General features: G+C 71.1%; 101 protein-coding genes, 1 tRNA gene, 1 rRNA gene, 3 pseudogenes and 1 riboswitch. Of the genes and pseudogenes, 59 read left to right on the top strand and 47 right to left on the bottom strand.

The window, feature by feature from the left end:
• Positions 1–153 precede the first annotated feature (153 nt).
• The 5 genes from rrf (at position 154) to B5D66_RS14940 (ending at position 5,775) form a co-directional block, all read left to right on the top strand.
• A 5S ribosomal RNA gene (gene rrf, locus B5D66_RS14960) occupies positions 154–270 on the top strand.
• A gap of 252 nt (positions 271–522) precedes the next feature.
• Complete coding sequence (locus B5D66_RS14955) at positions 523–1,443, top strand: SCO4651 family lipoprotein (RefSeq protein WP_144390140.1); 921 nt, start codon at positions 523–525, stop codon at positions 1,441–1,443.
• A 133-nt stretch (positions 1,444–1,576) separates the two neighbouring features.
• Positions 1,577–2,890, top strand: coding sequence for a M16 family metallopeptidase (locus B5D66_RS14950; protein ID WP_078762366.1), 1,314 nt, complete (start codon positions 1,577–1,579; stop codon positions 2,888–2,890).
• Between the two features lie 50 nt (positions 2,891–2,940).
• Positions 2,941–4,287: a M16 family metallopeptidase gene (locus B5D66_RS14945; protein WP_078762340.1), complete on the top strand. Its 1,347-nt coding sequence runs from the start codon at positions 2,941–2,943 to the stop codon at positions 4,285–4,287.
• A gap of 315 nt (positions 4,288–4,602) precedes the next feature.
• Positions 4,603–5,775, top strand: a complete 1,173-nt coding sequence (locus B5D66_RS14940; protein WP_078762339.1) for a serine/threonine-protein kinase — start codon at positions 4,603–4,605, stop codon at positions 5,773–5,775.
• A 58-nt stretch (positions 5,776–5,833) separates the two neighbouring features.
• Here B5D66_RS14940 and B5D66_RS14935 read toward each other — a convergent pair.
• Positions 5,834–5,906: transfer RNA gene (locus B5D66_RS14935), tRNA-Leu, on the bottom strand.
• 231 nt (positions 5,907–6,137) lie between these two features.
• Positions 6,138–6,620, bottom strand: a complete 483-nt coding sequence (gene bcp / locus B5D66_RS14930; RefSeq protein ID WP_078762338.1) for a thioredoxin-dependent thiol peroxidase — start codon at positions 6,618–6,620, stop codon at positions 6,138–6,140.
• 303 nt (positions 6,621–6,923) lie between these two features.
• Here bcp and B5D66_RS14925 point away from each other — a divergent pair, with 303 nt between their 5' ends.
• Complete coding sequence (locus B5D66_RS14925; RefSeq protein ID WP_078762337.1) at positions 6,924–7,991, top strand: CDP-alcohol phosphatidyltransferase family protein; 1,068 nt, start codon at positions 6,924–6,926, stop codon at positions 7,989–7,991.
• A 15-nt stretch (positions 7,992–8,006) separates the two neighbouring features.
• Positions 8,007–8,411 (top strand): DUF3618 domain-containing protein, encoded by a 405-nt coding sequence (locus B5D66_RS14920; RefSeq protein ID WP_078762336.1) that lies wholly within the window; start codon positions 8,007–8,009, stop codon positions 8,409–8,411.
• A gap of 57 nt (positions 8,412–8,468) precedes the next feature.
• Here B5D66_RS14920 and B5D66_RS14915 read toward each other — a convergent pair whose 3' ends face one another.
• Entirely contained in the window at positions 8,469–9,662 is a 1,194-nt protein-coding gene (locus tag B5D66_RS14915) for an amino acid deaminase/aldolase (RefSeq protein ID WP_078762335.1), read from the bottom strand.
• A 134-nt stretch (positions 9,663–9,796) separates the two neighbouring features.
• On the opposite strand from B5D66_RS14915, the gene purU reads away from it, so the two are divergent.
• The gene (gene purU / locus B5D66_RS14910; RefSeq protein WP_078762334.1) at positions 9,797–10,654 is read left to right on the top strand and encodes a formyltetrahydrofolate deformylase; all 858 of its coding nucleotides are present in this window, start codon (positions 9,797–9,799) and stop codon (positions 10,652–10,654) included.
• A gap of 18 nt (positions 10,655–10,672) precedes the next feature.
• On the opposite strand, the gene B5D66_RS14905 is transcribed toward purU, so the two are convergent.
• Positions 10,673–11,209: a hypothetical protein gene (locus tag B5D66_RS14905; protein ID WP_078762333.1), complete on the bottom strand. Its 537-nt coding sequence runs from the start codon at positions 11,207–11,209 to the stop codon at positions 10,673–10,675.
• On the bottom strand, positions 11,200–11,742 hold the full coding sequence (locus B5D66_RS14900; RefSeq protein ID WP_078762365.1) for an RNA polymerase sigma factor: 543 nt from the start codon (positions 11,740–11,742) through the stop codon (positions 11,200–11,202). The genes B5D66_RS14905 and B5D66_RS14900 overlap by 10 nt, the downstream gene beginning before the upstream one ends.
• 275 nt (positions 11,743–12,017) lie before the next feature.
• Between B5D66_RS14900 and B5D66_RS14895 the strand changes: the two genes are divergently transcribed.
• The 7 genes from B5D66_RS14895 (at position 12,018) to B5D66_RS14870 (ending at position 14,966) form a co-directional block, all read left to right on the top strand.
• Positions 12,018–12,506, top strand: a complete 489-nt coding sequence (locus B5D66_RS14895) for an Asp23/Gls24 family envelope stress response protein (RefSeq protein WP_078762332.1) — start codon at positions 12,018–12,020, stop codon at positions 12,504–12,506.
• A 4-nt stretch (positions 12,507–12,510) separates the two neighbouring features.
• A complete protein-coding gene (locus B5D66_RS14890; protein ID WP_078762331.1) occupies positions 12,511–12,825 on the top strand; it encodes a hypothetical protein in 315 nt (104 codons plus the stop codon).
• Positions 12,822–13,061, top strand: coding sequence for a hypothetical protein (locus B5D66_RS14885; RefSeq protein WP_078762330.1), 240 nt, complete (start codon positions 12,822–12,824; stop codon positions 13,059–13,061). Before B5D66_RS14890 ends, B5D66_RS14885 begins: the two co-directional genes overlap by 4 nt.
• A 41-nt stretch (positions 13,062–13,102) precedes the next feature.
• Positions 13,103–13,276: a hypothetical protein gene (locus B5D66_RS25765; RefSeq protein ID WP_200813653.1), complete on the top strand. Its 174-nt coding sequence runs from the start codon at positions 13,103–13,105 to the stop codon at positions 13,274–13,276.
• Positions 13,277–13,298: 22 nt separating this feature from the next.
• Positions 13,299–13,694, top strand: a complete 396-nt coding sequence (locus B5D66_RS14880; protein WP_078762329.1) for an Asp23/Gls24 family envelope stress response protein — start codon at positions 13,299–13,301, stop codon at positions 13,692–13,694.
• A gap of 63 nt (positions 13,695–13,757) precedes the next feature.
• Positions 13,758–14,363, top strand: coding sequence for a DUF6286 domain-containing protein (locus tag B5D66_RS14875; RefSeq protein WP_078762328.1), 606 nt, complete (start codon positions 13,758–13,760; stop codon positions 14,361–14,363).
• A 6-nt stretch (positions 14,364–14,369) separates the two neighbouring features.
• On the top strand, positions 14,370–14,966 hold the full coding sequence (locus B5D66_RS14870; RefSeq protein ID WP_078762327.1) for a hypothetical protein: 597 nt from the start codon (positions 14,370–14,372) through the stop codon (positions 14,964–14,966).
• Positions 14,967–15,057: 91 nt separating this feature from the next.
• On the opposite strand, the gene B5D66_RS14865 is transcribed toward B5D66_RS14870, so the two are convergent.
• Entirely contained in the window at positions 15,058–15,750 is a 693-nt protein-coding gene (locus B5D66_RS14865; RefSeq protein ID WP_200813652.1) for a haloacid dehalogenase-like hydrolase, read from the bottom strand.
• Positions 15,751–15,930: 180 nt separating this feature from the next.
• Between B5D66_RS14865 and B5D66_RS14860 the strand changes: the two genes are divergently transcribed.
• The 3 genes from B5D66_RS14860 (at position 15,931) to B5D66_RS14850 (ending at position 18,532) form a co-directional block, all read left to right on the top strand.
• Positions 15,931–16,773 carry an IucA/IucC family C-terminal-domain containing protein gene (locus tag B5D66_RS14860; protein WP_078762363.1) on the top strand — a complete coding sequence of 281 codons (843 nt, stop codon included), beginning with the start codon at positions 15,931–15,933 and terminating at the stop codon, positions 16,771–16,773.
• Between the two features lie 444 nt (positions 16,774–17,217).
• Complete coding sequence (locus B5D66_RS14855) at positions 17,218–17,634, top strand: VOC family protein (protein ID WP_078762326.1); 417 nt, start codon at positions 17,218–17,220, stop codon at positions 17,632–17,634.
• 229 nt (positions 17,635–17,863) lie between these two features.
• Complete coding sequence (locus tag B5D66_RS14850; protein WP_078762325.1) at positions 17,864–18,532, top strand: lytic polysaccharide monooxygenase auxiliary activity family 9 protein; 669 nt, start codon at positions 17,864–17,866, stop codon at positions 18,530–18,532.
• 211 nt (positions 18,533–18,743) lie between these two features.
• Here the strand turns inward: B5D66_RS14850 and B5D66_RS14845 are convergent, their stop codons facing one another.
• The 12 genes and pseudogenes from B5D66_RS14845 to B5D66_RS14790 form a co-directional block, all read right to left on the bottom strand.
• Positions 18,744–19,112, bottom strand: a complete 369-nt coding sequence (locus tag B5D66_RS14845) for a hypothetical protein (protein WP_078762324.1) — start codon at positions 19,110–19,112, stop codon at positions 18,744–18,746.
• A gap of 212 nt (positions 19,113–19,324) precedes the next feature.
• Positions 19,325–19,963: a hypothetical protein gene (locus tag B5D66_RS14840; protein ID WP_078762323.1), complete on the bottom strand. Its 639-nt coding sequence runs from the start codon at positions 19,961–19,963 to the stop codon at positions 19,325–19,327.
• An 83-nt stretch (positions 19,964–20,046) separates the two neighbouring features.
• Positions 20,047–20,157: pseudogene (locus B5D66_RS14835) on the bottom strand (L-serine ammonia-lyase, iron-sulfur-dependent, subunit alpha); the annotation flags it as partial.
• Positions 20,158–20,196: 39 nt separating this feature from the next.
• Positions 20,197–20,868, bottom strand: a complete 672-nt coding sequence (locus B5D66_RS14830; protein ID WP_078762322.1) for a restriction endonuclease subunit S — start codon at positions 20,866–20,868, stop codon at positions 20,197–20,199.
• Positions 20,856–22,520 carry an N-6 DNA methylase gene (locus B5D66_RS14825; RefSeq protein ID WP_144390139.1) on the bottom strand — a complete coding sequence of 555 codons (1,665 nt, stop codon included), beginning with the start codon at positions 22,518–22,520 and terminating at the stop codon, positions 20,856–20,858. Before B5D66_RS14825 ends, B5D66_RS14830 begins: the two co-directional genes overlap by 13 nt.
• Positions 22,521–22,531: 11 nt before the next feature.
• On the bottom strand, positions 22,532–23,191 hold the full coding sequence (locus tag B5D66_RS14820; RefSeq protein ID WP_144390138.1) for a hypothetical protein: 660 nt from the start codon (positions 23,189–23,191) through the stop codon (positions 22,532–22,534).
• Positions 23,192–23,494: 303 nt separating this feature from the next.
• Positions 23,495–24,904: an L-serine ammonia-lyase gene (locus B5D66_RS14815; RefSeq protein ID WP_078762320.1), complete on the bottom strand. Its 1,410-nt coding sequence runs from the start codon at positions 24,902–24,904 to the stop codon at positions 23,495–23,497.
• A 113-nt stretch (positions 24,905–25,017) separates the two neighbouring features.
• Positions 25,018–26,289, bottom strand: coding sequence for a serine hydroxymethyltransferase (glyA, locus tag B5D66_RS14810; RefSeq protein ID WP_078762319.1), 1,272 nt, complete (start codon positions 26,287–26,289; stop codon positions 25,018–25,020).
• Between the two features lie 4 nt (positions 26,290–26,293).
• Entirely contained in the window at positions 26,294–26,674 is a 381-nt protein-coding gene (gene gcvH, locus B5D66_RS14805; RefSeq protein WP_078762318.1) for a glycine cleavage system protein GcvH, read from the bottom strand.
• A gap of 118 nt (positions 26,675–26,792) precedes the next feature.
• Positions 26,793–27,902: a glycine cleavage system aminomethyltransferase GcvT gene (gene gcvT, locus B5D66_RS14800; RefSeq protein WP_078762317.1), complete on the bottom strand. Its 1,110-nt coding sequence runs from the start codon at positions 27,900–27,902 to the stop codon at positions 26,793–26,795.
• A gap of 46 nt (positions 27,903–27,948) precedes the next feature.
• A riboswitch (glycine riboswitch) is annotated at positions 27,949–28,047 on the bottom strand.
• 211 nt (positions 28,048–28,258) lie between these two features.
• Positions 28,259–29,665, bottom strand: coding sequence for a sodium:solute symporter family protein (locus B5D66_RS14795; protein WP_078762316.1), 1,407 nt, complete (start codon positions 29,663–29,665; stop codon positions 28,259–28,261).
• Between the two features lie 154 nt (positions 29,666–29,819).
• Positions 29,820–30,653, bottom strand: a complete 834-nt coding sequence (locus B5D66_RS14790; protein ID WP_078762315.1) for a MurR/RpiR family transcriptional regulator — start codon at positions 30,651–30,653, stop codon at positions 29,820–29,822.
• 188 nt (positions 30,654–30,841) lie between these two features.
• Between B5D66_RS14790 and B5D66_RS14785 the strand changes: the two genes are divergently transcribed.
• Complete coding sequence (locus B5D66_RS14785; RefSeq protein WP_078762314.1) at positions 30,842–32,077, top strand: metal-dependent hydrolase family protein; 1,236 nt, start codon at positions 30,842–30,844, stop codon at positions 32,075–32,077.
• A 111-nt stretch (positions 32,078–32,188) separates the two neighbouring features.
• Here B5D66_RS14785 and B5D66_RS14780 read toward each other — a convergent pair whose 3' ends face one another.
• Positions 32,189–33,250 carry a 3-deoxy-7-phosphoheptulonate synthase gene (locus tag B5D66_RS14780; protein WP_078762313.1) on the bottom strand — a complete coding sequence of 354 codons (1,062 nt, stop codon included), beginning with the start codon at positions 33,248–33,250 and terminating at the stop codon, positions 32,189–32,191.
• 175 nt (positions 33,251–33,425) lie between these two features.
• Positions 33,426–35,132 (bottom strand): AMP-binding protein, encoded by a 1,707-nt coding sequence (locus B5D66_RS14775; RefSeq protein WP_078762312.1) that lies wholly within the window; start codon positions 35,130–35,132, stop codon positions 33,426–33,428.
• A 522-nt stretch (positions 35,133–35,654) separates the two neighbouring features.
• Between B5D66_RS14775 and pip the strand changes: the two genes are divergently transcribed.
• Together pip and B5D66_RS14765 are read left to right on the top strand one after the other, a co-directional pair.
• The gene (pip, locus tag B5D66_RS14770) at positions 35,655–36,614 is read left to right on the top strand and encodes a prolyl aminopeptidase (protein ID WP_078762311.1); all 960 of its coding nucleotides are present in this window, start codon (positions 35,655–35,657) and stop codon (positions 36,612–36,614) included.
• A 134-nt stretch (positions 36,615–36,748) separates the two neighbouring features.
• On the top strand, positions 36,749–36,940 hold the full coding sequence (locus B5D66_RS14765) for a ferredoxin (protein WP_078762310.1): 192 nt from the start codon (positions 36,749–36,751) through the stop codon (positions 36,938–36,940).
• On the opposite strand, the gene B5D66_RS14760 is transcribed toward B5D66_RS14765, so the two are convergent.
• Together B5D66_RS14760 and B5D66_RS14755 are read right to left on the bottom strand one after the other, a co-directional pair.
• On the bottom strand, positions 36,924–38,138 hold the full coding sequence (locus B5D66_RS14760) for an NAD(P)/FAD-dependent oxidoreductase (RefSeq protein ID WP_078762309.1): 1,215 nt from the start codon (positions 38,136–38,138) through the stop codon (positions 36,924–36,926). The genes B5D66_RS14765 and B5D66_RS14760 overlap by 17 nt on opposite strands.
• 135 nt (positions 38,139–38,273) lie before the next feature.
• On the bottom strand, positions 38,274–39,239 hold the full coding sequence (locus B5D66_RS14755; RefSeq protein ID WP_078762308.1) for an asparaginase: 966 nt from the start codon (positions 39,237–39,239) through the stop codon (positions 38,274–38,276).
• A gap of 321 nt (positions 39,240–39,560) precedes the next feature.
• On the opposite strand from B5D66_RS14755, the gene B5D66_RS14750 reads away from it, so the two are divergent.
• Complete coding sequence (locus tag B5D66_RS14750) at positions 39,561–40,448, top strand: 3'-5' exonuclease (RefSeq protein WP_327308613.1); 888 nt, start codon at positions 39,561–39,563, stop codon at positions 40,446–40,448.
• Here the strand turns inward: B5D66_RS14750 and B5D66_RS14745 are convergent.
• The gene (locus tag B5D66_RS14745) at positions 40,442–41,146 is read right to left on the bottom strand and encodes a TetR/AcrR family transcriptional regulator (protein WP_078762306.1); all 705 of its coding nucleotides are present in this window, start codon (positions 41,144–41,146) and stop codon (positions 40,442–40,444) included. The two genes, B5D66_RS14750 and B5D66_RS14745, sit on opposite strands and share 7 nt — an antisense overlap.
• Positions 41,147–41,180: 34 nt before the next feature.
• Positions 41,181–41,864 (bottom strand): biliverdin-producing heme oxygenase, encoded by a 684-nt coding sequence (locus B5D66_RS14740; protein ID WP_394330056.1) that lies wholly within the window; start codon positions 41,862–41,864, stop codon positions 41,181–41,183.
• A 533-nt stretch (positions 41,865–42,397) separates the two neighbouring features.
• On the opposite strand from B5D66_RS14740, the gene B5D66_RS14735 reads away from it, so the two are divergent.
• From B5D66_RS14735 to B5D66_RS14715, 4 genes are all read left to right on the top strand, one after another.
• Positions 42,398–43,633 carry a PP2C family protein-serine/threonine phosphatase gene (locus B5D66_RS14735; protein ID WP_078762304.1) on the top strand — a complete coding sequence of 412 codons (1,236 nt, stop codon included), beginning with the start codon at positions 42,398–42,400 and terminating at the stop codon, positions 43,631–43,633.
• The gene (locus B5D66_RS14730) at positions 43,630–45,288 is read left to right on the top strand and encodes a sensor histidine kinase (protein WP_078762303.1); all 1,659 of its coding nucleotides are present in this window, start codon (positions 43,630–43,632) and stop codon (positions 45,286–45,288) included. The genes B5D66_RS14735 and B5D66_RS14730 overlap by 4 nt, the downstream gene beginning before the upstream one ends.
• Entirely contained in the window at positions 45,285–45,731 is a 447-nt protein-coding gene (locus tag B5D66_RS14725; protein WP_078762302.1) for a response regulator, read from the top strand. The genes B5D66_RS14730 and B5D66_RS14725 overlap by 4 nt, the downstream gene beginning before the upstream one ends.
• Positions 45,732–46,343: 612 nt before the next feature.
• Entirely contained in the window at positions 46,344–47,174 is an 831-nt protein-coding gene (locus B5D66_RS14715; protein ID WP_078762300.1) for a MetQ/NlpA family ABC transporter substrate-binding protein, read from the top strand.
• Positions 47,175–47,572: 398 nt separating this feature from the next.
• Here the strand turns inward: B5D66_RS14715 and B5D66_RS14710 are convergent, their stop codons facing one another.
• Positions 47,573–48,112: a hypothetical protein gene (locus tag B5D66_RS14710; protein WP_078762299.1), complete on the bottom strand. Its 540-nt coding sequence runs from the start codon at positions 48,110–48,112 to the stop codon at positions 47,573–47,575.
• Positions 48,113–48,271: 159 nt separating this feature from the next.
• On the opposite strand from B5D66_RS14710, the gene B5D66_RS14705 reads away from it, so the two are divergent.
• From B5D66_RS14705 to B5D66_RS14695, 3 genes are all read left to right on the top strand, one after another.
• Positions 48,272–48,790: a low molecular weight protein-tyrosine-phosphatase gene (locus B5D66_RS14705; protein ID WP_078762298.1), complete on the top strand. Its 519-nt coding sequence runs from the start codon at positions 48,272–48,274 to the stop codon at positions 48,788–48,790.
• Positions 48,791–48,800: 10 nt separating this feature from the next.
• On the top strand, positions 48,801–49,676 hold the full coding sequence (locus B5D66_RS14700; protein ID WP_078762297.1) for a fructosamine kinase family protein: 876 nt from the start codon (positions 48,801–48,803) through the stop codon (positions 49,674–49,676).
• Positions 49,677–49,748: 72 nt separating this feature from the next.
• Entirely contained in the window at positions 49,749–50,624 is an 876-nt protein-coding gene (locus B5D66_RS14695) for a DUF8017 domain-containing protein (RefSeq protein WP_144390136.1), read from the top strand.
• 40 nt (positions 50,625–50,664) lie between these two features.
• Here B5D66_RS14695 and B5D66_RS14690 read toward each other — a convergent pair whose 3' ends face one another.
• Positions 50,665–51,609, bottom strand: coding sequence for an AraC family transcriptional regulator (locus B5D66_RS14690; protein ID WP_078762295.1), 945 nt, complete (start codon positions 51,607–51,609; stop codon positions 50,665–50,667).
• Between the two features lie 81 nt (positions 51,610–51,690).
• On the opposite strand from B5D66_RS14690, the gene B5D66_RS14685 reads away from it, so the two are divergent.
• Entirely contained in the window at positions 51,691–52,524 is an 834-nt protein-coding gene (locus B5D66_RS14685) for an NAD(P)H-binding protein (RefSeq protein WP_078762294.1), read from the top strand.
• Positions 52,525–52,790: 266 nt separating this feature from the next.
• Here the strand turns inward: B5D66_RS14685 and B5D66_RS14680 are convergent, their stop codons facing one another.
• The gene (locus tag B5D66_RS14680) at positions 52,791–53,126 is read right to left on the bottom strand and encodes an SHOCT domain-containing protein (protein ID WP_078762293.1); all 336 of its coding nucleotides are present in this window, start codon (positions 53,124–53,126) and stop codon (positions 52,791–52,793) included.
• 168 nt (positions 53,127–53,294) lie between these two features.
• On the opposite strand from B5D66_RS14680, the gene B5D66_RS14675 reads away from it, so the two are divergent.
• Positions 53,295–54,509, top strand: coding sequence for a sensor histidine kinase (locus tag B5D66_RS14675; protein ID WP_235001004.1), 1,215 nt, complete (start codon positions 53,295–53,297; stop codon positions 54,507–54,509).
• A gap of 5 nt (positions 54,510–54,514) precedes the next feature.
• The gene (locus B5D66_RS14670) at positions 54,515–55,165 is read left to right on the top strand and encodes a response regulator transcription factor (RefSeq protein ID WP_394330058.1); all 651 of its coding nucleotides are present in this window, start codon (positions 54,515–54,517) and stop codon (positions 55,163–55,165) included.
• A gap of 2 nt (positions 55,166–55,167) precedes the next feature.
• Here B5D66_RS14670 and B5D66_RS14665 read toward each other — a convergent pair whose 3' ends face one another.
• The 3 genes from B5D66_RS14665 to B5D66_RS14655 all read right to left on the bottom strand — a co-directional run bounded on the left by B5D66_RS14665 (position 55,168) and on the right by B5D66_RS14655 (position 58,546).
• Positions 55,168–56,106 carry a carbohydrate ABC transporter permease gene (locus tag B5D66_RS14665; protein WP_078762290.1) on the bottom strand — a complete coding sequence of 313 codons (939 nt, stop codon included), beginning with the start codon at positions 56,104–56,106 and terminating at the stop codon, positions 55,168–55,170.
• Positions 56,103–57,083: a carbohydrate ABC transporter permease gene (locus B5D66_RS14660; protein WP_078762289.1), complete on the bottom strand. Its 981-nt coding sequence runs from the start codon at positions 57,081–57,083 to the stop codon at positions 56,103–56,105. Before B5D66_RS14660 ends, B5D66_RS14665 begins: the two co-directional genes overlap by 4 nt.
• Positions 57,084–57,199: 116 nt before the next feature.
• The gene (locus B5D66_RS14655) at positions 57,200–58,546 is read right to left on the bottom strand and encodes an ABC transporter substrate-binding protein (RefSeq protein WP_078762288.1); all 1,347 of its coding nucleotides are present in this window, start codon (positions 58,544–58,546) and stop codon (positions 57,200–57,202) included.
• Between the two features lie 411 nt (positions 58,547–58,957).
• Between B5D66_RS14655 and B5D66_RS25760 the strand changes: the two genes are divergently transcribed.
• The 7 genes and pseudogenes from B5D66_RS25760 (at position 58,958) to B5D66_RS14630 (ending at position 67,547) form a co-directional block, all read left to right on the top strand.
• Positions 58,958–59,122, top strand: a complete 165-nt coding sequence (locus B5D66_RS25760) for a hypothetical protein (protein ID WP_200813651.1) — start codon at positions 58,958–58,960, stop codon at positions 59,120–59,122.
• Between the two features lie 146 nt (positions 59,123–59,268).
• Positions 59,269–60,387 (top strand): annotated as a pseudogene (locus B5D66_RS26570) (lantibiotic dehydratase family protein); the annotation flags it as partial.
• A gap of 91 nt (positions 60,388–60,478) precedes the next feature.
• Positions 60,479–61,321 (top strand): annotated as a pseudogene (locus B5D66_RS26145) (lantibiotic dehydratase); the annotation flags it as partial.
• Entirely contained in the window at positions 61,316–62,341 is a 1,026-nt protein-coding gene (locus tag B5D66_RS26140) for a thiopeptide-type bacteriocin biosynthesis protein (protein WP_268805390.1), read from the top strand. The pseudogene B5D66_RS26145 and the gene B5D66_RS26140, both read left to right, overlap by 6 nt.
• A complete protein-coding gene (locus B5D66_RS14640) occupies positions 62,338–63,681 on the top strand; it encodes a lanthionine synthetase C family protein (protein WP_078762285.1) in 1,344 nt (447 codons plus the stop codon). Before B5D66_RS26140 ends, B5D66_RS14640 begins: the two co-directional genes overlap by 4 nt.
• A gap of 278 nt (positions 63,682–63,959) precedes the next feature.
• Positions 63,960–66,371 carry an endopeptidase La gene (gene lon, locus B5D66_RS14635; protein ID WP_078762284.1) on the top strand — a complete coding sequence of 804 codons (2,412 nt, stop codon included), beginning with the start codon at positions 63,960–63,962 and terminating at the stop codon, positions 66,369–66,371.
• A gap of 90 nt (positions 66,372–66,461) precedes the next feature.
• Positions 66,462–67,547 (top strand): Gfo/Idh/MocA family oxidoreductase, encoded by a 1,086-nt coding sequence (locus B5D66_RS14630; protein ID WP_078762283.1) that lies wholly within the window; start codon positions 66,462–66,464, stop codon positions 67,545–67,547.
• A gap of 84 nt (positions 67,548–67,631) precedes the next feature.
• On the opposite strand, the gene B5D66_RS14625 is transcribed toward B5D66_RS14630, so the two are convergent.
• Positions 67,632–68,555, bottom strand: coding sequence for a LysR family transcriptional regulator (locus B5D66_RS14625; protein ID WP_078762282.1), 924 nt, complete (start codon positions 68,553–68,555; stop codon positions 67,632–67,634).
• 196 nt (positions 68,556–68,751) lie between these two features.
• On the opposite strand from B5D66_RS14625, the gene B5D66_RS14620 reads away from it, so the two are divergent.
• The 6 genes from B5D66_RS14620 to B5D66_RS14595 all read left to right on the top strand — a co-directional run bounded on the left by B5D66_RS14620 (position 68,752) and on the right by B5D66_RS14595 (position 75,225).
• Complete coding sequence (locus B5D66_RS14620; RefSeq protein ID WP_235001011.1) at positions 68,752–69,903, top strand: MFS transporter; 1,152 nt, start codon at positions 68,752–68,754, stop codon at positions 69,901–69,903.
• A 203-nt stretch (positions 69,904–70,106) separates the two neighbouring features.
• A complete protein-coding gene (locus tag B5D66_RS14615; protein ID WP_235001003.1) occupies positions 70,107–70,919 on the top strand; it encodes a DeoR/GlpR family DNA-binding transcription regulator in 813 nt (270 codons plus the stop codon).
• A 15-nt stretch (positions 70,920–70,934) separates the two neighbouring features.
• Positions 70,935–72,275, top strand: coding sequence for a GntP family permease (locus tag B5D66_RS14610; RefSeq protein ID WP_078762280.1), 1,341 nt, complete (start codon positions 70,935–70,937; stop codon positions 72,273–72,275).
• Between the two features lie 10 nt (positions 72,276–72,285).
• Positions 72,286–73,647: a four-carbon acid sugar kinase family protein gene (locus B5D66_RS14605; RefSeq protein WP_078762279.1), complete on the top strand. Its 1,362-nt coding sequence runs from the start codon at positions 72,286–72,288 to the stop codon at positions 73,645–73,647.
• 54 nt (positions 73,648–73,701) lie between these two features.
• A complete protein-coding gene (gene pdxA / locus B5D66_RS14600; RefSeq protein WP_078762278.1) occupies positions 73,702–74,724 on the top strand; it encodes a 4-hydroxythreonine-4-phosphate dehydrogenase PdxA in 1,023 nt (340 codons plus the stop codon).
• A 132-nt stretch (positions 74,725–74,856) separates the two neighbouring features.
• Complete coding sequence (locus tag B5D66_RS14595) at positions 74,857–75,225, top strand: hypothetical protein (RefSeq protein WP_078762277.1); 369 nt, start codon at positions 74,857–74,859, stop codon at positions 75,223–75,225.
• A gap of 2 nt (positions 75,226–75,227) precedes the next feature.
• On the opposite strand, the gene B5D66_RS14590 is transcribed toward B5D66_RS14595, so the two are convergent.
• The 3 genes from B5D66_RS14590 to B5D66_RS14580 form a co-directional block, all read right to left on the bottom strand.
• On the bottom strand, positions 75,228–75,551 hold the full coding sequence (locus B5D66_RS14590) for a DUF4873 domain-containing protein (RefSeq protein WP_078762276.1): 324 nt from the start codon (positions 75,549–75,551) through the stop codon (positions 75,228–75,230).
• 63 nt (positions 75,552–75,614) lie between these two features.
• Positions 75,615–77,135, bottom strand: a complete 1,521-nt coding sequence (locus tag B5D66_RS14585) for a flavin-containing monooxygenase (protein WP_078762275.1) — start codon at positions 77,133–77,135, stop codon at positions 75,615–75,617.
• Positions 77,136–77,294: 159 nt separating this feature from the next.
• A complete protein-coding gene (locus tag B5D66_RS14580; protein ID WP_078762274.1) occupies positions 77,295–78,221 on the bottom strand; it encodes an AurF N-oxygenase family protein in 927 nt (308 codons plus the stop codon).
• A gap of 362 nt (positions 78,222–78,583) precedes the next feature.
• Between B5D66_RS14580 and B5D66_RS14575 the strand changes: the two genes are divergently transcribed.
• Positions 78,584–79,348, top strand: a complete 765-nt coding sequence (locus B5D66_RS14575; RefSeq protein WP_078762273.1) for a MerR family transcriptional regulator — start codon at positions 78,584–78,586, stop codon at positions 79,346–79,348.
• A gap of 13 nt (positions 79,349–79,361) precedes the next feature.
• On the opposite strand, the gene B5D66_RS14570 is transcribed toward B5D66_RS14575, so the two are convergent.
• On the bottom strand, positions 79,362–80,297 hold the full coding sequence (locus B5D66_RS14570) for an alpha/beta fold hydrolase (protein ID WP_078762272.1): 936 nt from the start codon (positions 80,295–80,297) through the stop codon (positions 79,362–79,364).
• A gap of 95 nt (positions 80,298–80,392) precedes the next feature.
• Entirely contained in the window at positions 80,393–82,246 is a 1,854-nt protein-coding gene (locus B5D66_RS14565; RefSeq protein WP_078762271.1) for a GMC family oxidoreductase, read from the bottom strand.
• A 226-nt stretch (positions 82,247–82,472) separates the two neighbouring features.
• On the opposite strand from B5D66_RS14565, the gene B5D66_RS14560 reads away from it, so the two are divergent.
• Both B5D66_RS14560 and B5D66_RS14555 read left to right on the top strand, forming a co-directional pair.
• Complete coding sequence (locus B5D66_RS14560; protein ID WP_078762270.1) at positions 82,473–83,087, top strand: DUF6230 family protein; 615 nt, start codon at positions 82,473–82,475, stop codon at positions 83,085–83,087.
• A 4-nt stretch (positions 83,088–83,091) separates the two neighbouring features.
• Positions 83,092–84,447 (top strand): DUF6114 domain-containing protein, encoded by a 1,356-nt coding sequence (locus tag B5D66_RS14555; RefSeq protein WP_078762269.1) that lies wholly within the window; start codon positions 83,092–83,094, stop codon positions 84,445–84,447.
• Positions 84,448–84,501: 54 nt separating this feature from the next.
• On the opposite strand, the gene B5D66_RS14550 is transcribed toward B5D66_RS14555, so the two are convergent.
• The gene (locus B5D66_RS14550; RefSeq protein ID WP_144390133.1) at positions 84,502–86,319 is read right to left on the bottom strand and encodes a UvrD-helicase domain-containing protein; all 1,818 of its coding nucleotides are present in this window, start codon (positions 86,317–86,319) and stop codon (positions 84,502–84,504) included.
• 426 nt (positions 86,320–86,745) lie between these two features.
• On the opposite strand from B5D66_RS14550, the gene B5D66_RS26135 reads away from it, so the two are divergent.
• Together B5D66_RS26135 and B5D66_RS14540 are read left to right on the top strand one after the other, a co-directional pair.
• Positions 86,746–87,075, top strand: coding sequence for a DUF3817 domain-containing protein (locus B5D66_RS26135; RefSeq protein WP_268805380.1), 330 nt, complete (start codon positions 86,746–86,748; stop codon positions 87,073–87,075).
• Between the two features lie 97 nt (positions 87,076–87,172).
• On the top strand, positions 87,173–87,796 hold the full coding sequence (locus tag B5D66_RS14540; RefSeq protein ID WP_235001002.1) for a DUF1707 SHOCT-like domain-containing protein: 624 nt from the start codon (positions 87,173–87,175) through the stop codon (positions 87,794–87,796).
• Between the two features lie 52 nt (positions 87,797–87,848).
• Here B5D66_RS14540 and dhaL read toward each other — a convergent pair whose 3' ends face one another.
• The 4 genes from dhaL to B5D66_RS14520 form a co-directional block, all read right to left on the bottom strand.
• Positions 87,849–88,496: a dihydroxyacetone kinase subunit DhaL gene (dhaL, locus tag B5D66_RS14535; protein ID WP_078762267.1), complete on the bottom strand. Its 648-nt coding sequence runs from the start codon at positions 88,494–88,496 to the stop codon at positions 87,849–87,851.
• A gap of 26 nt (positions 88,497–88,522) precedes the next feature.
• Positions 88,523–89,527 (bottom strand): dihydroxyacetone kinase subunit DhaK, encoded by a 1,005-nt coding sequence (locus tag B5D66_RS14530; protein ID WP_078762266.1) that lies wholly within the window; start codon positions 89,525–89,527, stop codon positions 88,523–88,525.
• Positions 89,528–89,608: 81 nt separating this feature from the next.
• Entirely contained in the window at positions 89,609–90,109 is a 501-nt protein-coding gene (locus B5D66_RS14525; RefSeq protein ID WP_078762265.1) for a hypothetical protein, read from the bottom strand.
• 172 nt (positions 90,110–90,281) lie between these two features.
• Positions 90,282–90,716 carry an OsmC family protein gene (locus B5D66_RS14520; protein WP_078762264.1) on the bottom strand — a complete coding sequence of 145 codons (435 nt, stop codon included), beginning with the start codon at positions 90,714–90,716 and terminating at the stop codon, positions 90,282–90,284.
• A 175-nt stretch (positions 90,717–90,891) separates the two neighbouring features.
• Between B5D66_RS14520 and B5D66_RS14515 the strand changes: the two genes are divergently transcribed.
• On the top strand, positions 90,892–92,550 hold the full coding sequence (locus B5D66_RS14515) for a catalase (protein ID WP_078762263.1): 1,659 nt from the start codon (positions 90,892–90,894) through the stop codon (positions 92,548–92,550).
• Between the two features lie 75 nt (positions 92,551–92,625).
• Here the strand turns inward: B5D66_RS14515 and B5D66_RS14510 are convergent, their stop codons facing one another.
• The 3 genes from B5D66_RS14510 to B5D66_RS14500 all read right to left on the bottom strand — a co-directional run bounded on the left by B5D66_RS14510 (position 92,626) and on the right by B5D66_RS14500 (position 98,260).
• Positions 92,626–94,275 (bottom strand): hypothetical protein, encoded by a 1,650-nt coding sequence (locus B5D66_RS14510; RefSeq protein ID WP_235001001.1) that lies wholly within the window; start codon positions 94,273–94,275, stop codon positions 92,626–92,628.
• 602 nt (positions 94,276–94,877) lie between these two features.
• On the bottom strand, positions 94,878–96,017 hold the full coding sequence (locus B5D66_RS14505; protein ID WP_144390131.1) for a hypothetical protein: 1,140 nt from the start codon (positions 96,015–96,017) through the stop codon (positions 94,878–94,880).
• Positions 96,018–96,112: 95 nt separating this feature from the next.
• Complete coding sequence (locus B5D66_RS14500; protein WP_078762260.1) at positions 96,113–98,260, bottom strand: 3'-5' exonuclease; 2,148 nt, start codon at positions 98,258–98,260, stop codon at positions 96,113–96,115.
• A gap of 189 nt (positions 98,261–98,449) precedes the next feature.
• Here B5D66_RS14500 and B5D66_RS14495 point away from each other — a divergent pair, with 189 nt between their 5' ends.
• The 7 genes from B5D66_RS14495 (at position 98,450) to B5D66_RS14465 (ending at position 108,125) form a co-directional block, all read left to right on the top strand.
• A complete protein-coding gene (locus B5D66_RS14495) occupies positions 98,450–99,157 on the top strand; it encodes a Crp/Fnr family transcriptional regulator (protein ID WP_078762259.1) in 708 nt (235 codons plus the stop codon).
• 134 nt (positions 99,158–99,291) lie between these two features.
• Positions 99,292–100,131, top strand: coding sequence for a hypothetical protein (locus B5D66_RS14490; RefSeq protein ID WP_078762258.1), 840 nt, complete (start codon positions 99,292–99,294; stop codon positions 100,129–100,131).
• On the top strand, positions 100,128–102,101 hold the full coding sequence (locus B5D66_RS14485; protein WP_144390130.1) for a hypothetical protein: 1,974 nt from the start codon (positions 100,128–100,130) through the stop codon (positions 102,099–102,101). The genes B5D66_RS14490 and B5D66_RS14485 overlap by 4 nt, the downstream gene beginning before the upstream one ends.
• A complete protein-coding gene (locus B5D66_RS14480; RefSeq protein ID WP_078762256.1) occupies positions 102,101–102,880 on the top strand; it encodes a hypothetical protein in 780 nt (259 codons plus the stop codon). The genes B5D66_RS14485 and B5D66_RS14480 overlap by 1 nt, the downstream gene beginning before the upstream one ends.
• Before the next feature lie 237 nt (positions 102,881–103,117).
• On the top strand, positions 103,118–104,044 hold the full coding sequence (locus B5D66_RS14475) for an NADP-dependent oxidoreductase (protein WP_078762255.1): 927 nt from the start codon (positions 103,118–103,120) through the stop codon (positions 104,042–104,044).
• A 164-nt stretch (positions 104,045–104,208) separates the two neighbouring features.
• The gene (locus B5D66_RS14470) at positions 104,209–107,421 is read left to right on the top strand and encodes a tetratricopeptide repeat protein (RefSeq protein WP_078762254.1); all 3,213 of its coding nucleotides are present in this window, start codon (positions 104,209–104,211) and stop codon (positions 107,419–107,421) included.
• A gap of 53 nt (positions 107,422–107,474) precedes the next feature.
• The gene (locus B5D66_RS14465) at positions 107,475–108,125 is read left to right on the top strand and encodes a SanA/YdcF family protein (RefSeq protein ID WP_078762253.1); all 651 of its coding nucleotides are present in this window, start codon (positions 107,475–107,477) and stop codon (positions 108,123–108,125) included.
• Between the two features lie 25 nt (positions 108,126–108,150).
• Here the strand turns inward: B5D66_RS14465 and B5D66_RS14460 are convergent, their stop codons facing one another.
• Positions 108,151–108,744: a SanA/YdcF family protein gene (locus tag B5D66_RS14460; RefSeq protein ID WP_078762358.1), complete on the bottom strand. Its 594-nt coding sequence runs from the start codon at positions 108,742–108,744 to the stop codon at positions 108,151–108,153.
• 142 nt (positions 108,745–108,886) lie between these two features.
• On the opposite strand from B5D66_RS14460, the gene B5D66_RS14455 reads away from it, so the two are divergent.
• Positions 108,887–110,440, top strand: a complete 1,554-nt coding sequence (locus tag B5D66_RS14455) for a DUF885 family protein (RefSeq protein WP_078762252.1) — start codon at positions 108,887–108,889, stop codon at positions 110,438–110,440.
• 62 nt (positions 110,441–110,502) lie between these two features.
• Here B5D66_RS14455 and murQ read toward each other — a convergent pair whose 3' ends face one another.
• The gene (gene murQ, locus B5D66_RS14450) at positions 110,503–111,462 is read right to left on the bottom strand and encodes an N-acetylmuramic acid 6-phosphate etherase (RefSeq protein WP_078762251.1); all 960 of its coding nucleotides are present in this window, start codon (positions 111,460–111,462) and stop codon (positions 110,503–110,505) included.
• A gap of 26 nt (positions 111,463–111,488) precedes the next feature.
• Positions 111,489–112,451: a MurR/RpiR family transcriptional regulator gene (locus tag B5D66_RS14445; RefSeq protein WP_078762250.1), complete on the bottom strand. Its 963-nt coding sequence runs from the start codon at positions 112,449–112,451 to the stop codon at positions 111,489–111,491.
• Positions 112,452–112,586 lie beyond the last annotated feature (135 nt).

The following is a 112,586-nucleotide window of genomic DNA, read 5'->3' as shown; positions in this document are numbered from 1 at the left end:
GTGGAGCTGACCGGTACTAATCGGCCGAGGGCTTGTCCACCGCAGATGCTGGGTGCTCGCGCATACACACGAATCGTTGAGAATATTGTTTTTGCCGCGTTGTTGTTGTGGCTCTTGGTTTTCCCGCCCCTGTGTGGGGGTTGGGGTGAGGGTTACGGCGGTGATGGCGGGGGGGGAACACCCGGTCCCATTCCGAACCCGGTCGTTAAGCCTCCCTGCGCCGATGGTACTGCCCCCTGGTTGGGGTGGGAGAGTAGGTCGCCGCCGGGCATCTTTTCGGTTGAGGCCGGATCCTCCGTGTGGGGGGTTCGGTCTCCCGTGTGTGTGGGGGTTCCCGTGTCGGGAACCCCCCTTTTTTTGTTTCCGCCCGAAAACGGAATAGAACTTACTGTCTGTGCTCCTCTGTGTCGTCCTGCCCTCTATGGGGATCCGGGAGTGGTGCGTTCCTCCTATACGGGAGGAAAGGTGACCCTGTCCCTGTTCTCATGTGCGATGGGGCGCGAGTAGGAGAGAATGACGCCCATGCGTCGGCAGCAGTCCTGGATGGTGGTGTCCGCCGTCAGTGTGCTTCTGGGCGTCACGGGGTGCGTGAAGGACGAGGGGCCCAACCCCTCCGAGGAAGAGCGGGCCTCCACGGCTGCGTCCCCTTCAGCGGGGGCCACGCCGGGCGCGGGGGGCGCCCCCCAGGCCGTCGAGGGAGACCCGGACACGCCGATGCCCGTCCCCGGCTCCTCGCCGGAGGCGCCGGCGGACCTGGTGGACGCGATCGAACAGGCGGCCCTGACCCGTGTCACCACGCGCTTCGAGGCGACCGCCACCCTCAACGGCATTCCCAGGGCTCGGGCCTCCGGTGGCTACGCCTTCCATGAGAAGGACCGCGTCGACTTCACCGCGGACCTGGAGATGAGCAGCAGGGAAGGCGACGACTACTCGGCGCGCTCCGTCGCGGTCGGCGAGGACTTCTACCTGCGGCCCCCCAGCACCGAGGGAATGCCTGAGGGAACCTCCTGGGTCCTGCGCTCCCGGGAGGACTTCGAGGATCCCCCCGAACCACGGGCGCTCTACGCCGAGACGATCAGGGCGATCTCCGGCATCCGCGACTGGAGCATGATCGCCGCGGCCTCGGACCTGGTGCCGGCCGGCGCGCGAACCGTCGACGGGGTGCGGGGCAGCGGCCATCACGCGACCTTCGACGTCCTCGACGGCATGGCGAACGTCAGCGGGAAGGGCGGCGCGTGGCGGGTACTCCAGGATCTGCACGCCCAGGGGGTGGAGGAGATCTCCTTCACGGTGTGGGTGGACGACGAGTACCTGCCGCTGGCGGTCCTCGTCCACATGGACACCGAGGAAGGACCCGGACATGTGGACCTGACCTTCACGGACTGGGGGACCACGATCGAGTTTCCGCTACCGCCGCGGGCCGAAGTCTGGCAACGTTCCTAACGCGCCGTACGGGGGAAGATCCATTACGTGTGAGCCGTCCCGAAGACGATGGCGCGCGTACCCGGAGACCCGGGTGAGGCCATAGGCTCTCAGGTGCAGGACGGTAATCCAGCGACAAGGGGTGCAGGAACTGGTGGCGACGAACGGCGCGGCGGGCAACATCAGCCAATTCAGACTGGACAACGGACTGCGGGTGGTGACCGCTCCCGCGGCCACCGGACAGGTGGCGGCGCTCAACCTGTGGTACGGGGTCGGCTCCCGTCACGAGGTGCCCGGCCGTACCGGCTTCGCGCACCTGTTCGAGCACCTGATGTTCCAGGGCAGCGGGAACGTCGCCAAGGGCGAGCACTTCGACGCGGTGGAGCGTCTGGGCGGCGACATCAACGCCTCCACCTCCACCGACCGCACGAACTACTACGAGACCGTTCCCGAGCACGCTCTCGATCTCGTCCTGTGGCTGGAGGCGGACCGCCTCGCCACCCTCCGGGACGGGATGACCCAGGAGGTTCTCGACAACCAGCGCGACGTCGTCAAGAACGAGCGGCGCCAGCGGTACGACAACGTTCCCTACGGCACCGCGTTCGAGCGGATCCTCGCCCTGGGCTATCCCGAGGGACACCCCTACCACCATCCGACCATCGGTTCGATGGCCGACCTGGACGCGGCCGACCTCGACTACGTGCTGTCCTTCCACGAGCGCCACTACGGCCCGGACAATCTCGTGGTGACCGTGGTGAGCAACCTCGAACCCGGCGACGTGCGCGACCGGGTGGAACGCTACTTCGGCGGGATCCCGGCCCGCGAGGTCGTCGCCGAGGCGCCCGACGCGACACTGGAGGGTCTCATCGGCGGTCCGCTGCGTGAGACCGTCACCGAGAAGGTCCCGGCGCCGGCCGTCTTCCTCGGCTACCGCGTCGGCAACTACGGCAGCCGCGACTTCGACGTCATGCACCTGGCCTCGGCCGTCCTGGGACAGGGGCAGGGAAGCCGGCTGTACCGCAGGCTCGTGGTGGAGCGCGGACTGGCCAGCGACGACGGCGGAGGGGCGGCCGACCTCCTGCCGTTCCGCTACGCGCCGAGCCTCATGCTCGTCAGCATGATCGCGCGCGAGGGGGTCAGCGGCGACGAGCTGGAGGCCGCGATCCTGGAGGAGGTCCAGGGCCTCGCCGACGGGATCTCCGAGGAGGAACTGGAACGCGCCCGCGCGGTTCTGGAGCGCGACCACCTCCAGAGCATCTCCACCCCCGGGGGACTGGCCGACGCGCTCGGCAGCTGCACCCAGCTGTTCGACGACCCCGAGCTCGTCCACACCTGGCCGCAGCGCTGGAGCGAGATCAGCACGGACGAGGTCGTGGCCGCGGCCAAGCGGTTGCTCGGCGAGGACAACCTGCTGGTCGTCCGCTTCGAGCCCGAGGCCAAGACCGGCTCCACGCCGGTCGAAGCCTGATCCGCCCCGGCCACGCCCGCCCAGACCTCGAAGGAAGAGTCGTTGTGAGTATGCTCCAGCCGCGTCCCACGCTCGGTGACGCCAGCCCCTACACGTTCCCCAAGGCACGACGTCTGCAGGTCGGTGGGGGGACCGTCGTCGCCATCGACGTCCCCGGCCAGCCCTATGCGGCGGTCCGGCTCGTCCAGCCCGCGGGCGGGACGAGTGAGCCCCTCGACCAGATGGGGGTGGCCGCGCTGGCGAACGAGGCGCTGGAGGACGGTCCCGAGGGCAACAGCTCGCTGGCGCCCGCCCTGGAACAGTACGGCGCGGAGTGGGTCTCCCGCGTCACCTGGGACAGCTTCGTCACCGGCGTGGACGCCCCGGCGAGCCGGATCGCCGACGCGACCGCGCTGTTCGCCGAGGCGGTGCGCGCTCCGGCCCTGCGGGACGATGACGTGATCCGCCGTCGCGACCAGCTCGTCGAGCGGTTCTGGCTCGAAGCGTCGATGGCCTCGACCGTGGCGGCCCGCGCCATCGGAGGCCAGCTCTTCACCGGCCGTTACGCGACGCCGCTCAGCGGTGGCCCCGCCAACCTGCAGCAGCTCACGCCCGAGATCGTCCGGGAATTCCACGCGGGTTCCGTCGCGGCTGTCGCCGGCACGCTGGTGGTCGTCGGAGACCTGTCCGGGGTGGACCTCGAAAAGATCGGAAGGACGGTCTTCGGGGACGCCCAGCCGACCCCGAGCCGTTCCACCACGGCCCCCGAGGGCGCCCCGGGGGAGCTCCCCCGCGTCCTCGTCCTGGACCGCCCGGGCTCGGTGCAGTCCGCGCTGGTCCTGGCGCACCGGGCGCCGGCCCGTTCCGAGATCGACCTGCCGCGGGCCAACGGCATGAGCGATGTGCTCGGCGGCATGTTCACCTCCCGGCTCAACATGGAGCTGCGTGAGCGCCTCGGCTACACCTACGGGGTCGGCTGCCGGTTCGACCTGCGCCGTGACAGCGGGGTGTTCTTCATCAGCACCCAGGTCGAGGGGCCGACGACCGCCCACTCGGTCACGGCGTCGTTGGAGCAGATCGAGCGGCTCCGCAACGAGGGGGTGACCGATGGCGAGCTCTCGGCGGTCCGCGAGTCCAACACGGTCGGGCTTCCGGTCGGCTACTCCACCGCGCGTAGCCTGGCGAGCGCGTTGGTCGAGGCGGTCGTGCACGACCTGCCCGAGGACCACGTCGACCAGCTGCGTGCCGGTTTCGAGCGGATCACCGCCGAGGACCTGCACCAGGCGGCGCGCGACTACCTGCACCCGAGCGAGTTCGTGATCATCGTCGCGGGCGACGCCAAGGAGGTCGCGGGGCCGTTGGAGGAGATCGGGGTCGGACCGGTCACGGTCCGCGACCCCGAGGCGTTGTGGGCCTGATCCCCGTTCCATCTCCCACCGGACGGTGAGTCGAGGCAAGGAGAGGCGAGCCACGGGAGGCGGTACGGGCGGTGGGAGATCGTGAAATCGGGCCCGTGCTCCTGTGCTCCCGTGGCGACCTGCTCTAATGTCCTATGTAGCTGATATGACAGACGAATCGCCGCCGCGGCGGCGGGACGACCCCCGTACGAGTTCGCAGGAGGCCGCTGTGGCCCGTGACCTGACGCTTTAGAAGCCGTGTCCTCCATCGACAAGCCCCACGCAGAGCGGCAGACCTCGTCGCCGCTCGAATCAGCGCGCCCTGCGACTCTCGAAGTGGCTCCCGGCGAGCGCGTGCTGGCGGGGCGCTACCACCTGCGGGAGCAGATCGCGCGTGGGGGCGTCGGCACCGTCTGGCGTGCCACCGACCTCTTCCTTGACCGCGAGGTCGCGGTCAAGGAGTTGCGCCTGCCGAGCGATCTGAGCGAGTCCGAGCGCACTTCGCTGCTGCGCCGCACCACCCGGGAGGCCCGGGTCGCGGCACGGCTGACCCATCCCGCCGTGGTCACCGTCCTCGACGTCGTCAACGAGGACGGCCGGCCGTGGATCGTGATGGAACTCGTCGTGGCGCACACGCTCGCCGAGCTCATCGAGCTCGCCGGGCCACTGCCCTACCAGCGTGTGGCCGAGATCGGGCTCCATCTGATCGGCGCGCTCAAGGCGGCGCACGACGAGGGCATCATCCACCGCGACGTCAAGCCCGACAACGTGATGATCAGCGAGGACGGACGGGTCGTCCTGACCGACTTCGGCCTGGCCGCCTGGACGGGCGAGTCCGCGTTGACCACCTCGGGGCGGATCGTGGGGTCGCCTTCCTACATCCCGCCCGAGCGGGCCAAGGCCGGTCCCATCGGTCCGGCCTCCGACCTGTGGTCGCTGGGCGCGACGTTGTACGCCGCGGTCGAGGGGCATCCGCCCTACAACCGCAAGGGCTACATCGCGATCCTGCGCGGGGACGAGCTGGAGGAGCCGCCGCCGGCGGAGAACGCCGGCCCGCTCGCGCCGGTACTGGCCGGACTGCTCCACGTGAACCCGGCCGACCGGTTGACCGCGGAGAACGCGACGAAGATGTTGCGCATCGCCGCGCTCGCGCCGTGGGCGCCGGCCACCAGCCCCGAGACCGCGGCCAAGACCGCCGCGCAGGAGGTGGCCCAGCCCGCTTCCCAGGAATCGGCTCGGGAACACTTCCGGGCCGGAGCGCACGTGCTGCGCAGTTCCCTCCAGGAGTCGGTGTCGGAGTCGGTCTCCTCCCTACAGGAGGCGCTGCACCGCCACCGTCCGGAGTCGGTGAGCGCGTTGCTCACCTCGATCCGCGAGTCGACCGACACGCTCGGTCTGACCAGTTCGGGCAAGCACCGGAGTAAACGGCCGGTGGCGATGATCGCGGGCGTGGTCGTGGGGGTCGTGGCCCTGCTCGCGGTCGTGCTGTGGGCGTTGCTGTTCCGCTAGCCGGGCGGCGAACAGACAGAAGAGGCGCGGGATCGGGATCCCGCGCCTCTCGTCTGGGTAGGGCCGGCGGGATTCGAACCCGCACTGTACGCGACCTAAACGCGCCGCCTCTGCCGTTGGGCTACGGCCCCCCACCTTCGCGCTCCTCGCCGGGATGGCCGGTGACGGGTGGCTCTCCCGAGGGTGACACCGGTGGGGGAAGAGCGCAAATCCCCCGCTCCGGTGGTCCGGCGCGGACCACTGTGGTCGACGTCCCATGGTAGTGCTTCGCCACGTCGGCTGTCGCCAGGCCGGCTGAAGACGCGGTCGGCGCATCCCGTGGGCCGCGCGGTCCACTCGCCGAGCGGACCGCGCGGCACTGCTCACAGACCCAGCTCGCGCTTGATCCGTTCGACGTGACCGGTGGCCTTCACGTTGTAGAAGGCCTTCTCGACGGTCCCGTCGGCGCCGATGATGATCGTGGAGCGGATGACGCCCTGGACGACCTTGCCGTAGTTCTTCTTCTCCCCGAACGCGCCGTAGGCGCGCAGGACCTGCTTGTCGGGGTCGCCGAGCAGGGGGAAGGTGAGTCCCTGCTGGTCGCGGAACTCGGCGAGACGCGCGGTGGAGTCGGGCGAGACGCCCATGACGGTCAGACCGGCCTGTTCGAAGGCGCGGAGGTTGTCGCGGAAGTCGCAGGCCTGGGTGGTGCAGCCCGGGGTCATGGCGGCGGGGTAGAAGTAGAGGACGACGCGCCCCTTCTCCCTCACCACCTCGCTCAGCGTGACGGGCTTGCCATCGGCGTCGTCGAGGGTGAAGTCCGGCGCGGTGTCACCGGGCTTGAGGCGGACGGCGGGGTCGCTCACGGGGGCTCCTTCCAGGTCGTGGGGCGTGCCGGCCCCTTCGAGTCGTCCCAGCCTATTGCCGTCGCCGGCGCGCTGTGGCGCTGGTGTACCCCTGGTGGGCGGAGGGAACGGGCGGTGCGGCCGGTGCGGTGGAGTTCGCCCGTTCCGTGCCGAGGGGCCTGGCGGGTGACCTATGGTTGTCCGAACCCGTGCGTCCGCTCCGATCGGCCGGGGACCAGGGTGCGTAGACTCTGCGGCACTCCGGTGGCCGGTGGGCGCGCTCGGAGGACGTTGCCGATTCGCGTTGTTGGGAGAGCACCCCCGATGGCCGGTTTCACATTGGACGAGGTCAAGGAGCGCGTGTGCAAGGCGCGCGATTCCTGGTGGACCGTGTGGCTGGTCGATCCATTGGCGTTGCGGTTGGTGCGGTTCGTCGCGAACCGGACGTCGATCACCCCGAACCAGGTGACGGTGGCGGCGCTGCTGTCCGGTCTGGGGGCGGCGGCCTGCTTCGCCCTGGGCTGGTGGCCCTTCCTGGTCGTCGGCGCGTTGCTGTACTACCTCTGCTTCCTGCTGGACTGCGTGGACGGCAAGCTGGCCCGGCTGACCGGTCAGGAGTCGCTGTTCGGCGCGTGGATGGACTACGTGTTCGACCGGTTCCGGGTGCTGGTGTGCGCCATCGCGTTGATGGGCGGACAGTATGTGCTCACCGGCGACGTGACCTTCGTGTGGCTGGCGCTGGCGGTGGTGTTCTGCGACATGCTGCGCTATCTCAACGCGTTGCAGGTCTACAAGGTCCGCCGGGAGATGCGGTCGCACATCGCGGGGGCGTTGGAGCGGGCGCGGGCCACGCTGTCCATGCTGGAGCCGGAGTCGCGCGGACATCGGGGGGCGCTGAGCGACACGGGCGAGCAGGCGGTGCTGCGGCACGGGATCTCGGTCCTGGAGCAGATCCTGCGGACGCAGGCGGAGAAGGAGTCCCGTTACGACCGTGACGCCGGTAAGCAGCCCGACGTGCGGCTGCCGAAGGTGGACCTGCACCAGGAGTTCCGGATGCGTTTCCCCTGGTACCAGCGGTTCTGGGATTTCCTGCGCGTTCGGCGTATCCGCACCCACCTGGTGAGCGGCATCGAGTTCCAGATGGCGGTGTTCATCCTCGCGCCGTTGGCGGGGGCGGTCGCGCCTGCCGCGATCGTCTGGATCGTCGTACCCGTGGGCGTTTTGCTCCTCGCGTTCGAGATTGCGATCGTCTATAAACTGTGGTTGTCCACGCGCGACTTCTTCCGCGTCGTGGACGGAATCGAAGGCGCGTTGAACGTCACGCGCTCGCCTGAAGCGCCGACGGGCCAGGAAGGTCCGGGCGGCGATCGGTCTCAGGCGACCCTGCGCTAGCGGAAGGAAGCGGCTTTGACGGAGGGACGCGACCCCGCAGGGGCGCGACGGGATCCGGCGGCGGTCCAGGCAGAGATCGAGCGCGTCCAGGCGCGCCTGGCCCGCACCATCGACGAGATCACCGATCGCACGAAGCCGGCCAATGTGGCGCGTCGAGGCTGGGAGCAGGTTCGCGGGGCCGGAGAGCACCTGGTCGAGGAGGCTCGCTCGCTGGTGTCGGGGTCGGGGGCGGTCCGGCTGGGAAGCCACGTCGTCGAGCCGCCCGAGGGCAGTGTGCGGCTCAAGGGCGACGACGAGGTCGTGACGACCTATTCGACGAGGGCGCCGTTGCCGCCCGAACTCGTGGCGCTGGGTGTGGGCGTCGGCCTGGCCGTGGTGGTCGGTGTCGTCGTCGCCTGGCGGCGGAGGCGGGGACACTGAACCCCTGAAGAGGGGAGGGACCGGATGGTCCCTCCCCTCTTCCGTGTTCCCGCACGCTCAGAGGAACGTCCGTCCCTCGCCCCGGTAGGTGGGGACGGTGGCGACGAGCCGGTCCCCGTCGATGAGGTGGAGCTCGGCGAAGCGCTCGCACAGCTCCCCGGCCTTGGCGTGGCGCAGCCACACCCGGTCGCCGATGGACAGGGAGGCGGCGGAGGCGCCGAGAAGCGGGGTCTGGACCTCGCCGGCGCCTTCGGTGGGGGAGAGGGAGAGACCGGCCGGGAGGTGCGGGCTGGGCAGCCGGGTGAGGTCCGCGGTGCCGGAGGCGGGGTAGCCGCCGCCCAGGACGGTGACCGCGCCGGGAGCGGGGCGGCGGACGACCGGGAGCGCGAACAGGGCGGCGGGCCGTCCACTGAAGCCGCGGTAGTGGTCGAACAGGGTGGGCTGGTAGAAGCCGGAACCCGCGGCCAGTTCGGTGATGGCCCGTTCGCGGCGGGTGGTGTGCAGGCTGCCGGTTCCACCTCCGTTGACGAAGCGCAGGTCGGCGACGTCGCGGACGGCGTTGACGATGGCGGCGCGGCGGCGGGCGAGCTCGGTTCGGGAGTGCCGCTGGACCCAGCGCAGGAGCCGGCCGTAGCCGGGGCGTCCCGGCGGGTTGTCGCCGACTCCGGCGATCTGGGCCTCATAGGCCATGATCCCGTCGAGGTGGAGCCGGGGGTCTCGGCTGATCGCGCGGGCGAGCGCGGCGGCCTGGGCGGGGGTGCGTACGGGGGAGCGCAGGGCTCCGATCCGGGTGCGCGGGCCGAGGGGCTGCCAGCTGGTGTCGATGTCGATGCAGACCTTGATGGGATGGGCCGGGTCCGGCGCGGCGGCGGTGATCAGGTCGAGGTGGGCGACATCGTCCACCATGAGGGTGACGCCGCGGGCCGTGTCGGGGTGGGCGGCGAGTTCGGCGATGGCGTTGGTGTCGGCGGTGGGGTAGGCGACGAGGATGTCGTCGCAGACACCGTCGCGCGCCAGCCACAGGGCTTCGGGGAGGGTGAAGGCCATGAGGCCGCTGAAGCCGGGGAGGGCGAGGGCTTCGCGGAGGAGGTGCCGGCAACGGATGGACTTGCTGACGACGCGGATGGGGGTGCCGGCGGCGCGCCGGGCGAGGTCGGCGGCGTTCGCGTGGAACGCGGCCAGGTCGAGGACGGCGAAGGGAGGGTGGAGGTGGCGGGTCGCCGCTTCGTAGCGTTCGCGAGCGCTGCTCATGTGGGGAGCATGCCACAGATTATGAAACTTCTTCACGTATGATCCTCGGCTCCTTCCGGCGATTCCCGTCATCGAGGCGTGGGCACGCGGATAACCTGGAACTTCACGGCTGCTGACTTTGGAGTTTCCTGGCCATGACCGACCACGAGTACGTGCTGACCCTGTCGTGCCCCGACGCCCGCGGAATCGTCGCTGCTGTGGCGACCCTGCTGGCCGGAAACGGATGCAACATCACCGAGAGCCAGCAGTACGGAGACCACTACACCGGACGCTTCTTCCTGCGGGTGCAGTTCGAGGCGGGGCGGGAGGCCCCCGGGGAGGACGAGCTGCGCGCGGCGCTGGCCGGACTGGCCGGGGAGTTCGCGATGGAGTGGGAGCTGTGGCGGCGCGGCGTGCGCCCGCGCATGCTCGTCATGGTGTCGAAGTTCGGGCACTGCCTCAACGACCTGCTCTACCGGCAGCGAAGCGGCCTGCTCGACGTCGAGATCGCCGCGGTCGTCTCCAACCATCCCGACCTGGAGTTCCTCGCGCGTTCCTACGGGGTGGACTTCCACCACCTGCCGGTGACGCCCGAGACCAAGCCCCAGGCCGAGGCCAGGCTGCTCGGCCTGGTCGACTCCTACGGTGTGGACCTGGTGGTCCTGGCCCGTTACATGCAGGTGCTCTCGGAGGAGTTGTGCCAGAAGATGGCGGGACGGATCATCAACATCCACCACTCATTCCTGCCCAGCTTCAAGGGGGCCCGCCCCTACCACCAGGCGCACGCCCGGGGGGTGAAGCTGATCGGTGCGACCGCGCACTACGTCACCGCCGACCTGGACGAGGGACCCATCATCGAGCAGGAGATCGCGCGGGTCGACCACACCTACAGCCCCGAGCGTCTGGCGGCCGTGGGCCGGGACCTCGAATCGGTGGCGCTGGCACGCGCGGTGGGCTGGCACGCCGAGCGACGGGTTCTGCTCAACGGGGCGAAGACCGTCGTCTTCCGCTGAGACGCCGGTCCGCATAGCTCAGGACAGGTCGACGACCTCGACGTCCACGCGGATCAACGTCCAGCCCAGCTGGTGCCTGGCGGCGTCGCGCACGGCCCGCCGGGCCGCTTCGGCGAGTTCGGGGATGGCGGCGCCGGTCTCGACCCGAGCCGTCAGGAGAACGCTCAGGCCCTCGTCCTCCTCGCTGATACGGCAGCGGCCGACACTGATGCCGCCGACCGTCTCGGCGGCCGTTCGCAGGATCCGCGCCGCGGCGGGCTCGCGCACCCGTGTGACACCGTGCTGCTCCGGCGGGACGGGCAGGGCACGACCAGGCCGCCCCTCGGTGCGGACGACACGCATGACCTCGTCGAGCAGTTGCGGCGGCGCGGAGACCGACTCGGAGGCGAGGTCGTCGCGTGCGCTGTCCAGCGCGCGCAGTCTCCGCACGGCCCCGCGGCAGTGAGAGCAATTCCGCTCGTGCGCGGTCAGCGCTCCCTCGGCCAGATGGCCGGCGAGCGTGGTCAGATCGGTGCCGCAGGGCAGGCGGTCGTGGTCAGTGGGCTCTACCGCCATAGACGTAGCGCCTCCACGAGGTGGGTACGGGCGCGGTGGATGCGGCCGCGTACGGCGGTCGGGGTCGCGTTGACGATCTGCGCTATCTCCTCATAGCTCATTCCTTCCAGTTCGCGCAGTATCCAACACGCGCGCTGCCCCGGGGGCAGGTTGGCCAGCGCCCGAGTCAGCGCGCCCCGCAGTTGTGAGGCCATGGACTGGTGCTCGGGCCCCGGCGCGGCGGTGGGCAGCCCCTCGTCGATGGGCGCGGCGGGGATGCGGGACCGGACGGCGTTGAGCGCCCGATTGGTGACGATCCGGTAGAGCCACGCGGAGAACACCGCGGTGTTCTCCAGCTCGGGTAGTTTCCGCCAGGCCGTGATCAAGGCCTCCTGGGCGGTGTCTGCGGCGTCGGCCGCGTCGCCGAGGACGCGCAGCGCGATCCGGTAGACGGTGTCCTGGTGGCGACGGAGCAGGGTGTCGAACGCGCCGGTGTCGCCGTCCTGGGCGCGTTCGGCCAGCGTCGCGTCCGGGGAGAGTGGTCGATCCTCCATCTGGCTGTCCGCCACCTCCTTGTGCGCGCCGTCCCAACGTTACTTTAAGCGTCCGATCAACTACATTGAGTTCCGATGCGGTGAAGTCGCTTCAGTTCGCGTTCGATGACGATGTGGCGTGGATCACGCCGAATCGGGCGTGAGGAGATCGGCCCGTGCCGTGTCCTCATAGGTGAAGCGGTCGAGGGCGGCTTCCGCACGCGACCGGCCGCCCGCTTCGGGCGTTGCCGCCGCCGCGAGACAGACGCCCACCGAGCGATAAGGAGTGCACGACAGTGAGCGAGACCAAGACGGAGACCAAGGTGCCCTCGGCACGCGAGTCCGGGGCGAGCGCACAGGGCGGCAATACACGCGACCTCGTGACCAGCAGTGGCCGTACCTCCATCGCCGACCACGTCGTCGCAAAGATCGCCGGCATGGCCGCGCGCGAGGTCGGCGGGGTCCACCGGATGGGGGGCGGGGCGGCCCGCGCCTTCGGCGCGGTGCGCGATCGGATTCCCGGTGCGAGCAGCACCACCAACGCCTCACGCGGCGTCAGCGTCGAGGTCGGTGAGCGCCAGGCCGCCATCGACATCGACCTGATCGTCGAATACGGGGTCGCCATCCCCGACCTCGCCGCGGCGGTTCGCCGCAACGTCATCAACGGTGTCGAGCGGATGACCGGTCTTGAGGTCACCGAGGTGAACATCACCGTCGGTGACATCCACCTTCCCGACGAGGAGGACGACGACAGCAGCGCCCCCTCCGAGCCGCGGGTGAGGTGATCCCGTGACGGGCGCCGGAACCGATTCCGTCGAGGACGTGACACGGCGCATCGCCGATCGGCTGCGCGGGCTTCCCGACGTCGCCGCCCTGTCCGCGGGCAGGTTCGGCACGGTCACCACCCCTGTCGTGGGCGGGCGCATCGAGGGGGTGGCGTTGCGGCCCGACAGCGTGGAGGTCGGCGTGGTGGTGCGCTACGGGCGTCCGCTGCCACAGCTCGCCGCCGACCTGCGTGCGGAGATCGCGCCGCTGGCCCGTGGACGCAGGATCGACGTGTCGATCGAGGACGTCGTCCCCCCACCGGAGGGGGCACGGACATGAACACCGACCGCAGGGCCCTGCGCGACTGGGTTCGCCGCAACCATCCCGACGTGGGGGGCGACCCCGAGGCGTTCGCCCTGGGGTTGGCGCGCCTGCGCGGAACGACGTCCCGCGCCCCGGTCGACGGCCGAACCCACATCGAGATCCACCGCGCGCCACGGGGTCCCCTCGGCCATCTGGCCGAGGCGGTGCGCCGCAGGCGCCGCCGCCGCGCCCGTGCCCGCCGGCTGCGTTGACGGGGCGGCGCAGTAACACTCACCGAACTGGAGGAGGGGCCATGTGGCCGATCGTGGGACTGGCCTTCGGGTCGCTACTGGGGCTCGCCGGCGCGTTCGGCGGTTTCGAGGCGTTCGCCTTGGTCCTGGTGCTCGGAGTACTGGGATTCCTGGCGGGGCGCGCGTTCGAGGGCGAGATCGACCTCGTCGGCCTGTTCACGCGGCGCTCGTCCTGACGCCGCCGGATCGGAGACAGCAATGAGCACGACGGCCGCACCGCCACGGACGGTGCCCCGGCAACGCCCCCGCCCCGCCGAGCCCGAACAGAGGGGCAGCACCACCATTCCCGAACGGGTCGTCGCCAAGATCGCGGCTCGGGCGGCGGCGGAGGTCGGAGGGACACGCCGGGTGGGCGGCGGGGTCACCGCCCTGCTCGGTTCCTCGTCCCGCCCGGCCAAGGCCAGCGCCCGGATCAACGGCACAACGGTGTCGTTGCGTCTGGGGATCGCGGTGCGCTACCCCGCCCCGGTCCGTTCGACGGCCCGCGAAGTACGGGAACACGTGCGGGAGCGGGTCGAACAGACCACCGGGCTCACGGTGCGCCACATCGACATCGAGATCACCGGCCTGGTACGGGACGGGCGCGCGGATTGACCGCCCGGCCGCACACGACGAGGAAGCCGGCGGCGAGCCGGCTTCGGAAAGGAGGGGGAGCACATGACGACAGTGGAGGACGCGTTGACCCGGCCGGACCCGGCCACCACCCGGCGAGCGCGCCGCGTGGCCGTGCACACCTTCCGGCCGCGCCGTTCCTGGCCGGCGTTCATCGTCGGTGCGCTCATCGTGGCGGTGGCCGGCCTGGCCGCCGCCGAGGTCATATCGACACTCGTCGGCAGCCCTTTGCGGATCCTGCCCGTCGACAAGGCCGCCGACTACGCGGGCAGCGCCCGCTGGAACGACCCGTCGGTCCAGGTGGCCTCCGCCGTACTCGCGTTGATCGGTCTGGTGCTGATCTCGTTGGCCCTGGTACCGGGACGGGGACGCTGGACGGTGCTGCGCACCGACGATCCCGCTCTGGTCGTTGGGCTCTCCCGGGCGGGAATGCGCCGTGCCCTGACCGCCGCGGCATGCGAGGTGGACGGGGTGCGCGGGGCGTCCGTCCGGGTCGGCCGGCGCCGGGTCAAGGTGCGCGCCGAGACCGTGCTGCGTCACGCCGGCGATCTGCCCGCGCAAGTGCGCGCGGCCGTTCAGGGACGACTCGACGAACTGGATCCGGTCCGCAAACCGAAAGTACGTGCACAGGTACGGTACGCGAAGGCGTGATGGTCGATGACGGTAGGGAAGAGGGCGCGCAGATCCGCGCGTGGTAACCGGTGGGGGCTGGCCCTTGTGGGACTGCTGCTCGTGCTGGCGGGCGCGGCGGCGTTGGCGACCGGGTGGGGCCTGTTCGGTGTCGGCCCCGCGCGTTCGGCGCTGGTGGGCGCCCCCATCGTGGACGGCCTGCGACGCCCTTGGGTGCCCTACGTCGTCGCCGCCGTCGCCATCGTCGTGGCGCTGTTGGCGTTGCGCTGGCTGGTCGTCCAGGGGCGGACCGACACGGTGGGCCGGTTGCGGATGGACCCCGGCGACGAGGGCGGAACCACCGAGATGCCCGCGGGGGTGGCGCGTTCGGTCTTCGAGGAGGAGATCGGCGACTACGCGGGGGTCCGCAGGGCCCGGGCCCACATCACCGAGTCGGGGGTCGACCCGCAGCTGAGGGTGGACCTGACACTCAACGACGACGCCGACGCTTCGGCGGTGTGGCGCCGGATTCGCGCCGAGGCACTGGACGACCTGCGTACCTCGCTGGAACTGGAACGGCTGCCCGCGGTCATCCGGATGTCGATGACCGCACCGCCCCGCAACCCCCGCCGGGAGCTGGTGTGATCGGCGGTCGTTGACAACGAGCCACTGTGGAGGGACGGCGCCGGGGGTCTGTGAGGGGAGCCTCCGGCGCCGTCCCGTTTTCCCACCCGGTTCAGCTCAGCAGCGCCGCCATGACCGTGTCGGTGTCGGAGAGGTCGGGCAGGACCGTCGTGGCGCCGGCGGCGCGCAGCGCGTCGGCGTCGCTGAGCCCCGTGGCGACGGCGATGATCTGCGCACCCCCCATGAGGGCCGCCCGCACGTCGTTGGGAGCGTCGCCGACCAGCACGGTCGTCGCGGGAGTGAACTCCAGGCCGGTCGCCTCGCGTACCCGACGGCGGGCGATGCGTACCAGCTCGGCGCGATCCCAGTGGTCGTCGCCGTACCCTCCCAGCTCGAAGTCGACCAGGTGGTCCAAGGCGAGGGCGGCGAGCTTGCGCTGCGCGTTACGCCGGGTGTTGCCGGTCAGTACCGACGAGATGACGTCGGGGGCCTCGGCGCAGCGGCGCAGCGCCTCCTCCGCGCCCGGCAGGACCCGCCCGCGTTCGGGCAGTTCGTGGGCGCGACGCTGGAACTCGTCCTCCAGGATCTCCAGGAAGCGGGCGAACTCCCCCGAGCGGTCGGCCAGACCGTTCACCTCAAGCGTGTCGTTGAACCACTGCCATTCGGTACGGCCGGGGCCATGTGTGTCGATGTGGTCGGTCAGCCCGCTGAACGTGGCGAAGGCGGCGGAGAAGGCCTCGAATCCGGTCCCGTCCATGTCCACCAGCGTCTTGTCGATGTCCCACAGCACCAGCCGTTCGCCCACGACCCCTCCTCGCGCCGGTCAGCGTGCCCACCGTATCCGAGGGGAGGGTCATCCACCTCCCGGGCTCGCGACCGTGGGGACGGCCGTGCCGGGGCGTGGAGGGGGCGGGGCTCCCATTCGGCTGCCGCTGAGGATAGGCTTACCTACGAACGCCTTTTCAGGGTCGCGTAGGGGGTGCCCGTGCACAGTTGCCATCCACTGGCCGGTGTCGTGCGTTGGATCAACGAGCATGAGCTCTATCTACAGGTGGGTCTCCTCGGGGCCGAGGAGGAGGCGCCGGCCGGACCGGGATGGGTGCGACTGGACGAGCTGCCCGCCAGGGTGCCCGACCTGCTCGACCTGCTCACCGAGGTCTCCTGCGGCGGTAACCGCACCTCCGCGTCGGCCTTCCTCGCGGCCGACCTCGGGCACCAGCTGGTGTCCTTCGCCGCCGGGACCGTCTACCTCACCGCTCGGGCCCCGCTGCCCTCCGCCGACCGGTTGTGGGTGCGTGTTCACGAGAGCGGCCGGCTCTACCAGGTCGCCCTGCAACGTCCCGATGTCGCGGTACTCCCCGGCGATCCCATGGCGCGCCGTCCGGGAGTCGAGGTCGTCGAGGACGAGGACGCCCTCGACCTTCGTTTCATGTCCGCGATCGTCGCGGTGCTGGAGCCGGTGGTCGAGGCGGTGCGCGCGCACACCCGTTACGGAACCCGGCAGCAGTGGGGCATGATCGCCGACGCCGCCTACCAGGCGTTGCTCACCCTGTCCGCGGAGATCGGACGGGACCAGCGCGAGGGGTGGGAGCGCGCCGCCCGTATGGTGGGCCACCTCAACGCGGGGACGCCCCGGGCGATCACCCGGCAGCGTCCCTTCCCGCTGCGCCTGGCCGAGAAGGACACCGACCGGCTGTTCCTGGTGCGCGGGGGATGCTGCTTCTACTACCGCTACGGTGACGCCAAATGCGCCACCTGCCCGCTGGAGGCGGACGACCAGCGCGAGCGGGTGCTGCGCACCCAGTACGAGGCGCCCCAGCACGCCTGAGCGCGCGGACGCGCTGGACGGGACGTCTCGCCGCTCCACCGTGGGCCGGTGAGCAGGTCCACCGCGCCACCGGCCGCGACCCCGTGGCCGCCGTGCGCGGCTCCGGGCGGAACCGGCCGACCCCACGTGCGGCCCGGTTCGGTGCCACGCCTGCTCCGGCCGACGTTTCCGCAGGAGCCGGCCCGAAGGCCGGTCGGGGCTCCTTACCGGCATCGCGGGTGTTCGGGGCGGCCGAGGACGGCGGCGAGCTCGGCCACGCTTCCTCCGGTCCGTTCCCACGTGTCGTGGGAGGCGGGGCACCGGCACGACGCCCTGGGGGGGGAGCGGAGTGGTGCGCGTCTCCTCCGTCGTTGGGAGGTCATCGCCGTAGCGATGTCGGGTGCGGTCCCTCGTGTCTCCGGCGCGGAGCGGAGAAATGTCAGTGGTGCTTGTTACGTTGCTCACATGAACCGAAAGATCTTCGTCAACCTGCCCGTAGCGGATCTGAAGCGGTCCGTCGACTTCTTCACCGCGCTCGGCTTCACCTTCGACCAGCGCTTCACCGACGACAACGCCACGTGCATGATCGTCGGCCCGGACAGCTCCGTGATGCTCCTGGTCCGCGACTTCTTCGAGGGCTTCACCATGTCGAGGAAGGCCGCCGACACCACGACCCAGGCCGAGGCGATCATCGCGTTGTCCGCGGAGAGCAGGCAGGAGGTGGACGCCATCGTCGACGCCGCCCTGGCCTCCGGGGGAGCGCCCTCGATCGACACCATCGACCAGGGGGCGATGTACAGCCGCAGCTTCCAGGACCCCGACGGGCATCTGTGGGAGGTCATCCACATGGACATCGCGGCGCTTGAGGAGGAGACGGAGTAGGTCGGCAAAGCGCGCGGAGACCGTCGTGACGCGCTGATCGGAGCGGCCGGGGAGGCCCGAGGACCCGAGGGGAAGCGGGTTCGTCTGGGCCGTCCCCGGCCGCCTGCCGGAGAAGTGCGGTCCGTTTTTCGGAAACTCCATGTTTCCGTTCTGTTTCGCTGGGTAATTAGAGAAGTACTTGGGAGCGCTCCCAGTATCCGGAACCCCCAGCCGGAATCGGAGACCGCGCATGCACTCTGAGAAGACTGCAACCACCACCCGGCGGGCGCGTCGCGCCCTCTCCCTACTGTCCGTGTCCCTTCTCTCCCTCGTCGCCTGGACGGGTACCGCCTCCGCCCACGGGTCCGTCGTCGACCCCGCCTCCCGCAACTACGGTTGCTGGGACCGCTGGGGCAGCGACCACCTGAACCCCGACATGGCGCAGGAAGACCCCATGTGCTGGCAGGCGTGGCAGGACAACCCCAACGCCATGTGGAACTGGAACGGTCTGTACCGCGACTACGTCGGCGGCGACCACCAGGGCGCCATTCCCGACGGGCAGCTGTGCAGCGGCGGCCACGCCGAGAGCGGTCGCTACCGCTCCCTCGACGCGGTCGGGGAGTGGAAGACCACGCCGGTCGAGGACAACTTCACGATCCACCTCTACGACCAGGCCAGCCACGGCGCGGACTACTTCCTGGTCTACGTCACCAAGCAGGGGTACGACCCCACCACCGAGCCGCTCGGCTGGGACGACCTGGAACTCGTCGAGGAGACCGGCAGCTACGCCCCGAGCCAGAACTACATGATCGACGTCAACACCTCCGGGCGCACCGGCCACCACGTCGTCTACACGATCTGGAAGGCCTCGCACATGGACCAGACCTACTACCTGTGCAGCGACGTCGACTTCGGCTGACGCGCTGAGCACCACCGCGGACCCCGCCGGACGCCCTTCCGTCCGGCGGGGTCTCCCCACGCCCGGACACCTCGAAACGCGGGCGTGGGAACGCCTCTGGGAACCGGCGCGGCCGGAGCCGCAAGGGCGCGCCGAGCACCAACCGATTGCGGCCGTACCCGCTGCCGCCTCGGGACGGCGCCCACCGCGTGGGAGCGCCGCCCCTCGAGGGTCACAGGTCGATACGGGCGACCTTGCGTCCCACCTTGAGGTACAGATCGGCGCCCTCGGCCATCCCCGCCTCGCCCACGACCGCACCGAACGTTCGCTGAACGATGTCCTCCGTGAGCGGTGTGACCTGCCGGCCGTCGGCCGAGTCCCGGATCAGGCGCAGACCGTTCTGCCGGGCCATCCGGCGCACGGCGGAGATGCTGGGAGCGGAGCCGAGCGTGTGGCTGATCAGCGTGCCCGGCGTGTCCTCGGCGTGCTCCCCCAAGGAGGCGGCGGGCAGGTTGCGGGCGTCCCCGAAGGAGCGTGTGGAGAGAAGCGCGCCGTGAACTCCGCGCGGGCGGTGGCGGATGGAGGGCGGCCACCACCTCACCGGCCAGGACGCGCTCCACCCGTCACTACGCGCGAAGCGGACGGGCTCAGCACTCGATGACGTTGACAGCGAGGCCGCCGCGCGACGTCTCCTGGGACGTGCCGTGCATGTCACGGCCGGTGTCCCGCACGGTCGTGGTGATCTTGGCGAGTGCAACGGTTGACAGTGGTCCACCGGAGCGGCCTCGGGCACCACAGGGGTGATGCCTCCCCTCACTCCCGGCCGTGGCCGTCGTCCTCCTCCGCGTGGACGATCCGCTCCGCTTCCATGACCACCTCGTCCCTGAGCGTGCGCATGTAGTAGTGCTCGTCCTTCATCAGCATGAGGCCATAGAAGAGTTGGTCGAGTAGTCGGTCTCCCTCGAGCTCGTCGGGGATGCGGCAGGAGCGTCCGGTCAGCTCGACCTCGAACTCTCGGACGGTGGGCTCACGCTCGCCGTTCTCAGACCTGGTCCAGCCGTGGACGTGGAACGTCCAGCGGTTCATGCCCCGGTCCTGCAGGATGTAGTACTCGGAGTCGCTGTGGTGGAACTGCACCGGCAGCCTGACGGCGAGCGTGTGATGGACGCGCCGCCACGGCGGCTCCGGGCCGAAGTGGTACAGGTCGGAGAACAGTCTCTTGCGTAGTTCCTGGTACGACTGGGCCAGGTGGGTGAGGTTGCTCGTCACCGTGAGCAGGTCCTGGTCGTTGTCGCACCAGTCGATGCTGGAACGCCTGCTCTCCCACTCCGAGATCACCCAGTGGTGGAGTTCCTCTTCCAGGGGAGGTGGGAGGCGGTAGGCGTCTTCGATGGTCTCGATGGCGAACCGGATCCCGTTGTGGAGCTGGGCGTAGCGCTCCTGCAGGTCCATGTGACCACGCTCTCCGTTCAGATGGTGGGGGCGTTTCTCGTCTGTTCGACGCGGTGCGTGCGGCCGTGGTTCGGGTGGGGCCGTCAGCACTCGATCACGTTGACGGCGAGGCCGCCGCGCGAGGTCTCCTTGTACCTGTCGTGCATGTCGCGGCCGGTGTCCCGCATGGTCGTGATGACCTTGGCGAGCGCAACGGTTAACAACAACGTGCCGCCGTAGCGTCTTCTGGAAGATCAGGTAGCCGCGGCACTTGCGGAGCTGTCGGGTGTCGCGTCCACCATGGGAACAGGCATCCGACCAGAGAACAGCATGGGGGCCAGAGCGTCGTGCAGTTCGCTCGTGGTCCGGCTGATCTCGGCGTGGAGGCGGGCCTTGTCGTCCAGGGCTTCGAGGGACGCACCGATCTCCTGCTGAACGTGCAGGGGAGGTAGCGCTGTAGGGAGCGACCGCAGTGTGTCCACCGTGAGCGACCGGACCGTGCTTCCGGAGGCGTGTCTGTCGATCCAGTCCTGGATTGGGGGCAGACTCAGGTAGTGCACCAGGTAGACGGGGTCTATGCGATCAGAAGATCGCACCCGCAGCAGTTGAGTGCTGTACAGCCAGTCTCGCTGATCCGAGGTGACCAGGGCGAATCTGCCGATTGTTCCGGTCCTGGTGCCGACGATATCGCCCGAGCGGAGCCGGTAACGGCGCAGTCGTCCAGCCGTCGTGCGGGTGACGTGGGCCAAGCCGGTGTCCGACACCCGCCGGTCGGCGATGTCGCCGGGTCTGACCAGGGGGGTCCCCTGCTCACCGAACTCCCGGGAGGGCAGGCTCGCGCCGGAGGGGCCTGCCTGGATCTCGCAGACCTCTTCAAGCCGGTGTTCGCTCCAGGCATCGGGTAGCGGGCCGATCAGCGAATCCATTTCCGTGCCTCCTGGAGCACCCGATTGGTTCTGGCGTCGATGTAGGGAATCTGTGCCTCCAGAGAGTCCAGCCGTTGGATGAGTGATGTGAGCGCCTCCGCTTGCTCTGCCTGGCTCGTCTGCGGTGCACGTCCGGTCACATAGATCGATGGGCGAAGTGAGTACTTCTTGTCGCGGATCTCCTGAATCGTCGCGACGTGGCTGATACTCGACGCGTCACTCCCGAAGTCATCTCGCTCCCCGTCACGCCATCCGTTGTAGGCGCGTTGGATGAGTGCGATGTCCTCCTCCTGGAGAGTTCGGGTCGTACGCGAGGCCATACGGCCAAGTCTGCTGGCATCAATGAAGAGGATCTCCTCACACCCGCCTGTCGGAGCCTTCAGTATCCACAGGGTCACGGGGATGGCAGTGTGCTGGAAGAGCTGGCCGGGTAGGGCGATGAGGCATTCCACGGCACCGTCCTCGACCATGTTCGCCCTGATGGCGGCTTCCTTGGCGTTGGCGGAGCTTGATGCGCCGTTGGCCATCACCACGCCCGCCCGACCGTTCGGGGAAAGGCGATCGATCACGTGCTGGAGCCAGCGGAAGTTCGCGTTCTCCTTCGGTGGTTCTCCGTAGCGGAAGCTCTCGTGGGGGGAGCCTTCGGACGGGCCGCTCAGGTTGAACGGCGGATTGGTCAGGACGAGATCTGCGGTGTCGTGTGCGGCGTCGCGGTCCCAGGGAAATCCGGGGCGGGGACCGAACTCGGCCTCGATACCGTGGATCAGCATGTTCATGCCCGCAATACCGAAGACCAGCTCGTTGGGAACGGTACCGCTGACACGGGGGATCCGCGCTGGGTCGGTTTCCGTTCGTACGCGTACGGCCTCGGTGAGGAAGTCGCCTATCCGACAGAAGGGGTCGTACACGCTGTCGAAAGGATTGTCTGGCGTGAGGATGTCCACCATCGTGCGCACCACTGACTCCGGGGTGCGCAGAATCGAGTGGCGGGGGTCCCAGTTTTTCTCCAGGAAGGAGAGAGCGCTGTTGAAGGCGGCCAACAGGATGTCCCGCTCTTGGCCGTGGGTGTCGATCGCGTCGACTCCGCGGACCGCCGTGGTGAAGGCGTCAGGTCCCAGTCCTTGGAGGGCACCAGGGACGAAGGGAGGGAGGTGCTCACCGAAGTCGGCCGCGAACACGGACGCATCAACGGTGCCGTGACCGGTCCGCTCTCGCAGAAGGCTCCACTGGTTGGCATCTGAGGAACGGAGGAAGACGAGTACCGCGATGAGGAGCGCGGACTCGGTGGGCGCGCACAAACCCCGAAGGTCGGCCAACAAACGGAAGACGGCGTTGTCGACGTCGTCGGTGCCGACCGGGGATCGGTGTCCGGGCGCTGACGTCGCTCCCGGGGCGTCGGCGGCCGCTGTGGCGCGCACACGGTCGGCGTAGGTGGCGTCGACAGGTTCGTTCGGGCGGCGGGCCTTGGCCGGGATGGTGCGTGAGGACAGCCAGTCGATGACCTGGTCGAGATCGAAGAGCTCAGACTTCGTGTCCTCCGGTTCGGGGAAGTCATGGTGCCGCTTCTGCCACGTGGTCACCGCGGCCCGGCTGACCCCGGCGTATCGGGCGAGTTGTGCACGCGACACGAGCCTTGGTCCGTTCTGGTCCACGATGGCCTCCCTCAGAAGCTCGGCGGAAGATCGCCCCTGCACATCTGTTCCTTGACCATGAGCACCTCGGGCACCCTGTCCATGGGCTTGATCCCGGACGCGGCCTCGGGGCTGATGTAGGAAAGTACGCGGTAGAGCTTCGCGTGGTCCTTCTCCAGGTGCCGCCGGTGGATGGGCTCGTAGTGCATGATCCGGTTGCGGAAGAGGCGGAGGGATTCCAGTTCCTCATGCAGGGCATCGCGGCGACCTCGGTACCCAGGAAAGGCCTTGCGGAGGACGGGTACCCACAGAGTCCGGTCGTACCGGCGGGCGGTCAGGGAGACCCAGAAACCGAAGGTGAGCTCGGTGATCATGTCGTCCGGTGTGGTTGTTGATTTGCGACGCTGACATGCCTGCCTCGCCTGGTCGACCAGACTGGGACCGGGACGTTGCAACTGCACGCTCTCCCACCAGTCCGCTCGATCGAAGTGGGCGGACAGCTGGTTATGGACGGAGTTGCGCAGTGCCATCTCGAACGTGTGCAGCGGACCGTAGAAGGCCGCCGACACCATGACGTTCCAGTGGTACAGGTTGACGGCCATCGTGACGTCGCCGTCACACCACCGCAGGTAGGGGGCGAGGCGAGGGGACGAGTACGCGGAGACCATCCATTCCGGGATGCCGGGGCTCACGATGACCTTCGTTCTATCTCGACTGAGGGCACGAGAGGACAGGGACGAGGGGGTTTGGTATCGTTGCCGGTGTAAGCCCCGGGTTCGCCTCTGCATTGCACGCCACCCGGGGCACGGCTTTATCCGGGGTCAGGGCACGCGGGCTCGGCCCCGATCAATCCGCCTGGAACGCGATCGCGTGCACCATCCTTCGAGAAGAACGGTACAGATAGCGATCACGTCGGTCAAGCGCACTCCAGTGCGCGAAGTTTGTTAACGCGTACTCTGTGGCGCAACCCTCGTTAACACGTGCGGAGGAGACCGTCAGCACTCGATCACGTTGACGGCGAGGCCGCCGCGGCTGGTCTCCTTGTACTTGTCGTGCATGTCGCGGCCGGTGTCCCGCATGGTCGTGATGACCTTGTCCAGCGACACGAAGTGGCTGCCGTCGCCGCGGAGCGCGATCTTGGTGGCGCTGATGGCCTTCACCGCGGCCAGCGCGTTACGCTCGATACAGGGAACCTGGACCAGGCCGCCGATCGGGTCGCAGGTCAGCCCGAGGTTGTGCTCCATCGCGATCTCGGCCGCGTTCTCGACCTGGGCGGGGGTTCCGCCAAGCGCCTCGGCCAGGCCACCGGCGGCCATCGAGGACGCGGAGCCGACCTCCCCCTGGCAGCCGACCTCGGCGCCCGAGATCGACGCGTTCTCCTTGAACAGGATGCCGATGGCGCCGGCCGTGAGCAGGAACCGGACCACCCCATCGTCGTCGGCGCCCGGCATGAAGTGCAGGTAGTAGTGCAGGACCGCGGGAACGATGCCGGCGGCGCCGTTGGTCGGCGCGGTCACCACGCGCCCTCCCGCGGCGTTCTCCTCGTTGACCGCCAGCGCGTACAGCGTCACCCAGTCGCTGCCGCGCATCGGATCACCGGTCAGATCGGGTCCCGGAGCGAGCAACCCGGACTCGTCACAGCGCCCGCCCAGCTGGCGGTACAGGCGGTGGGCGCGCCGGGGCACCTTCAGCCCGCCGGGCAGTGTGCCCTCGGTCGACACGCCGCGGCGCACACACTGGCGCATCGCCCGCCAGATCTCCAGCAGCCCCGAACGGATCTGTCCGGGGTCACGGCCGAACGCCCGCTCGTTGGCGAGCATGATCGCGCTGATCGACATGCCGGTGTCACGGCACAGCGCGAGCAGCTCCGCGGCCGTGGTGAACGGGTAGGGCAACGGGGTGTCGTCGGGTTTGATCCGGTCGGCGCCGACGGCCTCCTCGTCCACGACGAACCCGCCGCCGACGGAGTAGTAGACGGCGCTGTGCAGAGGGGTGCCGGCGGCGTCGAGGGCGGTGAAGCGCATGCCGTTGGGATGGCCCGGAAGACGTTCCCGCCGCCGGAATTCCACGTGTTCGCGGGGCGCGAAGGCGATCTCGTGCTCGCCGCCGAGCGCGAGACGCCCTCGGGCGCGCACCCGCTCCAACCGCTGGGGCACGGAGTCGACGTCCACCCCCTCGGGCGTCTCACCGAGCAGCCCCAAGATGACGGCGGTGTCGCTGCCGTGGCCCTTGCCGGTGAGCGCGAGCGAACCGTACAGGTCGGCGCGTACCGTGGCGACGCGGGGCAACAGGCCGAGCCCGGCCAACCCGTCGACGAAGGCGCGGGCCGCCCGCATCGGGCCGACCGTGTGCGAACTGGACGGCCCGATGCCGATGCTGAAAAGGTCGAAGACACTGATGGCCATGGGTTCCCCCTGAAATCCTGCGGCGGGGTCGGGCCGCTCGGCGTGCGCGGGGCCGGCTTGTGGCCGGACCCCGCGCGTGTCTCCACCGGGAAGGGGATCGCCCGCCGAGGGCGCTACAGACCCGGGTAGAGCGGGTACTTGCGGACGAGCGCGTTGACGCGGCCCCGCAGCGCCTCGGCGTCGTACTCGGGCTTCAAAGCCGCGGCGATGATGTCGGAGACCTCGGCGAAGTCCTCCTCGCCGAAGCCGCGGGTGGCCAACGCCGGGGTGCCGATGCGCAGCCCCGAGGTGACCATGGGCGGACGCGGGTCGTTGGGAACGGCGTTGCGGTTGACCGTGATGCCGATCTCGTGCAGCCGGTCCTCGGCCTGCTTGCCGTCGAGCTGCGACTCGCGCAGGTCCACCAGCACCAGGTGGACGTCGGTGCCGCCGGTCAGGACGTTCACGCCGGCCTCGACCGCGTCGGGACGGGTGAGCCGTTCGGCGAGGATGCGCGCGCCGGCGACCGTGCGCCGCTGCCGGTCGGCGAACTCCTCGCCGGCCGCCACCTTCAAGGCCACGGCCTTGGCCGCGATGACGTGCTCCAGCGGACCCCCCTGCATGCCGGGGAACACCGCGGAGTTGATCTTCTTGCCGTACTCCTCCTTGGCGAGGATCAGGCCGCCGCGGGGACCGCCCAGGGTCTTGTGCGTGGTGGTGGTCACGATGTCGGCGTGCGGCACCGGGTTGGGGTGCAGGCCGGCCGCCACCAGACCCGCGAAGTGGGCCATGTCCACCATGAGCAGCGCGCCGACCTCGTCGGCGATCCGGCGGAACCGGGCGAAGTCGAGCTGGCGCGGGTAGGCCGACCAGCCGGCCACGATGAGCTTGGGGCTGTGCTCCTTGGCCAGGGCCTCGACCTCGTCGTAGTCGACGGTGCCGTCGGACTCGCGCACGTGGTAGGCGACGGCGTTGAGGACCTTGCCGGAGTAGTTGATCCGCATGCCGTGGGTCAGGTGGCCGCCGTGGGCGAGGTCCAGGCCGAGGATGGTGTCGCCCGGCTTGAGCAGCGCGAAGTAGACCGCGGTGTTGGCCTGGGCGCCGGAGTGCGGCTGGACGTTGGCGTGCTCGGCCCCGAACAGCTCCTTCGCGCGGTCGATCGCGAGCTGTTCGACGACGTCCACGTACTCACAGCCACCGTAGTAGCGGCGGCCGGGGTAGCCCTCGGCGTACTTGTTGGTCAGCACCGACCCCTGCGCCTCCAGAACCGCCTGGGGGGCGAAGTTCTCGGAGGCGATCATCTCCAGGGTGTCGCGCTGGCGGCCGAGTTCGGCGCCGACGGCCTTGGCCACCTCGGGGTCGAGTTCGGCGAGTGACTGGTCGAGCAGGTTCTTCTCGGCGGCCATGTGGTTAACCTTCACCTTCGGTGAGCTGCGTGTACTGCTCCGGGGTGAGTAGATCGGTCGGTTCCTCGGCGAGTTCGACCTTGAACAGCCAGCCCTGGCCGTAGGGGTCCTCGCCGATGATCGCCGGATCGCCCACCGCGGTGGGGTTGACCTCCACCACCTCGCCGTTGACGGGGGAGTAGATGTCGCTGACCGATTTGGTGGATTCGACCTCGCCACAGGTGTCACCCGCCGCGACCGTCGCACCGACCTCCGGGGGCTCCACGTAGACGATGTCGCCCAGGGCCTCGGCGGCGTACTCCGTGATGCCGACGGTGGCGACTCCGTCGCTGATGGCCACCCACTCGTGTTCGCTCGTGTAACCCAGCTCCGCGGGAACGCTCAATTCAACTCTCCAGGAGGTTTTCCATTATCCAGCACGGCCGACGACCGGCGCGCGCAGCCTCGACCCGTCCGGTCCGCGGACGGGAACCGCGGACCGGACGGGCCACACCTCGGATGGTCTAGCGCTCCCGCCGGTAGAACGGAAGCTCGACCAGGTCGACCACCTCTGCCCGGCCACGCACGTCCACCGCGAAGGTCCCGCTCGCGGTGTCGACGTCGGCGTCGACGTAGGCCACCGCGACCGGCTTGCCCAACGTGGGGGACGGCGCGCCACTGGTGACCGTGCCGACCTGCTGATCGTCGCGCATGACGGCGTACCCCTGCCGGGGAACGCGCCGACCACGGCCGACGAGGCCGACGAGTTTGCGAACGGGGCCGCTTTCGGCCCGGGCGGCGAGGGCGGCGCGGCCGACGAAGTCGCCGGGCTTGTCGAGTTTCACGACGCGGCCCAGCCCCGCCTCGTAGGGGGTGACGTCGGTGCTCAGCTCGTTGCCGTACAGCGGCATGCCGGCCTCCAGGCGCAGCGTGTCGCGGGCGGACAGGCCGGCCGGAAGCAGCCCGTGCGGCCGTCCCGCCGCCACGAGCGCCTCCCACACGGCGGGCGCCTGGTCGCCGGGGCGCAGGAAGATCTCGAATCCGTCCTCGCCGGTGTAGCCGGTGCGGGCCAGCAGGACCGGCTGCCCGGCGACGGTGTGCCGGTAGCCGGCGTAGTACTTGATGGTGTCCAGGTCCGCGTCGGTGAGCGGGGCCAGGATCTCGGCGGCCCGGGGACCCTGGATCGCGATGAGCGCGTAGTCGGCGGACTCGTCGGAGATCTCGGCGTCGAGGCCGGCGGCGCGCTCCCGCAGCGCGGCGGCGACGACGGCGGTGTTGGCGGCGTTGGCCACGACGAGGAACTCCTCGCCGGCCAGGCGGTAGACGATGAGGTCGTCCAGCACGCCGCCGTCGGCGTCGGTGATCATCGTGTAACGGGCGCGCCCCACGGTCACCGCGGACAGGTGACCGACCAGCGCGTAGTCGAGCGCTTCGGCGGCCTGCGGTCCGGCGACGTGGATCTCGCCCATGTGGGACAGGTCGAACAGGCCGGCGGCCTCGCGTACGGCCTTGTGCTCGGCGGTCTCGCTGCCGTAGCGCAGGGGCATCGCCCAACCGGCGAAGTCGACCATGGTCGCGCCGAGCCGTTCGTGGACCTCGTGCAGCGGGGTGGTGCGGGTGGTGGGCTCCGTCATGGGCGCTCCCGAGAGGATGGACGTCGTTGTTCCACAGGCGTTGCCATCCTCCCCCTCTGTCATCGGGGCCTGAGAGCTTCACCGCGCCGTGACGCGGTTTGCACCTTCGGCGAGGGGCACGCCCCTGCTTTCCAGAGTGGTCTCGCCCGTACGGTCCGTGCGCCTGAGAGGTTGTGGGGAGGGATTGCTCCTTCGGCGGTCCGCGCAGGCTGCGTGGACGCTCTCCCGTGCGGGGTCGGCGACCGCTCGCCAGCCTAGCAGCGCCCGCCCGGCTTGTCCGGACCCGGAGGGGGCGCCGGCACGGCCGGCCCGCCGCCCGGGGAGGGGGCGGCGGGCCGGGGCGGGACCGCCGCGGGTCACCGTTGGGCAGCGGCCACCTGGTCGGGGGAGGGGGCCCTGGTCACGAGGCTGACGGCGACCAGGGCGACCAGCGCCGCCGGCAGGGCCACGATGACCCCGTTGAGGTCGCCCGGCGTCCCGGCCAGTTCCCAGCCGATGGTCGTCAGGGCGCCGACCAGCAGGGCGGCCGCCGCGCCGGCGGTCGTGGCCCGCCGCCAGAACAGCACCGCGAAGACCACCGGGGTGATCGCGGCACCGTAGATGGTGTAGCTGTACATCTGCAGCTCCAGGACCGTGGGGAAGAACAGGCCGAGCGCGAAGGCCGCCACGGCGATCCCCAGGACCGCGCCGCGCTGCACCAGGAGCCGGGCGCGGTCTCCCGGTTCCTGCTTGGCGAAGCGGACCCACAGGTCGTAGGTGATGTTCGAGGCGCCGGAGAGCATGAAGGACGACGCCGTGGTGATCACGAAGGCCACCGCTCCGGCGAGGAGGAGGCCGCCGATGACGGCGGGCAGGTACCCCTGCGAGGCCAGGCCCAGCACCGACAGGTCACCGTTGATCCCCGGCATCAGGATGGCGGCGGCGGAGGCCAGCAGGACGACGGGGACGATCACCAGGAAGCTGGTGTAGAACATCCCGAGCGTCGAGGAGCGCGCGGCGCGCTCATCACTGGCCGCGGTCATGCGCTGGTAGATGTTCTGGTCGGCGAGCAGCAGCAGGAACAGCGGCAGGAAGTAGCCGAGCAGCTGGAGACCGGACAGGCCGCCGCTGAAGGTGGTGGCGTGCTCGGGCAGCGCCGCCCAGTAGGCGCCGGGCCCGTCGACGGCGGCGAAGACCAGCGGCAGCGAGACCAGCAGGGCGAACAGGATGAGGATGCCGGAGACGAAGTCGGTGTAGGCGACGGAGAACATCCCGCCCGTGACGGTCAGCACCGTGACGACGACGGCCACCAGGATCGTCCCCTGGGTGGGGCTCAGCGGGGTCACCAGGCTCACGACGTAGCCGCCGCCCATGAACTGGGAGGCGACCAGGCCGAGGTAGGCGACCGTCGTGACGATCGCGGCGACGGTGCGCACCCCCGTGCCGAACCGGGCCTCCAGCAGCTCGGGGATGGTGTAGCGCGAGGCGCGGCGGATGCGCCGGGCGATCAGGACGAGGACGAGGATGCCGCAGGGGGTGCCGGCGAAGAAGACCATTCCGGCGAGCGGGCCGTAGGTGTAGGCGAAGTTCGCGCCGCCGATGATCGTCCCCGATCCGACCCAGGTGACCAGCATCGTGATGATCATGACGGGCCGGGGCAGGCTGCGACCGGCGAACATGAAGTCGTCGCCGCCGCCGATGCGACCGGAGCGCAGGAAGAAGAACGCGACGCCCAGCATGAGGACGAGATAGACGCAGAGGATGACAAGGTGAATGGTGTGCACGGGGCCGCCTTGGAACCGGGGAGAGGACCAGCCGAGTTCGCACGATGAAAGCAGTGTCGCATCCCACAATGCAACATTTATTGCAGATAGTGTGACGCGGAACACCCTCGGCGAGACCTTCCCGGCCGGGCCTCCCGTCCCGCCGCGCGCCTCCTCAGAAGAGGCCGGCCTGCTCCCACAGGCGCTCGTTCTCGCGCGCCGCGCGCAACGCCCTCTCGCCGCCGACCCGCGCCAGCTCGGCCAGGATCGCGTGCACCACCGTCATCACCGGGGCGAGGGAGGGGAACATCCCCGCCCCCTCGCTGGGCACCAGGACCACGTGCGCGGCCGTCTCCACCAAGGGGGAGTCCCGGCGGTCGGTGAGGACCGCGGTCCGCACCGACCGCCGCACCGCGATCTCGGCGGCCGAGGCGATCGCCCGGGGCAGCCGCCACAGGTCGCACAGGATCAGCAGGTCCCCCTCCCCCATCCGGGCCAGGTCGCTGACCAGCCCGGTCCCCCCGGACTGGCGCATCTCCACGTCGTAGCCCATGATCCCCGCCGCGTGGGCGAGCTGTAGGCCCGGCGCCGCGAAGGTGCCCGAACCCAGGACCAGGGTCCGTCGCGCCCCGTGGAGCGCCGCGGCGATCGCGCGCACGGCCGCGACGTCCAGCGTGGCCGCGAGCATCCGCAGCGCCTCGCGATCCGAGCGGACCGCGGCCTGGACGGGATCCGCGTCGGAGGGGGCGTGCTCGGCCAGCACCTCGCCCGCGCTCAGGGAGGCCAGGTAGCGCGAGCGCAGTTCGATGCGGAGCGCGGGCCAGCCCGCGAAGCCGAGGTGCTGCGCCGCGCGTACCACGGTGGCCACGTTCACCCCGGCGCGCTCGGCGAGCTGGGAGGTGGTGGCGTAGGAGGCGAACCGGGGCTCGTCGCGAAGGACCCGGATCACCTGTTCGCCGGCCCTGCCCAGCCGGCCGCCGGCCAGTGCCTCCTCGATCCAGTCGGGCATGGTCTCCCTCGTCCTCCGCGGCGTGGTCGGCGCCGGTCCGGCTCCCTGTCGGACGGCACCCATGATTCCCCGTCGGTCCGGCGTGCCGTGCCGGCCCCTCGGGGGTCTTCCCCGAGCCTCTTGTGCAACATATATTGCACAAGGGCGCGGTCCTTTGCCGTGCCCGAGCACACCACCGGAGGAAACCCATGTCGACCCGACCGGTCCTGTTCACCGACGCCAACCTCATCGATCCCGAGGCCGGGACCGCGCGCCCCGGATCGTGGCTGCTGGTCCGGGACGGGCTGATCGCCGACCACGGGACCGGGACGGCGCCCGGAGCCGACGCCGACGTGATCGACCTGGCCGGCGCCAGCCTGCTGCCCGGTCTCGTCGACGCCCACGTCCACGTCACGGCGCTCAGCGCCGACCTGGGATCCGTCTCCGACCGGGCACCCTCCTACGTCGCCGCCTACGCGGCCCGCGCCCTCTCCGACATGCTGCGACGGGGCTTCACCACCGTCCGCGACGTGGGCGGAGGCGACCACGGCCTCGCCGACGCCATGGCCGACGGACTGTTCGTCGGCCCCCGCCTGATCTTCGGGGGCAAGGCGCTGTCGCAGACCGGGGGGCACGGGGACTTCCGGCCGCGCGGCCGGCACGTCCACGACGACCACGCCTGCTGCCCGGGCGCCGCGATCGTCTGCGACGGCCCCGTCGCGTTCCGCAAGGCCGCCAGGGAACAGCTGCGCACCGGCGCCCACCACGTGAAGATCATGCTGTCGGGCGGCGTCGCCTCACCCACCGACCGGATCGACTCGGTGCAGTCCGCCGACGACGAGATCCGCGCCGTCGTCGAAGAGGCCGAGGCCGCCAACCGCTACGTCACCGGTCACGCCTACACCGCCCGCGCGGTCAACCGCGGCCTGCGCCTGGGGGTCCGTTGCATCGAACACGGCAACCTCATCGACGAGAGCAGTCTCGACCTCTTCCGCGAACACGACGCCTACCTCGTCCCCACCCTCGTCACCTACCAGGAACTGGCACGTCAGGGCGCCCGCAACGGTCTGCCCCGCGAGAGCCAGGACAAGGTCGACACCGTCCTCACCCGCGGGCTGGACGCGCTGCGCATGGCCCACGAGGCGGGGGTCAACCTCGTGTTCGGCACCGATCTGCTCGGGGGGATGCAGGCCCACCAGAACGAGGAGTTCGCGATCCGGGCGCAGGTACAGCCCGCCCCGGCCGTCCTGCGCTCGGCCACGGTCACGGCCGCACGGCTGCTCGGCCTGGAGGGGCGGATCGGAACGGTCCGGCCCGGCGCGCACGCCGACCTCATCGTGGTGGACGGCGACCCCCTCCAGGACGTCACCGTGCTCGCCTGCCCCGAGGAGAACCTGCGGCTGGTGATGGCGCAGGGAATCGTCCGCCACGGACAGGTCGGCTGAGACGCGGCCGAACGTCGGGAGGCGGCACGGCCGGGTACGGACGGCCACCCGCGCCCGAACGTCCGACGACGAACCGACCGGCGCCGCCGGCCCGGCGGCGCCGGGGAGGGGTCAGCCGGTGGTCTTGCGCCGCCGCCGGACCGCCTCGGCCAGTCCCACGAGCACGTCCTCGGTGGTCTCCCAGCCCATGCACTTGTCGGTGATGCTCTGACCGTAGGTCAAAGAGGCCGGGTCGCCGAGCTTCTGGGCCCCCTCGACCAGGAAGCTTTCGAGCATGACGCCGATGATGCCCCGCTGTCCGTCGGCGACCTGGGCGCAGATGGCCTCGGCGACCCCCGGCTGGCGGCGGTGGTCCTTGCCGCTGTTGGCGTGGCTGGCGTCGATCATCAGACGACGCGGAAGACCGGCCGCGCCGATCACGTCCAACGCCGCGTTCACGTTGTCGGCGTCGAAGTTGGGGCCCGAACGGCCGCCGCGCAGGATGACGTGGCAGTCGGGGTTACCCGACGTGGTGACGACCGCGCCGGCGCCGGTGGGGTCCACCCCGAAGAAGGTGTGGGAGGCGGCGGAGGCGCCGCAGGCGTCCACGGCCACCTGGACGTCGCCGTCGGTGCCGTTCTTGAAACCGACCGGCATGCTCAGGCCGCTGCCGAGCTGGCGGTGGACCTGGCTCTCGGTGGTGCGGGCACCGATCGCGCCCCACGCCACCGCGTCGGCGATGTACTGCGGGGTGATCGGGTCGAGGAACTCGGTGCCGGCGGGGATGCCGAGCGCGCCGATGTCGAGCAGCAGTTGGCGCGCCGTGCGCAGGCCGCGGTGGACGTCGTAGCTGTCGTCCAGGCCGGGGTCGTTGATGAGGCCCTTCCAGCCCAGCGTGGTGCGCGGCTTCTCGAAGTAGACGCGCATCACGACACGCAGCTCGTCGTTGACGGAGGGGATGAACGCCTTGAGGCGCTGGGCGTAGTCCAGCGCCGACACCGGGTCGTGAACCGAGCAGGGACCGACCACGACGAGCAGGCGGTCGTCGTGGCCGTCGAGCACGTTCTTGATCTCGGCGCGTGCCTCGGCGACCAGGGCGGTGCGCTCCGGACCCATCGGCAGCTCGGCCAGGATGTCCTGCGGCGCGACGAGCGGTTGGTAGCTCACGACACGGGTGTCATTGGTACTCGGCATGTCTTCCTTCATCCCTCTCCGATGGGCCCACTCGAAACACTAACGCGCTGACCTGATGTGTTTCCCGGGCTGGCCCCCAGGTGTGGCGGGTGTCATCACGCCGGAAAGAGGGATCCGGACGGGGCCTGCGGGACCGCCGCGCCCGTTCACCGGCGGGGCGCGGCGGTCCCGGCGCTCACCCCTTCAGGCCGGGGAAGTCCTCCTCCCAGTACTCTCCGGGACGGCGCGAGCCCGCGGCGATCGTCCCGCGCTCCTCCTCGACCGTCCGCAGGTGCACCCGGCGGATCTTGCCGGAGATCGTCTTGGGCAGGTCGGAGAACTCCAGCCGGCGCACCCGCTTGTAAGGCGCGAGCTTCTCCCGGGCGTGGGCGAGGATCGAGCGGGCGAGCTCGGGACCCGCCTCGGCGCCGGTCACCAGGGTGACGTAGGCCTTGGGCACGGCCAGGCGCACCGGGTCGGGGGAGGGCACCACCGCGGCCTCGGCGACCGCCTCGTGCTCGATGAGGACGCTCTCCAGCTCGAACGGCGAGATCCGGTAGTCCGACGCCTTGAACACGTCGTCGGAGCGGCCCACGTAGGTGATGTGGCCGTCGGCGCCACGGGCCGCGACGTCCCCGGTGTGGTAGCGGCCGTTGCGCATGGCCAGCGCGGTGCGCTCCTGGCTGTCGCGGTAGCCCGTCATCAGCCCGGCCGGTCTCGGGTCCAGGGCCAGGCACAGTTCCCCCTGGTCGCCCAGCTCACCGGTGACCGGGTCCTCCAGCACGACCGTGTAACCGGGCAGCGGGCGGCCCATCGAGCCGGGGCGCACCTGCTGTCCCGGCGTGTTGCCGATCTGGGCGGTGGTCTCGGTCTGCCCGAACCCGTCCCGCACGGTCAGCCCCCAGGCCCGCCGGACCTGTTCGATCACCTCGGGGTTGAGCGGCTCGCCGGCGGCGACCGCCTCGCGGATGGGCACCTTCCAACGGCCCAGGTCCGCCTGGATCAGCATGCGCCACACCGTCGGAGGCGCGCAGAAGGTGTCCACGCCACAGGCGGTGACACGGTCCAGCAGCGACGCGGCGTCGAAGCGGGGCTGCTCGACGACGAGCACGGTCGCCTGGGCGTTCCAAGGGGCGAACACACTGGACCAGGCGTGCTTGGCCCACCCGGGGGAGGAGATGTTGAGGTGGACGTCGCCGGGCTGGATCCCGATCCAGTACATCGTGGACAGGTGGCCGACCGGATAGGACAGGTGGGTGTGCTCCACCAGCTTGGGCGACGCCGTGGTCCCGGAGGTGAAGTACAACAGGAGCGGGTCCTCGGCCCGGGTGTGACCGGTCGGTTCGAACTCCGGTTCCACCGACTCCGAGTCGGACAGGGACAGCCATCCCTCCACCAGGCCCACCGCGATCCGGGTCCAGTGTCCGCCCAGCGAGGCGAACTTCGACGTCTCGGCGGCCTCGGCCACGACGTGGGCCACCCCGCCGCGTTCGATCCGGTCGGCGAGGTCGGCCTCCGACAGCAGCGTCGTGGCGGGGATGACCACCGCGCCGAGCTTCATCGCCGCCAGCATCACCTCCCACAGCTCGACCCGGTTGCCGAGCATGAGCAGGATGCGGTCCCCGCGGTGTACGCCCTGGGCGCGCAGCCAGTTCGCCACCTGGTTGGAGCGGCGCGCCAGGTCGCCGTATCCCAGCCTCGTCTCGGAACCGTCGGCGTGGGAGATCCACAGCGCGAGCCGGTCGGGGTGCTCGGCCGCCGCGACGTCGAAGTGGTCCAGCGCCCAGTTGAAGCGGTCGAGACGAGGCCAGGAGAATTCGCGTACCGCGGTCTCGTAGTCGGTACGGGTGCGCAACAGGAGATCGCGGGCGGCTCGGAACGTCTCGGTGGGCGTGCTCGGCATAGACCTACCTCCCAGTAGTCGCTGTGACGACGGTCACTCTAGCCCAGGGGGTCGTGGGCGACGCGGGGGGAGACGGCCAAGATCATCCAGCGGCACCGTCGTCGAGCGGCGCCCCAGGCCGTCATGGGCCACGGGGCAGCGGAGGCAAGCGACGGTCACCGTGTGTGCCGGGCCTTTAGGATGAGGGCGATGGACGAGTTGCGCGGTGAACCAGGGTCTTCGGCGCTGCAACGGTGGGGTCGTCCCGACCTGCCGGGGCCCGGGCCACAGAGCCCGCCGCCGGTGATCTCCGTCCCGTCTTCGCCGGGAACGCCGGGAAGCAGAGCCGCAGCTCCCGTGCCCCGTTCACAGCCATGAGCTCGCCTCCCGCGTGACGAGGCCGTGACAGCGCCGCGGACCTCCGGGCCGGACCGGCCCTCCCGCTCCAGCCCGTCCTCCGCTGCTCCCGGCTCCCCGGCCTCGCCGCTCGGTCCTCTCCCCCTTGCACGACCGACAGCCTCGTCTTTAGAAGGGCGCCTCTTCATGCGCACGCTGTATCCGCCCATCGAGCCGTATGACAGCGGGATGCTCGATGTCGGCGACGGGCACCGCATCTACTGGGAACTGTGCGGCAACCCGGCGGGCAAACCCGTGGTCTTCCTGCACGGTGGACCGGGCGGAGGGTGCGCCGCCGTCCACCGTCGGCTCTTCGATCCGCGTCACTACCGGATCCTGCTGTTCGACCAGCGCAACTGCGGACGCAGCACCCCGCACGCCAGCCGCATGGACACGGAGCTGCACACCAACACCACCTGGAACCTCGTCGAGGACATCGAGCGGCTGCGTCGCATGATCGGCGTGGACAAGTGGCAGGTGTTCGGCGGTTCCTGGGGAAGCGCCCTGGCCCTGGCCTACGCCGAGGAGTATCCGGAGCGGGTCAGCGAACTGATCCTGCGCGGCATCTTCACCCTCCGCAACGAGGAGCTGCGCTGGTTCTACCAGCACGGCGCGTCCTTCCTCTTCCCCGACCTGTGGGAGTCCTACATCGCGCCGATTCCCGAGAAGGAGCGCGACGACCTCATCGGCGCCTACGCGGAGCGGCTCAACTCCCCCGACCCGGCGGTGCGGCTGGAGGCCGCGCGGGCCTGGAGCGTGTGGGAGGGGTCGACGGTGACCCTGCGGCCCGACCCCGGCTTGCGCGCCGAGCACGCCGAGCCCTCCTATGCCCTGGCCTTCGCCCGGATCGAGAACCACTACTTCCTGCACGGGGGGTTCTTCACCCCGGGCCAGCTCATCGAGAACGCCGGGAAGCTGCGGTCGATCCCCGGCGTGATCGTGCAGGGCCGCTATGACGTGTGCACGCCGGCCAAGACGGCGTTCGACCTGCACCGGGCCTGGCCCGAGGCGGAGTTCCACCTCGTCGACGACGCCGGCCACGCCTTCAGCGAGCCGGGGATCCTGCACCATCTGATCGAGGCGACCGACCGCTTCGCCCAGGAGTGAGGGGAGCGGCCGTCCCGGTCCGCCGGGACGGCCGCCAGGCCCCTTCGCCGGCCCCCTGCCGCCGCGGGTGGGACGGGGCTAAGCTCGCTGTCAGCGATCGTGAGGTGAGGACCATCCCCCTGAGGAGGGGCGCTATGCGCGTCAACGTCGATTTCGACCTGTGCGAGAGCAACGCGGTCTGCATGGGGATCGCCCCCGAGGTGTTCGAGGTGCGCGAGGACGACTACCTCTACGTGCTCCAGGAGGAGCCGGCCGAGGAGCAGTGGGCGAAGGTCGAGGAGGCCGCCCGGATGTGCCCGAAGCAGGCCATCAGGCTCCAGCGGTGATCCCGGCCGCGGCCAGCGCCTCGTCCCAGGTGGTGGGCTTCTCCAACAGTCCCCGGTAGCGCATGACCTTGGGGGTCGAACGCAGCCCCAGCACCCCGACGAGCATGCCGCCGTCGCCGAAGAAGGCCACGAACTTGCGGTCCTCCGGTGAGCCGTGCACGAACTCCACGGTCTCGGCGGGCGCGGCGCGGCCCAGGAGCTGGATCTTCATCCCGTACTGGTCCGACCAGAAGTAGGGGACCGGGGTGTAGGGGCGTCGCCCGTTCTCGCCCGCGAGCAGGTTGCGCGCGGCCAGCTCGGCCTGCTCCCCGGCGTTGGTCCAGTGCTCCAGCCGGATCCGTCCGCCGTAGCGGGGGTGCGGCCAGCTCGCCAGGTCGCCCACCGCGTAGACACCGGGCACCGTCGTCGCGCAGTAGGCGTCGCAGCGCACACCGCCCAGGCGCTCGTCGAGCTCGACGCCGGAGCCGGCCAGCCAGCCGGTGTTCATGGTGACGCCCAGTCCCGCCACGACCAGCCCGGTCTCCACCGCGGTCCCGTCGGAGAGCCGGACCCGTTCGACCCGGCCGTCCCCCTCGAAACCGGTGACGGCGGTCCCCAGCCGCACCTCCACCCCGTTGTCGCGGTGGAGGTCGGTGAGCACCCGGCCCACACGTGGGTCCACGACGCGGGTCAGCGGTGTCGGCGCGGCCTCGACCAGGACCACGTCCAGGCCGAGCGAGCGCGCGCTCGCGGCCACCTCGGCGCCGATGAAGCCGGCCCCGGCCACGACGATCCGCTCCTCGGTCTCCAGGGCCGCGCGCACGGCCCGCGCGTCGTCGAGCGTGCGCAGCACGTGCACGCCGGCCAGGTCCGTGTCGGGGCGGCGGGCGGCGGCCCCCGTCGCGATGATCACACCGTCGGCGGTGACCGATGTGCCGTCGGACAGGTCGACGGCGCGTCCACCCGGCCGCAGCCGTTCGGCGCGCACGCCCGTGCGCAGGTCCAGGTGGAGCGCATCGAACTCCGGCTCGTCCCGCAACACCACGCCGAGCGGCGACCCCTTGCCGGTCAGCACCTCCTTGGACAGCGGCGGGCGCGAATAGGGGCGGTGCGGCTCCTCGCCGATCAGGGTGATCGTGCCGTCGAAGCCCGCGGCCCGCAGCGCCTCCGCGGCCCCGAGCCCGGCCATGCCGGCCCCGACGATGACGATGTCGCGCATCCGTTCTCCCTACCTGCCGCCACCGCGTCCCCGTGGACGCGCTTGTCCGAGATGTCGCCGGGGAGGTCCGGCCACATCGTGCTCAACGCGCGTCGTGGCCGGCCTGTTTCCGCCTCGCGCGCGGCCCGGCCCGGGTCAGGCCGGGATGGGGCGGATCACCCCGACCGGCTCGCCGCCCCCGAGCACGTCGCCGCTGAGGAGGTCGGAGACGGGGGAGACGTCCACGCCCATGGCGGCCAGCTCGCTCAACGCGACCATCGTCCGGCAACGGGTCAGGGGGTCGCCGTCGGCGATCTTGACCGCGACGGTGCGCCCCTCGGAGGTGGCCATCACGATGACGCCCTCGGCGCCGATCTTGGAGACCAGTCCCGGTAGCCGGCGCATCAGGACCGTGTCGTCACGCCGGTCGCCGGCGACGTACTCGGGGAAGTCCCGCATCGCCGCGATCACGGCCGCCTCCGCACTGCCCTGCGGCGCGCGGACCATGGCGTTGATGCCACGGGCCAGGCCGGTCAACGACACCGCCAACTGCGGGGCGCCGCACCCGTCCACGGCGGTGTGGGCCACCGGCTCGCCGCACAACTCCTCGATCACCTCGCGGACGAGCAGCTGCAACGGGTGGGCGGGATCGAGATAGGTGTCGGTGTCCCAGCCCCGCCGCACGCAGGCCGTCAGCATCGCCGCGTGCTTGCCGGAGCAGTTCATCAGCAGCCTGCTCCGCGCCCCGCCGGAACGGACCAGCTCGTCCCGTGCCGCCCGCCCCATCGGCCAGTCCTCGGGACAGCGCAGCGCGGAGGGCGCCAGACCGGCCTCGGCCAGCATCCGCTCCACCTCGGCGACGTGGAAGTCCTGGCCGTTGTGGCTGCCCGCCGCGATCGCCAGGGCCGCGCCCGACAGGGGCGCCCCGGCGCGCAGGCAGGCCAGAGCCTGGAACGGCTTGGCCGAGGAGCGCGGGAACATCGGGGCGTCCACCGGACCGCGGGCCCGGACCACGGTGCCGTCGGAGTCCACTCCCACCACGGCACCGTGGTGCACCCCTTCGCGCAGGCCGGATCGGATGACCTCGGCGAGGGGGACGTAGGCGGGCGGGGCCTCGGACATGGGAACTCCTCGAACGATCCGCCGGGACGCCATGGCGCTGGCCCGGCGCCGGCGGGGTGCCGGCCAGGCCAGAGCATAGACGCCGCCCGGCGGCGGCGCGTCCGCGGCCCCGGCAGCGCCGGTGGTGACGGCGATCTCCCCCAGGTGCCGCCACGTGCCTGTTTGACGGGTTTCGTCGCCGCCAGCGGGTAGTGTCGGGGCTTGGCCCGGCCGGGAGGATCCGGCGCGGGCGTCCGGAGTCGGAAAGGCCGCTGCGACAGACAGGGGACGAACGTGCTGCACGATGGGCGTGCCACCCGGCGAGCACTTCGCCTGGGGGCCTTGACGCGTGGTCGCGCCGGCCGCTTGGCGCGGGAGCTCGACTACGCCGTCGTCGATGTCGAGACCACCGGCCTGGAACCCGGTTCCGGCGCGAAGGTCTGCGAGATCGCGGTGGTCCGCATGCGCGGTGACGGCACGGTCCTGCGCGAGTTCACCACCCTGGTCGACCCCCGCATCCCCGTCACCGGTCAGGAGTTCCACGGCATCGCCGACGGTGACGTCGTCGGGGCTCCCACCGCGGGCGACATCGTCGGCGAACTGACCGAGCTGTTCTCCGGGGCGGTCCTCGTCGGGCACAACCTCGACTTCGAGGAGCGTTTCCTCACCGCGGACTTCGTCCCGCTGGGTCTGCCCGCCGACATGCCCGGACTGTGCACCCTGCGGACGCTGCGCGCCCAGATCGACCTGAAGCGCTACTCGCTGCCGCGGGCCAGCCACGCGCTCAACGGACACTGGCCGACCGGGCAGCACACCGCGCTGGGGGACGCCCGCGCCTGCGCCCAGCTCCTGGCCGAGCTGCTGTGCAACGCGCCGGGGGAGCTGCGCTACGTCGGGCCGCAACCGGTGGAGCTGCCGGGCCGCTCCGAGGGGGCGCGGCTCAAGCCGCGCCGCAGGGTCGACGGCGTCGAGCAGCGCCTGGCCGACGGCGTCGCCAGGCAGGCCCCCGTGCAGGCGTTGAGCCGCTGGCCCTCCCTGTGGCGCCCGTTGGAGCTGGACCCGCGGATGTGCGGGGGGCGGTTCGACGAGGAGGAACGGGCCGCGGCGGTGGCCGCCGCCCGGGAACGCCGTCGCCGCAGCCACCGGGCGTCGGCCACCGCCGCCCTGACCGGGGCCCTGGCGACCGCCGCCGCCGTGGCGGCGCTGACCCGCCGGCTGCGCGCCTACTGAGCGGAGGGAGGTCCGGCCCGGTGGGCCCGGACCGGTCCGGACTCCTCGTGTGCCCCCTTGTTGCGCCCGATGGCGTCGCGCACCGCCCGTTCGGCGGTCGAGGAGGCCACGCCCAGCGCCCGCAGCGTGAAGGTGGTCACCAGCGCGTGGGCGTCGTCGAACCCGGTTCCGCCGTGCAGCAGCGGGACCCGCTGCGCCCCGATCATGGCGAACACGAGCTTCGCGGTGGCCTCGGCCGGCAGGTCCGCGAACTCCCCGGATTCGGCCCCCTCGCGCAGGATCTCCACCATGAGGCGCTGCATCGGCGCGACGTGCTCGGCCAGGGCCTGGTAGGCGTCGGGGCCCAGGCTCGCGCCCAGTTCGGCCGCCGCCGGATGGGGGTGCTCGACGATGCCCTCCAGCTGGAAGCGGATGAACACCGACAGCCGTTCCGCGGCCCCGGCGCCGTGGGGAAGCTCTCGCTGGTAGCGGCGGACGAAGCCGGTGGTGACCTGCTCGGTGAAGGCGAGCAGCAGCGCGGCCTTGTCGGGGAAGTAGTTGTACAGCGCCGTGCGGGTGATCCCCGCCGCCGAGGCCACCTCGGTCATGGAGATCTCGTCGATGCCCTGTGATCGGGTGAGCGTCGCCACCGCGTCGAGGATGCGTCCGCGGATCTGCGCCCGATGGGCGGCGATGGTGGGGGCCGAGATCTTGGGCATGGCGCTATCGTGCCACGCCGGTGAGGGCGGGGGGTCAGGCGACGAGTTCCGGGGGCAGGCCCCGGCCGAGATCGGCCAGGAGCCCGGTGGAGAACCGGTAGGACAGGCGTGCCTCGTCCAGGGTGTGGCGGATCTCGGCCTCCGGCAGCGGTAGCGCGTCGAGCCGGGCCCGGTAGCCCTTCTTGAAGCGGGGCAGCGAGCCGAGTTCGCCGAAGTCGTAGAACCCCACGCCGTGTCCGTCCCGCAGGCCGTAGGCGCGCTGCACGGCCCGTCCGATGAACTGGCCTCCCGACAGGTCGCCGAGGTAGCGGGTGTAGTGGTGGGCGACGTAACCGGAGGGGCGGGCGGCCGTACGCCGGATGTGGTCGGCGTAGGCGGCGGTGGTGGGGCCGGGGGTGACACGTCCGCGCCAGCCGGGGCCGTGGAGGGCCTCCAGGTCGCGTTCGAGCGCCGGCACGCGGTCGAGCGCGGGGGACAGGAGCGTGCCGACGATGGGATCGTCGGCCAGCTCGGCGGCGGTCTCCTCCAGCGCGGCGTAGACGAAGTAGTGCTGGGCCACCATCTCGGCGTAGCCGGAGAGGGGGACCCGTCCTTCGAGGAGCGCCCGGGTGAAGCCGTGCTGTTCGGCGCTGTCGTGCTCGTCACTGGTGGCGTCCCGCAGGCGCCGGGAGAGGGAGACGGAGGAGGCTCGGGGGGATCCTGCGTTCACGTCGGGCACCTTCCGGTTCGGGCGCGTGTCCGGGGAAGGGCACGTGCCACGGAACGACCGCGTTTGCGACATGATGTCAGCAAGGTCGGTGATCCTGTCAAGGGTTTGGTGACGATGTGTCGGTAACGCGGAAGGGGTGGCAGGTGGCACAAGAGGCACCGGATTGTGGCAGCCTCGCCGCCACCAGCCCGTTCGTACGGTCGTGAGGGCGGTATCCTTGCGACGGAAACGACGCGGCGACGGGCGCATCGAGCGCGGAGGTTCCCGAGGTGGGCGTTGGGTGTCTCTGGCGCACTCCACCTGGCAACGGGACGATCCGGGCCATTATCGTCTTGGCTGCCGCGGAAGTGCGCGTGCTGACGCCTCGCTGAGCGGGTGGCCGCAGTCTCCGGTGAGTGCCAGGACCGAGGTCCGGCACCGCCGCGCGGACGAAGAGGAGGGGTTCGGGCGTCGGAAAACCATGACGACGGCGCCACCGAGCGCCGAAGAACTGGTCGACGTAGAGGCGATGTGTGGATATTAGGGAAACGCAACACGACCCCATGGCCGTGACGGATGATCCCACCGCGGGATCGAAGGGAGCCGGGCACCTCGACGGTGACGCGATGACGCGTTCCATGGCCGCTCCCATCGAGTCGGTCGACGTCCTCCTCGTCGAGGACGACCCCCAGGACGCCTTCCTCGTCGAGGAGCTGCTGGCCGACACCGCGCTGAGCGTTCACATCACCTGGGTCGCCACGTTGCAGGAGGCCCGCCGGCACCTGCCGGGCTTCCGAGGATGCGTGCTGCTCGACCTCAACCTGCCCGACGCCGGTGGGATGGACCTGCTGCGTGAGGTCCTGACCTCCGCCTCCTCGGCCGCGGTCGTCGTGCTGACCGGTCTCAACGACGAGCACGAGGGCGCCGCGGCGGTGGCCGCCGGCGCCCAGGACTACCTCGTCAAGGGGCAGGTCGACGGGTCGCTGCTGGCGCGCAGCCTGCGCTACTCCGTCGAACGCCGGCGCTCCGACGAGAACGCCCGCCAACTGCGCGAGGCCGAGCTGTACGCCCGGGAGAACATGCGCCTGGAGCGCGGGCTGCTGCCCCAGGTGCTGCTCGAACGCTCTCCGCTCAGTCACCGCTCGTTCTACCGTCCCGGACGCAAGCGGGCCCTGGTGGGCGGCGACTTCTTCGACGCGGTCGAGAAGGACGGCACCACCCACGTCATCATCGGCGACGTCAGCGGACACGGCCCCGACGAGGCCGCCCTCGGCGTCTCCCTGCGCATCGCCTGGCGCGCCCTGGTCATGGGAGGGGTCCCCGAGACGTCGCTGCTGCCCGCGCTGGAGGAGATCCTCGTCAGCGAACGGGCGCAGGAGGAGATGTACGCGACGCTGTGCCAGGTCAGCCTGGACACCGGCAGCGAGTCGGCGCGGGTACGCCTGTTCGGCCACCCGCCACCGCTGCTGATCACCGACACCGTCGTGGAGACGAAGGCCACGCCGCGCCCGCCGCTGGGGGTGTTCCCCGAACCCGAGAACGAGGTCGAGGAGTTCCCCTTCCCGCGCGGCGCCACGCTCATGCTCTACACCGACGGCCTGGTCGACGCCCACGCCGGGGAGGGGGCCGAACGGCTGGGCGTCGAAGGACTGGGCCGGACGTTGAGCACCGTACTGAACAGGGGAGTCTCGATCGTGGACCTGCCCGAACGACTGGTCGACGAGGTCGAGCGGTACAACGGGGGACCGCTCCAAGACGACGTGGCCATGCTGTTGGTGACGCACGGGGACGTCGGATGAGCGGACTCGCCGTCACCGGCGCCGCGAAGACGCCGGAAACGGACGGTCGCCCCTGGACCCTGCGGCGCCGTGTCACCGTCCTCCTCTCCTCCGTCGCGGTCGTCCTGATCGCGTCGATGGCCACCATCACCATCAGCGTCGTCCAGGCGCGTGACGCGCTGATGCGCCAGATCGAACAGCTGACCCCGGCCCAAAGCGCCGTCCAGCAGGCCATGGCCGCCTACCTCAACCAGGACAACGGTGTGCGCGGGTACGCGCTCACCAGGGACGAGGAGTTCCTGACCCCCTACCAGCAGGGCCGGACCGCGCTGGAGGAGAGCCTGCCCACGCTGCGCAAGGTGGCGGGGGACAACGAACAGATCGACTCCGCCATCGGCGCGCTGCTGGCGGCCGGCGAGGCGTGGAACGACGACTTCGCGGTGCCGACCCTGGACAAGGTCGAGGCCGGCGACGAGGTCACCGCCGAGGACTACCGGTTGGGCCGCGAACGCTTCGGCGACCTGCGTTCCGCCGCCACCGAGGCCGAGCAGATCATCGCCGAGGAGCTCGTCTCGGCCCAGGAGGGGCTGACCGACGCCACGCAGCAGGTGGTGGCCCTGCTCATGCTGGTGGGCGTGGTCGTGACCGTGCTGTGCGTGTTCCTGTGGGTGATGCTCCAGCACTGGGTGCTGCGTCCGCTCGACGAGCTCGGCCGCCACCTCCAGCAGGTGTCGGACGGCTACTACGCCCACCGCATCATCCTCGAAGGGCCACCGGAGATCCAGCGGGTCGGCCGGGACGTCGACGCCATGCGCGAGCGCATCGTCAGCGACCTCGACGAGGTGGGCACCGCCCGGCGCACCCTCCAGGAGCAGTCGGAGCTGCTGGAGCGCCAGACCGAGGAGCTGCGCCGCTCCAACCTCGAACTGGAACAGTTCGCCTACGTCGCCTCCCACGACCTCCAGGAGCCGTTGCGCAAGGTCGCCAGCTTCTGTCAGCTCCTGCAACGCCGCTACCACGGGCAGCTCGACGAGCGGGCCGACTCCTACATCGACTTCGCGGTCGAGGGCGCCAAGCGCATGCAGACCCTCATCAACGACCTGCTGGCCTTCTCGCGGGTCGGCCGGACGAAGAACTTCGCCCCGGTGGACCTCAACGAGGCCCTCAACGACGCGCTGGGCAGCCTCGATTCCGCGCTGGAGGAGGCCGACGCGGTCGTCACCGGTGACGAGCTGCCCGTGGTCCAGGGCGATCGGACCCTGCTCACCCAGGTCTTCTTCAACCTCATCGGCAACGCCGTGAAGTTCCGCGGTGAGGAGCCGGCACGGGTGCGCATCAGCGTTCGCCAGGAGGGGGAAGAATGGGTCTTCTGTTGCGCCGATAATGGAATCGGCATCGAGCCGCAGTACGCCGAACGCATCTTCGTGATCTTCCAGCGGTTGCACACGCGGGACAAGTACGGCGGCACCGGTATCGGTCTGGCCATGTGCAAGAAGATCGTGGAGTTCCACGGCGGCCGTATCTGGCTGGACGCGGAATCGGACGAACCGGGCACCCGCATCTGCTGGTCGCTCCCCGCCGACGTCGAGAGGGAGGACGAGGCGACCGAGGACGTCGTCACCATCTCCGGGCCGATGGCCCAGGTCGGCGGAGAAAACGAAGGACTGAGGGAATGAGCGAGGTCACGATGGTGCAACCCATAGAGGTGCTGCTGGTCGAGGACGACCCCGGTGACGTCCTGATGACCAAGGAGGCGTTCGAGGAGCACAAGGTGGGCAACCGCCTGCACGTGGTCTCCGACGGCGTCGAGGCGCTGCGCTTCCTGCGCCGCGAGGGAGAGTACGCCGACGCACCTCGTCCGCACCTGATCCTGCTCGACCTCAACCTTCCCCGCAAAGACGGGCGCGAGGTGCTGGAGGAGGTCAAGAAGGACGAGACGCTCGCCCACATCCCGATCGTGGTCTTGACCACCTCCGAGGCCGAAGAGGACATCCTGCGCAGCTACCGGCTGCACGCCAACGCCTACGTGGCCAAGCCGGTCGATTTCGACCAGTTCATCAACGTGGTGCGCCAGATCGACGACTTCTTCGTCACCGTCGTACGGCTTCCCAGGGGCTGACCCGCCGAGCCGGAGCCCGGAGGGTGATGCCCTCCGGGACATGACGCTCCCCGGCGCATCCCGGCGGGACTCGCCATGGGCGACCACCGCGACGGGGTCCGGGCCGGCTCGCCCGTCCCGGTGAGTTCTGGGCGGCCCGTCACATCCGCCGGTCCGGACGGTCCGCCCGCGTCCTCGGCGACGCGGCCCCGCCGTCGTAGCGCCGGTTCTCCGGCGGGGAGCCCGGCATCCGCGCAGCGCGCCGGACCGGCACGTGGAGGCGGGACCCGGTGACGGCCGGCCTCGTCTACGACGGTCCGGTCACGGGTGTTCGGCGCGCCACCACCTCCGCCGAGCCGCTCGACGACGCGTCCGGTGGCCGGTGCCCCGGGTACCCCACGATGCGGGGCCGCCGATGGCGAGGAGCCCACGCCGCCCTCCGTGATCAGGGAAGCGTCGGTGGCGGAGGGGACGATCGGCGCTGGTAGGGGAATGACCAAGGTCACTTCGTCCCGATGTTTCCGTTTTGTTCCTACCTAAATATGATCGGACAAGTAGGAAATTCGGCCGCCGCGGTTCCTCCACGGCGGCCGTCCGTCTATCCCCGTCCGACCCATCAGGGAGCACAACGCCATGCGCCGCATCACCGCCGCCGTCACGGGAGCCACCGTCGCCCTGGGCCTCGCGGCCTGTGGCGCCCCCTCGGAACAGGCGGGAGGGGGAGAGGACACCCTCACGGTCGGCGCCACCGCCGTCCCCGCCGGCGAGGTCCTGGAATTCGTCCGCGACGAGCTCGCCGCCGACGCCGGACTCGACCTGAAGATCCAGGAGTTCGCCGACTACAACGCCCCCAACGCCGCCCTCGCCGAAGGCGAGCTCGACGCCAACCTGTTCCAGCACGCGCCCTTCCTGGAGGACTACAACGCCAACAGCGGCACCGACCTCGTCCCGGTGACCGAGGTCTACCTGCCGCCACTGGGGCTGTACTCCTTCACCGTGGATTCGGTCGAGGAGCTGCCCGACGGCGCCACCGTCGCGCTGCCCAACGACCCCACTAACGAGTACCGGGCGCTGCTGCTGCTCCAAGAGGGCGGGCTCATCACCCTGGCCGAGGGGATCGAGGAGAGCTCCTTCTCCCTGGCGGACATCGAGGACAACCCCAAGGACCTGGAGTTCCGCGAGATCGACGCCGCCCAGCTCCCGCGCTCCCTCGAGGACGTCGACGCCGCCATCGTCAACGCCAACTACGCCCTGGACGCCGACCTCAGCGCCAACGAGAGCGCCATCCTGCTGGAACGCTACGAGGGCAGCCCCTACATCAACATCCTCGCCGCCCGCCAGGACAACCAGGACGACCCGCGGGTACAGAAGCTCGCCGAGATCCTCACCTCCGAGGAGGTCGCCCGGTTCATCGAGGAGGAGTACAGCGGCACGGTCATCCCGGTGGCCTCCGGACAGTCCTGAAGACCCCCGGCCGCCCGCGGTAAGGCGTGACCGGGCCCTCCTGGGAGACGGCCGCTTCTCCTGTCCGGGGCGCCGGTGACACGGCGGCTCCCCACGCGGCTCGTCCGGTCCGGCGCGCCGCCACCGGGCCGGACCGCGTTCGTCCACGCCCGCGGGCCACGGGACGCCGTCGGTGGTCGGGGACGCCCCCACCGGCCCGCTACTGAACAGCGCCCCCGCCCGGGACCGGGGATCCGAACCTCGACGCGCCGGGGCCAGGCCGGTGCCGGGCGCCCGTCCGGCCACGGCGGGCGGGCGCGTCGGACGCGGCCCCGATGCCCGGTTCCGGCGACGCCTCCGGCGATGAGGGACCGGATCGCGCGGGCCGCCGGACGCGGAGAACGACACCGGGAGCGCGATCAGGAGGAGGCGGTCCCGTCCTCCCGCTCCAGGTGGGCGGTGCGAGCGTAGGCCAGGGCGCCGGCCCCGCCCGACACCCAGCCCAGCCCCAGGGCGAGGGCCGCGGTGCCGTGGGGCAGCAGCGAACCCGCGAAAGGGGACGGGGAAGCGTAGTCGGCGTCCATGCTCAGGCCGCCGTGCGCCTGAGGTCCGAGCGGGGTGTAGGCGAACCACCCGAACGACGGCTCCGTGCCCGCCCCCACGGCGATCCCACCCAGCGCCAACTCGTTGTTCACCAGGGTGGCCACCGCCTCGCCCGCGCCCGCGGCCAGCACCACCACGCCCCAGCCGAGGAGGAACACGGCCATCGTGGCCGCCCGGGACGCCACACCCGGCAGGGCGACGCGCAGCAGCAGTACGACCACCCCCACCGTCACGGCCACCTGGACCAGCGTCACCGGCCAGGACAGGAAGGACGACCGCCACCCGTCCAACAGGGCGATCAGGACGGTGGGAACGACGACGGCCAGCGCGATCGCGCGGCGACGTGAGAGGGCCATGGGGCGACTGTAGGGGCGGGGGCCGACAGAAGACCAACCACGGCGTCACACGGTCCGAAGGCGGCCGGGGAGACCGGACCCGGCGGCGCAGCACCCCGATCCGGACCCGACCGCGCCGGGTCCCCGTCTCCCGAGGGGAACTCGGTTACCGTGGGACACATGAGCCTGCCCCAACCCCGTGACCCCGAAGGTCCGTACCGCATCTGCTTCGTGTGCCTCGGCAACATCTGCCGCTCCCCGATGGCCGAGAAGGTACTGCTCGCAGATCTGGAGCGGGCCAGCCTGGCGAACGAGGTGTCCGTGGACAGCGCGGGCACGGGCGACTGGCACATCGGCTCGGCCATGGACGAACGCGCGGCTTCCGCGCTGCGTGTCCACGGTTACACGTTCGAGCACGTCGCCCGCCAGTTCGACGCGGGCTGGTTCGCCGAACGCGACCTCATCTTGGCGATGGACACCGACAACCTCGCCGACCTCCGCGCCCTGGCGCCCGACGAGGACGTCGCCGAGGGCAGGATTCGGCTGTTCCGCTCCTTCGCCCCCGGTGTCGGGCCCAACCCCGAGGTCCCCGACCCCTACTACGGGGGTGACGACGGCTTCACGGCGGTGCTCAGCATGATCGAGGCCGCGGCCAAGGGGCTCACCGACGAACTGACCGCTCTGCTCGGCCCGCACTAGGAGGGGCGCCGTGCCGTCCTCGATCGCCGACCGCGTCGCCGGGCTCACCGGGCGCGACGTCGCCACCGTCATCCCCCTGGGCACCAGCCACACCTGGGAGCTCTACCGGGCCGAACGCGCCGACGCCTCCCCACTGTTCGTCAAGGCCGCCGCCGGGCACGACCCCGACGGGGTCCCGGTCGGACTCTTCCGGGCCGAGGCGCTCGGCCTCGGCTGGCTGAGGCGCTCCTTCGGGGCGCCGGTCCCCGCGGTCGCCGGTTGGGACGACACCATGCTGGTGTTGGACTGGGTGGAGGAGAGCGCCCCCTCCCCGGAGGCCGCGGAACGTTTCGGGCACGCCCTCGCCGCGATGCACCTGGCCGGTGCGGACTCCTTCGGCGCCGAATGGGACGGCTACATCGGTCCGCTGCCGTTGGACAACACCCCCCACGACTCCTGGCCCGAGTTCTACGCCGAGCAGCGCGTCCGGCCCTACCTGCGGCGGGCGGCCGATCGGGGCGCGCTCACCGCCTCCGACGTGCGGCTCGTCGAGAAGGTCCTCGACGCCATCGATGACCTGGCCGGCACCCCGGAGCCCCCCGCGCGCCTGCACGGCGACCTGTGGAACGGCAACGTGATCTGGCAGGACGACGGCGCCGTGGCCGTCGATCCGGCGGCGCACGGGGGCCACCGCGAGACCGACCTCGCGATGCTGTCGCTGTTCGGGCTCCCCCACCTGGACCGGGTGCGCGACGCCTACAACGAGGCGGCTCCCCTGGCCTCGGGGTGGCGCGCCCGTGTCCCGTTGCACCAGCTCCACCCCCTGCTCGTGCACGTCTGCCTGTACGGTGCGGCCTACCGGACGACGGCGCTGGAGGCGGCCCGGGCCGCGCTGAACGCCGGTTGAGACCCCGGCCGCCCGGCTCCCGGGCCGTACCGGTGCGGAACGGGCGCGCGTCGATCCTCTAGAGTCGGGGCCGTGACTTGGCCTGGACACGATCCGAGGGGCGGTGGCTGGGAGCGGCCCGCCACGCACGAGCCCCGACGCCCCGCGGCCGGGGGCGTGAGCCCCATGATGGCGGCGGTCCTGGCCATCGTGTTCGCCGCGGTGCTCATCGTCGCGGGCGCGGTGGTCGTCATCACCCTGCGCGAAGACACGGGGGAGGCGGTCGCCTCTCCCCCGCAGGGCGGCTCCTCGCAGGAGGCCGCGGCCCCCACACGGGAGGAGACCCCGTCCTCCCAGGAGGAGGAACGGCCCCCGGCGGAGGCCCCCGCCGAGACGACCCTTCAGGAAGGGTGGACCGCGGTCCGCGTGGCCAAGTGGGGATTGACCTACGAGGTCCCCGGCGGAGACGGCTGGACGGTCGACACCCCCACCACGATCCGCGGGTGGGAGGGAGCCGAGGGGGACCAGGTCTCCATGAGCGGGACGGCCGGTTACCACGACGGATACCGCTGTGACCACCGATCGCTGGCAGAACTGGGCGCGCGCGGCATCGTCGACTCCGCCGACACCGAGGAGATGACCGAGGCGGCGGCCCTTCAATGGGCGCTCGCCTCCTACCACACCGAGGCGGGACAACCCGAGGTCTCCACGGCCTCGGTCGAGGAGTTCGCGGCCAATGGACTGAGCGGGCACCACGCCGTCGTCGACGTCGAGGTGCGCCAGGACGATCCCGACTGCGACCCGGCGACGGCCCGTGTCCACGCCGTCGGGGTCCCCACCGACGGCGACGGCGCGGGGACCCGCCTGCTGATCATCGACGTCCACACCGGGGTGGAGGGCGCCCTGGGCGAGGACGTCGTCGAGACCATCGTCTCGACCCTGCGCGACAGCGACACCGATATCGCCTGAGCGGCGCCGGGGTGCGACCGCGACGCTCACGGGTCCTTCTTCACTCACCGGGCGCGGCACGGGCGGCCAGGCGGTACTCGCTGGGGCGTACACCGCGGACGCGCTTGAAGGCGCCGCTCAGGCTGAAGGCGTCGGCGTATCCGACCTGTCGGGCGATGGTGGCCACGGTGTCCTGCGTCTGGGTGAGCAGGTCGGCGGCCAGGCACACGCGCCAGGCGGTGAGGTAGGCCATCGGCGGCTCGCCGAGCAGTTCGGTGAACCGGCGGGCGAACGTGGCCCGGGAGACCCCCGAGCGGGAGGCCAGCTCCGCCACCGTCCAGGGGTGGGCGGGGTCGTCGTGCATGAGCCGCAGCGCCCTTCCGACCACGGGGTCGTCCAGGGCCCGGTACCAGGCCGGGATGGTGACCCCGGGGCGGGCGAACCACTCGCGCAGGGTGCTCACTAGCAGCAGGTCCAGCAGGCGGTCGAGGATGACCTGCCGCCCCGGCGCGTGTCGCGCGGTCTCGGCGACGATGAGGTCCATGACGGGGCGGGGGCCGTCCGGAGGAACCACGAGGACCCGCGGCAGTGCGTCCAGCAGCCACGCGCACAGCTCCTCACGCAGCCGGCAGGAACCGATGAGCAGCACCGCGGGGTCTTCGGTGTCCGGTGGGGCACGGTGGTCGCGGTCCGGGGCGCCGGGGGCCTCTTCGCCCTCCACGGCGAGGCAGGAACCGTCACCACGGACCAGGAACCGCGGTGGTGTGGTGACGGTGTCGGCGACCGTCCAGGGACGGGGGCCCACCACGATCGCGACATCACCGGAACCGATCGGTACCGGTGCGGTGTCGTCGGGCACGATCCACCCCTGACCGCGCAGCGATGCCACCAGGGTGAGCGGGGTCTCGCCGAGGAACCGGAGCGACCACGGGGGCGTCAGCGCGGAGTGGTCGAATACCGCTCCGCGCGCGTTCAGGTCGTAGAGGAGGTCGGTGAGCACGTCCATACCGACGACCTTAGACGCCTGGACATTGAAATGAGATATCCGCCCATGGATCGTCCGGGTTCGCGCTGTTTGGCTGTGGATATGACGAAAACACCGAACACGGACGTGCTCGTCCTGGGCGGCAGCGGCAAGACCGGCCGCCGTGTGACCGAGGCGCTGCGCCGCCGTGGCGCACGCCCCCGCCCCGCCTCGCGCTCGGGCGGCCACAGGTTCGACTGGTACGACGAGGAGACCTGGGAACCGGCGCTGGCGGGGGTGGAGGCGGTCTACCTGGTCGATGCGCAGAGTGCCGACGCCGCGGAGCGGATGCGGGCCTTCGCCCGGCTCGCGGTGGACGGCGGAGCGCGCAGGCTGGTGCTGTTGTCGTCGCGGGACCTGTGGATGATAGGGGATCCCGCGCTCCTCACGGTCGAACAGGCCGTACAGGACTCCGGTGCGGAGTGGACGCTGCTGCGGCCGAGCTGGTTCTCGCAGAACTTCACGGAGGCGTGGTTCATGGCCGAGGGGATCGCGGCGGGGGAGCTGCGCCAGCCGACCGGAGACGGGTTGGATCCCTTCATCGACGCCGAGGACATCGCCGAGGTGGCGGTGGCCGCGCTCCTCGATGACGGTCACGCGGGGCAGGCCTACGAGCTGACCGGGCCGCGCCTGCTGTCCTTCGGCGACGCGGTGGCGGAGATCGCGCGGGCGACGGGCCGGGACATCGGCTACGTCCCGGTGACGGAGGAGGAGTACGCGAAGGAGATGGCGCGCAGGGGCGTCGCGGCCGAGGAGATCGAACAGTTCATCATGCTGTTCGGCAGGATCCGGCGTGGAGCGAACGCCTATCTCGCCGATGGTGTCCAGCGGGCGCTGGGCCGAGAGCCCCGGGACTTCGCCGACTACGCCGCGTCGATCGAGGTTCGGGGGTCCTGAGACGCCGGTGCGTTCACGGCCGACCGAGGGAGGGCCCGGATGGGTCCGACCGCGCGGTGGGAAGTCCCGTGGGCGGCGCCGGACCCGCCCGGAGAGGACGGAGGGGCAGGGCCGAGGCGACCGGTGCCGGCGTGGACCCGGCTCGATCACCGCCCACAGGCGGCGGACCGGCCCTGACCATGGGGGCACCCGGTCCGGGTGGCGCCCGATCGCTCCCCCGCCCCGCGGGCCTCGGCCCGCGGGGCGGGGGAGCGGAGCCGCAGTGTTCAACGCCGGCCCTTGGGCGGGGAACCGGGGGTCCAGTTGAGCGCGCTGGCACGCTCCATGAACTCCTCGACGCTCAACTCGCCGCGCGCGAACCGTTCGGCCAGCATCCGTTTCGCGCTGGTCTCGGGAGGTTCGGCGGCCGGACGGGCCCACGGCGGGCGGCCCCCATGGCGGCGGACGGACAGGAACACGACCAGTCCGATCAGCAGGAACAACAGGAACATGGTGCCTCCGAAGGCGTGCAGGAACAAGGGCGGGCCGTCGCCCCAGGAAGGGGCGGCCTGGGCGATGGCACCGGATGCGGCCGCGCCCGTGGCGAGGAACATGCTGTACATGCGGAGATGATCGCGCGCGGAACCCCGCCGTGTCGTCGCCCCGCGGGCGGCTTCGCGGCTACGCACCGCTGCGTAGCGCGGATACGCACGGCGGCCGACGTCCGATGAGGGGCGGAGGACTATCGTCGTTAGCGCGGCCCGTACCGGCACATGAGAGGGGGTGCCGCAGTGCCGCCGAGAACCACACGTGTCCTGGCCCTGGACATCCCGCTGGGGATCCTCCTCGGCTCCCTCGTCCTGTTCGCGACGCGGGCCCAGCTCGGCATGGGCGAGGGCGGCCCGCAGCCCGGGGCCGCGGGCCCGCCGTGGGCGGGCGACCGTCTCCCCCCGTTGCCCGTCACCGTCTATGCGGCGGTGGCGGTGGCGACCGCCGGCGTGATGGCACAGCGGGTATGGCCGCGCACGGCGTTCGCGCTCACCGCGGCCGCGGTCACCGGGTTCCTCGCCACGGGCCGTCCCTTCGGGCCGATCCTGCTGCTGTTCGCGGTGGGGCTCTTCTCGCTGGCGGTGACCCTCCCGCCGCGAGTCTGGGCACCCTGGTCGGCGCTGATCCTGCCCGTCATCGCCGCGGGATGGTCGGGCCCCCTCTCCCCCTGGCGTGCCGATCCCGCCACGCTACGTTCCGCCGTGGGGTTCCTGGCGCTGACGGTGCTGGCCATGGCGCTGGGCTCCCTCGTGCGGATCCGCCGCGAGAACACCCGCCGGGACCGCGAGGAGGAACTCCGCCGCTCCCTCTACGAGGAGCGGCTGCGTATCGCCCGCGAGGTCCACGACGTCGTCGGCCACAGCCTCTCGGTGATCAGCATGCAGGCGGGTGTCGCGCTGCACGTGCTGGACCGGCGCCCCGAGCAGGCCGCGCCGTCGCTGGAGGCCATCCGCCGCACCAGCAACGAGGCGCTCGCGGAGCTGCGCGGCACGCTCGCGGTGTTCCGCGACCCCGACAACGGTCGCGAACCCCGCGCCACGGGACCCGCCGCCTCCCCGGCCCCGCTGCCGGGCCTGGAACGGGTCGGCGACCTCGTCGCCACGGTCACCGCCGCCGGGCGCCGGGCGCGGCTCCAGATCCACGGCGATCCCTCCCACCCGCCGGCCGCGGTCGGCCACGCGGCCTACCGCATCGTCCAGGAGGCGCTGACCAACGCCGTCCGCCACGCCGACGGTGCCGACATCCTGGTCACCCTGTCCCACCTGCCGACGCACCTCGTCGTCGAGGTCGCCGACGACGGGCCGGCGCGCTCCGCGCCCGTCGAGGGGACCGGGATCACGGGGATGCGCGAGCGTGCCAGGGCGGTGGGCGGCGCTTTGCGGGCCGGTCCGCGCCCCGGCGGCGGGTTCGAGGTACGCGCCGAGCTTCCGCTACGCGGGGCGGGGGAAGGAGGGTGACCAGGATCAGGGTGGCCGTCGCCGACGACCAGGCGCTGATCCGCATGGGACTGCGGGTCCTCCTGGACGCCGAGGAGGACCTGGAGTTCGTGGGCGAGGCCGCCGATGGCCGCGCCGCTGTCGAATTGGTCCGGCGTGAACGGCCCGACGTGGTGCTGATGGACGTGCGGATGCCGGTCCTGGACGGTATCGCGGCGTTGCGCCGGATCGCCGGCGACGAGTCGCTGGCGACCACCCGGGTCGTCGTGCTCACGACCTTCGAACTGGACGAGTACGTCTTCGACGCGCTCGCCGCGGGAGCCGCGGGCTTCCTGCTCAAGGACAGCGACCCCGGCGAGCTGCTCCGCGCCGTCCGGGTCGCCGCCGCCGGCGAGTCACTGCTCTCCCCCTCGGTGACACGACGGGTCATCGCCGAGTTCGCCGGCGGGGCGCGGACCCGCGGTACCCCCGGCCCCGACCTGTCCGCGCTCACCGAACGCGAACGCGAGGTCCTGGCGTTGGTCGGCGAGGGGCTGACGAACGAGGAGATCTCCCGCCGCCTCGTCGTCAGCCCCGCGACCGCGCGCACCCACGTCAGCCGGGCCATGGTGAAGCTGGGCGCCCGTGACCGCGCCCAGCTGGTCGTCATCGCCTACCGGGCCGGGCTGGTGCGCTGAGCTCAGCCCTTGACGCTGCCGGCCAGCAGGCCGCGCACGAAGTAACGCTGGAGCGAGAAGAACACCAGCAACGGCACGATCATGGAGACGAACGCGCCCGCGGTGAGGCGCTGCCACTCGTTGCCCCGTGTCCCCGCCATCTCGGCGAGCCGGACCGTCAACGGCGCGGTCTCCACACCGCCTCCGGCGAAGATCAGCGCGACGAGCAGGTCGTTCCACACCCACAGGAACTGGAAGATCGCCAGCGACATCAGCGCCGGAACGATCAGGGGGGTCACCACGCGCCGGAAGATCACCCCGTGCCCCGCGCCGTCGACCCGGGCGGCCTCGAACAGGCTGCGCGGCAGCTGCGCGATGAAGTTGTGCAGCAGGAACACCCCGAGCGGCAGCCCGAAGATCGTGTGCGCCACCCACACCGTGGTGAACTGGAACGCGCCCTCCAGCTCCCAGGCGGGCAGCACCTGGACGCCGCCGATGCTCACCCCCTCGGAGAAGAAGCTGAGCAGCGGCACCAGCGACATCTGCAGCGGGACGATCTGCAGGGCGAAGACGCCGAGGAAGATCCAGTCGCGTCCGGGGAAGTTCATCCAGGCCAACGCGTAGGCGGCGAGCGCGGCCAGTGCCACCACGAACACCGTCGAGGGCAACGTGATGACGAAGGAGTTGACGAAGTAGCTGGCCAACTGGCCCTGGCTGGCCGTACCGAACAGGACGTCACGGTAGTTGGCCAGGGTCAGGCTCGGGTCGGTGAAGAACGTCCACCAGCCGGTCGTCTTGATCTCCTGCTCGGGGCGGAAGGAGGAGACGAACAGCCCGAAGGTGGGCAGGGTCCACACGACGGCGATGACGATCGCCGCGATGCTCGCGGCCCGCCCCGACAGCCGGCGGCGGACCCGGGCCGCCGAGGACTCCGTGGCGGCGGGGGAGGTCGGGGCGCTCATCGCTGCTCCCTGGCACGTCGATTGGTGCGCATCTGCACGAGGACAAGAGGAATGACCAGAACGAACAGGAAGACCGCCAGCGCCGAGCCCTGGCCCAGCTCGCCGTAGCGGAACGCCTGGTTGTACATCTCGTTGGCGATCACGCTGGTGTCGAATTGGCCACCGGTCATGGTGCGCACGATGTCGAAGACCTTGAGCGTCTGCACCGAGATCGTGATCAGCACGACGGTCACGGTCGGCCAGACCGAGGGCAGCGTGATGTGGCGGAACAGCTGCCAGGGCGTCGTCCCGTCGAGGCGCGCGGCCTCGATGATCTCGGCCGGGATGGCCTTGATCGCGGCGGACAGCACGACCATCGCGAACCCGGCCTGCACCCAGATCAACACGACGATCAGCAGCAGCGTGTTCAGGGGCTGGTTGAGCAGCCACTGCTGGGGCTCGCCGCCGAACCAGACGACGATCTGGTTGAGCAGGCCGATCTGGTCGGATTCGGCGGGGCGCACCGCGTAGACGAACCGCCAGATGATGCTGGCGCCGACGAAGGAGATCGCCATCGGCATGAACATCAGCGACTTGGCCACCGACTCGAAACGCGAGCGGTCCACCAGGATCGCGTAGAGCAGCCCGGTCGCGGTCGCCAGGAAGGGGGCGAACAGCACCCACAGCAGCGTGTTGCGCAGCACCGTGAGGATCTCGGGCTGGGTGAACATCCAGACGTAGTTGTCCAACCCGACCAGGCTGTCACCGGATCTGTCGAAGAACGACAGCGCGGTGGTGCGAATCGCCGGGTAGACCAGGCCCAGCAGCAGCAACAGCAGCGCGGGGCCGAGGAAGCACACGGCCTGCCACCAGTCGCGCCGGGTCTTGGGCCCGCGGTCGACCAGGAGCAGGAGCAGACCGATGACGGCGGCGAACCCGGCGACGCCGATCACCAGCCACAGGATCTTGGGGAGTTCTTCGAGCAGGGAGAAGCCCATGCCGGCCCTTTCGGTGGGCGGACCGGGCGCCGGCACGCGCCGGCGCCCGGGACGGACTTACGGGAGGAGGGATGGGCGGGGACGGGGGCCGTCGCCCGCCTCGGGGGCAGCGGGAATCAGGAGGAGGGCCAGGATTCCTCGATGTAGGCGAGGGTCTCCTCGGTCTCGTCGCCGTTGATCCAGTTCGTCATGCCGCGCCAGAACGTTCCGGCGCCGACCGAGGCCGGCATCATGTCGCTGCCGTCGAACCGGAACACCGCCTCGGAGTCGCGCAGGGTCTCGGCGCCCAGTCGGTCGGTCGGGGCCTCGAGAAGGTCGAGGTCGAGGTCGCGGTGGGCGGAGAACCAGGAGCCCAGGGAGGCGCGGCTGTTGGCGTACTCCACGGTCGACAGGTACTCCTGGACCGCGACGACCTCGGGGCGGTCGGCGAAGGCGCCGATGAACTCGCCACCGCCGAGCACCGGGGTGCCGTGCTCCTCCTGGATGGGCGGCAGGTTGAAGGCGTAGACGTCACCGTCCTCGGCGACGGTGGTCCCCTCGGGCCACTGGGCGGCGTAGAAGGAGCCCATCAGGTACATGCCGCACTGCCGGTCGAGGATGGGGGTGCCCGCGTCCTGGAAGGAGGTCGTGGCGATGCTCTGCACCTCGCCGTGGCCGCCGTTGACGTAGTCGGGGTTGCGCAGGATGGAGTCGACGCGGTCGAGCGCCTCGGCGACGGCCGGATCGTCGAAGGGGATCTCGTGGTCGACCCACTGGTCGTAGACCTCGGGGCCGTGTTCGCGCAGCATGATGTTCTCGACCCAGTCGGTGGCGGGCCAGCCGGTGGCGTCACCGGACTCGATGCCGGCGCACCACGGCTTGATGCCGTCCTCGACCATCGCGTCGCTGATCTCGATCAGCTCGTCCCAGGTCGTGGGCGTCGCGTAGCCGTTGTCGGAGAAGAGTCCGGGGGAGTACCAGACGAACGACTTGACGTTGGCCCCCAACGGCGTTCCGTAGAGCTCTCCGTCGACGGTGGCGTAGTTCAGCCAGTCCTCGCTCCAACCGGATTCCGCGTTGGCGCGCACGCTTTCGGGAAGCGCGATGGCGTCACCTGATTGGGCGAAACGGGCGAGTAGGCCGGGTTGGGGGAAGAAGGCGAGGTCGGGGGCGTTTCCGCCGTCGACCTTCACCTGGATCTGCGCCTCGAATTCGCCGCTTCCCTCATAGGCGATGTCGATACCGGTGCACGAGGAGAACTCCGACCAGGATTCTTCCAGCAGCTCGGCCTCCTGGTCGCGAATGGAGGCGTAGATGGAAACGGTGGTGCCGTCGTGTCCCTGCCACTGCTCGTAGGCGTCGCAGTCGGCGGATTGGGGGTCGGCTCCCTGCGATTCGCCCGATAGGTAGGAACAGCCACCGGCGAGTAGCAGTAGGGGGAGTGACGCCGCGATGGTCGCGCGGCGGCGCGCGGGCGTGGTCATGCGTGTACCTCCAGTACCGCCGGATGGTGTGGTGTAGACCGGGGTTGTTTCGTCTGATGGAAGTGGTTTTGAGTGACGTTGTCCACATATATAGGTGCTCTCTGTCGTAACGTTTGTGTCACACATGGCGATGCGCCTGGTCAGCGGGTCTGACCTTTCCGGGGGCGTATCCGTTCATGGGGCGGGTGGTGCAACTCACGACCCCGGGACCTTGCGAAACGCGGCGAACCGCCAGATCTCGTCGGCGTGTCGGGGTGGGCCGGCGGGGAAGCGTCGTGACGCCGTGTCGTTTCCACGCCCATATCGACGTTGTTTTGTCAACGGTTGTATTACGCGAATGGTGGTACCTATATTTGCTTCGCCCTGCGGGTCGGGTGCCAATGACCCGCATTCCCGCCGAGGAGGACGAATATGCCCAGCGCCCTGTTCGAGCTCGACGTCGAACTCGTCACCTCGACCGACGACACCCCTGTTCACCCCGACGCCGCCCGCGAACTCGACGAGAACGCCGCCCTCACCCCCACGACGGTCAACACCTACGCCGCGGGAATCGCGATGTGCATTCCCTGCTGCTGACCTTCGGCCAAGGAAGAACGACCCCCATTGTCCGCCTCGGGCAATGGGGGACCGGGGCGGCCCGGTGAGCGAACGAACGGAACCCAGTGTCGCGTGATCCCCGGAATGGGGCGGTGTACCGTCCCGCGTCCTTCGGTGTCGTCCGGATGGCCGCGCTCCCCCTGCGTCACCCCGCCGTGGCCGTCACGGCACGCCCGGACGGAGCGGCCGCCGACCAGCGCGGATCCGCGCGCCTCCTGCTCGACCTCGTCGCCGACCCCGTCGTCCGCGAGGCGATCCAGACCTCCAGCGCCTCCCTCGCCGCGACCATCGCCCGCATCGAGTCCGGCCGCCCTGTCGACCAGGCCAGGGTGGATCGCGCGGTGCTCTCCGTCACCCGCTACCTCCTGCGGATGACCCGGCGCACCACCCCCTTCGGACTGCTCGCCGGAGTGGCCCCGGCGTCCTTCGGCGCGCCGACCGAGATCCGCATCGGCGCCCGCCACCACAAGCGGCCACGGCCGGACACCGCCTGGCTGGCCGGCCTCACCTCGGATCTCCACCACGACCCCAAGGCGCGGGACGGCCTCCTCCTCGTCGTCAACAACCTGTGCCACCGGCGCGGCGACCGGCTCGTCCTGCCCTATGTCCGCGAGGCCGACGGCCATCGGAGCGGCCCGGTGGCCCACGAGCTCACCGTCGGCCTCACCCCTGTCGTGCGCGCCGCGGTCGAGGCCGCCCGCCTGCCCCTGACCTTCGCGGAGCTGCGCGCCGCGGTCCGCGCGCGCTTCCCCGAGGCCGCCGCCGACGACGTCGACCTGCTCATCGGCCGTCTCGTCGACCGCGAGATCCTCCTCACCGACGTCGCGTCCCGTACCGACCTACCCGATCCGCTCGCCCACCTCGGTGAGCGCCTGGCGCAGACCGACGCCCCGGTGGCGATCGAAGTGCGGGAGGTGGCGCGGCTGCTGGACGCCTACGCGGCCACCGCGCCGGGAGAGGGCGGGGAGCGCTGGCGCGACGCCGTCACGGCCATGCGGCGGATGCGCTCCGCCGGCCTGCCCGGCGACCGCCCCCCGATCCAGGTCGACCTGCGGCTCGACGCCGACTTCCGCCTTCCCGAGGAGGTCGCGGTCGAGGCGGCGCGCGCCGCCGACGTGCTGTGGCGGTTGGCCCCCGCGGGCGCGGCCCACACCCCCCAGCTCGCCGACTACCACCGGGCGTTCCTGGACCGGTACGGGATCGGTCGTCTGGTGCCCGTCCGGGAGCTGCTCGACCCCCACCTCGGCCTGGGAGTCCCCGCCGGCTACCGGATGCCCCCCCGGGGACCGCCCCGCCCCGCCCGAAGCCGCCACGCCCTACCCGGCCTCCCGCGACGAGACGCTGGGACACGCCCTCCACGCCGCCCTCGCCGCCGGGCCGGGCAGCGAGCTCGTCCTCGACGACGGGCTGGTCGCCGCCCTCTCGGGGGAGGGGGAGGAGGTCCCGCCCTCCCCGACACTCGACCTGTGCGTCCAGATACTCGCCCGCTCCGCGGACGCCCTCGCCGAGGGGGACTTCCGACTGGTGGTGGCCAACGGCTCCTACACCGCGGGGGCGATGGCCGGGAGGTTCGCCCACCTCCTCGGCCTCGAACGCGAACTGGCCGGCCTGCACGCGGAGCGGGGGGACGGGCCCCTCACCGCCCACCTGTTCTTCCAGCCCTACGCGGCGCGCTCGGGCAACGTCGCGCGCACCCCGCTGCTGGCCCCCAGGGCCGTCGCGGTGGGCTGCTTCCCGGTGGAGCGGGACGGGGCGGGCGATCCCGTCGACCTCGGCGATCTGGCCGTGGGGGCCACCGGCGAACGGCTCTACCTGGCCCTGGCCTCCACCGGGCGGGAGGTGAGGGTCATCCGTCCCACCATGCTCAACATCGTCACCGAGGCCCCCAACATCGCCCGCTTCCTCGCGGCGGTCTCGATGAGCGGGGTCCGTCCCTGGGCGCCGTGGCAGTGGGGCCGTCTGGACGCGCTGCCCCACCTTCCCCGGGTCCGCCGGGGCCGCAGCGTCCTGGCGCCCGCCCGCTGGCGGCCGGACCCCACACTGTGCGACCCCGCGCTGCCGGAACGCGCGTGGGAGCGCGCCCTCGCTGCCTGGCGGGAGCGGCTGGGCGTCCCCGACGTGTTGCGGGTCAGCGCGCTCGACCGCCACCTGGACCTCGACCTCGGCGCGCCGATGCACCGGAGGTTGCTCCGCGCCCAGCTGCGCGAACGCGCGGTCCCGCTGCTTCAGGAGTCCCCCCTCGCCGATCCGGCGGAATCCGGCTGGAGCGACGGTCACGCCGCCGAGGTCGTGGTGCCGTTGCTGTCCCTCCGCCCCGGGCCGCCGGCCCCGGCACCGGCCCGGCTCGCCCCACGGGTGGCCCACCCGCCCGGAGGCGAGTGGCTCTATGCGAAGGTCTACGTCGCCCGTGACCGCATGGACGCGCTCCTCGTCCGCGACCTGCCGGCCTTCCTCTCCACGGTGGAGGCCGACGTCGACCGCTGGTTCTTCCTGCGCTACGTCGATCCGGCCCCGCATCTGCGGCTGCGGCTGCACGGGCGGCCCGAGCGGTTGCTCTCCGCCGTCCTGCCCGCCCTGCACGCCTGGGCGGCGGCCGTCACCGAACGCGGGGTGATCCGCAAGGTCGTCCTCGACACCTACGAACCCGAGGTCCTCCGCTACGGCGGTCCCGATGCGATCGAGTACGCCGAGCGGCTCTTCGACGCCGACAGCCGTGTCGTGGCCGGCCAGCTCGCCGCCCGCGCGCGGGGGGTGACCGCCCCGCCCCTGGAGACGCTGGCCGCGATGAACCACGCCGAACTCCTGCGCGGCCTGGGGGAGTGGGACTGGTGCGGCTGGGTGCTCGACACCTACCCCATCGAGCTGCAGAAGGAGGTCGCCCCCACGGTACGCCGGACCGCCGCCCCGCTGGCCGACCCGGATCGGTGCCGCAGACTCGCCGGACCGCCGGGGAGGGCGGACGAGCTTTTCGCGCACTGGCCGGCCCGCGCCGCGGCGGCCCGCGCCTACGGTCGTGCCCTGGGGATCGGCGGTTCGAAACGGCCCTCCCCCGCGGCCGCCACGGCCGTCGCCGGCCTCCTGCACATGCACGCCAACCGGCTGCTGGGCATGGACCCCGCCGCGGAGCGCCGCTCCTACGGCCTATTGCGCAGCGCGGTCCGGACCAGGGTGGGCCGGACGGGGGGAGGGGCCCGATGAGCGCTCCGCAGCGGGTCCGTGCGGCGCGTGTCGTGGAGGAGGTCGCCCGGCGGCTGAGCGATCCCGACGCGGTCGTCGCGGCCACCCGGGCCAACGCCGGGCGTCGCGGGGTCGATGAGTCCCGGTCCCCGTTGTGGGAGCCGGGCTCGCTCAACCGGGGGTATCCCGGGCTCGTGCTCTTACCCGCCGAGTTGGGCCTCTCGGCCCCCGACAGTGAGGGACACCGGCTCAACGCGCACAGGTACCTGGAGCTGTCGGCCGCGGCCACCCGTGCCCGACCCGCGCACGGCGCGTTCGCCGGAGTGGGCGCGCTGGCCTCCGCGGCCCGTGTCGCCGCGGGCGCCGACGGCGACTACGCGGGGCTCCTGGCCCGGACGGACGCCCGTATGGCCGAGCACGCCCACCGGTTGGTGGCGCTGCACGTCTCCACCCGTGCGGCCGGGGAACCGACCTACCCGGCGCTGGTGGACGTCCTCAGCGGCCTCAGCGGAGTCGGCCGTTATCTGCTGCACCGGCGCAGGGCCGCCGCCCCCGACGTGGCCGCCGCCCTGCGCGCGGCCCTGGGCTGTCTGGTCTCCCTGCGCCTGCCACTGTCGGTCCGAGGGGTCGAGGTGCCCGGGTGGTGGTTCGGCGCCACCTCCCGCACCCGTGTCGCCGAGGAGTTCGCGGACGGACAGGTCAACCTGGGTCTCGCCCACGGGGTCCCCGGCCCGTTGGCCCTGCTCTCCCTGGCCTGGGAGGAGGGGGTCCGGGTCGACGGGCAGGCCGAGGCGATCGAGGGCATGGCGCGGTGGCTGCTGGAGTGGCGCGAGGAGGACGCCGCCGGACCGTACTGGACCGCCTACATGCCACTGCGCTACTACGCGGACCGGCGGGCCTGGCCCACGCCCCTGCCGGCGCGTCCCTCGTGGTGTTACGGGGCCGTGGGGACCGCCCGCGCCCTCGACCTCGCCGGGCGGGCCCTGGGACGGCCCGAGTGGGTCGGGGCCGGTCTCGAGGCGGTGCGGGCCATGCTCCGCAGGCCCGTCGCGGACTGGGGCGTGGTCGACGACGCCCTCTGCCACGGTCGGGCCGGGATCCTGTACCTGCTCGGCCTGTTCCACGCCGACCACCCCGAGGCCGGCTTCGGGCCGGCGGTCGAGGAGAGCGCGGCACGCCTGCTGGCCGGCTTCGATCCCGAGGCCCCGTTCGGGTTCCGCTTCCACCAGCCGGCCGCCGACCTCGATCTGGACATGCCGGGGTTCCTCGACGGCGCCGCGGGGATCGCCCTGGCCCTGCACGCCTACGCCACCGGCCGTCCGCCGGCCAGCGGCTGGGACACCCTGCTCCTCCTCCGCTGAGGCGGCCTCCCGGGACATGACGCCCTGCGTTTCGCGGCGCCCTCCAGGGTGCTTCGCCACCGGGCGCGCCAACGCGGCGGGATGCGGACGGCGCCGCGGGTGCCCGGAGCCGTGGCGTGGCTCGCCGGCAATCCGGGACCCGGGACACGCGCTCGGCAGGAGGGCCCCGAACCGGTCTCCCCGAGGGGTTGCCCGTGATCGCTCAGGGCGAACAGGAAACAGGGAACAAAGGGAGACTCTTCTTTATTGAGTGCTAGTGACTCAACAAGGAGGGTCAGATGACCGAAACGCAGACCGCCGTGACGCTGCCCGTCCTGCCACTGGACGACGATGTCGTCCTGCCCGGCATGGTCGTGCCGGTCGGCATCTCCGACAGTGAGGTCCGCGCCGCCATCGACGCCGCCAGGGCCGGAGAAGAGGAGCAGGCCACGGCGTCCGGCATCCGCGCCACCCCCAAGTCCCGCGTTCTCATCGTTCCGCGCATCGACGGCTCCTACGCGGCCGTGGGCACCGTCGCCGTCGTCGAGCAGGTCGGCCGCACCCCCGAGGGCGAGCCGGCCGCCGTACTCCGGGGGGTCGCCCGGGCCCGTGTCGGCAGCGGCACCACCGGCCCCGGCACCGCGCTGTGGGTCCTGGCCGTGGTCCACGACGAGGAACCGCCTGAAGGCGGCTACCCCGGCCGCGTCCGCGAACTCGCCCGCGAGTACAAGACCCTGCTCACCACCTACCTGCAAAAGCGTGGGGCCTGGCAGATCATCGACGGGATCCAGCAGCTGGAGGACCCCGGACGTCTCGCCGACCGCGGCGGCTACTCCCCCTTCCTCAAGACCTCCCAGAAGCTGGAGCTGCTGGAGGGGTACGACGTCGCCGAACGCCTCGGCCGGTTGATCGAGTGGACCCGCGAGTACCTGGCCGAGCTCGACGTCACCGAGACCATCCGCAAGGACGTCCAGGAAGGGGTGGACCGGCAGCAACGCGAGTTCCTGCTGCGCCGCCAGCTCGAGGCCGTCCGCAAGGAACTCGACGAGCTGTCCGGCAGGCCCTCCAGCGAGGAGGCGGACTACCGCGAGCGGGTCGAGGCCGCGGACCTGCCCGAGCACGTCCGTACCGCCGCTCTCGCCGAGGTGGACCGGCTGGAACGGGCCGGAGACGCCTCCCCTGAGTCCGGTTGGATCCGCACCTGGCTGGACACCGTGCTTGCCATGCCCTGGAACGAGCGCAGCGAGGACGCCTACGACGTCTCCGAGGCGCGCGAGGTGCTCGACGCCGACCACGCGGGTCTGGACGACGTCAAGGAGCGCATCGTCGAGTACCTCGCGGTGCGCCGGCGCCGCTCCGACAAGGGCCTGGGGGTGGTCGGCGGCCGTCGCAGCGGGGCCGTGCTGGCGCTGGTCGGACCGCCCGGTGTCGGCAAGACCTCGCTGGGGGAGTCCGTCGCCCGCGCGATGGGACGCGCGTTCACCCGCGTCGCCCTGGGCGGCGTCCGCGACGAGGCCGAGATCCGCGGGCATCGCCGCACCTACGTCGGAGCGCTGCCCGGCCGTATCGTCCGCGCGATCAAGGAGGCGGGCACGATGAACCCGGTCGTGCTGCTCGACGAGATCGACAAGGTCGGCAGCGACTTCCGCGGGGATCCGGCGGCCGCGCTGCTGGAGGTCTTGGACCCGGCCCAGAACCACACCTTCCGCGACCACTACCTGGAGGTCGACCTCGACCTCAGCGACGTGGTGTTCCTCGCCACCGCCAACGACGTCGAGGCCATTCCCGGCCCGTTGCTGGACCGCATGGACCTCGTGCGGCTCGACGGCTACACCGAGGACGAGAAGGTGGTCATCGCCCGGGACCATCTCCTCCCGCGTCAGTTGGAGCGGGCGGGGCTGGACGCCGAGGAGGCGCTCCTCGGCGAGGACGCGCTGCGTCGCCTGGCCGCCGAGTACACCCGTGAGGCGGGCGTGCGCGGTCTGGAGCGGGCGATCGCCCGGGTGCTGCGCAAGATCGCCGCCTCCGTCGCCCTCGGGGAGCGCGGACTCCCCGTCACCGTGGCGGCGGAGGACCTGCCCGACTACATCGGCCGGCCCCGCCACGTTGCGGAGCCGGCGGAGCGCATCACCGCGCCGGGGGTGGCCACCGGCCTGGCGGTCACCGGCGCCGGGGGTGACGTGCTCTATGTCGAGGCGTCGCTCGCCGACCCCGAGTCCGGCGCGAGCGGGTTGACCCTGACCGGCCAGCTCGGCGACGTGATGAAGGAGTCCGCCCAGATCGCGCTCTCCTACCTGCGTTCGCGGGGCGCCGAGATGGGGCTGCCCGTGGGCGATCTCAAGGAGCGGGGGATCCACGTCCACGTGCCCGCCGGCGCCGTCCCCAAGGACGGTCCCAGCGCGGGGATCACCATGACCACGGCCCTGGCGTCGTTGCTGTCGGGGCGCCCGGTCCGCTCCGATGTCGCGATGACGGGGGAGGTGTCGTTGACCGGAAGGGTGCTGCCGATCGGCGGGGTGAAGCAGAAGTTGTTGGCCAGCCTGCGCAGCGGGATCACCAACGTGATCATCCCGGCGCGCAACGAGCCGGACCTCGACGACCTGCCCGCCGACGTCCTGGCCCGGTTGAACGTCCACCTGGTGGACGACGTTCGCGAGGTGGTGGAGATCGCGTTGCAGCCCGCGCGGCGCACGGAGGCCGTGGCCGCGTGACGGTCGCACCGGGGCGCCGTCGCGGACGGCGCCCCGGTCCCGCCGGCGGCGGGGCGGGGGAGATCCCGGACGACCCGTTAGATTGGACCCATGACGTCTGCGCACGCCCCCGAGCTCCACGTCGCCCTGATCGGCTTCGGCAAGGGCGGTGAGGTCTTCCACGCTCCCCTGATCGATGCCACGCCCGGCCTGCGTCTGTCGGCGGTCGTCACCGGCGACCCCGAGCGGGCCGCCCGGGTGCGCGAGCGCTATCCCGAGACCGAGGTGCTCGCCTCGGTCGAGGAGTTGTGGCGTCGGGCCGAGGATTTCGAGATCGTGGTCGTGGCCTCCCCCAACGCCACCCACGTCCCGTTGGCGCGTGCCGCGCTCAAGGCGGGCCTCGCGGTCGTCGTGGACAAGCCGTTCGCGCTGACAGCGGCCGAGGCGCGCGAGCTCGCCGAGGAGGCCGAGCAGCGCGACCTTCCTCTCACGGCCTTCCACAACCGGCGCTGGGACAGCGACTTCCTGACGGTGTGGAAGCTCATCGACGACGGGAAGCTCGGCGAGGTCCACCGCTTCGAGTCGCGCTTCGAGCGCTGGCGGCCCCAGCCCAAGGACACCTGGCGCGAGCGGGGGACGGCCGACGAGGGCGCGGGGTTGCTCTACGACCTGGGGCCGCACCTCGTGGACCAGGCGATCAACCTGTTCGGACCGGTGGCCACGGTCTACGCCGAACTCGATTCCCGCCGCCCCGGGGTGGCTGCCGACGACGACGCCTTCGTCTCGCTCCACCACGCCTCGGGTGTGCGCTCCCACCTGTGGATGAGCGCGCTGGCGGCCCAGCTGGGGCCCCGCTTCCGGGTCCTCGGCGACCGTGGCGCGTTCAGCATCCGCGGTCTGGACGGCCAGGAGCGCCGGCTGGAGCGGGGCGAGCGCCCCGACGCCGCCGACTGGGGCGAGGAACCGATGGTCAAGTGGGGCGCGCTCGGTGTCGAGGGCGATCTGCTCGCGGTGGCCAGCGAGCGCGGCGACTACCCGGCCTTCTACGCCGCGGTCCGCGACGCCGTGGGCGAGGGGGAGCCGCTTCCGGTGGAGCTGCACGAGGTCGTCCACGGCCTGGAGGTCATCGAGGCGGCGCGGGAGAGCGCCCGGACCGGACGGGCGGTGCACCTGTCCGCCAAGTCTGAGGCGGACTGATCCACGGGAGGGCGCGCGGTGGCCCTCCCCGGCCTCCTCGCCGCCGCGCGGCGCGCGCCGGCGGTGCCCTTCGGGAGCGGCCTGTCAGGCCAGTCCCTCGGCGACGAGGAGGGCCCCCTCCTCTAAAACGAACGCGCGGAACGAGGCCACGGCGGGCGGCTCGTAGCCGGCCGGACGCCACACCAGTCCCAGGGTGCGCACCGCGCCGGGGTCGTCGATGACGAGTTCGCCGGTCCCGGGGAGGAGGCCGTACCGGTGGGGCGGCAGGACCGCCACGCCCAGCCCCGCGGCCACCAGACCGCGGGCGGTGTCGATGTCATCGCCCTCGAAGGCCACGCGGGGCGCGAAACCGGCCCGGTGGCACAGGTCGTCGGTCAGGTGCCGCAGGCCGCGCCCGGGTTTGAGCGCGATGAAGTCCTCCCGGGCCACCGCGCGCAGCGCCACCCGCTCGCGTCCGTTGAGCGGGTGGCTGTCCGGGACGACGAGCCGCAGTGGCTGGGTGTGCAGGACCCGGGTGTCCAATCCGGGTTCGGCGGGCAGTGGAGAGGTCAGCGCCAGGTCCACCGAACCGTCACGTAGGTGGTGCATCGCCGCCGCCCACACGTCCTGGATGAGGGCGAAGCGCACGTCGGGATGGCGCGCGCGGAATCCGCGGATCAGCGCGGGGACGACCTCGGCGCCCAACGTCGGCGGAAACGCCAGGGTCACCCGGCCGGCCGAGGCGTCCGTCAGTTCGGCGGCCCCCTCGGCCAGGGTCTCCAGCGCCCGTCGGACGTGGGGGAGGAGGACCCGGCCGGCCCGTGACAGCCGGACGCCCCGTCCGGTGCGTTCCAGCAGCTCCAATCCCAGTTCCTCCTGAAGGCGGGCCAGCGCGCGGCTGACCGTGGGCTGGGGGACCCCCAGTGCGTCCGCCGCCTGGGTGATGTGCTCGTGGGTGGCCACGGCCTCGAACATGCGGAGCCGGGGCGCCAGTACGTGGGCGATGCGGCGGATCTCCTGACCATCCATGCGTATCAGTATCGAACATCCGATATCCATGTATTGGACGTATGGAATGGCCGTGTTTAACGTCGAGGGAGTGACCTCGACCTCGACTGATATGACTTCGGCGGACCAGGAGTCCGGGGACGACCCGGCCCGCGGAACGAACGGCGCCTCCTCCTGGCAGGGGTGGCGGCGGGGAACGGGTGGCCACCGGCGGATCATGGCCGCGATGGGGGCGGCCGGGGTCGCGACCTTCGCCCAGCTCTACGCGGTCCAGGCGGTACTTCCCGGGCTCGCCTCCACTTTCGACGCCTCGGCCGCGCAGACGGCGTTGACGGTCTCCTTCGCCACCGGGGGCCTTGCCGGATTCGTCCTGTTGTGGAGTGGGGCGGCCGACCGGTTCGGCCGGGTCCAGGTGATGATGACGGCCTTGGCGGTCTCCACGCTTCTCGGGCTGTTCGCGCCCTTGGCTCCTGAACTGTGGGCCCTCATCGCGCTGCGCGCGGTCCAGGGGGCCTTCCTCGGCGGAGTTCCCGCGGTGGCGATGGCCTACCTGGCGGAGGAGATCCACCCCGCGGACCTGTCCCGCACGGCCGCGGGATACATCGCGGGCACCACCATCGGGGGCATGACCGGGCGGCTGCTCTCGGGGGTCGTGGCCGACTTCGGCGGCTGGCGTTGGGGGATCGCGGCGGACTCCGCGCTGGGGCTGGTGGCGTTCGTGGTGTTCGCCGTCGCCGTCCCGAGGGCGCGGGGGTTCACGCCGGTCCGGCGTGGGACGGGCCCCGGCCTGCTGCGGCGGTTGGCGGGGGCGCTGCGCGATCCCGGCCTGGTGGCGCTGTACTGCCAGGGGCTGTTCCTCATGGGCGCCTTCGTGACGGTCTACAACTACCTGGGCTTTCGGATGCTGGGGGAGCCGTTCGGCGTCTCGCAGACCGTCGTGGCCTTCCTGTTCGTCGCCTACCTGGCGGGCACCGCGGGTTCGGCGATCGCGGGCGGGCTGACCGGGCGGCTCGGCCGGCACACGATCCTGCTGGCGGGCGTGGCCGGCATGGTCGTGGGGATGGTCGGACTGGCGGTCACCTCGCTGATCGCGGTGGTCGTCGGGCTGCTGGTGATGACCTTCGCCTTCTTCGCCGCCCACACCACCGCTTCGGCGTGGGTGGGACACCGCGCCACGACCGGCCGCGCCCAGGCGTCGGCGCTCTACACCCTCGGCTACTACCTCGGGTCGAGTCTGTTCGGCTGGCTCGGCGGCGTGGTCTACGGTCACCTCGGCTGGGGCGGCGTCGTGGGCTACGTCGTGGCGTTGTGCGCCGCCGCGGCCCTCTCGGGGGTGATGGTGCGGTTCCCCGTTCCCGCCGCCCGCTGAACCCGGGTCGCTCCGGCCCCGATCCCTCGGCACGGCCGTGGCGCCGCGTGACGCGCGGCGCCACGGCCGTGTTCGCGTTGCGCCATCGGATCGGCGCGCGTTGTGAGCGTCCGCGTATGCGCGTGGTGCGCACTTCACGCATTTGAAACCTCCATCTTGCGTAAAATGAGCAAAAAGGTCATGATGGGGCGAACGTTACGCGCATGACCTGGCAGGAGGAGTCGATGGGACGCCACCAGCGGCTGCTGGACGCCGTCACCGAGGGGATCCAACGCGTCGAGGATCTCGCCGACGCCCTCGGCGTCAGTCCCTCGACGGTCCGGCGTGGGCTCAGCGAGCTGGAGCAGGCCGGGAAGGTGGTGCGCACCCACGGAGGCGCGGTTCCGGTCAGCGCGACCACCGAACTGTCGTGGACGCAGAAGAGCGAGCGCAACGCGACCGCCAAACGGCGCATCGCCGAGCGCGCCGCCGAGCTCGTGGAGGACGGCGCCGTCGTCCTGCTCGACGCCGGCAGCACCACCACCTTCGTCGCCGAACGCCTCGCCGACCGCTCCGGGCTGACCATCGTCACCAACGGCATCGGCCCCCTGTGGGCGCTGCACGACGCCGAGGACGTCGAGGTCATCCTGATCGGCGGACACGTCCGGCAGCGACGCGGCTCGATCGTCGGCGACTACGCGCGCGCCGTCCTCGACCGCGTCACCGCCGACATCGCCTTCATCGGAGCCGACGGGCTCGTGCCCGGGCGCGGCCTCAACTGCGCCAGCTCCGAACTCGCCGCGGTCAAGGAACTCCAGATGCGCAGCACGCGGCACACCGTCGTCGTCGCCGACTCCACCAAGATCGGCGCGGCGCCGTTCCCGCACTGGGCGATCGTCCCCGGCCCCTACACCGTCATCACCGACGAGGGCGTCACCGAGGACGACCGCGCCTCCCTCACCGAGGACCCGCGATGCTCCCCCCTCATCGTTCCCCTCGGTCCCGATTCCCCGGCAATGACGCCGGCGGAAGGCTAAGGAAGAAGAACGAGTATGGAACTGCAGCTGCTCGCGGCGCTGGCGCTCGGCGTCGCCGCGGTTGTCGCGCTCATCCTGTGGTCGCGACTGGACGCGTTCGTCGGCCTGCTGGCCGGTGCGCTGGTCACCGGCGTGGTGGCCGGAGTCCCGGTCACCGAGCTGATCGACCACATCAGCACGGGATTCGGTAGCACGCTGGGCGGTATCGGCGTCGTCATCGCCCTGGGCGTGATGATCGGCAAGATCCTGGAGGAGAGCGGTGGTGCCGACGCGCTCGCCAAGCTCTTCGTCCGGATGGCCGGTAAAGGACGCGAGGACGTCGCCATGACCGCCACCGGCGCGGTCGTCTCGGTCCCGGTGTTCTGCGACTCCGGGTTCGTCATCCTGCACCCGTTGGCCCGTTCGCTGGCCCGCCGCTACGGCAGGCCGATCGTCACGCTGTGCCTCGCGCTGGCGGGCGGCCTGGCCATCACCCACCACATGGTGCCCCCGACCCCCGGCCCCCTGGCCGCGGCCGGCCTCTTCGGCGCCGACCTCGGCTCGGTGATCCTCGCCGGCCTGCTGTTCGTCATCCCCCTCATCCCCGTCGTCGTCGCCTACGCGCGCATCGTGGGACCGCGCCTGGAGTCCCAGCTCGACCCGGCCCTCGTCGGCGACGCCGACGAGGACGAGATCGGCAAGGAGCCCGCCGACCCCCGGATCGGCGCCTTCCGCGCGAGCATCCCGCTCCTGCTGCCGCTGCTGCTCATCGTCGGCAACACCGTCACCGGTGCCGCCATGGAGGGCAGCGCGGTCGCCACCGTCTTCGCCTTCCTCGGCGAGCCCGCCATCGCCCTGCTCATCGGCCTGGCCATCGCCGTCTACCTGCTGCCGCCGCGCGGCACCGACCGCAAGACCGTGCTCGGCTGGCTGACCGCCGCCGCGGCCTCGGCCGGCATGATCGTCTTCATCACCGGTGCCGGCGGCGCGTTCGGCGAGGTCCTGCGCCAGTCCGGCGTGGGCGACGCGCTCGCCGACGCCGTCTCCGGCTGGCCCGTCCCGATGTTCCTCATGCCGTTCCTCATCGCGAGCTTCGTCCGCGTCGCGCAGGGGTCGGGTACCGTCGCGATCATCACCGCCGCCACGCTGAGCGCCCCGATCGTCGAGGCCGCCGGCGTCAACCCGACGCTGGCCGTACTGTCGGCCTGCGCCGGTTCGATGGTGTTCTCCTACTTCAGCGACTCCTTCTTCTGGGTCGTCACGCGGTTCACCGGGCTGTCCGGCGTGGCCGCCATGAAGATGTGGAGTGGGATGACCACCACGCTGTGGCTCGCCAGCCTTCCGCTGCTGGGTGTCGCGGCGCTGATCCTGAACTGAGGAGACCGTCATGGCTCAGGTCCTCGTCGTCGCCGACGACCTCACCGGCGCCAACGCGACCGGCGCGCGCTTCGCCCGCATGGGGATGCGCGTGGCAACCGTGGCGCCCGAGCACGTCACCCACGTGGCCGACGACTACGACGTCGTCATCGCCAACCTGGACAGCCGGCACCTGCCGCCGCAGCAGGCCGCCGACCTCGTCACCGACGTGATCGAGGCGGTGTGGCCGGTCGGACTGGTCGTCAAGCGCACCGACACCACCCTGCGCGGCAACATCGGGGCCGAGCTGGAGGCCGCCTGGCGAGCGGTGCGGGAACGCTTCCCCGCCGGCACGCGGGTGCGCGCGCTGTTCGCGCCGGCCTTCCCCTCGTCCGGGCGGGTCACCGCCGACGGGGTCCAGCTTCTCGACGGTGTCCCGTTGGAGCGGACCGAGCTCGCGTTCGACCCGCTCAGCCCGATGCGGACCAGCATCGTCACCGACATCATCGCCCAGCAGAGCGACCTGGCGGTGCGTCACGTCCCGATCCGCCAGGTCACCCACGCGATGCTCACCGCGGACCTGGTGGCGGGGGACGAGCCCATCGTGCTGTGCGACGCCCTGACCGAGCAGCACCTCGCCGACATCGCGACGGCCGCGGCAGAGGCCCACCGCAGGGACGGGACGGTCTGGGTGTCGGTCGACCCGGGCCCGGCCGGGGCGCTGCTCGCCGACGCGCTGCGCCTGGGCGGTCGCGGCAACGCGGCCGGCCCCCTGCTCGCCGTCGTCGGCAGCGCGACCGAGCTGACCCGGCGCCAGCTCGACGCGGTCGCGCGCACCGGACCGGTCCGCTTCGTCGACGTGGACGTCACCAGGCTGGCCTCCGGCGACGAGGAGCACCGCGACGACCTCGCCGCGGCCCTCACCGACCACCTCACCACCGCCGTCTTCCCCGAGGTCGTGGTGTTGCGTACGGCCACCTCGGCCGGCGACGTGGTGGAGCTGCCGGCCGAGTCCCGCCGCGCGTTGCCGCGCCTGCTCGCCGAGCTGGTCACCGAGGTCGTCGAGGAGGCCGGGCGCGCCGCCGGGGCCACCGGCCTGCCCAGCGGGCTGTACACCAGCGGAGGCGACGTCACCTCGGCGGTGCTCGACGAGCTCGGGGTGCACGCCTTCGAGGTCGGCGGCGAGGTCGTCCCGCTGGCGGTCCACGGGACGCTGAGCGGCGGCCCCCTGGACGGCATCCCCATCGTCACCAAGGGCGGCCTCATCGGTGACGACACCACCATCCTGGAGTGCTTCGCCAAGTTGCGCCGCGCGGTCCAGACCCGGCTGCGCAACGTGCGCTCCGAGGTCTCCGAGCACGTGCTCATCAGCGGCGGACGGCCGCGCGACTGACCGACTCATCCGGGCGTGACCTCCCCACGCCCCCACCCACTGGAGGGACCAGACATGACCGAACGCCCCACCCTCGCCGTCACCGTCGGCGACCCCGTCGGCATCGGACCGGAGATCACCGTGCGCACCCTCGCCGAGGTCGGCGCCTCGGCGTCGGCCCGCGGCGTCGTCGTCGCCGACCCGGCCGTGCTGCGCCGCGCCGTCCAGGTGTGCGGCCTGGACGTCGAGATCCGCACGGTGTCCTCGTGGGACCTGCCCCCCGAGCAGGAGGGGGTCATCGACTGCTACGACATCGACGTCCTGGGTGAGCAGGAGCTCGCCTGGGGCGTGGTCGACGCCCGCGCGGGCCGGGCCGCGGTGCGCGCCATCGAGGTCGCGACCAAGGCCGCCATGGACCGCGACGTCGCCGGCATCGTCACCGGCCCCATCAACAAGGAGGCCATCTGGGCGGCGGGCAGCAAGCACCTCGGCCACACCGAGATGCTGGGCGAACTGACCGGGGTGACCCGCCAGACCACGATGTTCGTGGTGCGGGGCAAGAAGATCTTCTTCGGCACCCGGCACCTGTCGCTGCGCAAGGCCCTCGACCAGATCAACGAGGAGCAGCAGGTCGCCGTCATCAACGAGGCGCTGACCGCGCTGCGCGTGTTCGGCGACGACGAGCCCCGCCTGGCCGTGGCCGCCATCAACCCGCACGGCGGCGAGAACGGCGCCTTCGGCGACGAGGAGATCGTCCACCTCAAGCCGGCGATCGAGCGGGTGCGGGCGACCGGCGCCGACGTCACCGGACCGGTCCCGGCCGACTCGGTGTTCCACCAGCTCCTCCAGGGGCGCTACGACGGCGTGCTGTCGCAGTACCACGACCAGGGGCACATCGCGGCCAAGACGTTCGACTTCCACGGCACCATCTCGGTGACGGTCGGCCTGCCGATCCTGCGCACCTCGGTGGACCACGGCACCGCGTTCGACATCGCGGGCAAGGGGCTGGCGGAGGAGGGCACGATGAAGTCGGCCTTCCTGCACGGCGCGGAGTTCTCCCACTTCGCCGACCGCATCCGGGCCGAGTATGGTAGCTGACCCCGGCCTCCCCGCCCCTTCCACGCGGCGTGGAAGGGGCGGGGCCGAGACGGCCTGTGGACGGCCACCGCGCGGGCGAAGGCCGTTCGCCTAACGTCGGGACTCCCAACCGACCCGTCAGGGAGGCCCACGGTGCGCTGTGTCGTCCAGATCGAGATCGAGGCGGCGGGCGCTGTGCCCGTCCTCGACGAACTCCGTTCCCGGGGGGCCGCCCATGTCCTGACCGAGGACCTCGGCGCGATCGTGCGCGTCGAGGGGCCCGGGGGGATCGTGGTCCGCCTCCTGGAGCATCGGTGTCTTCCCCACGACCGGGGCGTCCTCGTCGGTCTGCTCGCCGAGGCCCCGTCGCCCGACCGGGCCGGCACCGGACTGCGTCTCGCGTTGGCCCGCCTCCTGGGCGAGCGCGCCTGCCTGGCGGGATGGCGGGTGGCGCGGGTCTGGACGGTCCCGGTCGCCGCCCCGCCGTCCCCTCCGGGCGCTTCCGGGGCGGGGGCGCGATGACCTCACTCGTCGGCGAACACCTCGGGCACCGCGAACGGGGGGCGGCCCGATCCCGACACCGGGTGTCCGCCCCAGACGTTGGGATCGCCGATCCTGCCATGCCCCTCGTGGCCCTCGGGGGTGCGCACCACGACCGTCCTCGCCTTCCCGGCCGCGTACCACTCGCTGACCTCGCTGTTGGGGGCCAGCCGGCCGACCCAGCGGTAGCCGCCGGTCAGCGGGTCGAAGTGACCCGCCAAATGGGCTTCGGCGGCGATCTCCCGCTCGTCGACCACCACGGTCACCGGACCGCGGTACTCCTCTTCCTCGTCTCCCATGCCGCTCATCTCGCGCCTTCCTGGATGTTCGTGAAACGGTGTGGTGCGGTCCCGCCCGCGGGCGGGACCATGTCAGGCCGCCACGGCCGTCCGGGACGCCGGCGTCTCGCGGCGGAGGAGGTAGTTGGCCGGGTCGAACCTGCGCGTGCGCAGCGCGTAGGACCAGGTGAACGTCGGCCACAGCGTGGTGTTGCGGCCCTCGGAGTTGAGATACCAGCTGTCGCAGCCCCCCGAGGTCCACACGGTTCCCTCCAGGGCGTTTTGGACCCACGTGTTGTAGGCGTCCTGGGCGTCGGCGCGCACCTCGATCCGGTCCAGCCGGTTGCGGCAGGCGTAGCGCAGCGCGGCCATCACGTAGGCGATCTGCGCCTCGATCATGAACACCTGCGAGGTGTGCCCGAGCCCGGTGTTGGGTCCGGTCAGCAGGAAGAAGTTGGGGTAGCCGTTGATGGTGGTGCCGCGGAACGCCTGGGCGTCCTCGCCCCACCGCTCGCCCAGGGCCACCCCCGCCGCGTCGTGGACACGCTGCGCCACCGGGATGTCGGTGACGTGGAACCCGGTGCCGAAGATGATCGTGTCCACGTCGTGCTCGGCACCGTCGCGGGTGATGATCGAGTGTTCCCGGATCTCGGCGATGCCCTCGGTGACGACCGAGGCGTTGGGGCGGGTGAGCGCCGGATAGTAGTCGTTGGACATCAGGATGCGCTTGCAGCCGATGGTGTAGTCCGGCGTCAGCTTCGCCCGCAGCCACGGGTCCTTGACCTGGCGGCGCAGGTGGAAACGGGCGAGCGCCTCGGCGGCCTTCGTCAGCCTGGGGTTCTTGGCGAACCCGAACACGTAGTTCTCCCGCGCCCAGTAGATGCTGGTCCGGGCGATCCGCTGGGTCACGGGCAGGGCGCGGTAGAGCCGTTGCTCGATCCCGCTGATGGGGCGGTCGTGGCGTGGGATGATCCACGGCGGCGTGCGCTGGAACAGGTGCAGGCGCCGGACCAGCGGCTGGATCCGGGGGACGAACTGGATGGCCGAGGCGCCGGTCCCGATGACCGCGACATCGCGTCCGCGCAGGTCGTGGTCGTGGTCCCAGCGCGCCGAATGGAACACCGTGCCGGCGAACCGCTCGAGGCCGGGGATGTCGGGGATCGACGGATCGCTCAACGGCCCCGTCCCGCTGACCAGGAACTGCGCGGTCAGCGTCCCCCCGCTCGTCTCCAGCCGCCAGCGGTTGGCGTCGGGCTCCCAATGGGCCGCCAGCAGTTCATGACCGAACCGGACATGGCGCACCACGTCCTCGTCCTTGGCCACCCGCAGCAGGTAGTCCCAGATCTCCGGCTGGGGCGAGAAACTGCGGCTCCAGCCGGGGTTGGGCGCGAAGGAGAAGGAGTACAGGTGCGAGGGGACGTCGCAGGCGGCACCGGGATAGGTGTTGTCCCGCCAGGTGCCGCCGATCTCGTCGGCGCGTTCCAGCAGCACGATGTCGTCCAGACCGGCTCGTTTGAGGCGGACGGCCATGCCCAGTCCGGCGAACCCCGTACCGATGATGGCGACGCGGTGGTGGGGCACTCCCGAGGCGGGGGGCTCAGGGGCTTTCGTCACGAGCGGACCTTTCACGAGGGAAACCGGGGTCGGCCACGGCGTCCGGTGACACGGGCGCGATCGTTCCACCGGGACGCCGTGGCCGCTGCGCACGGCCGGGGCACGAGGCCGGGGCCGTGCGAGTTCGACGGGCCGTGGCGGTGTGCGCGCGACGATCGGTCAGGCCGGCGCCCCGGGGCGCCCCAGCAGACCCGCCTTGCGCCACAGGTACCTGCCCGGACCCGAGATGGCTCCGGCCTTGCTGAGCGTCGCCACGACCTTGCGCGCGGCCCAGGTGCGCGTGTCCACCCAGTGCGGGTTGCGCAGCGCGACCCTGCGCGCCTCGCGGGGGTTCAGTCCCACCGCCGCGTAGCAGCGGGGGTTGATGAGGCGGGTGGTGGAGTAGTAGACGACGAGGCCGAGCACGAGCCGGGTGTAGGCGCGGGACAGCGCGTTCCTCCTGGGCCAGTCGCGGATGAACTCCTCCCGCGCGTAACGCATGTGCCGGGCCTCCTCGACCACGTGGATGCGCGAGACCGCGCGCACCAGGGGTTCCAGGGACTCGTCGGTCATGGCCTCGCGCTGGATCTGGTCGAGGATCTCCTCGACGAACAGCGCCCCACTGAAGGTGAGCGGGCCGTTGGAGATCGTCTTGAACACCTTGCCGAGGAAGTGGGTCACCGGGTCGAGCCGGTAGTAGGGGGCGCCGAGCCTGCCGACCATCTTGGCGAACATCACCGAGTGACGGCACTCGTCGGCGATCTCGGTGTAGGCGTACTGGATGTGGTTGGAGGTGGGGTCGCGGTCGTAGGCGTGGCGTACCAGCATCTGCATGAGGATCGTCTCGAACCAGATCCCGATGCTGGCGATGCTGGCGACCTCGTGGCGGCTCAGCTCCTTGCGCTGCTCCTCGGTCATGCGGTCCCACAGCTCCGTCCCGTACAGCGAGACCCGCTCGGGGCGGAGGGCGTAGCGGTCGCGGTCGATCGGCGCGTCCCAGTCGATCTCCACCAGCGGGTCGAAGGACGCCTTCGCCGAAGAGCGCAGAAGCCGTTTGGCGATGTCCTCGCGGTCGGTCGGGGCGGGCGCCTGTGCCTGGACGGTCATGGCGTTTCTCCTTGCGGGTGCGGCGCTGCTGTGCGTGAGGGACGGACGGGCCCCGGTGTGCCGGCAAGCCGCGGGGTGTCCGGCCGGGCCCATCCCCGACGAGGCGGTGGCGAGAGCGGGGTGGTGGGCGCCGTGGAGCCGGAGGCGGGGCGGAGATGAGGGGCGCGTCCGCTGAGATCACCCTGCGTGTCCGGCGCCAATGTGACCTCCTCCACAGTTCTCATTAAGAACGTTACAATGAGCATTGTCACGATGCAATAGGGAATTTTCCGGGCCCGTGGAGACCCGCGACGGCCCGCACCACTCCGGTTCCCAGCCCGGGAGCGCGCCCTCCCACGCCCCACGGTCCATAAGCTGAGCCCATGGCCGAATACCGCATCGACGAGCTGGCCCGGCTCGCCGAGACCACCGTCCGTAACGTCCGCGTCTACCAGGACCGTGGACTCCTGCCGCCTCCTCGCAGGGAGGGCAGGGTCGGCATCTACACCGAGGCCCACCTGGCCCGGTTGCGGCTCATCGGCCAGCTCCTCAAACGCGGCTACACCTTCGCCAACATCAGCGAACTGGTGACCGTCTGGGAGCGCGGCGGCGACCTCGCCGACGTGCTCGGCTTCGAGTCCGCGGTCGGCGATCCCTGGACCGACGAGATCCCCGTCTACGTCACCCTGGACGAATTGCGCGGGATGTTCGGCGGTCAGGTCACCCCCGCCACGTTGACCCGTGCGCTGCGGCTCGGCCTGCTCGAACGCGACGGTGTGCGCTTCCGCGCGCCCAGCCCGCGCCTCCTGCACGCGGGAGCCGAACTCGTCTCCATCGGGATGTCCCTGGACGGCGTCCTGGACATCGCCGAACAGCTACGCGAGCGCATCGACGCGGCGGCGCGGGACCTGGTCGGGACGGTCGCCGACCACGTTCTGGCGGTACACGCCCCCGGCGGGCTGCTCCAGGGAGACGACATCGCCGGCGCGGCCGAGCTGATCCGCCGGGCGCGTCCGCTCGCCCAGACCGCGGTCGACGCGATCCTCGCCCAGGCCATGGCCCACCACCTCCAAGAGGCCCTGGGCGAGCACTTCGCCGCCGTCCTGGAACACCTCAAGGCGGCGAAGGAGGAGCGGCACAGCGCCTGACCGCCGCCCTGCCTCACAGGGCGGCCCGGCACAGCTCCGCCAGCCGCTCCTCCACGAGTCGGGGACTCTCCAACATCGGTACATGTCCGACCCCGGGCAGCAGGTCCAGCCGGGCGTCCGGCAGGGCCCGCGCCAGCGCGTCGCCGTGGTGGGCCGGCGTCAACCGGTCCTCCTCGCCCAGCATGATCCTCACCGCGACGTCACGCAGCGCCGTCGGAAAGCGCGGCGCGCCCGACGCCACGACCTCCGGTCGGAAGGCGGCGATGACGGCCGTGGGTGTGGCGTGGAGGAGCTCCGCGCACTCCCGGACCAGCATCGGGTCGGCGTGACGTCCAAAGAGCGTCCGGCGGACGAGCGCCTGGTGAGCGCTCCAGTGGGCGGGAAGGAGAGCGCGCAGGTGCTCGACCGGTCCGGGGAGCGCTGCGAGCGCTCCCAAGACGCCGCGCCGCGCGAGGGCGGACACGCGCGCCGCCCGCGGAAGCCCCGGACCTTCGGGGGCCGGCCGCCCGGACGGCACGGAGACCAGCAGGAGCCCGCGGACCCGATCGGCGACGAGATCGGGATGGGCCGCGGCCAGCGCGCACACCGCCACACCCCCCACGCAGTGCCCGCCCAGGACCACAGGGCCCGTCGGGGCGAACTCCCGGATGACCGCGGCCAGACCCGCGCCGAGCAGCCCGCCGTCCACACGGCGGGCGCCCAGGGTGGAACCGGCGTGGCCCCGCTGTTCCCAGCGCACCACCCGCACCCTCCCCGGCTCGATCCCCGACCGGCCTGAGAACAGCGCCGACACCTGAAGACGCCAGGTGTCGGAGGACAGGAACCAGCCGTGGCACAACACGACGGTCAGCGGAGCGTCGTCCGGCCCGCGCAGGAACACCCGCAGCAGCGCGCCGTCGGGTGTCCTGAGGCTCCGTGGGCTTTCGACGGCGTAGCGCAGGGGGGTCATCGAGCCTCCGTCCGGGGGCGTCCACGGACCTGACGGCCCGTGAGGGCAGGGGAGGGCGGGAAGGGACCGGAGGGGAAGCCCCGCCGGAGTGGGAGTCAGCCTGCCGCCGCGGTGGAGGCCGGAGGGACCACCTCGACGGAGAGGGAGCGACGCCGACCGAAGTTCAGCTCGGCGAACGCTCCCGCGGGAACGGCGGGATGGCGGGGGAAGACCGGGTCGACACGCCGGTAGGGGGATCCCGGCTCGGGCCTGGGGTCGGCCTCACCCCGGTTGGGCCACAGCGACATCGCCCGTTCCGCCTGCGCGGTGATCGTCAGGGAGGGGTTGACCCCGAGGTTCGCCGAGACCGTCGATCCGTCCACAACGGAGATCCCCGGGTGGCCGTAGAGCCGGTGGTAGGGGTCCACCACTCCCTGCTCGGGGGTGGCGCCGATGGGACAGCCGCCGAGGAAGTGCGCGGTCAACGGGATGTTGAACACCTCCCCGACGGTGCCGCCGGGGAACCCGTCGATCTCCTTGGCGAGCCGCGTCATGACCTCCTGGCCCTTGGGGATCCAGGTCGGGTTGGGAGCGCCATGCCCCTGTCGGGACGTGAGCCTGCGTCCTCCCCACAACCCGCGCCGGGTGTAGGTGGTCAGCGAGTTGTCCAGCGACTGCATCACCAGGCCGATGATGGTGCGCTCGGAGAAGCGGCGCACCGAGAGGCTGCGCGCGAAGACGTAGGGATGGGCGGCGGCCAGGCCGAGGAAACGCAGCCAGCGGGGGATCCGTCCACCACCGGGCACCTGGATCGTGGCGAGGAGTCCCATCGCGTTGGACCCCTTTCCGTAGCGCACCGGTTCGACGTGGGTGTAGGGGGCGGGGTGGATGGAGGAGGTGATGGCGACCCCCCGGGTGAAGTCCTCGGGGGGCGTCATCGACGTGGTCATCGCCCCGGCCAGGGACTCGGAGTTGGTCCGGGTCAACGATCCCAGTCGGGGCGAGATGCGGGGGAGCAGCCCACTGTCGCGCATGGCGTGCAGCAGGCGCTGGGTGCCGTAGGTGCCCGCGGCGAGCACGATGTTGCGGGCGGTGAGGGTGCGGGCGTTGGCCCGGACCCGCGGAGCGCCGGTGACGAGGGTGTCCACGGCGTATCCACCGCCGAGGGACTCGGGACGCTCACGGATCCGCTCCACCGTGGTCATCGGATGGATCACCGCGCCGCCGCGTTCGGCGAAGTAGAGGTAGTTCTCGGTGAGCATGTTCTTCGCGCCGTGTCGGCACCCGGTCATGCAGTTGCCGCATTCGGTGCAGGAACGCCGGCGTGGGCCGGCACCGCCGAAGTAGGGATCGGCGCTCTCGGATCCGGGTTCGATCCGCTCGTTGCCCTCGCCGTCGAGTCCGTCACCGTAGAAGACGCCGACCGGGGCGAGGCGGAAGGTGTGGCCGACGCCCATGTCCTCGGCGACCTTCTTCAGGTGCACGTCGGAGGGGGTCATGTGCGGGTTGGTGCGCACCCCGAGCATCCGTTTGGCCTGGTCGTAGAAGGGGGCCAGTTCGTCGTGCCAGTCGGTGATGTCGCGCCACTGCCGATCGGCGAAGAACTCCCTCGGCGGTTCGTACAGCGTGTTGGCGTAGTTGAGGGAACCGCCGCCGACGCCCGCGCCGGCCAGGACGAGCACGTCACGGAGCAGGTGGATGCGCTGGATCCCGTAGCAGCCGAGAGCCGGGGCCCACAGGAAGTTGCGCAGGTCCCAGGAGTTCTTGGGCAGGGTCTGGGGGGTGTAGCGGCGGCCTGCCTCCACGACGCCGACGCGGTATCCCTTCTCGGTGAGGCGGAGCGCGCTGACCGAACCGCCGAACCCGGATCCCACCACGAGGACGTCGTAGTCGAACATGTCGTCCCCGGAGCCGGGGGTGGTGGGCCGGGGGGCCGTGGTCTCCGCGGTGTGGTCGTGCTCGGGGGCCATGGCACACCTTCTCTTCTCTCGGGGACGGGGAACGTGGCCCGAAGCGTGCTCGAAATGAAAAACGAGCCACCTAGAAATGTGACATTAACTATTGTAATCTTCCTCACCTACTGATGAGTAGGGTGTCACATGGAAAACCCGAGCGGTCATCCCTCTCGAGACCCCCGATCCCCCATCCCGGGCGCGGGACCGGCCACGGCCGACCCCGGTTGAGGAGGCAGTTCCCATGGCAGAAGAAACGCAGACGATCGTCCAGGGCGGTGTGGGGTGGAGGCGTTTCCTCCTCGCCCTCGGCCCCGCCCTCGGTGCGGCCGCGGTCCTCGTCGTCCTCACCGCCCAGGGCAGCATCGCCGCCTCCTTCGCGGTGTCCGGCCAGAACTTCAAGGTCTCGGCCGACTCCCTGGAGGGAACGGGATTCGCCCAGTTCGGCGACGTCGCGACCTCCGTGGACGACACCGCTCACCCCGTCGCGCTGTCGGTCATCGACGACGCCGAGCTGACCAACCTGTGCCAGTCGGTCCTGATGGAGACGCCCGTCGGCGACGTGACACTGCTCGTCGAGGCCGGTCAGGACGGCACGCCGGTGACCGCCCGCAACATGGTCATCGACCTGGAGCAGCTCTCCGGGGAGGCGTCCTTCTCCGGCATGCAGATCGGCCGTGACGCCAGCACGTTGGAGAACGCCAGCGGCGAGGCCGGCGCTCCCGGGGGGTTCGGCATGCAGGCCGGCACCATCAACGTCACCGACCTGCGGCTCACCGCCTGGTCGGTCAACGCCGGAACCTTCGGGCTCAACGGGCTCCAGCTCGGTGTCAAGCCCGGCGACCACGAGTGCTTCTAAGGCCATGAGAAGGCACGGAACCGCCCAACTCCGGCATGCTCCCCGACAGGGGTTTCGGACATGGCGCAGGACCCGTCCCTTCTGGGGCGGCCTCCTCGTCATCGTCGCGGGTCTGGCCATCGTCGCGGCTCCGATGGCGCCCCTCCCCTTGATCATCCACCAGGGCATCGCCGGCGTCTCCGGCTATTTCGTCGGACTGCTGCTCATCGCGATCGGCGTGCTGACCTGGCTGCAACCCGCCCAACGGTTCTTCTTCGGGATCGTCGCCATCCTGCTCTCGCTCGTCTCCTTCGTGACCTCCAACTTCGGCGGGTTCGGCATCGGCCTGCTCACCGGCATCGTCGGCGGCTCGTCGGTCTTCGCCTGGGGCCCCAAGGAACCCCGTGAGCATCGGCGCCGGGCACGCGGCTCCGCGACCGTCCCGCCCACCGGCCCGGCGGAGAAAGAGCCCGCAGCGGAACCCCGAGGGGACGGCACATCCGAGGAGCGGCCTCCCATCGTCGGAAGCGAGGGGCAGGTCCACGGCGTCATCGCCTTTCCCCTGGCGCTCCTCCTCGCCCTGTCCGCGCCGGCCTGGCCATGGGATGACCGGTTCGGTGGTGGGCAGGAGGGGACGGCGGAGCAGGAGGCCACCCCCAGCCCGTCTCCCTCGCCCTCGGTCTCCCCCTCGCCCGGTTCCCAGCCCTCCGAGCCCCCTGGAGCCTCACCCGGCCCCGGCGACGGAGGTGAGGACGACGGCGGGGACGGTGATGAAGACGGCGGTGAGGACGGCCGGCCCGAGGAGGAGGACGAGGAGGGCGACTCCGAGGAGGAGGCCGAGGTCGCCGAGGAGTGTCAGGTCCGCGAAGGGGTCACCGACATCTCCGAGGAGGAGTTCCGCGCGATCATCGAGGCCTGTGAGGCCGCCCGGGAACGCGGCGAGGTCCCGGACTTCACGGTCCATGAGGGGGATGGCAGGTTCATCGCGCACACCGCCCCCTCCGGCCTGAGCGCCGACCGCCTCACGATGAGCGGGGCGGCGTTCGGCGGCGTCGTCGAGTACCCCACCACCGACGGCCCGCGGCGTTATCTGAAGCTCACCATGGACGAGGGGGTCTTCACCGGGGCCGAGAAGTGGTTCGAAGAGGGAACGGTCCGTAGCACGCTGGACATCCCCTCCATGACGATGGAGGGCGACGTCGTCTTGCACGTCACCCGGATGGAGGTCCGCCTGCTCGGCATCCCCCTGACCTTCACCCCCGACTTCCCCCCTCCGTTGCTGCTGCCCTACATGATCGTCACCGACGTGGACGTCGAACATCCCCTCGCAGAGGCGGACTCCATCGTCATCGACGGTTTCGCCCAGTCGGTCGGTTCCTGAGCGCACACCAGGCGTGAGCCCGGCCGTCCACGGGAACGGCCGGGCTCACGCGTTTCAGCGACGCTCGGCGTGGGCCGGACGCGGCAGCAACCGGCTCGGCTCCCCGACATGGGACACATACAGCGCGTCACGGGCCCGGGTGCACGCCACGAACACGAGGTTGCGTTCCTGCTGGTGGACCTGTTCCAGGGCGACGGGGTCGCCCTCGGCCGCCTCGATCGCGGCCTTCGGGGGCAGGAGCGGCTCACTCAGGCCGACCACCGCCACACAACGGAATTCCTGCCCCTTCAGTTTGTGCATCGTTCCCACGCGCACCCCCTCGGCATCCTCGCCGGTGTCCAGCGGCGCGGTGGCGATCCCGCGGGCGGTCAACTCCTTGGCCACGTGCCGCACCACCCACTGGTTGCGCCCGGCGACGGCGATGGAGGAGGGGACGATCCCGGCTTCGAGCCACCCCCGGACCCACGCCCCGAGCGCGGCCAGCTCCTCCGCCCGGCTGGAGCAGGCGCGTACCACCGGATCGGGGCCGTGCAGGAGGGAACGGTAACCCGCGAGGGTGTCGGCGTTGTCGTCCAGCCCCACGGCCGCCGTCCGCCCCAGGATGGGCAGCGCCCAGTCCAGGATCTCCTGGGTGATCCGGTAGCCGACCCGCAGCCGGTGGCTGCGACCGCGCACGTTGATCCCCAGCGACGCCAGGGAGACCCGGTTGTCGTAGATCCGCTGGTGCGGATCGCCGACGATGAACAGGTCGTCGGGTCCTTCGTCCACCGCCGCGCGTAGCAGTCGCCACTGCGCGGGGTGGAGGTCCTGGGCCTCGTCGACGACGACGTGCTGGTAACGGGGGCCCGAGTGGCGCAGGAGACGGGCGGCCTCCTGGGCGATCTGGGGGTAGAACCACTCGCCGGCCACACGCATCGCGCCGGTGTAGCGCCGGATCGTCTCCCACACCAGGGTGCGGTGCTCGGGGGCGAGGTGCAGGATCCGACCATTGCGTTCACAACGGATGTAGGAGGGCAGGTCGGTGATGTCCCGGGCGAGGATCACCTGCTCCCACTCGTCGACCAGGAAACGGCCGGAGTAGGGGATGCCGTCGGCGCGGGCGGCCTCGCGCCAGCGCTCGGCGAGCGCCTCCTTGGCGAGTGTCTGGAGGGGCGCGCCGGACTGTTCCTGGACGATCCCCCGGGCCAGGGCGTCGATGGTGACGACCTCGATCCGGGAGCGCACGTGGGGGTCGGGGACGATCCGGTCGAGCTGATCGGCCAGGGTGCGGGCGAGGAGCCGGTTGAAGGTCGTGAGCAGGACCGGACGGTGACCGGCGGGACCGTCGAGGCGGTCCTGTAGGGAGGCCAGGTGCGCCGCCCGATGCAGCGCGATGACGGTCTTTCCGGTCCCGGGACCGCCCGTGACCTGAGCGGACCCGTTGAACCGGGCGCTGGCGATGCGGTGTTGGTCCGGGTGCAGGGTGATCCGCCATTCGGCGAACGAACGGCCCAGGCCGCGGGAGAGCTCGGCGGGGCCGCTGACCCGCGGGGCGCGGGGCGTGGCCATGGGGGACGGGGTGTGTGGTTCCACGATCTCCATGGGGGCGGTGGAGGGGACCCGGTAGCCCCGGGCGAAGGCGACCGCCTCGTCGTGGGGGCGGACCGCGACAAGGCAGTAGACGTCCGCCGAGGTCGGCGCGACGACACCAGACCATTCGGGACCGATCTGCATGACGCGCACCCGGGGGTCCGGTGCGTCCGAAATAGGTTCGAGGTCCTTTCGGTCACCGGCCATGTAGGCCTGCATGACCGTCAGCGTGGCGGCCTGGACCCGGGCATCGAGACGGGAGAAATCGCTGAGGAAAGTCGGGGCAATCGCGAGCTGAGGCACGTCGGGGGTTCCTCCGGTCATCGACCTGACGTGGGGATTCGCGTGGGGAAGAAGGTTGCGTGCAACCACCGCGTCACCTAAGAACATCGCCCCCGCGGAATTCCGGCAAACCCCTTGGGAAGGAGGAATCCAGACCGGTCACAAGGAGCCGGAGCGTGTGGTGTCCGTGCAGCTCAGGACGTGTTTTCAAGGCCGGTTCCGGGGGTGGGCAAGATGATGTGGCCCACGGAGGCCTCGCGCTGGGGAAGCGAACGCGGCACCTGTGACCGTAAAACGCTTATCAGTGGGGCCGAAAAGAAGAGGGGGGAGGGACGGGACGGGGCCGGCGAGAAGAGGACGGCGGAGGAGGCCGGTTCTGGCCACCTGTGGGCGCGGGTTAGGGTGAGGCGGTCCCACCCCGCGTCGTCCGGTCCAGGAGGAGTTCAGTTGCGCGCAGCGATAGTGACCGCGTTCCGGGTCGTGGCGGCGGTCGAAGCGGTGACCTGGATGGGGCTGCTGGTCGGCATGTTCTTCAAATACGTCGTCGTTCACAACGAGATCGGCGTGACGATCTTCGGCCCGCTGCACGGCATCGCGTTCATCGTCTACGTAATCCTCGCGGTGCTCGCCTGGTGGACCCTGCGCTGGCGTCCCCTGACCGGGCTGCTCGCGCTCGTCGCGAGCGTGCCGCCACTGGGCACCGTGGTCTTCGAACGCTGGGCCGCCGGCACCGGACGCCTCGCCGTCGAGCCCGCGCGCGAGCAGCAGCCCGCCTGACGGGTGGGGCGAGCCGACACGGGGGCTGCCCGGCTCTCCTTTGTCCGATTACGATGGGAATCCGCTGAAGGAGCACGAGGAGTAGGACGGGAGGAACGTGAGCCCAGACGAGGTGAACAATGCCCTGCGCGCCTCCGACGCCGATCGGGAGCGCGTGGCCGAGATCCTGCGTGATGCCGCGGCCGAGGGGCGGATCACGCTTGAGGAGCTCGACGAACGGCTCGACCTGACCTACCGGGCACGTACCTACGCCGACCTCGCGCCGTTGACCGCTGACCTCCCCGCCACGTCCTCGGGAGTCGCCGTTGCCGGGTCGGAAGGCGGTCTCGTCCCGGGCGGGACGGAGCGAACCCTGGAGCTGAAGGCCAAGGGCAGCACGATCACCCGTACCGGTGCCTGGCGGGTCCCCGGCCAGATCATCGTCAAGAACCCCTATGGCACCGTCCGACTGGACTTCCGCAAGGCGGTGTTCACCACCTCCGTCGTCGATATCGACATCACCCTGTCGTGGGGCGAGGCGAAGCTCATCCTGCCCGACCACGCCTCCGCCGAGATCGAGGTCGACACCTCCTGGCTGGGAACCATCGACAGCCGGGTCAACGAGGTCGCCGATCCCCCGGCCCCACACCTGCGCATCACCGGGAAGGCGGCCGGCGCGACGCTGAAGGTGCGCTACGGTTCGAGATTCGACAACCTGGTGGCCTCGTGGGGCACGGAGTAGGCCCGACCCCCGTCGGGTCTCCCGGCCGCGGTGGCGGCCGGGAGACAGCCTCCTATCCCGATCTCCTGCCCACCACCACGCGGGCGGCCTGGAAGAACAGGGCGATGGTCAGGGCTCCCGGATCGGCCGCGCCCAACGCGGCCTCGCCGACGTAACTGGACCGGCCCTTCCGGCCGAGCAGTTCGCTGGTGCCCTTGGCGCCACGCTGGGCGGCCTCCAACGCGGCGTCCACGGCCCCCGCGAGGTCGGCGCCGTCGCTACGGGCCCGCTCCAGGGCCTCGGCCGCCGGGGCGATCGCGTCGACCATGGTGCGGTCGCCGACCTTCGCCGATCCGAGGCGCTGGATTGTCGCCAGGCCGTTGGCGGTGGCCTCGGTGAGCTCGCCCACCCCGAATTCCTCCCCGCCACGGGCGGCCTTCGCGAACTCGCGGAACCACATGCCGAACAGTGGTCCGCTGGTGCCTCCGCTGTAGGAGAGGAAGGTCGTGGACATGGTCTCGAACGGGTCGCCCAGGTCCCGGGGCGGATTGCGGACGAGGGCGTCACGGGTGCGTCGCAGGGCGGTGGTCATGTTCGTGCCGAAGTCGCCGTCGCCACTACGCCGATCGAGATCGGTGAGTTCGGGTTCGGCCCGTTCCACGGTGGCGATGAAGCCATCCACCCACTGGCTCGTCTGGGCCGGTGTGAATCCGGTCGTCATCGGTGCGGACTCCTTTCCAGGGGTGTTCACCAGGTCAGCGCCGGCGTGGACACCGGGGCGTCCCACAGGTCGACCAGGTCGTCGTCCGAGCGGATCAACGTGATCGAACAACCGGCCATGTCCAACGAGGTCAGATAGGTGCCCACCAGCGCGCGGTCGATGACGATCCCCTCCTTCGCCAGCACCTGGACGAGTTCGCGGTGGATGGCGTACAGCTCAAGGTCATGGGTGGAGCCGAGCCCGTTCACGATCGCGATGACGTGTTCCCCGCGGCCCAGCCCGAGGGGGTCGCGTACCCGATCGACCATCTCGGGGACGAGGTCGCGTACGGGGGCGAAGGGGTGGCGCTGGCGGGCCCGCTCACCATGGATGCCGACACCGAACTCGATCTCGTCGTCCGCGAGGTCGAAGGAGGGCCGTCCCTGACCGGGATGCGCCCCCGCGGCCAGGGCGACGGAGAAGGTGCGGGCTCCCGAGGTGATCCGCCGTCCCAGGGCGACGATCTCGTCGAGGTCGTCGCCGCGTTCGGCCGCGGCTCCGCAGAGCTTCTCGACCGCGATGACGGCCGCGGTGCCGCGCCGTCCCGGTCCCTCGCCGTCGCCGGTGTCGGAGGCGACGTCGTCGTCGACGAACACCGCCTCGGCGCGGATGCCGTCGTCCTCCAGCAGTTCCGCGGCGATGCGGAAGTTCAGCACGTCACCGGTGTAGTTCTTGACGATGTGCACGACGCCGCCGCCGGAATCGGCGGCCCGGGAGGCCGCCTGGATCTGGATGGCGGTGGGAGAGGCGAACACCGCGCCCGGCACGGCGGCGTCGAGCATTCCCGGTCCCACATAGCCGACGTGCAGGGGTTCGTGTCCCGACCCGCCCCCCGAGACGAGGGCGACCTTGCCGCGGCGCCGGCCGGAGTCCGCGCGTACCACATAGGACGGATCGCGGTTCCAGCGGATCCGACCGCGCTGCGCGGCCTCGAACCCCTCCAGCGCCTCGTTGACGAGGTCGGCCGGGTCGTTGACGAACTGCCGTCGCATGTGCCCCTCTTTCCACGTGGATTCTCTCCAGGGTCCCTCCCCGCCCAGGGGGAGGGACATGCGGCTTGTCGGAAAACGGACTCACGCGGTCGGTACCACACCGAGCGCGGTCGCGGTGAGTTCGGGGAGGTCGAAGCGGGCGGGATCGAGACGGACCGACACGGCCAGCCCCGGCGCCACCGACCAGAACGCCTGGCCTTCGGTGATCAGGCCGGGATCGGAACCGTGGGAGAAGGGGGTCAGCCGCCAGGTGGCGAGATCGCGTTCGTGGTATTCGGCCAGAAAATCCCGCAGACCGGCGAGATCGCGGAGACGCTCGCCCCGCAGTACCGCCACGCTCAGGTCCACCCGGTGCCCCTCCTCGCCGAGGTCGCGTTCCCACACCCGGGAGGAGAAGGCGACCCCGCCCCATTCGTAGGAGAAGTCGGAGACCGACGAACCGATCCCCGAAGGAAGATGGTTCACGGCGAAGCCGTCCACGATGCCCCCTTTCGCGCCTTCGTCGCCCAGCGCACCACTGTGCCAGGTGGCCGTGGTCACGGTGAACAGCGTGACGAGCAGGAGACGTCCGATCCAGGACATGGCGAACCTCCAGGGTGGGGCGGGCGCCCGATCTGAGCGCCGCACCTCCATGCTGCGTACCGGACGCCGGCCCTCACCACCGCAATCCGAGGGCTGTGGACAACCCGAGGCACGCCTGTGCGGCCACGACGGCACACGCCCAGAGGGAGAGGCCCGCGGAAAGGCGCGCCGGCTAGTCGCCCGGGCAGTCCCCGTCGTCAGGTACGACGTGGATCCTGAAGCGAGACGACTCCTCGCAGCCGAAGGGCCAGATCTCCTCGGCGGCGCGCGCGATCGTCTCCCAGTGGTCCTGACCCACCCCCTTGGGACGGACCGTCGCGCGGACGTCGAGGGCATAGCCACGCCCCCCGTCCCGTCCCAGCCTCACCCGGGTCTCGACCCGGACCGGCCGGCCGGCGCCGCTGCCCCCGTCGGCCGCCGCGGCCTCGGCCGCGGCGTGGTGCAGGCACGCCGCGAAGCCGGCGGCCAGCAACTGCTCGGGTGTCACCCCGCGACCGTTCGGCTTCAGGGGCGATGCCAACGGGGTCACCAGCGCACCCTCCTCGGTCCGCACACTCCCGTTCTCGGCGATCGCCCGCGCCTCGTGCACCGTCTCGTGTCGTCCCATCTCCTCGTCCCTCCTCCGTGCCGAGCGCGGGACGGCTACCCGGGCGGAGTGCGCCGAACCACCCCACCCCCGGGCGCAGACCCGGGGGTGGGGCCGTGATTAGGGCGAGGGGGTCGGGTAGCGGGCCGAGAACCCCACGAACACCGGTGCCGAGAGTAATCGAGGAAGTTCTGTCATGACGGACGTAGCAAGCCAGGGCCGCCGCAGCGGTGATGAGCGCCAGACCCTGACCAACCGGCAAGGCCACCCCGTCTACGACAACCAGAACCAGCGCACCGTCGGCGCCCGTGGCCCGGCGACGCTGGAGAACTACCACTTCCTGGAGAAGATCAGCCACTTCGACCGGGAACGGATCCCCGAGCGGGTCGTGCACGCCCGTGGCGCGACCGCGTTCGGCTACTTCGAGGCCTACGGGAAGTGGGGTGACGAACCGATCTCCCGCTACACCCGGGCCGGGCTGTTCCAGGAGGCGGGCAAGCGCACCGACGTCGCGCTGCGGTTCTCCACCGTCATCGGCGGACGCGATTCCGCGGAGACGGTCCGCGACCCGCGCGGTTTCGCGGTGAAGTTCTACACCGAGGAGGGCAACTGGGACCTTGTGGGCAACAACCTCGCGGTGTTCTTCATCCGTGACGCCATCAAGTTCCCCGACGTCATCCACTCCCTCAAACCCGACCCGGTGACCTTCCGGCAGGATCCCAACCGGATCTTCGACTTCATGTCGCAGACGCCCGAGTGCATGCACATGCTCGTCAACCTGTTCAGCCCGCGCGGCATCCCCTCCGACTACCGTCACATGCAGGGGTTCGGCGTCAACACCTACAAGTGGGTGAACGACAAGGGCGAGACCGTGCTGGTCAAGTACACCTGGATGCCCAAACAGGGCGTGCGCAGCATGACCGAGGAGGACGCCGCCAAGATCCAGGCCCACGACCTCGGCCACGCCACCAAGGACCTGCGCGAGGCCATCGACCGGGGCGACTACCCCGAGTGGGAGCTGTTCGTGCAGATGATGAGCGACGACGAGCATCCCGAACTCGACTTCGACCCGCTCGACGACACCAAGACCTGGCCGGAGCAGGACTTCCCGCCCAAGCCGGTGGGCCGGCTCGTCCTCAACCGCAACGTCGTCGACAACTTCACGGAGAACGAGCAGATCTCGTTCGGAACCGGTGTGCTCGTCGACGGCCTGGACTTCTCCGACGACAAGATGCTGGTCGGCCGCACCTTCTCCTACAGCGACACCCAGCGCTACCGGGTGGGGCCCAACTACCTGCAGCTGCCGGTCAACCAGGCCAAGAACGCCCAGGTGCGCACCAACCAGCGTGACGGCCAGATGGCCTACTCCCAGGACAACGGGGGCCGGAACCCGCACGTCAACTACGAGCCCTCCATCACCGGCGGGCTGTGCGAGGCCCAGTACCCGACCCACGACGAGCAGGGCCCGGAGATCGTGGGCAGGGTGACGCGCAAACGCATCCCGCGCACCAACGACTACAAGCAGGCGGGGCAGCGCTTCCGGCTCATGGAGCAGTGGGAACGCGACGATCTGGTGAAGAACTTCGTCAACCAGCTCTCCCAGTGCGACCGTCCGATCCAGGAACGGATGGTCTGGCACTTCCTGCTGGTCGAGGACGAGCTGGGGCTACGGGTCGGGGAGGGGCTCGGCATCTCCCCCGAGGACGTCGCCCACCTGGAGCCGCTTCAGAGCCAGACCCTCACCGACGAGGACCGTGACCGCTTGGGCAAGCTCGGCAAGAACGGCCCTCGTGACGTCAACGGCCTGAAGATGACCCACACCGTTCCCAACGAGCGGTTCGAGGTCACGCGCTGACGGCGTCTGGACGACGGCGCGCGGGGCGCCCCGGCAGGTATCGCCGGGGCGCCCCGCGCGTGCAGACCGCCCAGGTCAGCGGCCACCGCCGCTTTGGTAGCGGAACAGCGCGGTGCGCGCCTCCTTGCGGACCCCCGGGTCGGGATGGTTGTCCCCGAGCCAGCTCAGCAGGAAGGTGGTCTCGGGATGGCCGAGCGAGGGGGCGAGCTCCAGCAGCGACGCTCCCTCGCCGCCGCGCCGGACCGGCAGCTCGCCGAGCCGCTCCTCGTCCAACAGGTTCATGCGCGCCATGGCGGCGACGCCGTCGACCATGACCCACGGCAGGTCGGCCGGCTCCAGCTCACCCTCCTTGAGGAAGCCCGCGTCGAACAGCCAGGCGCGGGCCTGGGGACCGAACGCCCCGTCCGCGCGCAGCTCCTCGTAGACGGGACGGGCCTCCTGGGGATGTTCCGCGGTGACGGCGCGGACCGTTCCGCGGTGCGTGCAGTCGTCCGTGCGCCGCGCCACCTCCACCAGCTCCCGCATCGCCCGTTCCGTGCCGCGTTGCCCGATCCACTCGTCCAGGTCGACGTCGCTGAACGGCTCGCCGGCCGCGGCACGCTCGACGAGCACCTCGGCGTCCTCGGCCATCAGTTCATCGAAGGTGCGGATCGTGTAGTCGTCGAGGACGAGTTCGTCGAACCCGATCCACTCGCCCAACGGCGTCAACCGGAACACCGGCTCGCCCGCGAGTTCGGCCTCCTCGCCCGTCGTCTCGCGCGCGACGGCCCCCAGGCCCTCCAGCTCGCCGAGGACCAGGCCCACCGCGCGGTCGAACTGTTCGGACTCCTCGTCGGTGAGCGGCCGGTCCTCCTCCAGGGGGTCGCCCATCTCGGCGACGACCTCGGAGACGAGCGTGCCGGGGAGCGGCAGCCTTTCGATGAACAGCGTCGTCACGATGGAGGCGACGAACTCGTCGGCCTCGGAGCCGAACGCCTCGTAGAAGTCGTCCTCGTCGAGCCCCAGCCGTTCGGCGAGCGCCTCCCCCAGCGCCTCGTAGGCCAGCAGCCACGCCTCGACGGAGTCCTCGGGGAGCGCGTCGTCGCCCTGCTCGCGAAGCCGGAGCATGGTCGGGGTCGCCTCGATCGCCTCGGCCAGGGCCGCCCCCTCCAGCAGCCGCGGGGCACGCCAGGTGTAGCCGGTCCGCCCGGGACCCGACAGGGGCGACAGCGGGGCCTCCTCCTCGCCCGACGCGATCGCGGCCATCAGCTCCTCGTCCAGCGACACCCCGCCGGACTCCACCTCGGCCTCGAACTCCGCGACCTGGTCGGGATCCTCGGGGTCGTAGCCGGCCTCGACCATGCTGTGCTGGAGGAACAGGGAGACCCGGTGCTCGGCCGGGTTCGCCACGGCCTGGCGGTAGGCGTCGGCGAGCGTGTCCAAGGTCTCCACCAGCTCCCCCGGCTCGTCGGAGCGAGGGTCGTACCATCCGCGTGCGCGCAGGAACTCCACCCAGGCCAGCAGCGAGGAGCGCACCTCCTCGACGCGCAACGGCGCGGCCATGTCCTCTCGGGGCAGCCAGTCCAGGAGCAGGGCGGCGACGTCGGAACCGTGCCAGCGCGCCAGCAGTCCGTCGCCGCCCAGGTCGGGCTCGCCGTACTTGAAGTCGAGGATCGTCTCCAGCGCCCACCGGGACACCTCGATCCGTTCCCTGCGGGCGTGATCGACCACTCGTGTGACGAACAACGAACGATACCGGTCGAACGTTTCCTGATCGGCGTTCGTGAACACCAGGCGCATGACGTGAGGACCAACCCGTGATAGAGGGACGAGGAAGAGAACGCGGAGGCCGCGGAAGAGGGCGGTGACCCGTATGGGGATGACCAGCGCCCCATCGGACACCGCCGTATGGCATGACCCTACCGCCGCGACGCGGCCACCCGGGTTGCGGTGGGGGGACACCGCGCGCAACGTCCTGTTCCTCCGGTGACGCATGACCTGCCGCTGCCTCCAGGGGCTCCGCCGCGCGCCAGGACGAGGCCGCGGCCGGTGGAACGCCAACGCGAGGATCCCCGCCGGGCGAGGGGCGCGAGAGGGGAGGCCATGGAGGCCGGTGGGGAACGTCCCGGCCCGCTCGGCGAACCCGGGACAGGGACCTTCGGTCACGGAAGAGGCGAGGCCGCACGGGCCGTCCCCTTACGGCGGGGTGCCCTCCTGGGGAAGGGCGACGGAAGAGTCTTCGAGGCGGGCCTCCCCGGGGCCGCGGGCCCCCTGCACCGCGGCTGCCTTCCGGGACGGACGGCACCCGCGGACCCGGCGCCCCCTGGCGGGGGAGCCCCCTCGCCTGTTCACGACTCGGCCGGATCGTCGTCCAGGTAGGGGTGGAACGGGACGATCTCCTCCCGGTCGGGCCGGAACCAGGAGCGCAGCGCCGGAGCGCCGGCCTCCAGGTCCAGGTCGGAACCGTCCGGTTCGGGGAGGTCGAGGCTGGTCGAGTACAGCCGTTCGTGGTCGAGGTCCTCGAACGCCGACTCGGTGAACGCCGCGAACATGTCCAAGACGGTCTCCTCCTCCATGCCGGCCAGGTCGATGAGCGCCGTCTTGGCGTTCTCGACGAGCAGGCGCAGGGCCAGCGCCTCGGCGGTGCAGGTGGGGGGAATCCAACGGGACGCGGTGAGCCGGGTGAACACGTTCGCCGAGGCGATGAGGAAGCGCTTGGCGAACCAGGCGTCGTAGTGGTGCCGGTAGCGGTCGGGGAGGTCGTGCAGGACCAGCATCGACTCGCAGTCGTCGGCGGTCGCCTCGGTCCCCTCCGGGGCCTCCCCGGCGTCCTCCTCCAGGTAGGTGATGTCGACGAACAGCTCCTCGGTCAGCACGGCGGCCCCCTCGACGAGGGCGCCCGCGGCCAGCGCGACGTCGGTCGCGCTGGGAGTCCTCCCGCGCTCCACCGCGCCCTCGTCCCCGGAGACGTGTCCGAACGCGCCCGCGTCGAAGGCGCGCAATCGGGTACCGCGCCGCAACAGCCGGCGCCGTTGCGCGGCGATCTCCTCCTCGGGCATGCCCGAAGGGCCTTCGCGGGAGGCCCCGAAGGACCGCTCCTCGCCGGCGACGGCCTCGGCGAGCTCCTCGTCGGTCACGGTCACCTCGCACTTGCCCACGGTCCATTCGGCGAGGGCACCGGTCCGTTCCAGGATCTCGTGCAGCAGCGCGACCGCGCCGTTCTCGGCGAAGGACAGCGCCGGCGCGTCGACGAGCAGGCGCACCGTCGCGCCAGTGCCGTGCACGGTGATCTCGTGGTCGTAGGGGGTGATCTCGACCCCGTCGGGGCCCTCCACCGTCGCGACCCGCTCAAGCCACTCCGACAGCAGCGCGGTCGCCCCGTGACGCTGCAGCTCGTCGAGCTCACCGGTCCCCGAGGGCGGGGCCAGTTCGGCGGTGAGACGGTACTCCACGGACAACTCCCAACACGACAACGAAGTACTGGGCATTAGAGCACGTTGTGCGGTCGCCCGCGCGTCCCCGCCCCGCCACGGGGTCCCGGGTCACCCTCGGCCGGGGGCGTGGGCGAGGAGAGGAGCGACCGTCACCGGCGCGGGCGGGGGAGGAAAGGGCTGGGCCGGCCGTGCCAGCTCACGTACAGCGATTCGCGGGCGCGGGTGCAGGCCACGTAGAGCAGGGACCGCTGGGCCGCCAGGTCGGCCTCGTGCTGGTGCTCGTCGACCTCGAGGGGGGTCACGTGGTCCATCCGCGGCAGTGCCTCGGCGGTGACGCCGACCACCGCGACCGCGCGGAACTCCAACCCCTTCACCCCGTGCATGGTCGTGACCCGGACGGTGCCCGTGGTGTCGGTGACGGCGTGCTCGCGCGGGTTGAACACCGCGACGGGCAGTCCGTGTTCGCGCAGGCGGCGTACGACGGTGTCGCGGATCCGCTTGGTGCGCGCCGTGACGCAGACGTCGCCCGGCGCGATGCCCGAGGACAGCCACCCCTGGACCCGCCGGGCCAGCGCGTCGAGCTCGGCGGTCTCGTCGGCCGCGCCGTACAGTTCGGGCGGGTGCCCACGCAGCACCGAACGGGTCGCACCGGAGGGTTCGGGGGTCGTCTCGCCGAGCTCGTCGATGCGCTGGCCGCGCAGGATCTCCCCGGCCCAGGTGAGGATCTCGGTCGTGGTGCGGTAGTTCACCCGCAACGGGTAGGAACGGCCGACGATCCCGATGCCCAGCTGTTTGAACGAGACGACGCTGTCGTAGATGCGCTGCCGGTTGTCCCCCGCGATGAACATGTCGTTGGGCCCGGGATCCACGGCGGCGCGCAGCGTCCGCCACTGCGCGGGGTGCAGGTCCTGCGCCTCGTCCACCACGACGTTGGTGTAGGGGCGTTCAGGGCGTGCCCGCAGGATCCGGGCGGCCTCCGCGTGCAGTTCCAGCGCCGGCAGCCGCCTGGTCTGGCGCATCACGGCGCGCGCGTCGGAGATGGCGTGCCACACGTCGCGCCGCTGGTCGGTGGTGAGGGGGGTGCTGCGGCCGCGCCGCGCGTCGGGGTCGAGGTAGCCCTCCAGCGTCGTGATCTCCTGGGCCATGACGACGTGCCGGTACTCCTGGTAGACGAAGTCCGCGGGCCAGGGCAGCTCGTGCTTGCGCGCCACGTTGGCGAACAGGCCCCGCGTGTCCGAGCGCAGCCGGATGTCGGGGTGCTCGTCCTTGACGACGTCCAGCGCCAGCTTGTCGGCGGTGATGACGTCGACGTCGTCGATCAGCTCACCGGGCAGCAGCAGCGCGAGGTTGCGTTTGAGCGACTCCACGAGCGCGTTGGTGAAGCTGGTGAGCAGGACCCGCCCGCCCAACGGGAGGTGCTCGGTGAGGTGCTTGACCCGGTGCAGCGCGACCACGGTCTTCCCGGTGCCCGGCCCGCCCGACACCTTCGCCGGACCGTTGAACCGGGGCCGGTAGGCCAGTTCCCGTTGTTTGGGGTGCAGGTAGACGCGCCAGGCGTTGAACTCGCCGGCCAGGACGTCCTCGATCTCCTGGTCGTCCTCGACGAGGACGACGCGGTCACGGGTGTTGCGGATCGCGCTGTCGTAGTCGTCGGCGGCCACGGCGCCCACGACGGGCTGCCGCGGCTGGACGACCTCGCGCATCACCCGTTCGACCGAGTGGCCCTGGGCGAGCTCGGTGAGCACCTCGTACTGGTCCTGCGGCAGCGCCGGACCCCAATCGCGCAGTTCTGCCGGATCGCCGATGGAACGGCAGAAGTCGAGGATCTCCTCGTCGATCCCCAGGCGTTTCAGGTCGTGGTCGCTGACGTGGTCGAACAGGCCACGGTCGGAGTGGTGATGGACGTCGGCCCGGTTCACGGGCTCACGGAGGGGCGAACGCTGGAGCGCGGTGGCGTCACGGCGCTCCAGCGTGCCCATGACGGTGTTGACGTCGTGGCGCTGGTCGCCGGCCCACTCCTCGGCGCTCTCGCGTGGGAGCAGGTGCACCAGCAGGAACGTCTCACCGGATTCGGGGGCCAGCATGACACCGGTCCACGAGTCGCTGATTCGAAATGTTCGGATCCGGGGGTCCTGTCCCGCGGGGAGCGACCTGATGCGCAGGTCGGGGTGGGCCAGCAGGGCCTGCAGGGGGAGTTCCCGGAACTTGCGCGTCGCGGCGAGTAACCGTTCCCGGGTGGGCCGGTCGAGCTTGTCGTATTGGGGGAGGCACGTCGCGTCGATGGCAAGCTGGGGCATGAGCCTCCTTCGCTACGGGCGCGTGTCTCGCGGGGGAGCCCGTCCTGCGGTGTCTCCCGGAATGTCTTCCCTTGATCTTGTAACGGCTGGTGCTGACAAAACGACCGGTACCGGCCAACCTCGATGTCCCCCGTCCTGGCTTTTCCCGAAGGGGAATCCTCTCCTCGTCGCAGAACTGAAAGGGGCGCGGTGGCAAGGCAGGGGTTCGGTGGTCTGCTGACCGATGAGCAGTGGCGGCGGATGGTGCGCTCGGGAACTCCTCGGCGTCACGCCGCCGGCCAGGTGATCATGCGGCAGGGGGATCCCGGTGGGAGCGTCCATCTCCTCGTCGAGGGACGGGTGAAGGTGACCCTGATACGTCCGGACGGCGAAGAGGTCATGCTGATCATGCGCACCGTGGGCGAGGCGCTGGGAGAGATGTCTGTGATATCAGGTCGGCCCAGAACCGCCACGGTCACGTCGGTCGGTCCTTCCCAGACACGGATGCTGACAGAGGAACGGTTCCGCGACTTCATCCGAAGCATGGAGCTCGAACCCCCGCTGCTACGTCATCTCGTCGAACGGCAGAACGAGAGCGATCTGCTGCGAGCCGAGCAGGTGACGCTTCCGGCGGGCCGACGCCTTGCCGCGGCGCTGTTGAGGTTGTCCCGACTGTCCGGGGAACCGATTGAGCCCGGGCTCGGCGGCCCTCAAGGGGAGGGGGGACGGGGGGTCCTGTTGAGGCTGGGGCTGTCCCAGCGCGAGCTCGGCGAGTCCATCGGCCTGTCGCGTACCTCGGTCGCCGTCGAATTCACCCGTCTGAGGGAGATCGGCTTGATCCGCACGGGCCGGCAGTACGTGGCCGTCCTCGATGTCGAGCGACTCCGGCAGTTGGCGGAAGGCGACGTGGTGCTGTGACCCGAGTGGCGGGCGTCACTTTTGGTGCCTGTGTTCGATTCTGAACACAGGCCTTTGGCGGTCGGGCCCACTGTTGGACCGGGCGGGCGTTCCCTTCCCGCCCATATGCCACGGCAGTGAGCTCAGGAGGCCCCTTGTCCATTCGGCCACGCCCACAGCGCACCAGCATTGTGCTACCGCCCTACCGGGCCGTCCTCGCGGTCGACACGCAGAAGTACACCCGTCATTCCGGTTACCACCAGCAGATCCTCAGCAGGACGGTGCAGAGCGTCCTGGAGGACGCCTGCCGACGCGCGGAACTCGGCGAACTCTGGGAGAACCGCCGTTTTCCCCAGAGCACGGGGGACGGCTACGTCTTTGGTGCGGAACCCGAGAAGATGCCCTTCCTGGTCCATCCCTTCCTGCACCACCTCCAAGAGGCCCTGGAAGACGTCCAACCGGACCTCGCCGCCCATGACCGGGAGCTGCGGCTGAGGCTGCGGGTGAGCGTCCATGTCGGTCCGCTGCCGGACAGCCGCGGCGAGGACCCCTTCGACGGGATCGGACCGGCGATGAACGACACCCACCGTCTCCTCGACTCCGATCCGGTGCGAACCGAACTGGCCGGTTCGGATCCCGAGATCACCATGCTCGTCGCGATCGTGTCCCGGCGCGTCTATGAGGACGCGGTGCTGAGCCGCTTCGTCGGCCTCAACCCACGTCGGTTCCGGCCGGTGCGCGCGACCGTTCCGGAGAAGGAGTACGACGCCGAGGGGTACCTCTACGTCCCCAGCCCCTCGCTGCGCCCCGACCTGGCGGAGGCGGAACAGGGCGGTGTGCCTGGTGCTCGGGGCAACGGTCTTTCCTCCCCCGAACGGGAGAGCGGCGGTGCGCACACGGTCAACCAGCTCAACGGCGAGAACCACGGCCAGCTCATCCAGGGAGGCACCGTCCACGGCGGCGTCCACGGGACCTTCGGAAAGGCCGGCGCATGAACGCCATGCACGTTCCTGCCGGAGACGCTCTCCAAAGCCGGGCTCCTGGGAAGGTCCATAACGAGTTCACCGGAACAGCGGAGCTGGTTGTCCAAGCCGGCGCCATCAACGGCGACCTTAACCTCATGCTGCACGTCGCCGAGATGATCGAAACCGGCCTGCTGGGACCCGAGGCCCTGAGCCAGTTGCGTACGGTCTTCGTGCCACCACTCGACTACTTCGACTTCGTGGACGGAGTTCGGAAAAGCAGGGTGGGGGCGGTGGTCGCCGAGTCGGGAACCGGGCGCTGGACGACCGCGGTCATGACCTTGGCCGAGGTGGGGTTCCCGGTCAACCATGTCGCGTTCGACGAAGGTGATGAGGACTGGAGTCTCGCGCGGCTCCCCTGCGGCAAGCGGCAGGGATACCTACTCGACCTCTCCGAATACGGACCCCTCACCGATCAGCACCGCAGGACCCTGCGCGGGTACGCGCAGAAGATCCGTGACTGTGATTCTGTGGTGGTCTTCATCGCCAAACCGGAGCAGTGGCCACACGAGGAGATCCTCGATGCCCAGGTGTTCTCACTGAAGCCACCTCGTTCTTTCCAGGTCTTTGAACGGCACCTCCAGGCGCGTATCACCGATGTCGAAGTACAGCGTTGGAGGGAGCAGACAGATGTCTCGGCCGTACTGGACGCTGTGGGACCCGCTGACGCCGCTCGTCTCGCCCGCCTCGCAAGTGAGGTATGGGAGCAGAGTGGGGGCGATCCACAGAAGTGGATCGGTGACACGCTCGCGGCGTTCGGCGACTGGAAGAATGAGCTGAAGTCCTGGTTCGCTAAGAGAACCGATGAGCAGGGTGTTCACGACCGGGTGCTCATCACTGCCATCGCGCTGTTGGAGAACGAGGTTGCTGGCGAAGTGCTCATCGCAGCGGAGCAGCTGGCCGAAAGTCTCCAGGTCCCGCCGGCCGATCCGACCGGGATCTCCGGTCCCGGTCTGGAAGAGACACTCAAGCGCGTGGACGCCACAGCGGGGGATGACCTTCGGGTCCGCTTTCCGCGCGTCGCCTATGGCGAGGCCGTGTTGGAATACCTGTGGCGTAACCACCCAAGAGTCAGAACCTCCCTGCTGGAGTGGAGCGCCGACCTCGCCAAGGGAAGATCCCCTGTGCGGAGGCGAGACCTTGCGGCACGCTGGGTCAGGTTCGCGATCAGAAACCGTGATCCCGAGCCCTTGGTGAGGTTGTTCGAGGAGTGGTCTGGGACTCCACAGACTCAGGCGGAGGCTATCGGGATCGCGGCGTTGGCGGTCATGGATCGCCAGCTTGGCCGTGGGATGCGCAGCCGTCTCTACGCTCTTGCCCAGAACCCTGGGACGACGACCAGAGCCATCGCGGTCGCCGCGGTCTGCGCCGAGTATGGGCGGGCTTATCCAGGCAATGCTATGACCAGGCTGCAATGGCTGGCCGACATGGACGATGACGACGTCCGTGAAGCCGTGCTCAGCGCGGTGCGACGGCTCGCGGAAGATCCGACATCCCAGAGTGATGTCATGTCCCGGCTCGTTGCCTGGGTCGGCGACGAGCGTGGTCGCGGCCGGGTACGAACCGCGCGCAGGGCGATGAGCAGGGTGCTCGCCTCCCGGAACGAGTCGGGTGTCCCCCTCCTCCTCGACGACCATTCCGCTCTCGAACCGGTTCTGCTAGCTAAAGCGTGGCAATCGGTTCTCGACGTTGATCATCGAGAGCTGGCGGCACCGGCTGTGGCCGCCTGGTTGGAAGCGGTGGTGAGGGATCGAACCGACGCAAGAAAGGTGGCGGACATTCTGGCCACGGCTACCTACGGGGATCTGAGCCGCACGGTCGCCGCGATTGGGTTCATCGTGGAGTGGCAGCGTGGCATCGGCGCCGTGGATGCCAGGGTGACCGAGATCCAACAGCGCATTCTCTCGGGGGACCCCTTGAGAAAGCCGCAAGGTGAACACTGATGTTCAGCCACATCCCCACCTGGGACATGTTTGCGGTGGGTAGGCGGCGTGGACAGGAAACACCTCGTGCGCGGAGATCGTTCGAAGCGAGGCTGCCCAGTCGGTTCCAAGCGATGCATTTTACTGCGGAGTTCAGGCTGTTTCTGCCAGGCCCGAGAGAAGGGGAGGGAGGGGAGGAATGGCTATTCTCCCTACAGGAGGAAATCCGAGAGACTGCGGCCAGGATCAGCGTGCAATACTCGCTGATCGACCACGGCAGCGCTGGGAACGCGCTCAACAGGTATTTCACCCGCTTTACCGGTGGACCTCCTGGGATGAGCGTGGATGTCATCCTATGTCCTCCCAATGAGGCGGACCTGGCCCGGACCCGTGAGCGGGAGCTCGTGGACTTCGACGCTGATATGGCGGCAGCTCGCCATGCGGAGATGGTGGGTGCTCTACGGAATCTGCGCGCAGACGTGTTCGCCGACCCTGTACTGGCGAGGCTGTGGTGGCTGCGGGAACATCCCGACCAGGTCGAACGTCTGCCGCAGGTAGGCGCCGCGCTCGACGATGTCGTTGGGCATGTCGATCCTTCCACGGGAGACGACCAGATCGCCCGGGTCGGTGGTCTCTTCCTGGGACTGATGCGGGAGCTGCCCGGCCAGGAACGGGAGTACCTCGTTCGTAGCCTGGCCGGATGGTTGGGACGGGCGTTCCACGCCTGTGGAAGGCCGGAGCTGGGGAACGAGCTGGCCGAGATCGCGGAGGGGGGAGCTCACTTCTCGTCTGGAACATGATCCGTCCCTCACCTTCAGAGGGGGAGCCGTGGGGACCTGGCGGCTCCCCCGGCGCCTCCCGGCCGCCGGAGACGGCCGCGTTGTGGGCAAAGGAACACGGGTCGCTCCTGTCCCGCGCGTCCCTGTCACGTTAGAAAGTGCTGTCGCGGTGGAAGCCGCACCTGGAGGCCGGACCGTGACAGGTGCCGCCTCTAGAGGAGCAGTGCCCATGACTTTCGCGTGGTGAGGAGAACGCCCATGAAGGCGGTCGTCTACGACAGATACGGCGGACCCGAGGTCCTGCGCGTGGCCGAGGTGCCCGACCCCAAGGTCGGACCCGACTCGGTGCTGATCCGGCTGAGGGCGACCTCGGTCAACCCGGTCGACTGGAAGGTGCGCGAGGGCTACCTGGACGGTCTTTTGGACGCCTTCTTCCCGGTGATCCCGGGATGGGACGTCGCCGGGGTCGTCGAGCAGCCCGGCCCGGCGGTTTCGGAGTTCGCCCCCGGCGACGAGGTGATCGGCTACGCGCGCGAGGACGTCGTGCGTCGCGGCACCTACGCGCAGAAGATCGCGGCCCCGGTGCGCGCGCTCGCCCGCAAGCCGCGCAACCTCAGCTGGGCCCAGGCGGCGAGCCTGCCGCTGGTCGGGTTGACCGCCTACCAGGCGTTGGTGCACCACCTCAAGGTGGGCGCCGGCGACGTGCTGCTCGTCCACGCCGCCGCCGGCGGCGTGGGCTCCGTGGCGGTGCAGATCGCCCGTTCCCGCGGGGCCCGGGTCATCGGCACGGCCTCCGAACGCAACCACGACTTCCTGCGTTCCCTGGGCGCCGAGCCGGTCGCCTACGGTGACGGGCTGGTGGAGCGGGTCCGTGAGCTCGTGCCAGAGGGGGTGACGGCGGTGTTCGACACCATCGGAGGCGAAGCGTTGAAGGCGACGCCGGAGCTGACCGCACCGGGGGCGAGGGTCGCCTCGGTCGTGGAGACCTCGGTCACCGATCTCGGGGGCGACTACGTCTTCGTCCGCCCCGACAGCGCCGATCTCACCGCGCTGGTGGAGCTGGTCGAGGCGGGGAAGCTGACGGTGGAGGTGTCCGAGGTCTTCCCGTTGGAGGAGGCCGCCGAGGCGCAGCGCCGTAACGCGGAGGGCCACACCCGAGGCAAGATCGCCATCGAGATCGACTGAGCCTCACGGCCTCGCGCCGCCGTCCCGAAAACCGGGAATTCCGGTGTGGTTCGCCGACCGAGGGTGGACACGGAGGCGGACACGGCCCAAACATAGGGGCCCAACAGATACGGGGATCCGGCCCGCCCAGCGGGAGCCGGTGCCGTGGACGGAGGGTTCCGGGCATGGACGAGGAGAAGGGGGAACGGCAGGTCGCCGTTCCCGCCCCCTCCACCGCGCGCAGGGCGGTCGGCGGGGTCGGCGCGGTCGTCTTCCTCGCCGTGGCGGTCACCCTGCAAATGGCCCCTGACCTGCTCGAAGGTCTCGACCGGGCCGTCGTGTGGGGGGTCGGGGTCCTCGGCGCGATCGCGACCACGGCGGCGACGCTGATCGTCGAACGGAGGCTGTCGGCGGGCCCCGGCGGGCGGGCCCTCCCGTCTTCGGCGGGCCGTCCCCCCGCCGAACTCCCGCCCTACAGCCGGCGTTTCACCGGCCGTGAGGAGATCATGGCCGAACTGCGCGCCCGCTTCCGGCGCTTCCCGCGCAGCGGTGTGCGCCGCCTGCTGGCCCGTCCCGCGGGACGCCAGGAGCGCGCGGCCCGCAGGGCGCCCCTGGTGATCGTCGTGACCGGCGCCCCGGGGACCGGCAAGACGCAGCTCGTCACCCAGATCGCGCACGAGGTCGCCGACCGCTTCCCCGACGGCGACCGTTGGGTGGAGCTGTTCGGCGATCGGGCCCACGACGCCCAGGGGGAACTGGAACCCGAGGAGCCCCAGCCGTCGCAGTGGCCCGCCATGGCGTCACCGCGCGCGGTCCTGGCCCGTGCCGGGCTGTTGCGTCGGGGAACCGCCTCGCCCGGTGACGGCGCGCCGACCGCCCTCCGGCCGGCGCCGCGCCGCCCCGAGCGGGTCTTGGTGGCGCTCCTGGAGTCGTTCGGGCGTACGCCGCGCACCGACGCGCCGCTGCGCGAGCTGAAGACGGCCTGGCGGGCGCTCACCAACACCAGGCGCCTGCTGATCGTCTTGGACAACGCCAAGGACGCCGCCCAGGTCGAGCCGTTGTTGCCCAACGGCGGGCGTTGCGCGGTGCTCGTCACCAGCCGCCGTTCCTTCGCCGACGCGGCCTTCGAGTGCGAGCGCTACGAACTGGACGGGCTGGACGACGGGGAGGGCGTGGCGTTGCTGAACAAGCTGGCGCCCATGCCGCCGGGGGCCGACGAGGAGGAACGGCGGGTACGCGCCCGGATCGTCGCCCGCTGCCACGGACTGCCCCTGGGCATCCGGTTGTGCGGTGGCGTCCTCTCACGGCCCGGCGTCTCCGCCCAGGAGCTGCTGGCCGACCTCGACGACGTGTCGCGCACCCCGCTCCTGCACGCCTCCGGGGGATTCGCGGAGGTGATCGCGCTGAGCCTGCAGCAGTGCCGTCCGCGCGAGCGCCTGCTGCTGCGCCGGGTGGCCGACACCGGTCTGCACGAGTTCGCGGACTGGTCGGCCGCCGCGCTGCTGGAGACGACGAAGGAGGAGGCGCGCGGCCTCATCGACGAGCTGCACGCGCGCTCCCTCGTCGCCTTCCTCGGCCGCGACGAGCTGGGCGTGCGCCGCTACCGCCTGCACGACCTGGTCCGTGACGCGCTTCGGGTGATCGAACCGAGGAGTGTCACCGTCTCGCCCGGGGAACTCGCCTCCTGGTCGCGGCAGGCCACCGAGGAGGCCATGGGACGGCTGCTGACCTGCTACACGTGGCTGGCCGAGCAGGCGGCGCGGGCGATCGGGCGCACCGACGACTTCTCCACGCCCCCCGTCGCCGCGCCCCTGCCGCCCGTGGCGTTGCGGCTGTCCCCGCCCGGCCGCCCGGGGGCCTGGCTCACCCACGAGATCCAGGCGTTGCGGACGTGTCTGCGTCTCGCCGAGGAGTACCGCCGCTGGGAGGACGGGTGGCGGCTGGCCCGCGCGATCGCCGCGATGTGCCAGAACCGGCGCGTCTACTGGCGAGACTGGGAGGAGGCCACCCGGGCCCAGCTGCGCATGGCCTATGAGCTCGGTGACCGGCAGGCCAGCGGCATGGCGCTGCTGGACCGGGCGGAGTTCACCGTCAACCAGGGCGACTACGAGCGGGGAGCCGAGTACGCCCAGACCGCCCAGACCATCTTCGAACAGTTGGGCGAGCCCGATCCGAGGTGGCTGGCCCGCTCCTGGCGGGCGCTCGGCGTCAACCTGCACCGGCGCGGCGACCTCGACGACGGGCTGCGGGAGCTGTCCAACGCCGAGAAGGCGTTCGCGGCGGCGGGGGAGCGCTGGTGGCGGGCGCGCACCCTGTGCAACCTCGCCGACCTGCACAGCCACCAAAGGCGCCACCGTCGCGCCCAGGCGCTGTTGCGCATGGCCTGCACGCTGTTTCGCGCGGAGGAGGACTGGGAGCAGTACAACAAGGCGCGGCTGATGCTGGCCGAGGTGCTGGCCGCGCGGGGACGCCACCTCAACGCCTGGTACATGCTGACCGAGGCCCGGCGCCGCTTCGAGGCCGCGGGGGAGCAGTGGTACGTGGCGCGCTGCCTGCGCGCGATGGGCGAACTGGAGACGGGGGCCCTGCGCGCCCAGTACGACGCCTGCGACCTGGCCCTCAACCCCGCCCGCCGGGCCGAATTCGACCGTAGGGTCCAGGCGCGGGTCGAGAAGGAGAACCTGCGGTTCGGCCCGCAGCCCCAGACCGAGCGCGAGGTGCTGTGGGAGCGCTTCAGCGACGAGCTGCGCCGCCCGGCGCGCCGCTGGCTCGGCGAGTACTGGGCCGTGCGGGAGTTCGAGTTCACCGGTAAGCGGTCCGGCCGCCCGCCGGGATGGCGCTTCTGGCGGGCCGAACGCTCCGTGGAGGAGGAGTGGTCGCAGCGCAACCGGCTGGCGATGCTGGAACGCGCCATCGAGATCCTCGAACGCATCGGCGACGTGTGGGGGGTGTGCCGCACCAAGATGTCGCTGGGCCGGGTTCTCATGTCCGATCGCGACCCGGCCCAGGCCATCCGGCTGATGAGCGAGGCCGCCGAGGGGTTCGCGGGGCTCGGGGACCGTTGGTGGCACGCCCGCGCCCACCGGGTCACCGCCCGCGCCCTTTATGACGCCGGCCACCACCAAGAGGCGTTGGAACCCGCGCGGCTGGCCTATGAGGCCTACCACCACCTGGCCAACCACACCGGCCAGATCCGCGCCCAGACCCTGCTCGGCACGATCCTGCTCGCCAACGGCGACCTGCTCCAGGCGGCCACGCACCTTCGGGGCGCGGTGGGCAAGGCGCGGGCCAACGGTGAGGACTGGCGCGAGATGGAGGCACACCGCCTGCTGCAACGGCTGTTCGGGGACGAACAGGACGAGGCCGCGTGGTCCTCGCCGGCCCCGGGGGCCCGTTAGGGTCGGAGTCCGAAGGCGACGGCCATGACGACGTGCCCTTGAGGAGGACGCCGGTGAGACGAGGATCGTGGGCGGCCCTGGCCGCCGGGACGGGGGCGGCCCTGGCGCTGGCCCCCACGGCGTGGACCTACCTGGCCAGCCGCCGCTACCGGTTCGCGCCGGAGACGGTGCCCCAACGGCCCGTCGCGCTCGTGCTCGGCGCCGCGGCGTGGAACGGGGAACCCTCCCCGCTGCTGGCCCGCCGACTGGACGTCGCGGCGGACCTGCTGCGCTCCGGGCGGACGCGCGCCATCCTCGTCTCCGGCGACAACCGCGCCGTCTCCGGCCACGAGACCGACGTCATGACCCGCTACCTCGTCGAACAGGGGGTGCCGCGGGAGGTGATCGTCGCCGACCCGGCCGGCTACCGCACGTGGGACAGTTGCGTGCGCGCCCGCGACACCTTCGGGGTGCGGGCCGCGGTGGTCGTCACGCAGGCGTTCCACCTGCCCCGGGCGGTCGCGCTGTGCCGGGCCGCCGGGGTGGACGCGGTGGGCGTGGGGGACCCGAGCCTGGGCAGCCGGTCGCGTTCCACGGTCTACGGCTACGCCCGTGAGGTCGGGGCCAACGCCAAGGCGCTGCGCGACGCGCTGCTGCGCGTGCCCCCGGCCCGCGTCCAGGAGCGTGACGGCGTGCTCGAGGACGTACTGCGGCGCGCGGCCTGAGCCGGGGCGCCGCCCAACAGCGGGATCAATCGCGTGGCGCCGCCAGCGCCTCGTCCACGCCCGTTTCGCGGGGCCCCAGGAAGGTCGGGTCGGGGCGCAGCCAGGCGTCCAGCGCCGCCTTGAGCGCGGCGGGGAACTCCCGCAGGTGACCGTAGGCGGTCGCGGTGGGGCGCGCCTCCCAGCTGGCGTCCGCGGCGCCGACGGTGTCGATCCCCGCGGCCCGGCACAGCGCGACCGCCCGGGGCAGGTGGAACGCCTGCGTGACGACCGTGGCGGCCTCGACCCCGAAGATCTCGCGGGCCCGCGCACACGACTCCCAGGTGGAGAAACCCGCGTGATCGCCGACCACCTTCGCCTCGGGCACCCCCGCCGCGACGAGGTAGGCGCGCATCGCGTCGGTCTCGTTGTAGGCGTCGTGGCTGTTGTCGCCGCTGACGAGCAGCGCGTGGACACGCTCGGAGTGGTACAGCCCGGCGGCGATGTCCAGCCGTCGGGCCAGCAGGGTCGTCGGGGTCCCGTCGGCGCGCAGTCCGGCGCCGAGCACGATCGCCACGGGACGTTCCGGCACCTCAGAAGGAACGAAACGGCTGTCGGAGGTGGAGGACCGCACCCACACCATGGGGGCCAGCGCCACCAGGGCGAGGAGGGCCGAAAGGCCCCACAGCGCCCAGCGGCGCGGGACGTTCGTCTTCGCGAGTCTCACACCCTACCGACGTGGACGCCCTCCCCAAGGTTCCCGCGGCCGTCTAGGGTCGTCTCCCATGGACGATCTCTCTCCACGGCTGCGCGCCGTCGCGGACCTGACCGTCGCGAAGATGCGCGAGGAGGCGGGCCGGCACGAGTACGACGGCCGTACGGCCGACCTCTCGCCCGAAGGGGTACGCGCGGGGCTGACCCGCCTGGGGCGGGGCGACACGCTCGACGACCCGCACGACGAGACCCACCTGCGCGCGGTCGAGGACGCGCTGCGCGTGGAGTTCGGGGAACTGGAACTGCACCGCTCCAACCCGATGCCCCACCTGGACGAGCTCGACCTCGCCTGCTACGACAAGCCCTACGCCTCCGAGGCCGAGCGCCGCGCGGCGCGGCTGAGCCACCTCGAACGCTGGCCGGAGACGGTGAGGGCGGCCGTCGAGTCGCTGGACCGGGTGAGCGCCCCCGTCGCCGCGTCGCTTCTGGGGGCCGCGCGCGGCCTCGCCGAGGCCATCCCGGCCGACGCCCCGGAGGGGGTGCGGGAACGCGCCCACACCGCGCACCGGGAGCTCGTCGCCCACCTGGAGCGCGCCGCCGAGACGGGTGACCCGAGCGCGGCGCTGGGCGGTTCGGCCCTGGCCCGCCTCATGGGCGTCAGCGAGGCCGTCGAGGTCGACCTGGGGCGGATGGCCGAGCGCGCCGACCGCGAACGGGACCGGCTGCGCGCACGCCTGGCCGAGTCCGCCGCCCGCATCGATCCGGGGCGCGATCCGCTGGAGCTGGCCCGAGAACTCGTCCGCGACCACCCTGATGCCGCCGGCGTGGTGGAGGCGGCACGGACGTGGACCACGCACGCCGTCGCGTTCACCCGGGAACGCGACCTGGTCCCCTGGCATGACGGCGACTGCCTCGTGGAGACCGCGCCGGCGTCGCGGCGCTGGGCCACGGCCATGATGACCTGGGCCGCGCCGGGCGAGCCGGACGGGCCCAGCTACTACCACATCACCCCGCCCGACCCCGGGTGGCCGCCGGCCGAGGCGGCCGAGTGGCTGGAGATGTTCAGTGCCACGACGCTGCCCGGGATCACCCTCCACGAGGTCGCGCCCGGCCACTTCTCGCACGGCCGCGCGCTGCGCCGGGCCGCCGGACCGGTCCGGCGGACCCTGTTCTCGGCCGCGTTCATCGAGGGGTGGGCGCACTACGCCGAGGAGCTGTGCGTGGAAGAGGGGTTCGGGGCCTACGCCGAGGAGGTCGCGGGCGACAGCGGGTTCTCCGCCGCCCACTTCGAGGTCGGGGTCTGGTTGGAGGCGTTGATCCGGGTCACCCGGCTGGCCGTGGCGCTCGGGGTGCACACGGGCGCGATGACCGTGGAGGAGGCCGCCCGCCGGTTCGCCGCCGACACCCCTCTGGCCGGTCCCGCGGCGCTCGCCGAGGCGCGGCGCGCCACCTTCGACCCGACCTATGGCCGCTACACCTGGGGCAAGCTGGAGATCCTCGACCTGCGTGAGCGCGCGCGACGGCGATGGGGCGCCGACTTCTCGCTCCGCCGCTTCCACACGGCGATGCTCGAACTGGGCTCGCCGCCGCTCGGCCTGTTGGACACGGCGCTGGAACGGGGCTGACCGGCGCGTCCGGGAGGGACGGGGGCGTCCCACCCTCCCGGACCTCGCCGGTTCGCGCCGGCTCAGGAGTTCTGAAGGTCCCGCAGCGCGGTGCGCACGGAGCCGCCGGCCGCCCTGAGCGCCCCGGCCGCGGTGGGGGCGTCGACGTCGGCGAGCAGGCAGACCAGCGCGGTGCGGGTGTCACCGTCGGTGCGGGCCAGGGCCTGGGAGCAGGTCTCCTCGTCCAGGCCGGTGGCCTGGGACAGGATGGTGACCATGCGCCCGCGCAGTTTCGCGTTGGTGGCGTTCACCCCCACCATGAGGTTGGAGTAGGTGTGCCCCAACCGCACCATGACCGCTGTGGAGAAGGCGTTGAGGATCAGTTTCTGCGCGGTCCCGGCCTTCATCCGGGTGGAACCGGCGATGACCTCGGCGCCGGTGTCCGCGCCCACGTGGACGTCGGCCTCGCCGGCCAGGGCGGCGTGGGGGTTGGCGGTGATCAGGACGGTGTGCGCGCCGGCCTCGCGCGCCCGGCGCAGCGCCCCCGCCACGTAGGGGGTGCGTCCGCTCGCGGTGAGCCCGACCGCGAGGTCGCCGGCCGAGAGCCGGGCGGCGTCCTCGCCGCCCAGTTCGGCGTCGTCCTCGCGTCCCTCGACGGCGCGCCCGAGGGCGTCCTCGCCGCCGGCGTGGTGGGCCACGACCCGATCGCCGTCGATTCCGAACGTCGGCGGAAGCTCCGCGGCGTCCATCGTGGCCAGGCGGCCGGAGGTGCCGGCGCCGAAGTAGTGGATGCGCCCCCCGCCCTGGAGCGCCGCGACCCCGAGGTCCACGGCGCGGGCCAGTTCCGGCAGGACGGCGGCGACCGCGCCGGGGACGGTGGCGTCCTCGGCGTTGATCCGGCGCAGCACCTCGATGCTGGGCAGCAGATCGATGTCGAGGGTGGCGCTGTTGCGGCCCTCGGTGGGGACGCGGACGATCTCCACGGGTCCGGTCAGGGCCTCGGGGGCCTCCTCGGCGGCGGTCGCGGGTCGTTGGGTTTCCATGCCGTTCCTTCCTGCCGTGTCCCGTGTCATGAGTTCCGCTCCCGGCTCCGGCGCCGGTCGTCGCGGTCCACCCGCCGTTTGCGCACGGCGTGGTAGGTGGATTCCAGGGCGTCGCGGCTGTCGGTGTAGCGCGTCTGGGCCAGCCCCACGAAGACGCAGTCGATGACGGTGAGTTGGGCGAGGCGGCTGGCGGTGGCACCGGAGCGGAAGGTGGTCTCGCGTGCCGCGGTGGTCAGGATCAGGTCGGAGGTCCGGCTGATCGCCGAACGCGGGAAGTTGGTGATCGCCACGGTGGTCGCCCCGCGCTGCCGCGCCTGCTCGAGCGCGTCGATCGTGTCGATGGTGCCACCGCTGTGGGAGATCCCCACCGCCACGTCCCCCTGCCCGAGCAGCGCGGCGCTGGTCAGCATCACGTGGGCGTCGGACCAGGCATAGGAGACCAGTCCGATGCGGTGCAGTTTCTGTTGGAAGTCGGCCGCGACGAAGGCGCTCGCGCCGACCCCGTAGATGTCGATGCGGCGGGCGCGCGCCAGGGCCTTGATGACGTCGTGCAGCACGCCTATGTCGAGTTGGGCGGCGGTCTCCTCGACGGCGCGGGCGTCGGTGAAGGCGATCTTCTCGACCACCGTCACCAGGGTGTCGTCGGGGTTGATGTCGCCCGCGGGCTCGGGGGCGTCGCCGCGGGCGCCGCGGGCCTGGCCGGCCTCGGTGGCCAGGGTCAAGCGCAGCTCGCGGTAGCCGGTGAAGTCGATCGTGCGGCAGAAGCGGATGACGGTCGCCTCGGAGGTGTCGCAGTCCTTGGCGAGCTGGGTGATCGACGAGGCCGCGACGCTTTCGGGGTCGTCGATGATGCGTTGCGCCACCCGTTGTTCCGCGGGCGCCAGCGAGGGCAGGAGCGACCGGATGCGCAGGACGGTGCTCGGCAGGGGGCGATCGTCACGGGCCGGCGCGGATGGCGCGCCGTCCGTTTGCTTCGCCGTTTTCGACATGTCGGAAAGTTTCCTTCGGGTTGTCGGGGTGAGTCAACGCTCAGCTAAGGAGAATTCGATAATTCGGGGCGTTACACAAGTGGGCACGCACACCACCCGCGATTGCGCCGCACCGGGCGACCGGGCACCCTGATT

The sequence above is a fragment of the Marinactinospora thermotolerans DSM 45154 genome (assembly GCF_900167435.1).
GTDB lineage: Bacteria > Actinomycetota > Actinomycetes > Streptosporangiales > Streptosporangiaceae > Marinactinospora > Marinactinospora thermotolerans.
The sequence above is the reverse complement of the archived record's forward strand: the minus strand, read 5'-3'. Positions and strand labels throughout refer to the sequence as shown.

What these genes read in the sequence shown, in the direction of transcription:
- dhaL (WP_078762267.1), bottom strand. Translation starts at nt 88,496, where the DNA reads ATGACGACCGGATTCACACCGGCCCAGACGAGCCAGTGGGTGGATGGC.
- B5D66_RS26140 (WP_268805390.1), top strand. Translation starts at nt 61,316, where the DNA reads ATGCACCGGAGGTTGCTCCGCGCCCAGCTGCGCGAACGCGCGGTCCCG.
- pip (WP_078762311.1), top strand. Translation starts at nt 35,655, where the DNA reads ATGCGCACGCTGTATCCGCCCATCGAGCCGTATGACAGCGGGATGCTC.
- B5D66_RS14790 (WP_078762315.1), bottom strand. Translation starts at nt 30,653, where the DNA reads ATGCCCGACTGGATCGAGGAGGCACTGGCCGGCGGCCGGCTGGGCAGG.
- B5D66_RS14630 (WP_078762283.1), top strand. Translation starts at nt 66,462, where the DNA reads ATGACGTCTGCGCACGCCCCCGAGCTCCACGTCGCCCTGATCGGCTTC.
- B5D66_RS14870 (WP_078762327.1), top strand. Translation starts at nt 14,370, where the DNA reads ATGACGGTAGGGAAGAGGGCGCGCAGATCCGCGCGTGGTAACCGGTGG.
- B5D66_RS14485 (WP_144390130.1), top strand. Translation starts at nt 100,128, where the DNA reads ATGAACGCCATGCACGTTCCTGCCGGAGACGCTCTCCAAAGCCGGGCT.
- B5D66_RS14615 (WP_235001003.1), top strand. Translation starts at nt 70,107, where the DNA reads ATGACCTGGCAGGAGGAGTCGATGGGACGCCACCAGCGGCTGCTGGAC.
- B5D66_RS14705 (WP_078762298.1), top strand. Translation starts at nt 48,272, where the DNA reads ATGAGCCTGCCCCAACCCCGTGACCCCGAAGGTCCGTACCGCATCTGC.
- B5D66_RS14710 (WP_078762299.1), bottom strand. Translation starts at nt 48,112, where the DNA reads ATGGCCCTCTCACGTCGCCGCGCGATCGCGCTGGCCGTCGTCGTTCCC.
- B5D66_RS14815 (WP_078762320.1), bottom strand. Translation starts at nt 24,904, where the DNA reads ATGGCCATCAGTGTCTTCGACCTTTTCAGCATCGGCATCGGGCCGTCC.
- B5D66_RS14605 (WP_078762279.1), top strand. Translation starts at nt 72,286, where the DNA reads ATGGCTCAGGTCCTCGTCGTCGCCGACGACCTCACCGGCGCCAACGCG.
- B5D66_RS14925 (WP_078762337.1), top strand. Translation starts at nt 6,924, where the DNA reads ATGGCCGGTTTCACATTGGACGAGGTCAAGGAGCGCGTGTGCAAGGCG.
- B5D66_RS14755 (WP_078762308.1), bottom strand. Translation starts at nt 39,239, where the DNA reads ATGTCCGAGGCCCCGCCCGCCTACGTCCCCCTCGCCGAGGTCATCCGA.
- B5D66_RS14680 (WP_078762293.1), bottom strand. Translation starts at nt 53,126, where the DNA reads ATGTACAGCATGTTCCTCGCCACGGGCGCGGCCGCATCCGGTGCCATC.
- B5D66_RS14565 (WP_078762271.1), bottom strand. Translation starts at nt 82,246, where the DNA reads ATGGCCCCCGAGCACGACCACACCGCGGAGACCACGGCCCCCCGGCCC.
- B5D66_RS14660 (WP_078762289.1), bottom strand. Translation starts at nt 57,083, where the DNA reads ATGGGCTTCTCCCTGCTCGAAGAACTCCCCAAGATCCTGTGGCTGGTG.
- glyA (WP_078762319.1), bottom strand. Translation starts at nt 26,289, where the DNA reads ATGGCCGCCGAGAAGAACCTGCTCGACCAGTCACTCGCCGAACTCGAC.
- B5D66_RS14885 (WP_078762330.1), top strand. Translation starts at nt 12,822, where the DNA reads ATGAACACCGACCGCAGGGCCCTGCGCGACTGGGTTCGCCGCAACCAT.
- B5D66_RS14875 (WP_078762328.1), top strand. Translation starts at nt 13,758, where the DNA reads ATGACGACAGTGGAGGACGCGTTGACCCGGCCGGACCCGGCCACCACC.
- B5D66_RS25765 (WP_200813653.1), top strand. Translation starts at nt 13,103, where the DNA reads ATGTGGCCGATCGTGGGACTGGCCTTCGGGTCGCTACTGGGGCTCGCC.
- B5D66_RS14665 (WP_078762290.1), bottom strand. Translation starts at nt 56,106, where the DNA reads ATGAGCGCCCCGACCTCCCCCGCCGCCACGGAGTCCTCGGCGGCCCGG.
- B5D66_RS14475 (WP_078762255.1), top strand. Translation starts at nt 103,118, where the DNA reads ATGAAGGCGGTCGTCTACGACAGATACGGCGGACCCGAGGTCCTGCGC.
- B5D66_RS14760 (WP_078762309.1), bottom strand. Translation starts at nt 38,138, where the DNA reads ATGCGCGACATCGTCATCGTCGGGGCCGGCATGGCCGGGCTCGGGGCC.
- B5D66_RS14555 (WP_078762269.1), top strand. Translation starts at nt 83,092, where the DNA reads ATGAGAAGGCACGGAACCGCCCAACTCCGGCATGCTCCCCGACAGGGG.
- B5D66_RS14900 (WP_078762365.1), bottom strand. Translation starts at nt 11,742, where the DNA reads ATGGAGGATCGACCACTCTCCCCGGACGCGACGCTGGCCGAACGCGCC.
- B5D66_RS14505 (WP_144390131.1), bottom strand. Translation starts at nt 96,017, where the DNA reads ATGCCCAGTACTTCGTTGTCGTGTTGGGAGTTGTCCGTGGAGTACCGT.
- pdxA (WP_078762278.1), top strand. Translation starts at nt 73,702, where the DNA reads ATGACCGAACGCCCCACCCTCGCCGTCACCGTCGGCGACCCCGTCGGC.
- B5D66_RS14575 (WP_078762273.1), top strand. Translation starts at nt 78,584, where the DNA reads ATGGCCGAATACCGCATCGACGAGCTGGCCCGGCTCGCCGAGACCACC.
- B5D66_RS14785 (WP_078762314.1), top strand. Translation starts at nt 30,842, where the DNA reads ATGTCGACCCGACCGGTCCTGTTCACCGACGCCAACCTCATCGATCCC.
- B5D66_RS14685 (WP_078762294.1), top strand. Translation starts at nt 51,691, where the DNA reads ATGACGAAAACACCGAACACGGACGTGCTCGTCCTGGGCGGCAGCGGC.
- gcvT (WP_078762317.1), bottom strand. Translation starts at nt 27,902, where the DNA reads ATGACGGAGCCCACCACCCGCACCACCCCGCTGCACGAGGTCCACGAA.
- B5D66_RS14655 (WP_078762288.1), bottom strand. Translation starts at nt 58,546, where the DNA reads ATGACCACGCCCGCGCGCCGCCGCGCGACCATCGCGGCGTCACTCCCC.
- purU (WP_078762334.1), top strand. Translation starts at nt 9,797, where the DNA reads ATGACCGACCACGAGTACGTGCTGACCCTGTCGTGCCCCGACGCCCGC.
- B5D66_RS14570 (WP_078762272.1), bottom strand. Translation starts at nt 80,297, where the DNA reads ATGACCCCCCTGCGCTACGCCGTCGAAAGCCCACGGAGCCTCAGGACA.
- B5D66_RS14590 (WP_078762276.1), bottom strand. Translation starts at nt 75,551, where the DNA reads ATGAGCGGCATGGGAGACGAGGAAGAGGAGTACCGCGGTCCGGTGACC.
- B5D66_RS14470 (WP_078762254.1), top strand. Translation starts at nt 104,209, where the DNA reads ATGGACGAGGAGAAGGGGGAACGGCAGGTCGCCGTTCCCGCCCCCTCC.
- B5D66_RS25760 (WP_200813651.1), top strand. Translation starts at nt 58,958, where the DNA reads ATGCCCAGCGCCCTGTTCGAGCTCGACGTCGAACTCGTCACCTCGACC.
- B5D66_RS14725 (WP_078762302.1), top strand. Translation starts at nt 45,285, where the DNA reads ATGAGCGAGGTCACGATGGTGCAACCCATAGAGGTGCTGCTGGTCGAG.
- B5D66_RS14905 (WP_078762333.1), bottom strand. Translation starts at nt 11,209, where the DNA reads ATGGCGGTAGAGCCCACTGACCACGACCGCCTGCCCTGCGGCACCGAT.
- B5D66_RS14580 (WP_078762274.1), bottom strand. Translation starts at nt 78,221, where the DNA reads ATGACCGTCCAGGCACAGGCGCCCGCCCCGACCGACCGCGAGGACATC.
- B5D66_RS14460 (WP_078762358.1), bottom strand. Translation starts at nt 108,744, where the DNA reads ATGGTGTGGGTGCGGTCCTCCACCTCCGACAGCCGTTTCGTTCCTTCT.
- B5D66_RS14730 (WP_078762303.1), top strand. Translation starts at nt 43,630, where the DNA reads ATGAGCGGACTCGCCGTCACCGGCGCCGCGAAGACGCCGGAAACGGAC.
- B5D66_RS14775 (WP_078762312.1), bottom strand. Translation starts at nt 35,132, where the DNA reads ATGCCGAGCACGCCCACCGAGACGTTCCGAGCCGCCCGCGATCTCCTG.
- B5D66_RS14945 (WP_078762340.1), top strand. Translation starts at nt 2,941, where the DNA reads ATGCTCCAGCCGCGTCCCACGCTCGGTGACGCCAGCCCCTACACGTTC.
- B5D66_RS14955 (WP_144390140.1), top strand. Translation starts at nt 523, where the DNA reads ATGCGTCGGCAGCAGTCCTGGATGGTGGTGTCCGCCGTCAGTGTGCTT.
- B5D66_RS14445 (WP_078762250.1), bottom strand. Translation starts at nt 112,451, where the DNA reads ATGTCGAAAACGGCGAAGCAAACGGACGGCGCGCCATCCGCGCCGGCC.
- murQ (WP_078762251.1), bottom strand. Translation starts at nt 111,462, where the DNA reads ATGGAAACCCAACGACCCGCGACCGCCGCCGAGGAGGCCCCCGAGGCC.
- B5D66_RS14880 (WP_078762329.1), top strand. Translation starts at nt 13,299, where the DNA reads ATGAGCACGACGGCCGCACCGCCACGGACGGTGCCCCGGCAACGCCCC.
- B5D66_RS14765 (WP_078762310.1), top strand. Translation starts at nt 36,749, where the DNA reads ATGCGCGTCAACGTCGATTTCGACCTGTGCGAGAGCAACGCGGTCTGC.
- B5D66_RS14745 (WP_078762306.1), bottom strand. Translation starts at nt 41,146, where the DNA reads ATGCCCAAGATCTCGGCCCCCACCATCGCCGCCCATCGGGCGCAGATC.
- B5D66_RS14690 (WP_078762295.1), bottom strand. Translation starts at nt 51,609, where the DNA reads ATGGACGTGCTCACCGACCTCCTCTACGACCTGAACGCGCGCGGAGCG.
- B5D66_RS14520 (WP_078762264.1), bottom strand. Translation starts at nt 90,716, where the DNA reads ATGGGACGACACGAGACGGTGCACGAGGCGCGGGCGATCGCCGAGAAC.
- B5D66_RS14830 (WP_078762322.1), bottom strand. Translation starts at nt 20,868, where the DNA reads ATGGATTCGCTGATCGGCCCGCTACCCGATGCCTGGAGCGAACACCGG.
- B5D66_RS14515 (WP_078762263.1), top strand. Translation starts at nt 90,892, where the DNA reads ATGACGGACGTAGCAAGCCAGGGCCGCCGCAGCGGTGATGAGCGCCAG.
- B5D66_RS14640 (WP_078762285.1), top strand. Translation starts at nt 62,338, where the DNA reads ATGAGCGCTCCGCAGCGGGTCCGTGCGGCGCGTGTCGTGGAGGAGGTC.
- B5D66_RS14610 (WP_078762280.1), top strand. Translation starts at nt 70,935, where the DNA reads ATGGAACTGCAGCTGCTCGCGGCGCTGGCGCTCGGCGTCGCCGCGGTT.
- B5D66_RS14455 (WP_078762252.1), top strand. Translation starts at nt 108,887, where the DNA reads ATGGACGATCTCTCTCCACGGCTGCGCGCCGTCGCGGACCTGACCGTC.
- B5D66_RS14530 (WP_078762266.1), bottom strand. Translation starts at nt 89,527, where the DNA reads ATGCGACGGCAGTTCGTCAACGACCCGGCCGACCTCGTCAACGAGGCG.
- B5D66_RS14715 (WP_078762300.1), top strand. Translation starts at nt 46,344, where the DNA reads ATGCGCCGCATCACCGCCGCCGTCACGGGAGCCACCGTCGCCCTGGGC.
- B5D66_RS14500 (WP_078762260.1), bottom strand. Translation starts at nt 98,260, where the DNA reads ATGCCCCAGCTTGCCATCGACGCGACGTGCCTCCCCCAATACGACAAG.
- B5D66_RS14855 (WP_078762326.1), top strand. Translation starts at nt 17,218, where the DNA reads ATGAACCGAAAGATCTTCGTCAACCTGCCCGTAGCGGATCTGAAGCGG.
- B5D66_RS14850 (WP_078762325.1), top strand. Translation starts at nt 17,864, where the DNA reads ATGCACTCTGAGAAGACTGCAACCACCACCCGGCGGGCGCGTCGCGCC.
- B5D66_RS14620 (WP_235001011.1), top strand. Translation starts at nt 68,752, where the DNA reads ATGGCCGCGATGGGGGCGGCCGGGGTCGCGACCTTCGCCCAGCTCTAC.
- B5D66_RS14840 (WP_078762323.1), bottom strand. Translation starts at nt 19,963, where the DNA reads ATGGACCTGCAGGAGCGCTACGCCCAGCTCCACAACGGGATCCGGTTC.
- B5D66_RS14915 (WP_078762335.1), bottom strand. Translation starts at nt 9,662, where the DNA reads ATGAGCAGCGCTCGCGAACGCTACGAAGCGGCGACCCGCCACCTCCAC.
- B5D66_RS14480 (WP_078762256.1), top strand. Translation starts at nt 102,101, where the DNA reads ATGTTCAGCCACATCCCCACCTGGGACATGTTTGCGGTGGGTAGGCGG.
- B5D66_RS14560 (WP_078762270.1), top strand. Translation starts at nt 82,473, where the DNA reads ATGGCAGAAGAAACGCAGACGATCGTCCAGGGCGGTGTGGGGTGGAGG.
- B5D66_RS14780 (WP_078762313.1), bottom strand. Translation starts at nt 33,250, where the DNA reads ATGCCGAGTACCAATGACACCCGTGTCGTGAGCTACCAACCGCTCGTC.
- B5D66_RS14625 (WP_078762282.1), bottom strand. Translation starts at nt 68,555, where the DNA reads ATGGATGGTCAGGAGATCCGCCGCATCGCCCACGTACTGGCGCCCCGG.
- B5D66_RS14735 (WP_078762304.1), top strand. Translation starts at nt 42,398, where the DNA reads ATGGCCGTGACGGATGATCCCACCGCGGGATCGAAGGGAGCCGGGCAC.
- B5D66_RS14525 (WP_078762265.1), bottom strand. Translation starts at nt 90,109, where the DNA reads ATGTCCTGGATCGGACGTCTCCTGCTCGTCACGCTGTTCACCGTGACC.
- lon (WP_078762284.1), top strand. Translation starts at nt 63,960, where the DNA reads ATGACCGAAACGCAGACCGCCGTGACGCTGCCCGTCCTGCCACTGGAC.